This window comes from Nitrososphaera sp. (assembly GCF_013388945.1).
In the GTDB taxonomy this organism is placed as follows: Archaea; Thermoproteota; Nitrososphaeria; order Nitrososphaerales; family Nitrososphaeraceae; genus Nitrososphaera.
The window spans coordinates 52,710-159,308 of sequence record NZ_JACAEH010000021.1 but is presented as its reverse complement, the minus strand read 5'-3'; the positions used below and the strand labels follow the sequence as shown (position 1 = coordinate 159,308).

Genomic DNA, 106,599 nt, shown 5'->3' with positions numbered 1-106,599 from the left:
CCAGCTCCAGATCCCAGAGCGACAGGCGAGTTGTAGAACTTACCTACCTGGGGCTCTATAGGCGTCATGTACGCTGGCAGCGTCGGTCTCGGATACTTGAAGGCTACCTCAAGCGGGTCGCGCACCAGTAGCAGGTTGACCATGTTGAACAGCGGGAAGGATAGGCCAACCAGCGAACCGCCAATGAGTATGGCAGCGTGCTTGTTGCGTCTTGTCGCCCAGTACGTGAGGTCCAACAGCATCGCGGATGGTATCCACACAGGCGATACGATGAAGTCGTATGGGTAGCCCAGCGCAAACCACGCGCCCTTTGCAACCCACGTGTAGATGGTTATGATGGTTGCATAGTACGTGGCCGTTCCTGGTACGCCTGTGAACAGCATGTAGTATATCGCACCGACCAAAAGCATCGTAGATTGGCCGACTGAGAATACCACGAAGGATGTCCACATCCAGTCTGTGTAGAACAGGTAGTCTCCTGTGTTGATGGTCAGCAGTGTTCCGTTGACTGCCACCACCACCATGAAGAGGTAGTGTGTCGTACGTCTTAGCCAAACCATTACCTCTTCCGCCGGAAGGTACAATATAAGTTGCGGGTGTACACTGCATTGCATTTTTCCCTTCACATCTGTTAAGGCTTTATTCCGGCTCTTCCAGCGCATGACGCATGATACTTTCAGGCGCAAGAGGCAGGCTGGTTTCAGTCGACGCAAAAAGCAAGACTGTAAGGATCCTCCGCAGATCCGTGGAGGAAGACTATGAGTGCGAAAAAGAAGTAAACCTCGGCAAGCTCAGGCCCCTGATAGGCAAGCGCGTGGACCTGGAGCTGCGCGACTTTCTTGTGATAGGCGTGACGCGCAGAGAAGACGACTAGCCGTACGCGTTCGGGTAGACCTCGCCTGCGACAGTGTCGATGCCGTCAAGGCTCGCCATCGCAAGCACGGTGTCAAGACCGGTCTGAAGCACTATCTCATAGCGCCCGTGGCCGTGGCTTACAGGTATCAGGCCGACCATGTGCTGTATCCTGCGCGATACCTCTTCCTCGCTTGCATCGTGCTGGTACTGGACGCTCAGCCAGAACCTCTGCTTTTTCTCTTGGGGGTATTTGCGCGTGAGCATCGACGATTTTAACAGCAGGAACGGGTCGACGTTTCTGTGTCTTTCCTGCAGCTGCGCGACGACTTCATCATAAGCTTTTACAACTTCGATGGACATGTCAGGGCTTGCCCGGGAGCATGTTAATAAAAAGTGAGACTGCATTGTAATTCTCTGCAAGGAATTTCAGTGCATTTTAAAATCATTCTATCACTGCGACCTGCTGCTCGTGCCGGTAGGTCCTGTAGCCAAGGAACAGGAGAGCTATGCCTGCCGCGACCAGCACGTAAAAGACCACCCTCACAGAGGCGATCACGGGGTTTACCATGCTTGCCGCAAGAAACAGTCCTGAAAAGACAAGGAACGCCGCGCCTGCGACGTTTTCGCCGTTTATTCTGCCCATCGCCATGCGATTGTGCAGCTGATTATTTATCCACCAAGTGTACAGTGCGTTGCAAAATCAGGCCCCGCGGAGTTTTTCTTCTATGAGCGGCAGTATCTTTTTTCTTATGATGGGACCCGGCCTTGCAGTTATGTCAAACGAAACCAAGAGCAGCCTTTTCTTGTCGTCGTGGATGGGGACGGTGGCCCGCTTCACTCTTTCATAGGTCGTTATCGTATAAAGCGCCTTTCCAAGCTCCTGCTCAAAGCTTTCCCTTGTATTGAACCTGATTGCCGACTGGACGACTGAGAGCTCTAGCCGGCTCTTGTCTAGCAGCGGAACCACGCCCTTGCGGTACCGCGCGGCTGCAAGCCGGCCATTTTTGTTGGCGACTCCTGCAAACCTTATGCCGGGGTCAAGCTCGAGGACCTGCCTGCAAAACTCAGACAACAAAGTTTGCACATCCCAGGACAGTCGAGGTGGAGGGCCCTGCCCACATAGAGCGGCCGGCCATTGGGAGAAGAGAGCCGCGGGGCAGGGCCAGTTGCACCATGTCTATCTGCCTACTCTGCCGGCTTGCGTCTCATTGCACTTAAGCAGCGCGTGTACACTGCATGGCAGACCTGCATTCGACACTAGACGCGGGCTCCCAATTCTTGCCGTGCACTGTACACACCCTCCTTAAATAGAATAAAACAATCCGTCGCGTCGCGGTGTATTCTTCAGGATGGCACCTAGGAGACAGGTGTAGAGTCAATGCTGACGGGGCAGGAGACAGTCCGCCGCTATTTTGACCTGATAACAAAGAAGGATGCAGACGGCATCCTCGACCTGTTTACCGACGACGAGCCGGTGGTGTACGAGCCTTTCAGCAACGAGAAAGAAGGGCTGCGCGGCAAGGAGGCAATAGAGAGCTTTCTCAAGATTGTCCTCATGGCAAATGCCGGTCTAAAGCGTGATATCAGGTTTGAAGACGGCAGCGACGACGAAACAACCGCTCTGGTCACGTTTGAGCGCGGGACCACCTTGCGGGGCAGGTTCACCTTCAATTTCGTAAAAGAGGCTGGAGAGGGCAAGAAGGGCGACGGCCATGTCAGGAGGATAAAGTCGCTCAGGATAAAGTTTCTCTGATGTGGAACCGGGCGGATTTTCAGGATGGAGAAAAGTGATCATGACAATAAATAGCGGCCCTGATTTTTCTGCGTGCAAGTCCACGAGCTTTTCAACCTCAAAGGCGACATCTGGTTCAAGAAAGGCGAGTATTACTACAACCTTGAACAGGTGCAGACCATAATGAGGGAAGTGCTCCGGGCCCAGCCGCAGAACGCCCAGAAGATACTTGACAGTTTTGTAAGGGTAGAGAAGCGCCATTAGGAAGCGTGGACAATGGTGGGCCCAAAGGGATTCGGACCCTTGGCCGACCGGTTATGAGCCGGTCGCTCTAACCAGGCTGAGCTATGGGCCCACGCAATGCAAAAATTCTGACTAGTATGTATAAAGGTTTGTTCAGCAATAGACGCCGACGTATTTTTCCTGCACCGAATCAAGCAGAAGGTTTTGCGCCTTGAGCGACTCGACCGCCGCGGCAAACGCCCTTTCCTGCCTGTCTGCGGGAAGCGAGGCCAGTATGCTGCGCCAGGTCTGCGCGTGTCGGATGTCGGCCTCTTCATGGATCTCAAAGTAGTTCAGCGCGTCCTTGCCGTCAAGGCCGTAGAACTTTACAAGGCCATCTATCTTGCTCCGGCTTATCTTTGGCAGTTCAGACTCGAAGGCGTACATTGCTGCCACTGCCTCTTCAAACGAGCCCCTTGAGAGCGCCATGATTTTCGCCACAGCCTCGTTTGTTTTGGAAGCGCCGGCATAGTTTGTCAGCTCGTCAAGCGGGACGCCCAGGGCTCTTGCAAACCGGGTCCACGGCTCGACGTGCTCCGACTCCTCCTTCATGTTGCCCTCTATTTCCGGGGCAATGGTAGCGTCGGTGTTGAAAGACGCGATGTTCTGGACAAAGGTTGGGACTGCCTTTACGAGCTGGAAGTATTCCTTGGAGTAGCCCTGCAGGTGATCGACTGTAAGCTTGCCCTCCGACCACATCTGGTAGAACGGGTGCTTTAGCAGGCTGCGCTTTTCAACCTCGGCGTCGATCCTCTCGACAAGACTGTTTTCCATGCGGTACACAATTCAGGCGCCGTAATAAAACGTTTTCAAAGGTAAGGATTTTATGTGAACAGGAACGCTCAAATCGCAAGTGCTCCGGTGGTGTAGTCCGGTCAAGCATTGTGGCCTTTCGAGTCGCAGATCCCGGGTTCAAATCCCGGCCGGAGCACCATTTCCTTAGAAGCACTAAAATTCGATGAGATTTCTACACGGCTGGGTTGATACCGGTAGGGTTCATGTTCATCGAGTGTGTTGAAGGCCGGCAAGACGAGCTCTTGAAAAAGATTAGAGAGGTGCCGGCTGTTTCGTACGCATACAAGCTGGACAAGACGTACCAGCTTGTAGCCAAGATAGAGTCAGATTCTGTCGAGAAATTCACCGCCGCGATATCTGCGATAAGAGGGCTCGGGAACCTGCTGAACACCGACACGATGGTCGGGTTCAAGGGCTAACTTGAAATGACCTTTCCTGGGCACTTTTCCTGCCAAGCAGTAAATTAATATGGTCACGGAATGGACTACCCTCAAGGAAGAAGCTGGCTTTTGGGCAGGAGAAACATAGAGGCCAACCCGTTGACTGACTTTTGCGGCGAGTACCTCGCCCACATCGAGGACGCGCTAAAGCGCGAGCTTGACCTCTACTCGTGGTCCGAGTTCCACGCGCCACTGCGCTACGCCTGCGAGGGCGGCAAGCGCATAAGGCCGCTCATCCTTGTGCTGTCGGCTGAAGCCATTTCCGGCAAGAAGGCAAACGGCGACTCGTACATGGCAGCTTCGGCAATCGAGCTCCTGCACACTGAATCCATAATCCACGACGACATCATCGACGAGGAGAACACGCGCAGGGGCAAGCCGTCTTTTCATGTGAAATACGGCTACAACAGCAGCATACTGACCGCTGATTTCGTGCTCGGGGTCATACTTGACATCGGCTCGAAGCTGAAAAACCCGCTTGTGGTAAACGAGCTTTCAAACGCGGCCACGCGCATGAGCGAGGGCGAGATGATGGAGATACGCCTCAACAAGGCCCCGCAGATAACCGAGGACGACTACATCAAGGTGCTGGAGCACAAGACCGCGTCGCTCTTTCGGGCGTCGGCAAGAATAGGCGCCATCCTGGGCGAGGGCACCGAGGAGCAGGTGCGCGCAATGACGTCTTTCGGCCAGCTCCTGGGCGTCGCGTACCAGATACACGACGACTTGATAGACTGGAACAACGAGGACAAGCTGTTCAACATGCTTGTAAAGCAGAACGACAAGTCAGCAGAGTTTGTGGACAGGATGGAAAAGCTGTACAAGTCGTACTCTGCAAAGGCAAAGGAGGAGCTGAAAAAGGTGCGCGGCGCAGGAAGCACCGTGCGCCACCTTGAGCTTTTGACCGACCTTGCGTCGGTGCAGATCTAGAGAAATTCTTTCTTGTACAGCCACGGACGCAAGATTCTGGTGACAGCTGGCATCACGACGTATGTCATGAGGAGCACCATTATTGCGACGCCTATGACGAGCCTTAGGGCAGGGTGCAGGTCCTGCATCGCAAGTTGAATCAGGGGCACCACTGTTGCCAGAAGCGACGAGAGGACCGCGACGAGCACGATTGCCATCTTGTGCCTCGGCGGCGCCGGCAAGCCCGGCCTTGGCGTGAACCAGAATTCCAGGCCTGTCCTGCGCTCTATTTTGGCCTCGCCTTCGACCACTGCACGGCTCTTCTCCGCCCATTCCCGGCGCACTTCAGAGTTTTCCCACTTTGCCAGGTTCTCGTAGGTGTCAAAGCGGAAGATGATGACGTACTCTGGCCGGGTGGGGTCCTGTGGCCTAATCACGTTTATGCCCATAAAGCCCTCAAACTGCATGGCGGCGTGGATGATGCCTTCCATCCACCGCTCAAACTCGGCCAGCTTGCCGGCCTTGGCAGTTCTGGTTACGATTACAGTGACAGGCTCTGACACGGTACTAGTTCGCAGTCTGGACTAATAATCTACCTGCCAAGAGGCCCGGGCGCAGCACCGCTCATAAAGCTCAGGTCGGGAACGGCCTGCGACGCAAATTCCAGCAACGGAGCGTGCCAGATGCCAAAGCCCACCATGAACACGAGTGCAAACACGAGCACCGCCACTATTGCGCGCGGTTCTTTGACTTTGCTCATGTCCGGCCCCTCTTCCATGTACATCTTTCTCATTATCCAGGCGTAGTAGCCAAGCGAGAGCGCGCTGTTCAGAACTCCCGCGATTGCAAGCCACGGGCCCCACTCTACAAGCGGGCCGGCGTTTATAGCAGCGCCAAAGAGCACCAGCTTGCTCCAGAATCCGTTGAGCGGAGGCACGCCTGCAAGCGAGAGCAGTGAAATCGAAAGCACTATAGCTGTTATCGGCATGCGCTTTGCAAGGCCGCGGTACTTTTCGAGGCTGTACGCGGAAAGCCCCACCGCTACTGCGGCGACTGCGATGAATCCCGCAGACTTCATGACTGCGTGGTTGATGATGTGGAAGAGCGAGCCTGAAAGCGCCTGGTCCGAATAGGGCGCAAGTGCGATGCCTATCATGATGTACCCTGCCTGCGCAATCGACGAGTAGGCAAGTATCCTCGGCACGCTCCTCTGCATTATCGCACCGATGTTGCCAATCGTCATCGTAAAGACCGCAAGTATCGCAAGAGTGAGCGTCCAGTCGGCGTTTAAGGCAAACATGCCGAGCACGATGACTCGAAGCGCGGCTGCAAAGCCAGCCTTCTTTGTTCCTGCGGCCAAAAGCCCGCCGATGGTCGCAGGCGAGCCCTCGTAGGCGTCCGGGAGCCACATGTGGAAAGGCACGAGGCCCATCTTGAAGCCAAAGCCCGCGATGAACAGTGCTACTGCAAGAAGCCCGACGGGCATCATCGACGCGTCGAGGTTTGTCATTGCCCTGACAGAGTCGCCGATGTTAGTGGTGCCTGTCATGCCGTAGACAAGTCCTATCGCAAAGACGATGAGCGCCGACGAGAGCGCGCCGAACATGAAATACTTTATTGCTGCCTCGTTTGACACGGGGTCGCGCTTGGCAAAGCCTGCAAGCGCATAAGTAGGAAGTGACATCAATTCCCACGCGACAAGCAGCATCACAAGGTCCGTGGAATACGCTATGAGCACCATGCCGATGCTTGAAAGCAGGATGAGCGAGTAGTACGCCGCCGGGTTGCTGCGCCCCTTCCAGTAGTTCCACGACGACGCGGTCATCATGAGCGACACTAGCAACAGGGCGATTGCAAAGAACGAGCCGAACAGGTCGTCCACGAGCACCCCTTCGGAGAACGCGACAGCAGGTAGCACCTCGCCGGTGAACACCTTGAAGATGACTATGCCCATGGCGACTGCGAGCGCGCCAAACGCTATTGCGCTGTACAGCTTGTTCCTGTCGATGCCGCGCTCGCGCCTGCCGGCGTCAATGGCGGGTATGGCAAGGCCTACCACGCCCAGTATCACCGTCACGAGTATTGGAGTAGATGTCAGGTCCACCATTTCTATCACCCTACAAGAGGAGGAGCATCACCACTATCAGGATGCCGGCCCCGAACACGAACAGGTACGTCTGGGTAATTCCAGTCTGGCTGCCCTTGACCCACCTCGACATGTACGTCATGGCGCCCTGGAACGCAGGGTTGATGCCGTCGATTATAGTGCTTTCAAAGTAGCGCCAGATGAAGCGGTATATCGCCATAGGCCCGATGACTCCGCCCCAGTAAAGCGCGGTGTTCAGGTACCACCTGTTGTAGAGGAAGGTCCAGATTCCGCGGGTGACGATGTTCCTGCCAATTGCCGCAGGGTCGGCTTTGCGTGCGATGTAGAACACGTAGCCAAGCGCCGCCCCGACTCCGAACGCGCCAAACGACGCGGCTGCTGCCACCGGGTTCAGGTTGAGGAACACGCGCTCTGTCGCAGGCGCTGCTTCGTGGATGCCAAACGACTCGCCCAGATATTCCTCGAACAGGTGGTGCAACTGTTCTTCGAACAAAAAGCCCGAGACGCCCACTATTATAGTCGCAACCGCAAGTATGCCAAAGGGCACCCACATGACCGCGCCCACCTCGTGGACGTGGTGGCCCTCGTGCTCTATCTTTTCGACGTGCTTGCTCTTGCCGCCAAAGAAGGTCATGCCTATCATCCTGAAGGTGTAGAACGCGGTCATGACTGCGACTACTACTGCCATGATAAAGAGCGGCATCGCCTGCGAGTATCCTGACTCGAGCACTGCTGCAAATATGGCGTCCTTGCTCCAGAATCCCGACGTGAAGAGCGGGGCGCCTGCCAATGACAACGCAGCGAGCAGCATGAACATGTACGTCTTGGGCATGTACTTTTTCAGGCCGCCCATGTCAGTCATAAAGCGGGAATGCACCGTATGCAGTACTGCACCTGCGCCCATGAACAGCGATGCCTTGAACATGGCGTGGCTCATCAGGTGGAAAAAGCCAGCGGTGTAGCCGTCGACGTAGTTTAGTGAGATGCCGGCGATGCCAAGGGCCATCATCATGTAGCCTATCTGGGAGCCCGTGGAATAGGCGAGCACCTTCTTTATCTCGGGGCTTACAAGCGCCTGGGTTGCAAGCAGGAACGCGGTTATCGCGCCCGTCCATGCGACCACTTCAAAGAACTGGCCCGTGTTGAGCGCCGAGAGCGCAAAGAACAGCGGGCCTATCCTCGCAACGAGGAAGACGCCGGCCTTTACCATCGTCGCAGCGTGTATCAATGCTGAAACAGAAGTCGGGCCGGTCATGGCCTCAAGGAGCCACTCGTTGAGCGGGAACTGCGCCGATTTTCCAACTGCGCCGCCAAACAACAAAACCGCTGCAGGGACGAGCAGGTTCTCTGCAGCCATCGCCTGCGCCCAGCCTTGGTCGGCAAGGAGCTCCTTGAACCCGAACGTGCCTGCATAGGCAAATATCAAGAACATGCCGGCAAGCATCATCACGTCGCCTGCCTTTGTCATGAGGAACGCCTTCATGCCGGCGTGAGTCGGCGCGGTCCACATTGCTATTCCGCCTGCGCGGTGGCCCTCGACTCCGACGTAGTCCTTCTTCCTGTCGTGGTACCAGAACCCGATGAGCGCATACGACGCAAGGCCCACGCCCTCCCACCCAAAGAAGACCATGAGCAGGTTGTCCGATATGACGATAAGCTGCATCGAGCCTATGAAGAAGAGCATGAAAAACCAGTACCGCGTAAGATCGCGGTCGCCGTGCATGTAGCCAAGCGAGTATACCATGATGAGGAAAGAGATCCAGGCGACCAGGTTGGTCATGATTATTGCCAGCGGGTCGGCAAGCACGCCTGCCTTCAGGTCAAGCGCGGATATCCACGACACCTGGCTGTGCACTTCGTGGCCGGCAAGGGCCGTCGGTATCAGAGTCGCAGCCGACGCGGCGCTTGCAAGCGCAAAGCCCACGGCTATGTAGTTGCGAGCGCTCTTGCTCCCCTTGGCTATCGCAGGGATTATGGCGGCGCCGGCAAACGGCAGTATCCATATCAGCCAGACGTTGATAGCGTCGAAAAACTCTGTCACCATCAGTGATTCCCTCCGGCCTCCGCTCCAACGGACAAACCTTCTTCAAGCCCCACCGAGCTTCCTTCTGCCGGCTCTATCAGGCCCGACCCTTCGGGTATCGGGAGCACGCCGGGGTAGTCGGCAAACATGCCCTGGACATAGTCCGAGACAGGAGCCAGGAACAGGTCTGGGTAGACGCCTATTATGAGCGAGAGCGCGGCAAAAGCCGCCATCGTGGCAGTCACGTACGGGCTTGCCTCCTTTACGTGCGCCATCTCTTCGGGTATCTTGCCAAAGAAGATGCGCTTTATCATCCAGAGTATGTAGGCAGAAGTCAGGATGGTGCCCATGATGCCAAAGCCGAACATCGCGCTCCTGAACCAGTCGCCGTCGTTTGCAGCTGTTTGCAGGACGCCGTTGAACATGGTCCACTCTGCCATAAAGCCGCTTGTAGGCGGGACGCCCATTATCGTGAGCGCGCCTATCATTGCAATGACAGCGGTGTATGGCATCTTGCCAGCAAGGCCTCCCAGCTTGCTCATGCTCCTTGTGCCGGTCTGGAGTATGATAGAGCCGGCCATCATGAAGAGCACAGCTTTGCCAAGCCCGTGCGTCACGTAGAGCATGGTAGCGCCCGTGATGCCAAGCACGCTCTCGGAGCCGAGGCCGAACAGGATGTAGCCCATCTGGCTGATTGAAGAGTAAGCGAGGACTTTCTTGATGTCGTCCTGCATCAGCGCCATGGCGCCTCCGTAGATTATGGTCGCAAGGCCCCACATGTTGATGTAGAGGCTGTACTGCTCGTAGCTGCCGGTCAAAAGCTCGAGCCAGAGCCTGAGCAGGCCGTAGGCTCCGATGCCGATCATCGCCGGCGACAGGAGCGCCGACACCGGCGTCGGGGCTTCTGCGTGCGCGTACGGCAGCCAGATGTGAAGCAGGAACGCGGCCAGTTTTACGCCAAGCCCTGCGACGAGCCCGAATATGATGAGCGCAAGCCATTCCTGTGGTATCAGGTGGGCGTTTGCCCTTATCGTGTCAAAGTCAAAGCCGCCGGCGAAAAAGCCCATGGTAAGCAGGCTCAACAGCAGGACGACTGCTCCGACGTGGGTCCAGAAGAAGAACATGAGGGCGATTCTGCGCCTTGCGCCGTAGCCGTAGAACGCGACTAGGAAGAACGAGGGCACGAGCATCAGCTCAAAGAACACGTAGAACTCGATGACGTTGGTGGCAAGCACGGTGCCGAACATGCCCATCGAAAACGCGAGATATAGCGCAAAGTAGAGCCCCATGTGGTGGTTGACGTAGCTCTGCTGGTCTGCAGTAAGCGTCACCTGGCCGCCGTGGCCGGGGTTTTCGTGGCGACTTGCGCCGGGCATGTCCTCCATTATCTTGTGGATCATGTACGGCTTGGAGTAGATTGCAAGCACCGTGCACAGGATGTAGATTATCATGGCAAAGGGCAGGCTCAGCCCGTCAAGGCGCAGCCCAAAGTTGCCAAACTGGCTCCACTGGTACGACTCGACGTAAGCGGACATGCCTCCCTGCAGCGCAAGCGCGGGAAGCGCCAGCAGCCCTGTAGATACTGCGAGCACGCCGAAAGAGAACCAGGTAACCGTGCCGGCGCCTGATTTCTTGCCTACAAAGTAGGCGACGGGCGCAAGCAGCAGGGGTATGAATGTCGCTGCCAAAAGGAAAAACGACTCTGCCATTGTGCTTTCAGCCCTTCATGCTCCTGAATTCTGCCACGTCGATTTCCTTGTACAGCCTGTACGCCACTATGATGAGACCAAGGCCAATTGCGACTTCGGCCGCGGCTATAGCTATTGAAAATAGCGCAAAGACCTGTCCCTGGATGTTGCCTGTATACCGGGAAAAGGCCACGAGGTTGAGGTTGGCTGCGTTGGCGATAATCTCTATTGAAATTAGCATCCTGATGGCGTTGCGCTTGACCACCAGCCCGTAGATGCCGACTGCGACGAGCACCACTGAGACTATGAGAAAGTCAACTAGCTCGTTCATCTTTTTGCTCCACATCCTCCCTGCGCGCAAGCGCAAGAGCTGCAATGACTGCGCCGGCAAGCACCAGGCCCATCACTATCAGCGTCGGCGAGTAGTAGGTCAGCATTTCCTGGCCGATTGCCATGATGTCGACCGGCGGCGCGGTAAAGCTGCCCGGCGTGTTCAGTCCCGATATCAAAAGCGTGGCTCCAAGCCCGCCCATGATGAAAAGCATCAGTATTATGCCGGCGGCCTTTCTGCCCTTGTCCTCCCTGACGGTAAAGAGCGCCTGGGTGCGCACGAGCATGACTGCGAATATTATGAGCACCGCGACTGCGCCGACATACACTGCAATCTGGAACATCGCGACAAAGGGCGCGTCCAGAAGCAGGAAAAAGCCGGCGATTCCAAGCATCGATATCGCAAGGCCGATGGCGCCGTAGATGAGCTCCTTTGTATCAAGCGCCACTATGGCAGAGCCCACCGTCAGCACGGCAAGGCCCACGAATATCGGGTCAACCATGTGTTGCTCCCCTGTCCGTTATTATCAGCTCGATGCTGCCGTCGTATTTCGGCTTGACCTCGAGCTGCTGCGGCGTGTATATCAGGTGCTCCTTAGTGAAAGAGGAGAGCTCGTAGTCGTTTGTCATGAAAAGAGCGTAAAACGGGCAGGCGTCCACACATAATCCACAGAACACGCACTTGCCATAGTCTATCTGGGGCATGATGCTCTTCTTGTTCTGCTTCCAGTTCTCGTCCACCTTTACCATGCCGATTGCCTCGGCGATTCCCTCGCACGCGATTGCGCACAGCTGGCAGCCGGTGCACTTGTCGTGCATCAGTATGTGCCGGCCGCGGTAGCCCGCGATGCCGACGCCTTTTTTCGGGTCGAACTGGTAGCCGTCGCCCACAAAGCGCAGCTTTTGCTCAGGGTATCTGAATGTAAAGCGGCGTATGACGAGGTGCTTTGAGCCGGACTCGATTGCCTTGATGAAACCAGAAGCCGTACTCATCTGACAAGCAGCCCCTCCGGACCAAGTATGCCGCCATATATTAGTGCAAGGGCGACGAACATGTTGATGAAAGACAACACTATCAGCTTGTACCAGCCTGTGTGAAGCAAGATGTCTATCCTGATACGCGGGCTTATACCTCTAGGCAGAAGCATCAGCATTATCACACCAAAGGTCTTTATCGTGAACCAGAATATGGCAGACAGCGTGACGGGGTTGTAGATCTTTTCGCCGGTGTAGCCGGGGATGATTTCCTGCGGGAATATTATTGGTCCCGACCAGCCGCCGAGGAACAGCACGACAAACAGCGCGGCCAGCGCGTACAGTTTCAGGTACGTGCCAAGCTGTATCAGGCCGTAGATCATGCCTGACGTCTCGGTTATCCAGCCTGCGACAATCTCGCTCTCTGCCTCTGGAAGGTCGAACGGGATCCTTTCAAGCTCTGCAAGCGACGACAGGTAGAACACGAATGCGCTTATCGGGAGGAAGAACACGAACCAGTACGAGGCTATCTGCGACTCGACGATTCCCGTCAGGTTCAGAGTTCCTGCGAGTATGACGACTGAAAGCGCCGATATTATGAACGGGATCTCAAATGCGATTATCTGGTGCAGCGCCCGCAAGCCACCGATGAACGGGTACTTGCTGTTTGACGCCCACGAGAACAGGAGCGCAATGAGCGGGAAGAATCCGAATATCGCAAAGACCGCGATTATGCCCACGTCGATGTCGGCCACCACCCAGCCGGGTGCCACCGGTATGAGGGCAGCTGCAGCCGCTGCGACTGAGACAAACGCTATTGGCGCGGCCCAGAATATGGGCTTGTCTGCCGCGGCAGGGACGATTATCTCCTTTGATATCAGCTTTAGCCCGTCGGCTGCGAGCTGGAGCCAGCCCTCTATCTTGCCGACGTACAGCGGCCCGTAGCGCAGCTGCATCTTGGCGAGGAACTTGCGCTCCACAAATATCGTGACTGCCGCAAACAGCGCGGCGTAGGTAAAGCCGGGGAACGCGGCCACCCTGAACAGGTCTGTGTGGATCATGTACTTGATTATCGGAATAGTGCGCGTCGGGTCGACTATCATAGTCAAGAAGAGGTACGGGGTCAGCGGCTCGTCGCCAAGCGGCGGCAGCGGCACGTAGAACAGCACGATGAACAGGAGCGGCAGGCCTACGAGCGAGAATATGATGAGTATCCAGAATACCAGCCACAGTACGCTTCCAATGAACTCGCCGAACCTGAACGACTCGATGTACGACGCCATTACCTGTCAGCCTCCACGGGCCAGTAGTTCAGAGACCAGTACACGGCAGGCATGTCTGCAAGCTTGTTGCCAACAAGCAGGAACGGAAGGGCTAGCATGTTGCGGAACGAGCCCACCGATATCTTCACTCTATATGGTTTTGGCGTGCCATCGCTCACGATGTGATAGCCAAGCGCCCCGCGACCGGACTCGACGCGCCTGTACGCCTCGCCTGCAGGCCCCTTGGGGTTTGGCTGGAGCTTGGTGCGGACCTCGCCTGACTGGGGCATCTTGTCCAGAAGCTGGCGCATGATGTGGCACGACTCTTTCATGTCAAGGAACGGGACGTACGAGCGGGCAAACGAGTCGCCCGTCTTCATGTACTGCACTTTGAAATCAATCTCGTTGTAAACGTCGTAGGGCTCGACCTTGCGTATGTCGTAGGGAACGCCGGAAGCGCGCAGCACCGAGCCTGTGACTCCAAGCTTCACCGCGTCCTCCTTTGACAGGACGGCAACGCCTTCCGTCCTCTGCCTGAAAAGCGGCATGTTGTAGAAAATGTCCTCGTACTCTTTCAGGCGCTTCTCGAAGTAGTTGATGTGGTCGAGGCACCTTTGCTTGAAGCCTTCCGGCATGTCGTTTCTCACGCCGCCGGGGATGTTGTAGGCGTGCGTTACCCTCGCGCCTGTCAGCCTCTCGAGGAGGTCGATGAAAAGCTCGCGGTCGCCAGCCGGCCACATGAACATGGTAGAGTGTCCAAGGAAGATGCCATAGATTGCAAGCCAGTAGAGCGTGTAGACCTGCCGGTTCATCTCCGACGCGATTGCGCGGATGAACTGGCCCCTGCGCGGAACCTGGATTCCCATCAGGTCCTCGACAGCGAGGCTGTACGAGTAGGTGACGTTTGTTGAATCATGAATGACCGGCCTTTCAAGGTGCGGGATGTTCTGGATGACGTTTCGGTACTCGCACATCTTTTCCTCGCCACGGTGCACGTAGCCGGGGTCAGGGTCGCAGTAGACGATGTAGTCGCCGTCGACCTTGACGGTGAAGCGGAAGTGGCCCGAACCCGGATGCTGGGGGCCTATTGACAGCGTCATCAGGCGGTCTTCTTCGGTCTCCTTGACCACCTGCAGGCCCAGCCTTCTTGTCTCTTCTATCTTTTCTTCAAGCGTTGCCATGCTATCTCCCCTTTATCCTGAAATCCTTGCGAAGCGGCGGAATGTCGGCCCAGTCCTCCGGAAGCAAGAACCGCTCCATCCTCGGGTGCCCCTCAAAGTACACGCCAAGCATCTCAAACGTCTCGCGCTCGTGGTACTCGACGCTTGGATAAACGCGGACAAGCGACGGCAGGCGCGGGTCGTCCCGGTTTGCCTTTGTCGTGAGCACCATGATGTGTGCAAGAAGGTCCTCGCGCGTATACGAGCCGAGGTGGTAGTTGACTTCAATGTGATTTTCCTTCAGGTAGTCGGTGCCGGAAGCAGACTCGGCGTGATCAAAGCCCATGCTGTCGCGCAAGTATGTTGCGACTTCGACTATGCTTGAAGGCGCTGTTTCCACCTTTATCCTGACCGGCTTTATGTAGACAATCTTTACTGCGTCGCCGAACTTTGAGACGAGCTCCTGTGCAAGGCCCTTCTCAAACGCTGGCGGCTCTGGTTCCTTTGCAGGCGGCGCTGCTGCAGCTGGCGGCTTGGCTGCCGGCGGCGCTGCGGGTTTTGGAGTTGGCGCTGGCTTGGCTGCGGGTTTTTCTGCGCCTGCGGCCTTGGCCGCCTTCTGTTTCTGCTCTTCTTTATCGCTGCTCATGCTACTTTATCTTTGACCTTTTGATCTTTTCCTGTAGCAGCATGCAGCCCTGGATAAGCGTCTCCGGTCTTGGCGGGCATCCCGGAACGTACACGTCGACTGGCACTATGCCGTCGACTCCCGGAAGGACGTTGTACGAGTCTATGTACAGTCCGCCAGTGATTGCGCACGCCCCCATCGCTATGACGTATTTCGGCTCGGGCATCTGGTCGTAGACCATCCTGAGCCGGGGCGCCATCTTCCTCGTGACAGTCCCCTGCACCACTATCAGGTCGCACATGCGGAGCGACCCGAACGCCTCGATGATGCCGAACCTCTCGACGTCGTACCTCGGGCTTGAAGCCGCGCCGAACTCGACGCTGCAACAGGCCGTCTCAAGGTGCACGGGCCACAGCGACCACACCCTTCCCCAGTTTATGGCGTAGCCAAGCGGCTTGTCGAGCGCCCTGACGAGCACGTCGGAGAGCTTTGTCACAAAGACGTTGAAGTTGGTAGGGCTTACCAGTTCCTTGTTCACGCGCGCAACCCCTCCCTGACCTTGTCAGCTCTTTGATCGTATTTAAAACCTGCTAGCATTACCAGATCCCCTTCCTCCCTGCAAGGTACAGCGCGTAGCCCATCGCGGCAAACATTATCCCCAGAAATGCGATTATCGGCAGCGTCGCAGTCCGGGGGATGTTGAAAAGCGCCGAGCCCCACGCGTATAAAAAGATGGACATGACGTCAAAGACGACGAACATGAGTATGTAAGCGTAATACTGCATCATGAAATGCGAGCGGCCTTCGCCTGTGGGCATCTGTCCGCACTCCATCGGCAGGAACTTGACGGGGTTGTACCGGCGCCTCGGCGACAAAAGTCTTGACAAAATGAGCGCGGGCACAGAGGCTACGAGACCGAAACCCAGCATGTAAAGGATTGGAGTAAAGTCTGCAGCGGTCTCTCCAGCCAAGTCACCTGTGCTGGTTTAACGAAGATATAAAAACTTAACGAGATTTGCCAAGCAAGCGTAAAATTTCATTTCAGGACCATGTCAAACAGCTGCCGCGCCGCCAGTTTCGGGTGGTGGAGCGCAAGCTTCATCATCTTTGTGGCCGTGAACTCGGCCTTGATAAAGTCCAGAAACTCGTCTGCGGTCATGTCGCGCAGTATCTCTATCTCTTTGTCCCACTGCTCGTCTGAGAGCCCTATCCAGCGCGACTGCACTTTCAGCGCAGACGTTATCTTGGACGCGACGCGGCCCTTCCAGGCCTTTTCGTATTCTGCAAGCGACTCTTTTGTTGAGCCCTGCGCTATCGACCGGGCTCCGATATCGCCGGCAAGCCTGCCAAACTCTATCGCATAGCGTATGCCTTCAAGCACGAGCGGGTTTGCCTGCCCAGCAGAGTCGCCGACGAGCAACAGCCCGTCAGACACAGAGCTTGCGCGCACGCCTTCATTCGGGATGAATCCATAGTGCAGTTCGACTGGCTGTATCCTGCCAAGCCTATCAAGCGGCTTCAACCGTTTTTCAAGTATGAAATGGAGCCGGTCAAGAGGGTCTGCCTGCGACTCGGGCCGGCCGATGCCGACTCCAATCCTTGCACGGTTTTTTGAGAGAGGGAACACCCAGGCGTAGCCGGCCTCCGAATACTGTTGGCCGACCATGAGCGTCCACATTGAGCTGTCGACGTGGTCGCAGTAGCACTCGTACTCGGCGCCGACGCCGTAGCGGCGCCACTCGCCTGCAAGGCCGGCCTTCCTGCCTGCTGCAGTCGAAAAGCCGCTTGCGTCTATCACGAGCGCGCACCTGACGTCGAGGTCGCCGGCAGGCGTGCTTGCTCTGACGCCTGTCACCCTGTTTCCGTCGCGTGCAATATTGATGGCGTTGCTTTTGACCATTATCTGCGCCCCAGCTTCCGCGGCAAGGAACGCAAGGTGCTGGTAGGTGGCCCGCACGTCAAGCACGCACGACTTTGGCGCTGAGCCTGAAATCGTGACCTCGTTTGAAGGCGAGACAAACTGGTAGCTTGAGACAGGGTTGTAGAGGTGCGGAGGTATGCCGAGCCTGTCCATCGAGTCTATCCAGCTGACGCCAGACGTCCTCACGCTGTGGGCTATGGCCTCGTCCTTTTCAAAGAGCACCACGCTTGCGCCGGCCTTTGCCGCGGCCCAGGCCGCAGAAAGCCCCGCCGGCCCGCCCCCAATGACTGCGACGTCAAACCTCTTCTCCAACGTGCTGCAAGGGCGCGCCCGTCAAATTATGTGTTTTCAAGCCAGGCAGTCTTGCCGGGCTTTTTCACCTGCAGGTGCGCAAAGTCCTCGCCCCTGGCTGCTCCGTGCCAGTGCCACACGTAGGCAGGCACGCAGACAAAGTCGCCCTCGCTCATCGCAAACGACTCGTCCATGCTGACTTTAGCAACATTGTCGCCTTCCATCTTGACCTTGCTCTGCAGGACCACTATTCCCTTGCCCTTTGTGGCAATCAGTACCTGGTCGGTCTCGTGGTAGTGCAGCTTTGTCCTTGCGCCGTTTGAGAATGTGACGAGGTACGCCTCGACTTCCTTGCTTGCCGCCTCTGTCACCATCTTCTTTATCTCCACAGAGCCGACGAAATACTGGAGCATCGAAGTGTCGGGTTTGATGTCGCTTATACTGCCCTTGTGCATGGCCGTTATTCAGGTGCGGCTGTTAAATGTCTACTGACTGGCCGTTGCGGTATCTGTTATCAAAGATCATCTCCACTATCTTTTCTGCAACCTGCCCTGCCGTGAGCATCCTTGCCCTGTTTGCCCTGTGGTAGGCAGGGTCTATTTCCTGCATGGCAGTGTCCACGTCGCCGGGACATATCGCCATCACCCTTATCCTAGTCGAGGCCACCTCCCATGCGAGGCTCTCCGTGAGCCCCATCATGCCAAACTTGCTTGCGCAGTACGCCGACAAATTTTCAAAGCCCGACTTGCCTGCGCCCGAGCTGACGTTTACAATCACGCCCGACTTTTGCTCCAGCATGTAAGGAAGGACCACTTTTGAGCACAGAAACGCGCTTTTCAGGTTCGAGTTCATGGTCTCGTCCCACTCTTGCTCCGTCGTGTCCACGAGTTGCTTTAGTATTGCAACGCCGGCATTGTTCACAAGCACGTCGACTGAGCCAAACCGCTTGACTGTAGCTTCTACAAGTTTGTCGGCATCAGAGGCGTCGCCCACGTCGCATTTCATGCCAAGCACGCCGGCGCGAATTTTCTTTATCTCGTCGACTGCCCTGTCCACCTCGCTCTTGGTCCTCGAGCAGACGGCGACGTCCATGCCCCTTCTCGCAAGCATAAGCGCTGTTTCTTTGCCGATTCCCCTGCCGCTTCCGGTAACTATAGCCGCCGGCATGCCGCAATAAACGACTGCGGGCTATTTGTAGTGGATGGCCTGCCAGCAACAGCATACGTCAAGCGTGCAGTTTGGGCATTCCGTTGCAGAACTTGATTCCAGGCATTCCTGCGGCGTGCAGTTGCAGTCGGCGCACTTCATGCCTTTGATTCTGCGGTTCATTCTAAAAAATCTAACAGTTATATCCTGTTTTCATGGCAGAAACGCCATGCAGCTGATACCGGCAGAGCCGGCGCCCGATTTCAAGGGGATAACAGGCTGGGCAAACTCGCAGCCCCTCTCGATAAAGTCGCTCAGGGGCAAGGTCGTGGTGCTTGACTGCTGGACTTACACGTGCATATTCTGCCTGCGCACGGTCCCGATATTGAGGCGCCTGCAGGAAAAATACGGCGACAGTCTGCAGGTGGTTCAGGCGCACTCTGCTGAATACGAGTTTGCGACGGACCACGACAACATACGCAAGGCGCTTGGGCGCTACAACATCAAACTGCCAAACGCGTTTGACACTTCAAACAAGACATGGGAGGCGTACGGCAACACGTACTGGCCAAAGCACGTGCTCATCGACGTCGAAGGCTTTGTGCGCTACGAGCACGCCGGCTACGGCGACATCACCGAGTTTGAGCCGGTGGTAGCAGAGCTCCTCGAAGAAGCCGGCCACAAGGCGCAGGACTTTGACGACAGGAACCCCGGCGACGAGATCTTCGACACTTATGGCATGCACTACGCAGGCATCGCGCCTGAAATATGCGTCGGCTATTCCCGCATGCGCAGGTTTGGAAGCAACCAGACTTTCCGGCCAGACGAGCCGGCCGTTGCTGTGGATTCTGGAACGCACTTTGACAACAGCGTGTACCTGAGAGGAAAGTGGATATGGCAGCGTGAAAGGGTCCAGGTAGCGCCCGGAGGCAAGGAGACCCCGGCAATAATCATGAAGTACAACTCGGCAAGGAAGGTTCATGGAATAATAGGGACGTCAGACGGCAGGCCCGGCAGGTGCGAAATAAAGCTCGACGGCAACCCGCTTTCAAAGGAACAGCTTGGCAAGGACGCAAGGCTTGAAGGGAATGCAAGCATGGTCGACATCAACTGGTCGTTCATGCACAACCTTGCAAAGACAGAGAAGCCAGAGGTCCACGAAATAGAGATAATCCCCCGGTCTGACAACTTTGCGTTCTACACATTCGTGTTCGGCTAGAACATCCTGGCTACTTCAGGCTTGACGGGCTTGCCAAGCGCGTTTCTCGGCAGTTCGTCAACAATCTTTATCTCGACCGGGACCTTGTAGGGCGCAAGCCTCTCCTTTGCCCACGACCTGAGGGACGTAGGCTCTATTTGCTTCTTGGCAATCACCGCGGCGCACACCTTCTGTCCCCACACCTTGTCGTCGACGCCCACCACCGCGCAGTCAGATACTGCCGGGTGCGTGCGCAGCGCCTCTTCGATTTCAAGCGCCGACACTTTATAACCACCTGTCTTGATGATGTCGACGCTCTTTCTCCCAAGAATCCTGTAGACATCGTTTTCCCTGACCGCCACGTCGCCAGTGCAGAACCACTCGTCTGGCGTGAACGCCTGCTTTGTGGCGTCGGGCCGGTTCCAGTACTCCTTGAACACGCCGGCGCTCTTGACCTGTATTTCCCCGGGCTCGCCCTCGGGCACAGACTTGCCGTCGTCGCCGGCAAGCCTGACCTGCACGCCTGGAAGAGGCGAGCCTACCGACCCCGGCACCCTGACGCCTACAAGCGGGTTTGAGAGGGTCATTCCCGTCTCAGTCATTCCGTACCTCTCCATTATCGTGTGGCCGGATATCTTCTTCCATTTTTCAAGCGTCGACACTGGAAGGGCGGCAGAGCCGGAGACCATCAGGCGCATTTTTCTGCAGCCTGCCGACAGCGTCTTTTTGTCAGGCGACGACTCCCATTCTGCAATCAGCTTTGAATAGATTGTAGGCACTGCCATGAACACCGTGATTTCGCCCCGCGCAAATGCAGACCAGGTGGCCTTTGCGTCAAATTTCGGGAGCACTTCGCACTTTGCGCCGGCCCACAGCGCGCACGAAAGCACGTTTACCAGCCCGTGGACGTGGTGCAGCGGAAGCACAAGCAGCGTATGGTCGTTTTTGGTCCAGCCCCACGCCCACACAAGCGTCGTCACCTGGCTCTCTATGTTGGCGTGCGTGGTCACGACGCCCTTGGGCCTGCTGGTCGTCCCGCTCGTATACAGTATCATCGCCGGCCTGTCCTTGTCGATTTGAGGCAATTGCAGGTCTGTGTCGAGAGAGGCTTCAGAGACAAAATAGAGATTTGCAACTGATGGCACTCTATCGCGCAGGCTGTCGTGTGCAATAACAGTCGAGATGCTGCAGTCGTTGACGATGTATTCGAGCTCGGCCTTGGGGTACATCACCGTCAGCGGGACGGCGATGCCGCCGGCGCTCCATATCCCCCACTGGACGGCGGCGTACGAAAAGCCCGGCGGTACGATGAATCCCACCCTTGCGCCTGCAAGGTCGCCGCCATTTTTAGAAAGCAAGAATCGTGTAACGCGCAGCGACTGCCCGTACAGCTCCCTGTATGAATAGGAGCGCCCGGCTTCGATTATGGCGGTACTGTCGCCGTGAGCAAGTGCGCGCTTGACTATTGCGACGCTTGACACCAATGGCAGATAAATGCAGAGGGAATAAAGTTTTTTACGCTTCACCTGCTACAACAAGGCGATGCCTGCAATTTCTGAAGGAAGCGACGCGCCCGATTTTTCCATGAGAGACGCAAAGGGCAAGGTCTTTCGGCTCTCGGACCTCAAGGGCAAAAAGAACGCGGTCGTGTATTTCTACCCCAAGGACTTTACGCCCGGCTGTACCACAGAGGCCGCCGAATTCAGCAGGGACTATGACAAGTTTGCAAAGGCAGGCATAGAGATAGTAGGCATAAGCCCCGACAGCGAAGAGTCGCATGACAAGTTTCGAAGCAAGATGGGCATGCCCTACCCGCTTGTAGCCGACACTGAAAAGGAGGTCGCAAAAAAGTACGGCGTGTACGGGATGAAAAGTTTCATGGGCAGGGAATTCATGGGCGTCATAAGAACAACATTTCTTGTCGACAAGTCGGGCAGGATAATCAGGGTGTTTTCAAAGGTCAGGCCGGCGGGGCACAGCAAAGAAGTGCTCGAGTCATTTGGCTGACTCGACAAGCTCTGACAAATGCTCCAGTATCCGTATGTGGTGTTCCTCGTCGACGCTCACGCTCTTCAGCAAGGCGGCAGTTTCCGGGTCGTCGGCCATCTCGGCGCATTTTAGCAGCGCATCTCGAGATGCCTTCTCGCCCTCCATCGACGCCGCAATGCCCTTCTTGGTCAGGATGGAGCTTCCCGTGGCGCCCTCGATGTCGGCCATGATGCTTGATATGTACTCGATGTGTCTGAGGCCGTCGCTCAGAAGAGTGTGCAGGTAGCTGCGCACGAGGTTGTTCTCGACAACCGGCAGCGCGGACATGTAGTGCATAAGCTCCTTTATCTCGGCGTCGTGTTGATCCTTCAAAAGCGAATACAGCTTTTGCTTTCTTTCAAGCGCCTTCAGGCGGCTGTCCATGCAAAGCCATTATGAGCACACCAATAAAAGAATGATGCGCCTATGTTTAAATAACAATCTGGCAATCATGTTGGCGGTTGTCGGAAGCCCACAAGGTCTGCGACTGCTCCTGCCACAAAAAGTACGGCTATGAATCGTTCTGCAGCAAGTGCACCGACAGGCACAAGACCTCGCCCCACTACCAGGTAATGAAAAAGTTCGAGTAAGAATCCTACTGAGCAATGTTTACTAACGATATTATATCCCCTGCCTCAAATAGCGCCTGTAATGAACAGGACGGTGGCCATAGCGGTTATGGCGGCCATGCTGGTATCGGGACTTGTTTTTGCTTCAGCTCTTGGTTCCGCTACAGAGGCATACGCACAGGCAGGCAAGACTGTAACTGTAGAGATAGTGAAAGGCGCGACAAACCTGAAGGACAAGGCTTACTCGCCAAACCCTGTCAAGGTACAGCCCGGCACGACAGTAGTGTGGAAGAACGTTGATACTGCAATACACACGGTGACATCCGGCAAAGGTACTGCAGACAAGAGCTCGGGCAAGGCGTTTGACTCAAAGACGCTTGCGCCAAAGAAGGAATTCAAGTTCACGTTCAAGACTGCCGGCACTTTTGACTATTATTGCATGCTACACCCGGCGATGGTCGGAAAAGTAGTGGTAGACAAGAACGCTCCGGCGGCGGGCGGCTCTGCCCCGAGCAGTTCCACAAGCAAGAACACCACGACGCCAGCCAAGACGACAAGTACAGTCGTCGAGATAGTCAAGGGCGCGACAAACCTCAAAGACAAGTCCTACAAGCCAACCCCGGTCAAGGTCAAGGCCGGAACGACGGTCACCTGGAAGAACGTCGACACGGCAATCCACACGGTGACTTCGGGCAAGACTACTGACAAGGACGCAGGCAAGCTGTTCGACTCAAAGACGCTTGCGCCAAAGAAAGAGTATTCCTTCAAGTTCGACAAGAAGGGAACCTTTGACTACTTCTGCATGCTCCACCCGACGATGGTCGGAAAAGTCACAGTCGAGTAGGGCACAGGCTCTCTCTTTTTTCATTTTTCATCCTATACTGTAAAAGTAAGATGGTGCGGGAGATGGGATTTGAACCCACGAACCCCTTCGGGATAAGAGCCTCAGTCTTACGCCTTTGACCAGGCTGGGCGACTCCCGCTCCAGACTACACGCTTTTGCTCCGCTAATTTGAATATTACTTGCGCTGCAATGGTTTTTATAAGCCAGCGTAGCCAGCAATTGCAGATGCTTATTCCAGTGCGTTGTTTCACCTGCGGCGCGCTCATAGCCGACAAGCACGGCCAGTACTCTGACCGCGTAAAGTCAGGAGAGGACCCGGCGAAAGTCATGGACTCGCTTGGCATCAAGCGCTACTGCTGCAGGCGCATGTTCATATCAAGCGTTGAGACAATCTACCAGATAATCCCCTACTACGAGGCTCTCAGGCGCAGGATGTCTGAAATACAGACCGAGATAGAGTAAAATAACGACCTCCCGCGCAAAAGAACTGTTGCCTTCCATAACATCCCTTGGTGCGAGGATAATTTTCAACAGCCGCGGTAGCAAGACAATCGAAGTCGATGTAACCGTTGACAGGAAATTTTCAGGCAGGGCGTGCGCGCCCTCAGGAGCTAGCGTCGGCAAGCTGGAGGCGCAGAGCTTTCCCGACAACAGGCCGGAAAAGGCGCTTGCAGCCTTTAACGCAAACAGGCGCAAGTTTCTCGGCCTTGACGCTTCCGACCCAAAGGCAGTATACGACGTTTTGCGCAGGATAGACAAGACAGACAATTATTCTAAAATAGGTGGCTCTGTCGCGTACGCGCTCAGCATCGCTGCAGTCGACGCGGCGGCAAGGGCAAAGGGCGCGCCGCTTTTCAGGCTGCTGAACCCGAAAAAGCCCTATCATTTTCCGTTCCCGCTAGGCAACATAATCGGCGGGGGTGCGCACGCGGGCCCCGGCACGCCGGACATCCAGGAGATACTTGCCTGCCCGGTCGGCGCCAAGAACATCGTCCAAGCCCTTGAGATGAATTTCAACCTGCACAAGGAGACGAGAAAGGTAATCGAGTCCATCGACAGCAGGTTCACGTACGGCAGGGGCGACGAGGGGGCGTGGGCGCCAAACGTGACAAACGACAAGGCGCTAGAGATAGCGCAAAAGGCCGTGGAAAACTGCGGCTACAGGCTGGGAAAGGACATGGCCCTTGGCATAGACTTTGCGTCCTCTTCGTTCTGGGACGAGCAGAACAACGTCTACAATTATGCAAGGCAGGGGATAAAGCGCGACACGGGTGAGCAGATAGAGTTTGCAAACAGGCTGATTGCAGACTACAAGCTGGTGTATGCAGAAGACCCTGTGCACGAAGGCGACTTTGAGAGCATGGCCGTCCTGACCAAAAAGAACAGGGGTATGCTTGTGACAGGCGACGACATGCTCGTGACAAACGCGGGCATGGTCAAAAAGGCGGTGGGCTATGGCGCGTGCTCTGGCGCAATCCTGAAGGTGAACCAGGCAGGCAGTCTCTACGACGCGCTTGAATTTGCAAAGGAATGCAAAAAGAACAACATTGGCATCATAACGTCGCACAGGTCCGGCGAGTCTGTCGACTCGCACATCGCGCACATTGCAGTCGCCACGGGCTCGAAGATGATAAAGACGGGCGTGCTAGGCGGCGAGCGCATTGCCAAGCTAAACGAGCTTGTGCGCATGTCAGAGTATGATTTAATAGCTGGTATGGCCGAACTGACCCCTGCAATATGAGCGATCCCGAACAGGCCTCGCCGGCCGAGGAGGCCAGCGTAGAAGAGACTTCCGTGGTTGAAAGCCCGGAAGGTCAGGAGTCCATTGACACTGACAATTTAGAAAAGATGATACTCTCTACAGGAATCAGGGTAGGAACGCCGGTCAAGACGAAGTTCATGGCGCCCTTTATCGTGCGCGCAAACCCCGAGGGCCTGTACATACTTGACATCAGCAAGACGCTTGCAAGAATCGACGTGGCTGCCAAGTTCATCGGCAGGGCCGACATCTCAAAAGTAGCAGTGACGTCTGCAAGGGAATACGGCAAGACGCCGGTGGAAAAGTTCTGTGAGCTGACAGGCGCGACAAGGATTCTCGGAAGGTTCATGCCAGGCACATTCACCAACCCGTCGCTTCCAGGCTACATGGAGCCGGAGATAGTGGTAGTCACAGACCCGCAGGCGGACCAGCAGGCAGTCATCGAGGCGACGAGGGCAGGCGTGCCTGTGATCGCGATTGCAAACAGCGACAACGTGACATCAAAGGTCGACCTGACAATCCCTGCCAACAACAGGGGCAGAAAGGCGCTTGCGACCACCTACTGGCTTTTGGCAAGGGAAGTCCTGAAGAAGCAGGGCAAGATTAAGTCCGACAGCGAGATGAAGATATCAATCGACGACTTTGAGACAAAGTTAGTCGAGGAAATATCTTGACAAAACCCGCAAGACGCCCGCCGGCAGTCGCCGGCATGTTTTACCCTTCCAATCCTTCCGAGCTTCGCACCACCATCGACCAGTCTTTTCGCAACCGCAAGTTCGGCCCCGGCATGCCCCCGCCTTCCCTGACTGAGCGCAAGATATACGGCATGGTGACGCCGCACGCAGGCTACATGTATTCTGGCGCCGTTGCTGCAAACGGGTACTACCAGATTTCCTCGCACGAGTTTTCAAACGCAGTAATCGTGGGCCCGAATCACTACGGCATTGGCTCCGGCGTCGCCACTATGAAAGGCGGCGTGTGGGAGACGCCGCTTGGGCAGGTCGAGGTGAACGGTCAGTGGGCTGAGGGGATGGCAAAGAGGTCAGGAATAGTTGACTTTGACGACATGGCGCACAGCCGCGACCACTGCCTTGAAGTGCAGCTGCCGTTCTTGCAGTACATCCGCGACCAGTTCACCATCGTTCCGGTCATCCTGATGATGCAGGACATCGACACGGCCTACGACCTTGGAAAGGCGATAGCCGACACGGCGGCAGAAAGCGACGACACGGTCCTGATAGCATCGTCGGACCTGACGCACTACGAGCCAAACGAGTCTGCGCACAAGAAGGACAGCGAGCTGATAAGCACGATGCTCGAGCTGAACGTCCCGAAATTCTACAGCGTCCTTGAGAGGATGGACGTGTCGGCGTGCGGCTACGGGGCGATAGCGTCGATAATGGTGGCTGCAAAGAGCCTCGGCGCGACGAGGGGCGAACTGCTCAAATATGCGACCAGCGGCGACGTTACGGGGGACACAAGCGCAGTGGTGGGGTATTCATCGGTGGTGTTTGTATGAAGGGCAGGGCGTCGGCTCCGGCAAAGATAATACTGTTTGGCGAGCATTTCGTCGTGTACGGCAACCCGGCGATACTTGCTTCGATTGACAGGCGCATAACAGTGTCTGCCAGAAAGGTCAGGGAAGGCAAGGTCACGATAAAGTCAGACATCGCAGCCGGCGAGTTTGAGGGCTCGACCTTCAAGCTGATAGAGGGCGTGAACGCCCGCAGCGCGCTCGACCCCCTGTATTTTGCCGCAAAGCACGCGCTTGACGCAAGGAAGCAAAAGACCGGCCTCGAGATAACGATAAAGTCCGACATCCCCTACGGCGTGGGGCTCGGCTCGTCGGCGGCCTCGCTTGTCGCCACCATTGCGGCAATCGAGTCGCTCCTTGGCAGGCCGGACAAGAAAAAGATATGCGAAAGCGCAATAGAGGCTGAGCGCATAATCCACAAGAACTCTTCTGGCGCCGACTGCTACGTGAGCACGTTTGGCGGGCTCATCCACTACAGCAGGGGCGGCGGATTCAAGAAGGTGGACGCAAAGAGCAAGCTTTCACTTGTCATAGGCGACACGGGCATAAAGCACAACACGGGCGAGCTGGTGTCAAGCGTGCGCAAGCTGAAGGAGGCAAACCAGATGGCGTTTGGCGGCCTGATGTCGCAAGCTAAAGACATCTGCAACCAGGCACTTGCGGCGCTTGGCTCTGGAAATATAGACCAGCTTGGAGTTCTCATGAACGAGAGCCAGCTCTTGCTTGAGAGGCTGGGTGTGTCGCACGAAAAGGCAGACGAGCTGATTGATGTCGCAAGACGCTCTGGCGCGCTTGGCGCCAAGATGACCGGCGCCGGCGGCGGTGGCGCGATAATAGCACTTGCGGCAAACAAGGAGGACAGCGAGCGCATAGCTGCAGGAATAAAGGCCGCCGGCTTTGCCGCCTTTGAAGTTGAGATAGACCCCAAGGGCCTAATCGTCGGCTAGTCGTTTTTCAGAGGCTCCACCAGGTGCACCGGCTTCACCAAATCTGCCACGTCCACCCAGCACTTCGCTATCCTGTCCATCGAATACGTGAGGTTGAGAACTGCCACAGTCGACTCGGCGCTCCTGCCCTTTTCTGCTGCCGACATGGCCTTTACCGAGTTCATCACCTCTGTGAACTTGCCGTAAAGGTCGAGCACGGCAATCGATTCTGACCTGTTTTTGCCAATGTAGGCGGCTACCGCCTTTTCCTGCATCTTTTCCACAAGCTCGCCTGCCTGCACGAACTTGTCGATAAAGTCGATGTGTGAAAAGTTCTGGAGCGACGCAAGGTCGACGATGTAGTCGCCTGCGCCTTCAAGCAGGTTTGCGGCAATCCTGTAGTCAAGTATGTCGATGTTGCTCAGGTTGAGCTTGCCTGCAAGTTTCTGGTCCATCATGGCGCTCCGGATAAGCCGGACAAGTAGGAAATACTGGCGGTCCACCTCGTCGTCTCGTGCATCAATCGACTTGCGCACGGTGTTCTGCCTTGCGCGGATTGCCTCCATGGTCTCGCGGAACATGCCGGCGACAAGCGAGTTTAGCCGGCGCAGAATCTTTTCGGCGTCAAGCGTGTTCGGGTCAAGCAGGAACTGCGACGTGATGTTCCTGCCATCTTCTTCCACAATTTCAAGCCCGACGAGCTTGCGCATCGCGCGCTTGAAGCGCTCGGCGTCTTCGTAAGATATCGAGCCGGACGCCCGCACGCGGATGACGTCGTAGCCCAGAAGGTAGGCGCCGTAGACCTGGTTTACAAGCGAGTCCATCGACGCCGGCGAGTACTGTATTGCAGCTTCCTTGGTGTGCTCTGCATCCGATTCTGACGGAAAGATGGAAAGCGTGTTGTCGCGGTTGACGTCCACCGGGACTATGCTACCTTTTTCCAGCTTGTTGCTCTTTATCCACTCACTTGGCAGAGATACAAGTATGCTGCTTCCAATCTGCTGAAGGCGCCTTGCGTACCTCGTCATAACTAGTATAAAGGCATTTAAACTAATTAAACATTATTATTATATATTCTGCGCCTTATAAACAGCTGATGGCATCGACACTGGTTACGGCACCTCTAGCTGTAGCCAAGGCGTTCTCGCCCGGCCACATCACCGGCTTTTTTGAAATCCCGCACGGCCAGGGGACAGACCCGCTTTACAGGGGGTCGAGGGGCGCGGGGTTTTCAATTGACAGAGGCATCGAGACGACAGTTTATGTCTATTCCGGCAAGCCTGGCTCAAAGATCCGGATAAACGGCAAGGCTGCAAAGCCGAGCGAGGCCGAGGTCTCACAATGGGTCGTCGACTATTACATGAGAAACGTCGACGTGCCGTGCTTTGTAAAGGTCGAGCATGAAATAGGCATACCAGTCGGGTACGGCCTGGGTTCAAGCGGCGCGGCCGCGCTCAGCCTGAGCTATGCGCTCAACGAGGCGCTTGGCACCGGGTTTGACATGGCAAAAGCTGCACAGGTGGCCCACATGGCAGAGGTCGCCTGCAAGACAGGGCTTGGCACCGTGATTGCAGAGTACTCCGGCGGCTTTGAGATGCGAAGAGCCGCAGGCGCACCCGGCGTCGGCACCGTCGACACGGTCCCGCTTGACGGCTACAAGGCAGTCGTGCTGTGCATGGCGCCGATATCTACAAAGGCGTTTCTGGCGGGGAGGATGGACGAGATAAACGGGCTTGGCGGCAGGATGCTTGCACGGCTTTCAGAGTCAAGGAAGGTCGAAGATTTCCTCGACATGTCTTTCGAGTTTGCGCAGACGCTCGGCCTTGAAAAAGGCAGGTGCGCCGGCCCTGTAATGGCATTAAAGTCGGCGGGATTCAGGTGCGGCATCGCGCTATTCGGCCAGACGGTTTTCACAATAGTTCCGGAGGGCATGGCAGGAGAGGCCGCAAAGGTCCTGCAGGGATTTGAAGGCACGCTCCTTGTCTGCGGAATCGACGGCAGAGGGGCGCGGGTCCTCTAGGCGATGATACCGGACGACCACCCGAGGGCAGCGTCCCTCATGACCCGGGAAAAGCTCGTCGACGGATTCAAGCGCAACATCGTGGTGGCAGAGGGCCTGATTGCGCACGGCAGGGGCGAGGCTTTTGATTATCTGCTTGGCGAAAAGACCACCGAGATGGCAGAGAGTGCCGTCAGGGCAGCGGCGGCGCTACTGCTGATATCAAAAAACGCGGTGCTGTCTGTAAACGGCAATGCTGCAGCGCTGTGCGCAAAAGAGATTGTGGAACTTGCAGACATTACCGGCGCGAAAATAGAGGTCAACCTTTTCTACAGGACAGAAGAGCGCGAGCGCGCCATAAAGGCCGAGCTTGAAAGGCACGGAGCAAGACAGGTCCTGGGCGTCGGCGAAAAAGCGTCTGCCAGGATACCCGAGCTTTCAAGCGAACGCAGGCGCGTGGACCCGGAAGGGATACTTGTCGCTGACACGGTTTTCGTGCCGCTTGAAGACGGCGACAGGACCGAGGCTCTGGCAAAGATGGGCAAGAGCGTCATAACAGTAGACCTCAACCCGCTCTCGAGGACCGCCAGGGCCGCAAATATCACCATAGTGGACAACCTCGTCAGGGTCATGCCGGCGCTGGTGCAGAAAGTAAGTGCACTGAAGGGCAAGGACTAAAAGACGCTGCGGCAGATTGTGGAACTTTTCGACAACGAGGAAAACCTTGACCAGTCGCTCGCAAGCATAAGGAGCGGAGCAAAGTGACGCAGCAGAAAAAGAAGGTCAGCGTCAGCGACCTTGCGTCGATGAAGGGCAGTGAGAAGATAGCGGTGCTCACAGCGTACGACTATTCCACGTCGTTGATATGCGACAGGGCGGGAGTCGACGTCCTGCTTGTTGGCGACAGCGCGGGCATGGTGGTGCTCGGACACCCAAGCACTGTGCCCGTTGAAATGTCAGAGATGCTGATGTTCTGCGGCGCGGTGTCAAGGGGTGCCAAGAGGGCCATGATAGTGGGCGACATGCCGTTTGGCTCGTACCAGCCAAGCACGAGCATGGCGGTGGAAAACGCCATCAGGTTCATCAAAGCCGGCTGCGACGCAGTCAAGCTCGAAGGCGGCGCAGAGATAGCAGACAAGGTCAGTGCGATAGTGGAGGCAGGCGTGCCCGTCATGGGCCACATCGGCTTAAAGCCGCAGACGTCGTCGCTCTGGGAAGGCTACAAGCTGCAGGGCAGGACCGCAGACGCTGCAGTTCGGCTTTTCCACGACGCCAAGGCGCTTGAAAACGCCGGCGTGTTTTCAATAGTGCTTGAAATGGTCGCAAGCGAGGCCGCAGAGATGATAACAAAGAAGGTGTCGGTGCCCACAATAGGGATAGGCTCCGGCCCCGGGTGCGACGGGCAGGTGCTCGTGCTTCACGACCTGCTTGGGATTTACGAGGACATCAAGCCAAGGTTCGTCAAGCGCTACGCAGAGCTTGCCAAGCCCATCCTCGACGCAGTTGCAAGCTACGCGCAGGAAGTCAAGGCAGGCAAGTTCCCCGGCGACCAGAACACTTTCCACATGGATGCAAACGAGGCGGCAAAGATGGGGCGCAAGAAATGAGGGGCGCGCATCCATCCAAGGACATCACGGGTTCTGACGGAAGCGAGCTTGCCGGCAAGAAGGTTGTGCTGTGCATAACAGGAAGCGTCGCAGCCTACCGCGCAATCGACCTTGCAAGACTTCTGATGCGCCACGGCGCTGACGTGCACGCCGTCATGAGCCAGTCCACGTCGTCCACGCTCCTGCACGCAGACATGATGGAGTGGGCCACCGGCAACGAAGTCGTCACCAGACTTACAGGCAGGCTCGAGCACGTCGCGCTTGCAGACTACAACATGTCCGACCTGATAGTCGTGTATCCGTGCACCGCAAACACGATAGGCAAGGCCGCGTCCGGCATCGACGACACGCCCGTGACATCGGTGTTGAGCGTCGCGCTCGGGTCAAAGATACCTGTCATAATAGCGCCGGCAATGCACGAGGCGATGTACGGAAACGAGTTCATACAGCAAAACGTCGAGAGGCTGAAAAAGCGCGCCACGTTTGTCGAGCCCACCATTGAAGAGGGCAAGGCCAAGGTGGCCGAGCCAGAAGCAGTGCTAAAGGCAACAATTGCAGCCATTGGCAAGGCGGGACCGCTTGCCGGAAGGAAGATTCTGGTGACTGCCGGGAGCACGGCAGAGCAGATAGACCCTATCCGCGTCGTCACAAACGCAAGCTCGGGCAAGATGGGAATGGCAATCGCAAGGGCGGCAGAGGGCATGGGCGCGCAGGTGACGCTTGTATACGGCCACGGCACGGAGACGCCTTCCGCTTCCAGAATAATCAGGGTCAGGACTGGCGACGAGATGCGCGACGCGGTAGTTTCAGAGTTGAAGCAAGGCTACGACGCGCTGATAATGGCAGCCGCAGTTGCAGATTTCAAGCCTTCGAGCAAGTCTGCCAGGAAGATAGACACGAGGTCGGGAGGATTGAAGCTGTCGCTTGTCCCCACCCGGAAAATAGTCGACGAGGTGAAAAAAATAGACAGCGGCGTGTTCCTGGTCGCGTTCAAGGCAGGCTACGGCGATTCTGAACCGGCGCTCGTGGAAAAGGCTTTCAAAAAGCTGAAGGAGTGCAAGGCCGACCTCGTGGTGGCAAACGACCTTGCAAGGAAGGGCTCTGCAGCAGGCTCGGACACGACGGAGGTGTGGATAGTCGACAAAGAAAAGGCAGTCGTCCACGTGCCTCTTGGCAGCAAGCAGGCAGCCGCAAAAAAGGTCCTAGAGCTTGTCGCGGAGTCTGTAAAAGGCAAGCCCGGCAAGTGAGCCGGCCAGCACTAGCATTGCCACCGGGAATTCGGGCACCACCTGCACCGAGCTTGCCGAAAATTCAGTCGACTCGCAGTTGCAGCTTGCCGTGAAATTCCCGGCAGTCCTGCTTGCCGGCGTCTCAAAACCCGCGCTCTGCCCTGCTGCAATGTCCACAGGGTCCGTATAATCAAATACCGAGTCCACTATTCTGCCCTGCGCGTCGTAGACGGCGCACACTATTTTGACCTGCGTGGCGGGCAGGTCTGCGCTGTTGTGGACCGTACCTCTTATGGCGCCGGCGTCCTGCACGGGCTCGACTGTCAGCTGTAGGGCAGACTCCTTTGGCCCGGCGACCCTGTACGTGTCAACCCTGACTGCGTATTCTGCGTTCTGGCTCGTTTCGTCGAGCAGCGGAAAGCTAAAGCCGGAGGTCGTGCCGGGCATGAGCACCGCAATTGTGATGAAGGTGTGCTCTTCCCTCCACCCAAGCTCCTCTCCGCGGAAAAAGAGTATGTCTGCCTGGACCAGCTCAAGCGGGCTGTCCCCTTCGTTTCGCACCTCGCCCACCAGCGTGCTGCCGGTCTGGTCGGAATACCTGCCTGTTGCCAGTACCGCCACGTCGCCTTCAATCACGCGAAACTGTGCCGAGGTCTTCATCTCGCCGTTGACGTAGAGCCGGGCGTTGTACAAGTTGGCGTCAAGCCGGCCTATCTCGTATTCAAGCGTGTGCCCTTTCAGGACCTGTATGCAGACGGTGCCCTCGGCAGGCGGCGTGACTTGTACATTAACAGATATGTCGTTTCCCGAGATATCGACGCCCTGCAGCTCCACGCTGTGGCAGGGCGTGGGCGCCGCAAGCGACACCTTTGCCACCACGGTGCTCTTTTCCGTCGGGACCTCCGGGTAGAACCAGAGCCGCTCTTCATAGGACTGCGCGCTGGCAGAAAGCGGCATCGCAATAATTCCAGCCGCAAAGGCGATCGCCGCAAGGGCGGCTTTCACAAGCCATAGCAGGCATTACATGCTCATTACTATTGTGATGCCTGACTACAGCACTACCAGATCTTTTGTGTACCTGTTCAGGACCTTGGGCCTGCCTGCAGTCACGATGATGCTGTCCTCTATCCTGACGCCGAACTTGCCTGCAAGGTAGATGCCGGGCTCGACTGTGACTGCCATCCTTTCTTTCAGGACCTCGTCGCTGTTTGGCCTAAGCCAGGGGGGCTCGTGCACGTCAAGGCCTATTCCGTGGCCTGTTGAGTGGATGAAGTACTTCTCGTACCCCTGCCCCCTTATCAGGTCCCGGCACGCCTCGTCGACCTGCCCGGTGGTCGCGCCCGCCCTTGCCGCGTCAAGGCCGGCCTTTTGCGATTCTCTCACGATTTCATATACGCGCGCCGCTTCTTCGGCCGGCCTGCCAAGCGCAAAGGTCCTCGTCGCGTCGGCGATGTACCCCTTGTGCCTGAGAGTCAGGTCCACAACTATCATGTCTTTTTTGCGGAATTTCCGGCCCGTGACTTCTGCGTGTGGAAGCGCCCCGTTTGGGCCGCCTGCTATTATCAGCGGGTTGAGCGTTGATTTGTAGGACGGCGGGTTTGCGCCCATCTTCATGGCCTCGTAGATGAGCCGGGCCTGCAGGTCGCGCTCTGACATGCCTGCCTTTATCACGCCGGCGCAGACTTCGTACAGTTTATCGAGAATGTGCGACGCCTTTGTTATGACTTTGATCTCGGCGTCGTCTTTGATCCGGCGCGTCTGGAAGAACGGCTCGGTGTCCACAGTAATGTCGGCCCCGAGCTTGCGCACCTGTTCCACCGTACCGTAATCCTGGATGTCGGCGCAGGCCTTTTTGCCCTTGATGTGAGAGACAAAGGCCGAGAGGAATTCGCTACCGCGCTCTGTCGGGACCACCTCGCAGTCAACAGAGGACTGCTCTGCCCTTGAAAATTCCAGCCGGGGCGCAATCAGTTTCGTTCCTGCGTCCGTGCAGACTGCTATGGCCTCGCCCCAGAACCCGGTCAGGTAAAACACGTTTTCAGGCTCAAACGCTGCGACGGCATTGCATCCTGCCTTTGCGGCATTTTGAATGAGCCTTGCGCGGCGCTCTTTCACGCCTTGCATTGTTTGGCTGCATTATAAAACGTTAAGAAAAAGTTAGGAGAGGGCTAGTTGTTCCAGCCCATTCCCTGCGGGTTCATCGCCCAGCCGCCAAAGTGCTTGCCTTGCCCGAATCCGCCAGGACCAAAGCCCCGGTGGCCGAACATCATGGCGCCGAACTGCTGGCCGTCGCTCTTGTGGAGGACCTCTCCGTTCCCCACGTCGACTATGACCTTGTAGACGTTCTCGCCTGAGGCGTCTGTGACGATAAAGTTGTAGACAAGGTAGCCCTGCACGACTCCGATGTGGCCGCCAAGGACCCTGCCGCCCTCGACCTGCGCCTGCGCGGTGGCCGCGGCGTCAACGAATGATACCTTGACGTTTTCGTTGACAAAGTTCCTTGCTGCATCTTTCACGTTCACAGTGCCGTTTATCTGCGGCACGCTGGCGTTCTTGGCTTCTTCTTCCTGCGCGCTTGCGATTGCGAGTGAGCCCACAAGCACGGCAGTGAGCAGACCGCCCGCAAGGATGGCTATTACTGCCACCTTCTTGTTTAGGAAACTTGCGTTTGCCATTGATATTCAGTGCATGGAAATTATATTAACAGTTGCCGACCATTGTCACGTAACTTTGTTACCAGATATTCAAAGCGAGGCCGGCTCGCCTGCTAGCATCTTGTTCTAGAAAAAGATTGGATGTGCCCGGCATTTCTGCCGAGCCACTCAGATTCTTTCTGTAGCCACTATTGCCTTTCTTGCAGCCCCGATTGTCTTTGCGACGCCGAGCCCGAATATGAGAAGCCCAAAGATTACGACAAGTATGGGGCCTGGGACCACGATGACAGAGAAGTCTCCAAGCGCCATCACTGCAGGCACCATGAAAGCGACGCCGCCGGCAGCAAGCATGCCGCCCACCAGGTACGACCTTCTCTTCAGCGACACGGCAAACGCTGCGACTGCAAGAACTATGGTACTTATGCCAACTGCTGGAGCGATTCCTGCGACGAGAAGCTGTGGGTTTGCCAGGGCGTTGGTCAGGCCCAGGGCCAGCGTTGCGCCGGCAAGAGCCTGCGCGATTTTGATTCTCGAATTCGTCATGGCGCAATCTTGCACCTGATCTATTTTAGGCCTTGTTCACCCTTGATAGGTAACTTTGTTACCACACCTTTATTCTGGCTGCACCAAAAAGTCCTTTTAGGAAGTAGTAGCTAGTTGCTAGCGATGGACATGCTGCTTGCCGACGGCATGAGTCTCATATTGCTGTCTTTGCATACCAACGTTCACCCTGCGCATGTGAGAGGACCGGGGACGCCAGGATAAGTTGGTCCACGAATACCGCGACAGGATATACATCAGAAAGGACATCATGCTCAAGCTGTCCGAGTACGGCGAACTGAACCAGAGCAAGCTTATGAGCTACTGCGGCCTGAACAACGTCAAGCACAAGGAAATACTCGACGACATGGTGCAGAAACAATTGATAGAGAGGTTTGAAGAAGCATGGGGCAACAAGACCATAATCAAGTACAGGATGGCGGAGAGAGGCAGGATGATACTGCGAGAAGTGCTCGAGCCGTACGAGTCGCTGTTCCCGAGGGGAGAGGAAAAGTCATGACGCGTAACAAAGTTACTGCAGGGTTTTTAATGCGAAGGGGGAAGCCAAGATCGTGAGCGGGCCGGAGAAAAAAGACGAGTCTGGAGAGAATGTCTTCAAGATAATGGACGGCATCATCGACCAGCTGAACAGGACAAAGAGGACATTCATCCTGATGGTGATAACCATAATGGTCGTCATCCCGCTGACGTTTGCAGTCACGTCTGCGGTCATAGACCGGCCGTTTCCAGGGCACCGCCCCCCTTGGGGACCGGACGGCTTTGAAAGACCCGAGCCTCCCAACTTTTGGCTGGTGCGCATAATACCCTTTGCAATCGCGCTCATCTGGCTCGGAGTAGGAATCAGGCAGTGGCTGGTGCTCAACAAGTGGACGAAAAAGTACGAGCACTACAAGGAGCTGCAGAAGAAACTGGACGAAAAGCTGGGCGACGAGGACGAGGAAAAGAACGGATCAAGTCCGACTTGATTTAAATATCGGCCAGCGTGCCTTTCAGCGTACATGGAATACCTCGTGATGCTACCAGGTCCTACAAACGTTCCCAACAGGGTCATGAACGCGATGCTTGCACCCGTGATAAACCACCGAAGCGACGACTTTCGTGTGTTGTACAAGGAGATATTTGAAAAGACCCAGAAGGTCTTCCAGACCACCGGCGACGTAGTGCTGCTTACAACGTCGGGCACAGGCGCCGTCGAGGCGTCCGTCGTGAATCTTATCAAAAAAGGCGACAAGGCGGTCATCCCTGTAAACGGCGAGTTCTCTACGAGGCTTGCCGACCTAATAGACAGCTGGGGCGGCCAGGCAATCAGGATAAAGGCGCCGTTTGGGCAGAACCCGCCTTACGAGGAGTTTGAGAAGGCCTTTGACCAGCACAAGGACATCAAGGCAGTCTATGCTGTTTACAACGAGACTTCCACCGGAACTACCATACGCTACATGGACAAGCTGGGCCAGCTTGCGTCAAGCAAGGGCGCCTTCTTTGTCGCTGATTCGGTGTCGATACTTGGTGGCGACGAGCTTCCAGTCGACAAGTGGAACATTGACGTGTGCGTGACTGCGTCGCAAAAGGCGCTTGCGGCGCCGCCTGGCGTGTCGCCGGTGTCAGTCAGCCCGAGGGCGAAAAAGTACATGCAGGAAAACCCGCCGCCTACCAGCTACCTGAACCTGAAGCGCTACTTCAAGTACCAGGAAGAGCACTTTGAGACGCCGTTCACTCCTGCGCTCCCGCTGTACTATGCGTTCCGCGAGGCGCTCAACATCATACTCGAAGAGGGCATGGAGAACAGGATAAGGCGCCACAGGATATGCGCAGAGGCGTTCTACGCAGGCCTGAACGCGATGGGGCTTACGCCGTTTGCAAAGGAAGACGCAAGGAGCAACGTCGTCATTGCAGTCAACTACTTGCCTGGCATGGACGACAAGAAATTCCGCGGGCTACTTGGCGAGCAGTTCAAGGTGCTCGTCGCCGGCGGCTTTGGCGACCTGAAGGGCAAGGTGTTCAGGGTGGGCTCGATGGGCGAGGTCAGCAAGTACCACGTCATGAGGACGCTGTCGTCCATTGCGTCGGCCATGAACATGCTGGGTGTAAAGGCAAACCCCGAAGCCACGTCTGTGGCGCTTGAAAAGCTCAAGGGGCTCAACTGATACCCAGCAATCGTTCAATGTCCGGAATCATACGCGGATTAAGGGATACCTGTAATCCATAGCTAGTCGGTTTGGGCAGTATGTAGCCCAATTTGATTAGCTCCTTTGCTTGTTTTTCTACCATACCTCGCATGTGTGAAGGCACGCCTTTTTTCAAATTTTCAATGGCTGTGTGAGAGCCTCCGATCTTGTTATCGTTATACAGCCGTCTCAAAATGTCAAGCTGTATCGGAGTCACCATGCGTTGGGCAAATGTGCTTCGAACTATATAAATATTACGTAATTCAATACGTAAATATGGATGTTGTATAACATTATTAGCTAGGCTTTATAGCCCATTTATTGGAAGCTTGTATTGGTATAATGGTAAGCTTTATTATTAGTAACAGGTAATACATTACCTATGCAGAAAGACAAGGTTCTGGAACAAGGCCCTTTGGAAATGTTGTTTACCGGCAATGCTACTGCAAGGATTCTAGATTTCGTTGCTACCATGCAAGCATTCGACTATTCTGAGTCAGATATTGCTCGATATTCCGGAGTATCACTCAAACATGCACAAACTACGATTCCCAGATTGGTTGAATCAGGTCTATTAATTCAAACACGAACATCAGGACGATCAAAGATGTACAAACTTAACAAGGAAAGCAAATCTGGAACTGCCCTAGAAGACTTTGTCTTGGCTTTAGCCAGTACACGCGTTCACAAACAGATGCCAGAGGAAAGATCACTTACCACATAGATGCAAGACAGATTCCTAGCCGCACCTTCGTAATCATAATATAAGGTTGAAAAGGGAACGAAATCCATGCCATTTGAAAAGGGTTCTCTCGTTCTGGTAGATTACACTGCCAAGGTTAAGGACACTAACGAAGTTTTCGAGACTACGCGCGAAGAAGAGGCCAAAAAGACAGACCTCTACGACCCGACCCGCAAGTACGAGCCGAGGCTCGTCTCGGTGGGCGAGGCGTGGGTTCTCAAGGGCCTTGATGAAGCATTGGCAAAGGCAAACGTCGGCGACAAGCTGAACGTCGAAGTAACGCCTGACAAGGGCTTTGGCGAGCGCGACCCCAACAAGGTCAGGATGATCCCGCAGCGCAAGCTCGGCGACAAGGCTGATGAAGTGCAAGTGGGCGATGTCGTGGAACTTGACGACAGGACCGGCATCATCCGCTACATCGGCTCCGGTAGACTTCAAGTTGACTTCAACCACCGCCTTGCGGGCAAGACACTCATCTACGACGTCAACGTGACAAAAAAACTTGAAAGCGACAACGACAAGGTGACGGCCCTGATAAAGCGCAGGATCCCGATAGAGGACGAGAAGGTAAAGTTCAAGCTGACAGGCGACAGCCTGGAAGTCGAGCTTCCCGAAGAGACCTACATGGCAGAGGGCCTGCAGATAATAAAGAGGGCGGTTGCAAACGACGTGTTCAAGTTCGTGACTGCCGTCAAGAACCTGAAGTTTGTCGAGAGCTACTCTGCGCCCAAGCCGGCAGAGAAGAAAGAGGACAAGCCGGCCGAGGCAAAGGCGGAAGCCAAGTAACCTTTTTCCACTTTTTATAGTGGGAAAAACTTATTATATTAAAAAATGCAAGTTTTCCCAGTATGGAATCCGTTCAGCACGCACAGAGCATAACGATAACCCCCAAGGCCGCAGAGAAGGTGGCCGAGTTCATGAAGCAGGAGGGCAACACGGGCCTCTATCTCAGGGTCTACGTGACCGGCGGAGGCTGTTCAGGCCTGTCTTATGGCATGGGCTTTGAGGAAAAGCCGGACGAGGACGACGCGGTCCTGGAGCAGAACGGCGTCAAGCTCTTGGTTGACAGCTACAGCCAGAGGTACCTGAAGGGCGCAAACGTCGACTATGTCGAGAGCCTGATGGGATCCGGCTTTAAGATAAACAACCCCAACGTGACGAAGAGTTGCTCGTGCGGACACTCGTTCAGCACAGAGTAAACTTTCTTTTTTCCTCTTTTTGATTTTAGAATAGCGTAGGCTAAAAAAGTAAGAGGTTACGGCCACAGGCCGCGGATGTTTGTCGCCTCGACGACCCTGTTCACTGCAAGCACCATCGAGGCCTTGCGCATGTTGACGTGATAGTCCTCGTGGGTCTTGTAGATGTCAAGGAACGCCTTTGTGATGTTCTTGTCGAGCTTCTGGTTGACCTCGTCCTCGGTCCAGTACTCGCGCCTGAGGTTCTGCAGCCACTCGAAATACGAGACAGTCACGCCTCCGCCGTTTGCCAGGATGTCCGGTATAACAAGCGTCTTGTTCTTGTACAGAACTTCATCAGCGTCTGGAGTCGTCGGGCCGTTTGCCGCTTCTGCGACGATCTTTGCCTTGACGTTCTTGGCGTTTCTGCCCGTTATCTGGTTTTCAAGCGCGGCAGGTATCAGGATTGTGCAGTCAAGCTCCAGTAATTCTTCGTTGCTGATTGATTTTGCGCTGGGGAATCCTACGACGGAGCCGGTCTTTTCCTTGTGCTTGCGAAGCGCAGCTATCGAAATGCCTGCCTTGTTGTAGACGCCGCCCTTCGAGTCAGACGCTGCGATTGCCTTTGCGCCCTGCTCTTCTACAAGCTGCGATGCAAACTGGCCGGCGTTTCCAAAGCCCTGCACTGCAAGGGTCGCAGACTTCATGTTTATTTTCAGTTTCTTGGCAGCCTCTCTCACGGTGAACGAAAGGCCCCTGCCGGTCGCCTCGTTCCTGCCAAGCGAGCCTCCTATCGGGAGCGGCTTGCCGGTGATAATCTCTGGCTGGCCGTAGTTGCCTTTCAGTGCTGAATAAGTGTCCATTATCCAGGCCATCTCCTTGCCTCCCGTGTACACGTCGGGCGCAGGGATGTCAGTCCGTGGACCTATGATGTCGGCGATTCCGTACGCGTAGCGCCTTGTCATCCTTTCAAGTTCGCCGTTTGACATCTCCTTCGGGTTGCAGATGATGCCGCCTTTGCCGCCGCCGTACGGGATGTCGGCTACTGCGCACTTCCAGGTCATCCACATCGACAGCGCTTTTACTTCGTCGATTGTGACCTGCGGGTGGTAGCGGATGCCGCCTTTGTACGGGCCGCGCGCGTCGTTGTGCTGCGACCTGAAACCTGTGAAAACCTTGATCTCGCCGTTGTCCATCTTAGTAGGGATGGAGACTATAAGGACGCGTTTTGGGTTTGCAAGTACCTGGTGCATCCCCTTGTCCAGCTTTATCAATTTCGCCACTTCGTCAAGCTGCTTGAGGGCCATCTCAAACGGGTTCAATGCCTGAGACATTGGCTCAAAGCTAGCGGGATAGTGTATTTAAGTGTTAGAAGGTGTCAGGCGCTCATCTTTCTTGATATGAGCGACCTCAGCTCGTCGTCGCTCTTGCCTGCGCAGTCTATGCCAAGCGAGGTGGCTATCATCTCCAGCTTTTGCCTCTCCGACTCGACCGGCCCCGTAATCCTCGGGACCTTGCTTATTCCGGCCTCCCTTTTTGCCTGCTCGGCGGCCTCTTCCATCTCCTGCCTGAACCTTGCCCGGGTCTTTTCGTATTCGCCCACGGCCCTGCCTATGGTCCTTGAGAACTGGGGCAGGCGCTTTGTTCCAAAGATGAGTATGAGCGCAAGGAGGATGATGATGGCCCACTCTGAGCCTGCTATGTTCATGAGCACGGCAGACGAAAGGGGCATACGTACAGCGATTGTCAAATAAGGGAATTAAAGATTGCCTTTCAGATGTTCTTCATCAGTTTAGAGACAGTCACCTGGCACGACGGCATCGGGTCAAGGGACACGCACAGGAACCTGTCGCCCCTGACGGTGAGCGGGACCGTCAAAAGCTTCACGTCGTCAAACTCGGACAGCTGGTATTTGAGCGGGCCCAGCGACGACTCGAACGTCTTGTTGAGGGTCACCGACTGGTAGCTTGCGTAAAACATGTTGGTCTCGACGTCGGTCTTTGCAGACGACTCGTAAAGCGGGCGCTTGATGTCCTTTCTGTATCTCCCGGTCAAGAGCTTGCCCCTGTCGTCGACCACGCCTGCAAACCGGACATTCCTGTCAGTCGAAAGCGCAAGCTGGCACAGCTCGGCGAAAAACTCGTGTTCCTCCAAGACTACCCTCGATACCCTTTTTTGGATACCACATAATAATCTTCCACTTTAGCCCTTCATGCCGTCTTCGAGCCTGCCGACTGACTCTATGAGCGCCTTCCTCCTGCTTTCTTCGGTCACCGCCGCGCGCACGTCTTCAATCAGCATCCTTGCCACGTCCAGCTTTTTACGCAGGCCGGCGACTACGTTGTCGTAAACTGCAAACGGGTAGATGGCGCCGTATATCTCTTCCATGACTGCAAAGAGCGACTCGGCACTCCGGCCCTTTCCGGCCCTCATGCTGTCGTAAACGAGGCGCTTTATCTCGCCCACGCAGTCTAAAAGCCCCGTCAGGTACGCAGGCCCCGATACCTTCAGCTCGTCCATCGAGGGTATGGCCGAGCCTTCCATCACTGATTTTAGCGCATACGCTTCCACCAGCTCCTGCTCTGCGACAGAGACGTACTTTTTCAGGTCCTCCTGAGCAGAGGCGCGAAACTCGTCGAGCATAGCCTTGGCGCCTTCCATGTCCTTTTTTGCTGCTTCCATCTCGCCTCTGTGGAGCGCGATAATCGACTTGCTGCAGAGCATCACCGCGTCGCGAGTGCCTTTTATCAGCTGCTCGCGGCGCTCCTGCACGTCCTTCAGGTCCGCGTCGATGGCTTCAAGCGAGCCCCGTATGCCAAGCTCGGGCATGGCCTTTATCGATATCCGTTTCAATAAAAGACTTGCGCGGGCTTTGTAAAAAAAGCCGCCTCGCGATGCTTCTGTACATTCAAGATTGGGCTCGCGGCGTAACCGATCCGGCCCCTTTCCTGCCCACCGGAGCGTGGAAAAATGTTACATCGTGTAACATTTTGAGCACGAAAAAATGATACAATTTTGCAGGATGGCAGGAGGCAAAAAACAATCTCGTGCGCAGAATTAGTTCTTTTAAGGCAGCCCGGGCGTGTAATTATTAGTTTTGCCGCATAGCGAATCAGTCAGACAGGGGTTATCTTTTTTACAGAACCACTTGCGCGACAAACCTTATTTTTGGGGCGCACAAACGCTAACCGGGCTTGGGGAACATCCGCCGGAGCAGGGGCTACGCGTTCGAGCACGGGCTCGTCGAGCGCTTTAACGAGCTTGGCGACTGGAAGGCGCGCAGGCTCGGCGGCTCGTCGACCGGCCTTCCGGACATAGTCGCAGTAAACAACGAAAAAAGCGTGCTCCTCACAATCGAGGCAAAGTCGGGGACAAGCGACATCCTCTACGTGCCGCAGGACCAGATAGAGCGCTGCATAGTTGTAAGGGAGATGTTTGGCGCGTACAGCGAGCGCCACATCGTATTTGCGTTCAAGTTCATGAGCAAAAAGAGGTTCCGCCGCAAGAACAAGACCGTCTATGAACAAAGAAAGTTGATAGAATACTACAAGGTGGCAGACGAGCTTGTGGGCGCAAACCCGCTGCCCATTGTGAAATGCACCTACGACGGCAGGACGTTTGCGATGCACGGAAGCAAGACAGTAGCGCTTGCGCTTCCAGACCTGCCGATGCCTTTCAGGAACGGCAGAAAGAAATGAAGAAACTGGTTGCGCTTGATTTCCCCGGGCTTGCCGAAAGCGCCCAGATAGAGCTTGACGATGCAGACTCGCCTGCGACTGTCAGGGCGATAATCGAGAGCCTGCCAATCAAAATGACGATCGAGAGGTGGGGCGACGAGCTCTACTCCGAGCCCACGCCGGTCAGGGCGGGCGAGGAGAACGCCAAGTCTGAAGTAAAGTTGTTTGACGTGGCGTACTGGCCCGAAGGAAATGCGCTGTGCTTTTTCTACGGCCACACGCCCATGAGCAAGGAAAAGATACTGCCCTACTCGCCCGTGAACGTCGTCGGCAGGATAAAGACGAGGCCAAAAGACGTTGCCAGGTTCCTTGACGCCGTCGAAAGGGCGCACGTAAGGAAAAAGGTGCAGGTCGTCCTGCGCTAGCAGCCGTACTCTCTAGCCCACGATTCTGCGGCAAACTCGCTAACAGAGCAGTACTGCGTGTACATGCCTGCGTGGCCGGCGTACAAGAGCTCGGCGTTCAGTATCCTGCCTCCGCAGAACACCTTTGCAACCATCCTGCCGTAGCTGCCAGACGTCTGCCCGTCGTCCTCGTCCACAAGGACCGTCGAGCCGACAGGGCACAGAAGCGACGTGAACGCGGTCGCCTCTTGATATCCTGCGTCGCCCCTTTCAGGCGTGTTGACAAGCGCAAGCCTTACCCTGATGCTTCCGACATCAAGCGTGGCGCCGTCCACCACCTTTGTGACTGTTCCCGTAAAGCACTCGGCTGTGCCAAGGCAGTAGGTGACCGAAGACGCCTGCTCGACGTCAAGTTCTACTCGCGGCACGTCGGTTGACAACGCCACAGGCGACGCCGAGTTCTGCCACACAAAGGCCTCCACCACATGCCGCCCCTGCTTTTCGGGGAGCCACGACGAGGCAAACGCGCGCTCGTCGCCTGCAGCAAGCGTTACAGCCGCAAACGAGATATGCGCGGTGTACCCGTCGGGGTCCTTGACCTGGAATATGTATACAAGCGAGACAGGCTCGTTTGCCCTCATGTTCAATTGCAGAGAGACTGGCCTTCCGGTCTCGGCCTGCTCCTGGCCGTCCTGCAGGTTCACCCTGAGGTCGAGTATCGAGACAGGCCCGGACTGCCCATAGGCGACGGCTGGAAGGAGCAAAGCTGTCATTACCAAAAGGGCGGTTTTCTGCACTAATTCTCAAGGCCTGCCTGATTATATTAGATTAATCGTTTTGAGGTACGGTTTCTACAATAATTCCATAAATCAATGGCCGGCCTGCGCGGTATCAGGCAAGGACCAGATAACAATTAGTAAGTTAACGGCCTATTTTCTGGCTGTATAGGAGAAAAACATGCAATTTTTCTATGAATTTCTGTCTATGATCGGTTTTATGAATAGTACAAGTGCCGAATGCAATTATTTTTTGTTCCACATTATTTATAAGCAAAGAACACGAGAATTACATTGATTTTAGAGGAAAAATGAAAACATCTCTAGTATCTCCATGCAAGCACGATCGGACCGTCACCGACCCAGAGTCTGGCGAGATTATTTGCCGGAACTGCGGGCTGGTGATATCTGACAAGATCCAGGAGACCCGCCCAGAGTGGCGCGCGTTCACCTCGCAGGAGGCGGACGACAGGGCGAGGACCGGGATCCCAAGCTCACTTGCGCGCCACGACATGGGCCTGTCGACAATCATTGCCAAGACAGACAAGGACGCCAGCGGGCGGAGGATAGAGGGGGTCATGAAATCCACGATGGACCGCCTCAGGGCGTGGGACTTTAGGACGCAGGCCCACACGCCGACTGACAGGAACCTGAGGCAGGCGTTCTCGGAGCTTGACAGGCTCAAGGACAAGCTGTCGCTCTCTGACGCAGTCGTCGAAAAGACGGCCTACATCTACCGAAAGGCGCAGGAGCGCGGGCTTGTGCGCGGAAGGACGATATCTGCGACGCTTGGAGCCGCTCTATACATAGCGATACGCGAGACTGGCATGTCAAGGACGCTCAAGGACATCGCAGAGACGAGCAACGTCAAGCGCAAGGACCTGGCGAGGATGTACAGGCTCGTAGTGATGGAGCTTGACCTGAAGATACCCATGATAGACCCGATGAAGTGCATCGTAAGGGTGGCAAGCAAGGCCGGCCTGTCTGAAAAGACAAAGAGGCACGCCATGAACCTGATGCACGAAGTAGTCGAATCAGGCATGTCTGCAGGCAAGGACCCGATGGGACTTGCGGCGTCGGTGCTCTACATGTCCTGCCTTGCAACGGGCGAGAACAGGACCCAGACTGACATCGCAGAGGCGGCAGGCGTGACTGAAGTGACTGTCAGGAACAGGTACAAGAGCCTCAAGGGCAGGCTCGACGTGGAAGCCAACTAGGCTCCCTCCCACATTTTTGAAACACCTATATAGCAACTCTGCAATCAGCTGGTGAGCCGTGGCAGCAGCCGGCGAGTTTGCGCTCAAGAGAAATGCCCTCCGGATATCGCTTGTAGCCATTGCTTCGGTTTTCGTCTTTGAGTTTGTCGCAGGCATTGCAACAAACAGCCTTGCACTTTTAACGGACAGCACGCACGCGCTGCTCGACTCGGTTGTAACCGGCATCCTGATAATAGCAGTCAGGCTTGCGTCCAAGCCCCGGGACATCGAGCACACGTACGGCCACGGCAAGATAGAGGCTATCGGGAGTTTCATTGGAGGTGCTGCATTATTTGTCGTTGCGATACTTTTCATCTACGAGGCGGCAGGCAGGATAGCATTCGGCGGGCCAACCGCGCTCGTAGTCCCGGGCGCAATCGGCTTCGCAGCCGCGACATACACGCTTGCAGTCGACGTTTTGAGGATAACAGTCCTTGGCAGGGCGGCAAGAAAGTCTGGTGCGGCGACGCTCCGTGCAGACCTTTACCATGCTATAGCCGACTTTGGCTCGACTTCGGTAGCGATTGTCGGCCTGTGGCTTGCGACCACCGGCGTGTACGCCGGCGACGCGGCGGCTGCAATAGTTCTTGGCGCGTTCCTGGCGTACCTGAGCAGCAGGTTTGCCTACCAGAACGCAGTAGAGCTCACAGACAGCATACCGCCCCGGCTCGTCGCAAAAGTAAGGCAGGCGGCGATTGAAACAGAGGGCGTGCTTGGCTGCAGCGACATCAAGATGCGCAGGGTCGGCAGGGAGGTATTTGTCGACGCCACGATAAGCCTCAAGGCCGACATCAGCTTTGAGAAAGCGCACGAGACAAGCGCGCAGGTGGAGCACAACATCGCGCAGGCGCTTGGCATGGCAAGCGTGCAGAACATCACGGTCCACTTTGAGCCGGTTTTCAGCCCCGACCTGCCGATGGAGTCGATTATAGAGCGCGCTGCTGCGCGCGTGAGCGGCGTCAAGGGCGTGCACAACATCATCGCGTCGAGGGTGGGCGGAACCGGAAGAATCGAAGTGTCGCTCCACATCCAGGTCAACAGGTCGGCTACCCTGAGCGAGGCCCACGCCATAGCAAGCGCCGTTGAAGAATCGATAAAGGGCCAGCTGAAAGACGCAGACGTTACCGTTCATCTGGAGCCTTTGATGCCGGGCCTTGCGGGCGTGCAGCCCCTTGCAGACATTGAGATGCAGAACTCGATAGCGCAGATAGTTCTTGCGTCGCCGGAGATAAAGAAGGTGGGAAGGGTGGCGACTTTCCGGACGGACGACGATGTGCTCAAGATAGACGTGGACTGCACCTTTTCGCAGGAGGGGCCGGCGACGATAGAGCAGGTGCACGAGCGGGTGACTGACATCGAGAAGCAGATAAGGAAAAAGTATCCCGGCTCGATAGTGACGATACACGCAGAGCCTGATTAGGATTCACGTATAGAGCTGCAGGAATAAAGATAGAGGGTACAAACAAATGGATAACGATCATACAAAACGCGGCCAAGAAAGTCTAATGCGTGGCTAGCGACGCTACCAGTTACTTATATCTTCGCCTATCTGTTCACGTACCCCGTTCTGCCATTATACATACAGAGCAAATCGCATGTATTGTAATTTTATAAGGAAAGTGGGAAAGAAATTTCCTTTTGAGTTAAAGGCATTCGAGATTAACTTTGGCTTTTTCAAAATGTACTTTGAACGTAAGGCTCACCCGACAAAATTTGACAGTTAGCTAATCCGACGAAATCAGAACAGTACCCTCAAGATTGTTTAAATATGTCCGATTAGGTTAGCCTAATTAGGCTTACCTAACTTGACCATGAACGCTCTCACATTTGACAGCCACGACGTGGCGATGCCGCTCCTGCAAGAGCTTGCAGACGGCGTCTCGCACAGGATAATAATGTCAACTATTGATGCCGCCAAGACCGCCGCGCAGGTGTCTGCAGAAAACTCGCTGCCGCTAAGTTCAACGTACAAAAAGATCAAGAAACTCCAGGAGGCCGGCCTGCTGTCTGTCGAAAGGATAGAGCTTGACGGCAAGGGCAGGAAGGTCGTCTACTACAGGAGCAGGGTCAAGTCGATGGAGTTCAACCTGTCCCGCGACCAGGTGTTCTTGCATTTTGAAAGAAACGATGCGCGCATTTCGCTCAAGTCATAGCAAGCACGTGCAGCGCTATCAATACTACAAGCAATGCAGACATTGCAATCTGGGTGTGGAGCACCTTTGCAAACACCCTGGCGTTCCTTGAAGAAAACCTGAGCACTATGCCGCTTGCAGTCAGGACTGTCATCACTACCGCAAGCGAGAGCGAGATCGCGTCAAGCCCCCTTATGAGGGCGACCCCGTGCGCGGCCCCGGCAGCAAAGCCTATCAGGTTGAGCGCGATGTGGGCGTTCAGAATCGGCCGGTGCTGCAGGGAGAGGTCCCTTGTTATCGCGTCACCGCCGCCAAGCGTTGCGACTGACAGCTTTTTCACGCGCACGTAAAGCATGAAAGGCACGGTGCCAAGCGCGCCTGCGCCTATCGCGACCCACCCAAGCGATGCTGCCGCGCCGCCTTCGTCTGCGTACGCCGCTGCAGGTGCAAACAGCAGCGCCAGGATAAAAAATCTCTTCAATTCAGGCCGCCTTTGGCTTTGCCTTCCTCTTTATCTGGTAGACCTTGTAGCCCGCATAGCCTGCGACTCCGAGAATTGCCGCAACGGTGCCGGCAAGGATCAGACCAGCCACGCCGGAGCCAAGGATGGACCCTCTATCGTCGTCCTCGCCTTCCCGCTCTCGCTCTGTCAGGCCAAAGCCTTCCCTCTCATCATCCTGGGCAAACGCCGGCGCGCCCGAAATTGCCATCGACGCGACGACAGCTGCCAGTGCCAACACTGCAATTGCTTTCTGCATCGTCAACCGTGATTGGGAGCTTGTTTTTGAAATTTATGGATGCAGTATCCTGTCCAATGCACTGCAGTGCGAAAAAAAATGAGGAGGCCTTTAGGCCCTGCGGCCAAAGGAAGTCCTGAACCTTGTGTAGGCAACGGCGCCGCCGACTGCCAGCGCGGCTGCAACTGCTGCGACCGGGAACTCGGGCGTCACCACTGCCCTTGCGACTTCAAGGTCCGTCTTTATCTGCTCGACGTGGGACTCGACTTCAGACGCGGGCCTGCCCTGGTCTATCATCTGGACCAGCTCGACTCTCATGTCAATCTCTACCTTTTCCATGAGCGGCCTGTCCTCTTCGGCGATGTCGGCCTCGATGAACTCATAGTTGTCAAGGTAGGCCTCTATCGCAAGCGCCCGGGCTTCTGCAGCGTTGCCTGCCTTGTAGTGCTCGACTGCCTCGTCCAGGAGCTCCTTGATGTGGTCGATGTAGCCCCAGCCGTCGAGCTCCTCGCTGTCCTCGACGCCGAGCGCAAACACCTCGTCAAGCTCGTGGATTATGCCGCCAAGCAGCGTGTTTATTTGTTCAGGCTCGGCCTTTGCAGAGACTGCAGAATTGAGCTGTGCAAAGAACTCGTCAATTTCTTCGGCCTCGTGCTCGTCCATTCCGCCCCTCACGCCTTCAAACACCACAACTGCGCGGTGCATGAACGCGCTTGCGTCCTGATACTCTATCTCCTCGACTATCTGGCCGTTTGCGACAGCCTCGCCGTACTCGACCTCGGCTGTCTGCAGTAGCAACACCACGACCATCGCGCCAAACTCTGGCTTGCTGCTCTCGTTTCCGACAACTGCCGCCATCGCGTCGTCCAGCATCGCGTTGATGTCAGCGACTGCGCTTTCAACCTCCGATGCGGACAGGGTGTCTATGCTGTTTGCAAGCGTTACAAGCGCGCTGTCGAGCTGCTCGTCAAGTTCTGCGTCCGCGCTTGACAGAGGCACCGTGATGAGCGAGTACACCTCTTCCACAGGGTGGCCTGCGTGCGCAGCTGCAAGCGGTATCCTGTTTGCGTTCTTGTTCTCTATCGCCTTTTCAAGGTGGCCGCGTATGAACTCTACGTTGGCGGCAAATTCTGCGCTGCCGCCGGCCGCTGCGCGAATCGTCTCTATTTCGGCAAGCGCGTGCTGCACCACTTGTCTCACTTCAGACGGGTCGGCCTTGCCCTGCACGAGAGTCGCGATGGTCGCAAGGTCATCTTCCAGCTCGCCTGCCGCAGCCGAGCCTGTCGCCTCTAGCGAAGACCTGGCGCCGTTAAAGGCGTCAGTCGCCCTCTCCAGGAACAGCACCGCTTCATCGTATTCCTGCTGGTCGACTATCTGCCCGTTTGCAACCGCCGCAGAATATTCATCGTCTACAAGCGTGAGCATGTCCTTCATCGTGTTGAGCGCGCCTGCGATTCCTGTCGATTCCTTGCCCTCGTACGCGTCAAGGAGCGCGCTCAACTCTGCAGCCACTTCCTGCGCCTTTGCAAGGTCGCCTGCTGCCGACGCCTCCATCAGCTCGTCAAGCTCGTGCGAAAGTTCCGCCTCGTCCTCGGCGCCTATCTTTGCCGCCACGTCGGGCTGCAAAGTGCGGTAGTACATCGTCCCTTCCTGCGTAAACTTTTGCGCGTTAAGCGTGTCGGCCGGCGTCTTTTCAAGCGCGCCTACTGCCTCCACAATTTCTTCACGAACCTTGAGCAGGAACTGGGCCTTCAGGCCGTCGATTATGACAGGCGTCAGCTCCTGAAGTTTGCTAGAGTCGGCCTGCAGCGCTGCCATTGCCTGCGACGACTCTGTCGGCGTCTGGTCGTACTTGAACTTGACCGTCATGACCGTGTACCACCCGGCGGCCTCGTTCACCTTTGCCTGTCTCAGTGGCTGGGACGTCGCCTCGCTCAGGCTCTTTTGTATCTTCATGAAAGCCACCTTGTAGGTGAGCTTGTCTATCACCTGCTTGTTCAGCATGACGTCTATCTTGCTTCCAGAGTTGATGGCGGCGCGCATGTCGACAAACGCCTTGTCCATCGCCTGTCCAGTTGCATTGTCGACTTCAAACGCAGTGGCGCGGAAAGCGCTGTTGTATTTTTCCTCCGCCTGGTCGAGCTTGGCAAGAGCGCCTGCCTTGTCCGTTTCAAAAGTCTTTTCGGCATCGCCTGCCAAAGTGTTCATAGAACTCCAAGACTGGCCCTTGGTCTCGCTCTGCGCGAATGCGGGCCGGGCTGCCACTGCCATCGATGCTATTGAAAATGCAAGGATGGCTGCCAGCAGAACCCCACTAGCTAATCTGGTGTGCATAAAGCGTTTCGCCCCTCAGATCGCTTATAAAGCTAAGATACGATTTTCGCACCTTGGAACGCAAAACGAATGTATTTATGGACGCACGGCAAAGTAGTCCTGCATGGTAGGCGAGGCTATCGCAAACTTTGACTCGTACGTGTACGTCGCGGTCGGTTTGTTCGTGGTCGGCCTGTTTGCAGTAATGGTTTATGAAAAGACAAGCTCAAGAGCCAAGCAATCCCAGCCTTCTGGAGACAGGCAAGGCTCTGGACAGGCGGGTAAATGAAAAGTTTGCCCGGGAAGGTTTTGACCGGCTAACAACGATACAGGAAAAGGCCCTGCCGGTAATTGCAAGAAAAGTAAACTGCCTGCTTGTCGCGCCCACAGGTTCTGGAAAAACAGAAGCCGCAGTCATGCCTGTTTTCACCGCGCTTTCTCAGGAAGAAAAAAACGGCATACGCGCCATCTACATCACTCCGCTTCGCGCGCTTAACAACGACGTTCTCAGGAGGATAGTGAGGTATGCCGAGTCAGAAGGGCTCAGGGTCGAGATACGCCACGGCGACACGACAGCTGCGGCAAAAAAGAAAATAGTCGACAACCCGCCCGACGTGCTGATAACTACGCCCGAGTCGCTTGCAGTGGTGCTTACAAACGAAAAGATGCTTGCCGCGCTCAAAGGCTTGCGGTACGTCATAGTCGACGAGGTGCACGAGCTGGTGCCTTCAGAGCGAGGGTCGCATTTGTCGATAAGCCTGGAAAGATTGCAGGCAGCTTCTAATCACGAACTTACAAGGATAGGGCTGTCTGCCACCGTCGGCAACCTTGAAGAGGCAGCCAAGTTCGTGGCAGGCGCCGGCAGAAAGCACGCGGTGCTAGTAGACACAGCGGCAAGGGGCTACGACATCGAGGTAAAGTACGTCAAGGGGTCGCTGAACAACGTGGCGCACTTTGTCGTGGAATACGTCAAAAGCAGCAAGGTGGAAGGCTCGGTCCTGCTCTTCACGAACACCCGCGACGAGGCAGAGTACCTCGGCACCATCTTGAACAACCAGTCCGAGATCAAAGTCGACATACATCATGGCTCGCTGTCAAAGGAGATGCGCGAAGAGACAGAGCACACATTGCGCGCAGGCGAGGCCGGCATTGTGGTGTGCACAAGCTCGCTTGAATTGGGACTTGACATAGGCGCGGTAGACCTTGTCATACACTACGGCTCGCCAAGACAGGTATCAAAACTTATGCAGAGAATCGGCAGGAGCAGGCACAAGCAGCGCGAGTTTGCCAAGGGGCTTGTGGTGACAAACAACCCCGACGACGAGATAGAGGCACTGGCGATAATCAACCGCATGAAGCACGGCTCCATCGAGGAGCAAAAGATGCACGAAGGGGCGCTTGACGCAATGGCGCACCACTTGGTGGGCCTTGCTATGCAGACCCGCGACCCCGTGAGCGTGGACCGGGCCTACGACCTTGTCACGCGGGCGCACCCGTTCCGCGCAGTCCGCCTGTCAGACGTAGAAAGCTGCCTTGACATACTTGCAGGTCACCACGTGATAAAGTACGACAGAGAATCTCGGACGTACAGCCGCAAGATAAAGGCGTACAAGTACTACTTTGAAAATTTGTCGATGATACCGCACGTGCTAAAGTTCGAGGTCGTCGACTCGATAAGCAAGCGCAGGATTGGCACTTTGGACCAGCAGTTTGTGGGCGACTATGGCGAGCGGGGCAACGTTTTCGTCCTCAAGGGCTCGCAGTGGCGCGTGCTTGCAGTCGACGAGGGCAGGATGGTGGTAAACGTCGAGCCTTTGCGCGGGGCTGCAATCAACATCCCGTACTGGGTGGGCGAGATGATACCTGTCGACTTCAAGACTGCCGAGCAGGTAGGGATAATCCGCGACCAGGCCGCAAAAGGTCATGTCAAGCTGTCGACTGACATCATGGACGACACGCAAAAGGCGCTCGGGCTGATACCCGACTCCAAGAACATCGTGGTCGAGAGCATGGCGTCAAGGAACATGCTTGTCATCCACTCTACGTTTGGCTCAAAGACAAACAACACGCTTGCGTCGCTTCTGTCGACGATACTTTCGTCGCAGCTCGGCTACGTCGTAGAATCAAGGGCCGACGCGTACAGGATAATGCTCACCTCAAGCGCGAGGATGGCAAAGGGCAGGATTGAAGCCGCGCTCAACGACGTGTACGACCTGGAGCCTGTGATAATAGCCTCGCTTTCAGGCACGCACCAGATAAACTGGAAGGTCTGGATGGTGGCAAAGAGGTTTGGTATGATTGCAAGGGAGGCAGTCTACGACAAGAAAGCCGCGCGCCTGATATACGACAGGTACTCAAAGACGCCTGTCAGCTCCGAGTCAATACGCGAGCTTGTGCACGACAAGTACGACATGGCGCACGCGGCGAGGGTGCTTGCAGGCATAAAAGACGGGACGATAAAGCTCCACTGGCTCGAAGTCACGAAATTCTCTGATTTGGCCCGGCCCATAATGGAGCACTCTGCCAAGTCGGCTGCAGCCCCGCAGAGCATCGAGAAGGGTGTTATAGAATTAGTGAAAGAGAGGCTTGAGAAGACAAAGCACAGGCTTGTCTGCATCAGGTGCGGCAAGTGGGAGCGCGTCATGGAAACCAGGGAAGTGCCAGAAGTCATCACATGCCCGTCGTGCAGGTCAAAACTTGTTACCGCTACGTTCTGGTCAGACTATGACATGTCAAAGGTGATACAGCGCAGGCTTGCCGGCGGCAAACTGAGCGACGAGGAGAACCACCGCTTTGAGCGCGCATGGAAGGTGGCGTCGCTTGTGAACAACTTTGGCAGAAAAGCGCTCGTGGTCCTGGCGGGGCACGGCGTGGGTGCCGACACGGCTGCAAGGATTCTGCGAAACTACATCGACGACGAGCAGGTGTACCGCAGCATATACGAGGCAGAAAAGCAGTACGTTATCACCCGTGGATTCTGGAACGACTGATTCCCTGCAGGGTCAGGTCACTGAATACCAGAACGTCATGATGCTCTCTGCAGGCTTGCTTCGAGGCGACGAGCTGCGGGTCTCGTCCCAGTAGACCTCTGCAGACCGCTCGTACTGGTCAAACCAGTCCATCCTCTGGATTATCAGGCCGTCGACCCACGTCTCGTCTTCAAGCGCTGCAAACAGGGCCTCGTAGTAGAGCGCCTGCTCCTCAAAGTCAGGATCAATCGTAGGTATCACCTCGACGTCCTCGGAGCCCGCCTGGCCGTCGGCGCTGACTGCGCCTATCGCATAGTAGACCGGCAGGCTTGCAGGGAACCTGCCCTCCGACTGGTCGAAAGTAATCTCGTATGCCTCTGTCAACTCTGCAAGCGTCGGGTTGTTCCTGTTGCTTATCACCTTCTTGCCGTCGGCCTGAATGTTCAGCTGGTAGCCGCTGAAAGAGCCTATTACCACGACATCGACTGCGTCTGCAAACGTGAAACTTTCCTGGGCGGTGTTTGACAGGATAACGCCGACGTCTCCGGAATAGACCTCGCGCACTTTTGCGATGATGTCGCGCCAGCGGGTATCATAGTCAGGGTAGATGTCGGGCCTGAACGTCGAGTCAGTCCACGACACGAGCACGAAAACGTCGACATCGTTTGCCTCTGCAAGCGCGGCCCTTGGCACGACCCACTTTTCCCACTCGTCAAACCACGCGTCCCACCACGCAGGGTCCTGCTTCATTGTGTCAAGCATCGCCCAGTCCTCCGGCGTGCCGTAAAAGCCGGGCGAGACCTGCTCTGTGTGCATCACCTGAAATCCCTCTGCCTTGAACGCGCCGACCAGCTTTGCATAGTAGCCGGTGTCGGTGAGCGAAAGGTCGTTGTTCCATGGGGCAAACTTGGGCGTGGGCCGGATCTGCTCGTAAAACACTGCAGGGGCAATTGCAACCAGGTTGGCGTTGACCCTGGACGGCCCGTCGAGCACGTGTTCCATGACTGCAGGGAAGCAGGCGGGGTTGTCGGGGTCGATGTCAAAGTCGTCCCCTCCAAGCCTCCCAAAGACGTCCGGGAACTCTATCCCTTTTACGTCAAGTGACACCCGGTCCCCGTCGGCCACTTTTGTGACCTGTGCAACGGGCGGGAAGGGCGCCGCAGGCGGGGGCCTTGGGCACTCTTTTGTTTCTGAGACTACCGTATCTCCTATTGCGGCAGTTTCTGAAACTGCGGCATCATTGCCTGCAGCATTTTCTTCAACGGCAGGCTGCGCATTTTCATCTTCCAGCTGCGCCGCCCTCATGTCGCCCAGAATCTTTGAAACAGCTACAAGGCCGGCTATCGCGACTATTGCAACTATGGCGACAGCCAGCTTTTTTCCCATTCATGCAGGGTTGCAGGCGTGAGCTTAAAAACATCGTGTTTCTGCCGTTTTTGCAATCAGGTGAGCGGGCCCGTCGGGATTCGAACCCGAGACAACCGGATTTCTTTCTCGAGTGAGTTAAAAGTCCGGTACTCTACCTGGCTGAGCTACGGGCCCGCGCAGTTACGCTCGCACTCGGCATAATTTAATGCTATTTGGCACAAGCACGATTTAAATAACTAGCAGGCGGCAAACTGTCATCATGATGGCAGAAGACATGGCCGAGAAAAAGTTGCGCGGCTCGGGCGGATTTGCGATTGCAAGGGTTACAGACGACGAGCAGAAAATGGCAAACCTTGGAGGCCCGGAGCTGTTCCTTGCCGGCATCGGCAGGCTCGACGAGGACAGGTTCACGAAGTACTTCTGCAACAAGTGCGAAAAAGAGTACGAGGGCGCGCCGGCCCTGAAATACGAGAGCCCAAACGAGGACCTCGGCGAGGGAGTTACGCTTGTGGAAAAGGGTGAGTACAAGTGCAAGACCTGCAGCGCCACAATAGCGCAGTACCGCAAGTTTGAAGCGCCGGGCCAGCAGGCGCCTGCAAAGGCCCAGCCAAAGGCTGCAGAAAAGCTGGCCCCTGCTCAATCAACCGTGCCCACAGCCGAAGGTTTCGTTGCAATCGACCAGCTGGTGGGCATGTCTGCCTACGACAGCGAGGCCATGCTTGTTGGCAAGGTAGAGAAGATTGGCCTGCACAGGGTCGGCGGGAACGCCCAGATATCGCTCAAGATTGCTTCAGAGTCTGGAACCAAGGACGTCGACTGGAACGGCATCTCAAAGATAGGCGACATTATTCTCCTGAGTTCTGCGGGCAAGGCAGTGGCTGCAAAGTGCGCGTCGTGCGGCTACCAGAACGAGGCCGGCGCGCTGTTCTGCGAAGAGTGCGGAAGCAAGCTCTAGCTCAGGATTATCCTGGCGTCTACAACCCTGGCGCCCTTGCCTTCTTCGAGCACAAGGAGCGGGTTTATGTCAAACTCCTTTATCTCGGGAAAGTCGACGACCAGCTGCGACAGCCGCTGCAATGAATCTGCAATAGCCTTCATGTCAGATGGCCTTTCGCCCCTGACCCCCTGCAAGAGCTTTATTGTCTTTATCGAGCCGACCATCTTTGCAGCCTCCCTCTCGTCGATTGGCGCCACGCGGAACACCACGTCCTTCAATACCTCAACGTAAATGCCGCCAAGCCCGAACATTATAACAGGCCCAAAGGTCGGGTCCTGGCTTGCGCCAAGGATGGTCTCTTTTGCGCCCTTGACCATCTCCTGCACAAGCACGCCCTTTATCTTCGCGTCGGCCTTGTACTTTTTGGCGCTTTCAATTATTGCCCTAAACGCCGCGCGAAGCTCGTCGTCGCCCTTTATGCCGACGCGCACGCCGCCCGCGTCTGACTTGTGTATGATGTCCGGCGACGCTATCTTCATGACAACAGGATAGCCGATTTCTTTTGCGGCCTTGACACACTCTTCCTCCGTCGCGCCAAGGATGCTCTTTGGCGTCGGGAATCCGTACGCCTTCAATACTTCATAGCCCTCTTCTTCGAGCAGGTTCTTTCTGCCCTGCTTTTTCACCTCGTCAAATATCGTTTTGACTTTTTGCTTGTCCTTTGAGAACTGCAGGGTACTCGCCTTTGTCCTGGCGCCGTCGACCCATGCCTTGAACTCGTACATGGCCTTGAGCGTCCTTATCGCAGGCTCTGAATACAAATAGTAGGGAACGCCGCCTTCAGACATTATCGCGCGGTTTTCCACGCCCTCTGCAAGCCCCATGAGCGACGCAAGCATGGTCTTGTTCGGGTATTTGGCAGACATCTTTACAAGCACGCGCGCCAAGTCGTCGTAGTTTAGCGTTGCAGAAGGCGTGCACATCGTAACGACTGAGCCTACTGCAGGGTGCGCAAGGACAAGCGAGAGCACCTGGTCAAACCTGTTGAAATCCGCGTCGCCCACGATGTCCACAGGGTTGCGGGGCGAGCCGTACGCGGGTATCACCTTTGCGATTTCATCGCGGATTGACGATATGTCTGCCATCTTTAGGCCGTATTTTGAGCAGGCGTCAGTCGAGATGATGGCAGGGCCACCGGCGTTTGACACTATGACCACACCTCCTTCGGGCAGCGGCTGTTTTGAGAACGCTGTGGCAAGGTCGAACAGCTCGCCCATCGTGTCCACCCTGATGACGCCGCACTGGGCAAACGCCGCCTCGTAGTTTGCGTCAGAGCCTCCAAGTGCGCCCGTGTGCGACGCTGCTGCCTTTGCGCCCTCTGCGGTCCTTCCCGACTTTAGCACGATTATCGGCTTTTTCTTTTCAGTCGTTATGCGCCTTGCGATGTCCATGAAGCGCCGGGCGTTGCGGATGTCCTCAAGGTACATGACAATCACGCGCGTGTCCTCGTCCTCTGCCAAGAGCTCGAGCACGTCGCTTTCGTCCATGTCGACCTTGTTGCCCATGCTTATCACTTTAGAAAAGCCGATGTTCTGCGCCTCGGCGTCCTCTACTGTGGCTGCGCAGATGGCGCCGCTCTGCGAGACGAGCGCGATGCTGCCCTGCTTGGGCGTTATCTTCAAGAACGTCGAGTTCATCATGTTGCTCTTTGACAGGCTCATGATGCCAAGGCAGTTAGGGCCGATTACGCGGATTCCGTATTTCTTTGAAATCTCGCCCACTTCTTTTTCAAGCCTTGCGCCGACCTCGTCTACTTCCTTGAAGCCGGCGGAGACAATGATTGCGCCCTTGATTCCCTTCTTGCCGACCTCTTCCATCACTGCAGGCGTGAACCTGCTAGGCGCGGCGACCACTGCAAGGTCGATGCTCGCAGGCACGTCTAGCACGCTCTTGTAGGCCTGAAGCCCGCCCACCGTCGGGTTTGAAGGGGTTATGGGGTATATCGTTCCCTTGAAGTGCTTTGCAATGTTGGAAAATATGGTCTTGCCGATTCCGGGTTTTTCAGAGGCCCCGATGACTGCTATCGACTTGGGCGAGAAGAAGATCGAGTTGGACATGAGGGTGAAAAAAGCTTGGATGGTTATAAATAGTTCAGTTTTGAGGCGCCGCCGGGTCAAGATACCAGAGCTGACCTACATAATGGCTAAATGACATAACTGTGAAGTGCCGCAAAAGCCATGCTTTCGCTTGCGGTGCTCATCCTGTCGCTTGTCGCGATGGTGGACATTCTGCCGTTTGAAGGCTCGACCATGAGCCTCCTGATAATAGCGGCAATAGTGATAGTCGCGCTTGCCATCTTTAGGTTCCTGATACCGCTCATAATAGCCGTGGTCATTGCTATAGTCCTGATGATAATCCTGTTTGGCGGAATACCCGTCCCCTGACAGCCGGAGATGAATTTTTATTTGCGGGCGTGCAAGCGTACCGCATGTCGGCGCTTCTTTTCCTCCTGATACCTGCCATCCTGGCGCTCATATTTTCGGTGTTTGTAGCCTACTATGCGTTTGCAGACGTAGAGAGGCGGCTTGACATCTATTACGGCTACCACGACAGGATAACTCTCAACGTGCCAGACTCCTGAGTGTCTGGACAAAAGTTCATTACTTTATTCCTTGCATCATGACTGTGCACGTTGCCGCGCCGGTTGCAGCAGGCCTTGTCGCAGGGGCGGCGTTTATCGCGGTGTTTGCCATCTGGGCCGACGAGCCTCCAATCTACAGGATAGCTTCTATGAAAGGGCAGGCAGTAACCATCCCGGAGGGCGCGTCCGCGGCAGAGGCAAACTTTGAGCCTGCCACGGCGTCCATAGAGGCCGGCGACTTTGTATTGTGGGAAAACAAGGAAGTCGTGGCCGTCAACATAGTCATCGAGCCTGCATGCGAGCCCTCCCAGGGTTACAGTGCAAACGTCACACCGTCAGGGACTGAAAAGCTCGTCGGACCGGGCGAGTCGTTTGGGTGCACGTTTGGCAAAGCCGGCGAATACCACGTACACACGGAGCCGTGGCCGTGGATGCTGGGCACGGTAAGCGTGTCGCCCTGAAAAGCAACCTTTATTTCCGCAGCCAAAATGTTAACGCCTGTTGATAGACTCCCTCGTCGACGCCGGCATGGACGGCCTCGTTTCCGACCTGCAGGCGCTCATCAAGCAGCCGAGCGTGTCTGCAAAAAAGACAGGCCTCGTCGAGTGCGCAAACCTCGTGGCGTCGATGATGCAGAGGTCCGGGATAAATTCCGAAGTCCTGTACCTGGACGACAAGACAATCCCGCCCATAGTGTACGGCGAGGTGAGGTCGAGGGCAAACCCGACAAAGACGCTGTTGTTTTACAACCACTATGACGTGCAGCCAGAAGACCCGGTGGAACTGTGGGACGACGACCCGTTCTCCGGCAAGGTCGACGGCAACAAGATCTTTGGGCGTGGCTCGGCAGACGACAAGGGCGAGCTGATAACCAGGATAAAGGCAGTCGAGTATTGCCTGAAGTCAACCGGCGACGTGCCGTGCAATGTAAAGTTCATGGTCGAAGGCGAGGAAGAAATCGGCAGCGTGCACGTCGAGCAGTACCTTGAAAAGTACAAAGAAAAACTTGCGTGCGACGGCGTGATATGGGAATTCGGCTACGTCGACGCAAAGGAGAGGCCGGTGATATCGCTTGGCATGAAAGGACTGCTGTATGTTGAACTTTTGGCGTCAGGCCCCGTGAGGGACGCGCACTCTAGCCTGGCAGTCCTCATTGAAAACCCCGCATGGCGCCTGGTGCAGGCGCTTTCGACCATGCGCGACAAAAACGGCAGGGTCCTGATAAAGGACTGGTACCGGGAGGCAAGGCCGTTTACAAAGCAAGAGCTTGCGGCGATTGCAAAGGAGCCGTTTGACGTGCAGGAGTTCAAGCAGGAGTATGGCGTCAAAAAATTCGTGAACAACGCCAAGGGCACCGGCGTGAAAAAGGCGCTTGTAGGGATGCCTACTTGCAACATCGCCGGCTTTGACTCCGGCTACATCGGGGAAGGTGCAAAGACCGTGCTCCCTGCAAAGGCGCGGGTCAAGATAGACTTTAGGCTCATACCCGGCATGGTTCCTGAAAAGCAGCTTGCGCGGCTGAAAAAGCACCTGAAGGACAAGGGATTTTCCGACATCGAGGTGAGGTTCATCCACGGCGAGGCGGCCGCTAGGACGCCGCTTTCAGACCCATTTGTGAAGATGGTGCAAGAGGCGGCAGAAGAGTCGTTTGGAAGTTCGGTGACAAGCGTGTCGTCTGCCGGCACCGGCCCGATGTACTCGTTTGTCAAGGTGCTGCAGGCGCCGTGCATCTCTGTCGGAAGCACGTACCTGTTTGCAAGGATCCACTCGCCAAACGAGTTTGCGCGAATCGACCTTTTGAACAAGTGCACGAAGTGCATGGCAAGAATACTAGAGAAGTTTTCCGCGTAAGCAAGATTCACTAGGTTAATAACAGATGGATTGCAGATATCCTTGTTGAAAAGAGGCCACTACGTGCTCATCGCAGGCGGCGTGATATTCATCGCAGGCCTGGTGCTCACCGTAGTCTGGGCGCTGCCTCTTGCGACAGAGATACAGAAGCGCACAACAATCTTGCAGGGAAGGGCGTTAGGCGCCGGCCAGGACGTGACAGTCACGCTTGGAGTCGCCGACACGAGCAAGCCTCTTACAATAGTCATATCCGGCGGCAGCGGCATCGAGATGAACGCAAGGGTGCTTGACCCCGACGGCGACCAGATATTTGGAACGACGTTTACCGAGGCGATGTCGCAGGCGACAGACCCCACCGTCCCGGGCATGTACCAGCTTGTCATAACCAACCAGAGCGGCTCTGACACCACAGTCGACGTTCTGTTTGGGGCGATACCCGGCGTTGGCGAGCAGGATATCGACACGCAGATATTCAGTGGCGTGCTTGCAGGCCTTGCAATCATCATCGCCGGCATCATGGTGCTCATCGGCGGGACCGTCGTGGTAATAGCAGACAGGCGCCGGTGATCACATGTCAAGTCCGAGGACGCCGGCGTTGCCCCAGTTTTCCTTCGGCACTTCGTAGATCAATATCCGGATGGCTTCCTCCTTTGTATTCAGTATCCGCGCAGTTTCTCTTGTCAGGACCTTTACAAGCTCGCGCTTTTGCTCTACAGTCCTGCCCTGGCTCATTGTCACCTGAATTACTGGCATGCGCGGTTATACAATGAGCGGCTATTTCAGCTGCTTTATCCGCTCTTTTGCAGGCGTGCTTGCAGACCAGAGCGTCTCAAAGATGTCCTGCTGGTGCTCTACCACTTCTGGCACGTCGCTGTACACGAGTTTTTCGAGGCGAGACCTGCCAGAGATGCCGGCCACAAACTCGCCCTCGCTGACTGCAAAACTTCCCCTCACGCCGTCGAGGTGGCGCAGCTCAACAAACCGCATTAATTCCTCGCAGTGCGGCAGGTTATCTGCAGTTATCTCTGTGACATACCGTATCTTGACGCCGCGCCCTTTTGCAGCAACATAGCCCTTCTTTATCTCGCCGCTCATCGAAAAAGCGGGAATCGACGAGTCGACGCAGGCGCACCAGCTCTTCTTTATGTTTGACTGGAATCTTGCTATCGCGCCGGCTATCCTGTCGCCGGCAATGATTCTGGTCCGGGCCACATGCGCGCGACGGCGGCTCGGGATGTAAACCTACCGATTGTAAGACGAGAAAGTGGGCAAGGTCGGATTCGAACCAACGACCACCGCTGTGTAAGAGCGGTATCATAACCAGGCTAGACCACTTGCCCGCTATTCTTGCAAGATTGTCTGGCCTTATAAATTGCAAGCGACTGGCGAAACTAAATTAGGATTATATACGGCGCGGGAAAAATACGCTTGAGATGTTTTCAACCCCGATGGGGAGAAGTTCCCTGCGCGCGGTTTTTGCATTCGGATTTTTTGCAACAATGATGCTTGCCATCCCGGCGCTGCCGGGTGCGTTTGCCCACGGAGGCATGCAGGCTCCTTCTGCAGACTTTTCAGGCAAGAAGGCCACAATGTTTGTCAAGCTCGACCCTCCGGTCGTGACGTCGGCCGGCGAGCCGGTGTTCATCAATGCAAGGTTCTTTGACGAGGCTACAAACGAGAACTTCAAGGAAGTCACGTACAGGTTCTTCTTCAAGAAGGACGGCGTCGAGATCCCGATAAAGAGCGTCGCCGGCGGTGGCGGCGACTCGTACGGCGGCCAGGGATTCTTTTACGACCCAGACGGCAATGTCGAGCTGAAAATAGTCCCCAAGGACACGGCAGAAGTCACGGCTTATGGCTATCCCGAGCCTATATTTGGCGGCGTGTGGAACAGGGGCGAGCCCATAGTGGTCGAAGGCCCTGTGTTCACAGAACCTGGCCTGTACAACCTGTTCATAGAAATCTGGACTGAGAAGAGTCCTCGTACTCTTGTTGATCCGCCTCTGCAGTACGACATCTGGGTAACTCCGGGCAGGGAAGAGACCATACCGGTTGGCAGCCAGAGCATAATGGTGCGCAACTACTACGGCGCTATTTCAGAGTCTGACTATGACGACGCGACAAAGACCATCAGCTTTTCCATGCCCTTTGACTGGCAGTCTGACATGCCGACAAGGATAGGAATGCTCCACACTGAAGTGTTCATACCAAAAGAGCTTTCAGACTTTGACCGCGAGTCGCTAAAAGGCACTGTCAATGGCTTTGGCGTGCCAGTGTTTGTCGACAACTATGGCGAGGAAGAGACAGTAGTACACTTTACGATATCAAGGAAGAACCTCGAGGACCTGCAGGGCAGGATAAAGGCCGACAACGCCTCGCCTGAAGCAGCGGTGTTTGCGCTCAGCCCGCCCGATCCTGAAAGCGAGGTAAAGGTGATGCAGGTGGCATCAGAGTCTGCCAACTATTCTGTCAGCCTCACCATCCCCGAGGAGATATTCCCGCAGCAGGCGATTCCCTTTGGCGTCAGGATAACCGACAAGCAGGGCAGCCCCGTGTCTGCAGCCACGTACGAGCTTGTGATAAGGGACAACGCCGGCAACGAGCTATCAAGGAGCGGCGGCTCGACGACGCCGGAAGGCCTGTCTTCGCAGGACGTCAACTTTGACGCGCAGGGCTCGTTCACAGTCAGCGTGGAAAAGATAAACGCCACAAACGAGTCCGTCCAGTCAAGCATACAGGTCGTGCCCGAATTCCCGGTAGCTGCACTTGCGGCGTCGCTTGGAATTGCAGGCGCGGTCGCGTACGGCAGGTTCCGCGGATTTTTTGCGGGCAAAGCGTATTAGGCGCGCCCCTGAAAAAGACGCATGGAACGCCGGGAACTTTCAAAGAAGGAGCTTGAGAAAGAGCTGTCCGGCCTGAAGGGCTGGTCCGTCTCTGGCGGCAAGCTGGCAAGGACTTGCGAGTTTGGCGACTTTTCAGAGGCCTTTGCGTTCATGACACGCGTCGCCATAGAGGCCGAGCGGATGGAGCACCACCCCGAGTGGTCAAACGTGTACAACCGCGTCACCATAAATCTTGTCACGCACGACATCGGCAACAAGATAAGCACCTACGACGTGGCGCTTGCAAGAAAGATAAACGAGATCTACGGCGCATAGACCTGCATGCGCGACAGCCTCCGGCTCCTGCATGAAGGGCACGAGCCTAGGAACCTTGCCTGTATGAACGACGCGCACCAGAAGCAGGAATCGCAGATGATGAAGTGTTTTGCCCTCCCCCGGGCAGACATCAGCTGAGACTCTGCCGCCACAGTCCTCTCTCACAGCCATCGCATTTTAGGTTCGCTGTACAGGTTCAAGTATCCCTTACTCTGTGTGCGAGTTGAGGCCCCACCGGGAGCGGATCCGCTCCTCGAGCTTGTAGAATATGACCCTGTCGACCACCATGCCTATCACAAATATGACTATCATGGTCGCCATTATCCAGCCCATGTTGATGAACTCCCTGCCGACAAAGAGTATGTGCCCAAGGCCGATTACGGACATCAGTATCTCTGCGCCTACAAGCGCGTGCCACGCAAACGACCACGCCTGCCTTACGCCTATTATCAAAGTCGGAGTCGCGGCAGGTATCATCACGTGCCGGAAAAGCATCGAGCCGCTTGCCCCCATGTTGCGCGCGGCGCGCATGTAGATAGGCGGTATGTTGCGTATGCCGCTGTAGGTAGACATCATCACTGAAAACACGGAGCTTATCACCACGACGAACAGGATGCCAAGGTCGTTGTACCCGATGAGAAGTATGGCAAACGGGACCCAGGCAATGCTTGGAAAAGACTGGAGACCGACTGAAAAGGAGCCCATGGTCTTGCCAAAGTCCCTGAACCGGACCATCGCAAGCCCGACTGCGCCTCCGATTGCAATCGCTATCGCAAACCCGAGCGCGAGCCTGCCCATGGTCACAGCCAAGCTTGCGCCAAGCGAGCCTTCTGAAGCAAGGTCTGCAAACGACTGCGCGACGGAGATTGGCGACGGCAGGGACTGCTCAGGGAGCACGCCGGCAAGGTAGATGACCTGCCAGGCCGCGCCAAACGCAGCAAGGAAAATGGCGATGCTTGCGATGTCGTCGATGGTGCTGGTGTTTTTCCTGCGCGGCTGCGTCACTGCCTTTTGCATCATATCCATTCACCGGGGCGTTTTCAGATCTTCAGCCTTTGATGCAATATAACTGACTGCATATATGCAACCGGTCGCAGAAATGCGGCTTTTTAGCACATTTATCGCCCCACGGCTGCAAGGCCTTTTTCTGCAAGCACCTCGTTCAGGATGCGCAGGTCAAACATCCCGGAAAGGTCAGGCTCCTCGTCCAGGAATCCAAGGCCGTACGCCTGGTCAGCCGCCTTTATGACTGTCTCTTCCAGAGGGTCGTAGGTGAACTTCATCCTGGTCGCTGACATTGCAAGGTCCTGCTCGTTAAACGCGGTCCCGAGTATTTTCGCTATCTCGCCGTTGAAGAGCTGGATGGCCTGCTCCCTGTGCTCGCCTATCCATACCGTCCTGTCGACGTGGGCCTCTACAAGCCGCCTGACTGATTCCGGATTGTTCTCGATGAAGTCGGCCCTGCACATCACAAGAGACGTGGAGAACCTGCCCCCCTCCCAGAGGTCACGCTCGTCAAGGAAGATGTGCGCGCCTGCCTCCCTGACAAGGTGCGCGCCCCACGGCTCCGGGACCCACGCCCCGTCAAGCCTTCCGTCGGCCATGAGTGTCACGATGTCTGCCGGCTTGGTTGGCTGGATCTCAGGGTCCCCGCCTATCTTTTTGACGTCATAGCCCTGTTCCTGCAGATAATGCCTCAGCGCGACGTCCTGCGTGTTGCCAAGCTGAGGCGACGCCAGCTTTTTGCCTGCAAAGTCGTCTGGAGAATCTATACCGGCGCCGTCTCTCACCACGAACACGGCGCCTCCGCTGGTAGCGCCGGCGACCACCTTGAGCGACTCTCCTGACTTCAGGTAGCCGTTGATGGCAGGGTTGGGGCCGAGGTACGCGCAGTCTATGCTGTTTGCGTAGAGGGCAAGAGCCGCGTCGGGCCCGGCGGCAAACACCTGCGTCTCAAGCCTGATGTTCCCGAGTGCCTGCTGGTAGTCCCCGTTTCCGACCCCGATTACTGCCTGCGCGTGGTTAAAGTTTGGAAAGTAGCCAAGCCTCAAAACGTCAGAGGTCCTGCCGGGATTTTCTGGCTGGAAAAGCGACCTGTCGCCAAGCGCCGCTGAGGTGCCCACCACAAAGACGACCAGCGCGGCCGCTATGCCCAGCTTGACCCGGTAGTCCATTTTTCATCTAGCTGCCGTTGTGCAATATAATTGACGGCAAATGCGCAGTATGCGACTGGCAACATAGAAATATGCGCAAATCCTGCACATATCATATCTATGCTGGACGGCCTTGCCAAGAGCAGGATAGACCCGAAAAAGCCCCGCAAGGAGGGCCTCACGTGCACGATAGACAAGTTCCAGGGGCTGGACACCGAGAACATGAGGGTGATAGCACCTTTCATCGACCTTGTCAAGGTATACGGGGCGCTGCCGATGCTGGTCTCAGACGAGGCGCTGAGGAGAAAGATCAGGTTCTACCACGACCTCGGGATCAGAGTCTCGACTGGAAGCACGATAACCGAGTTTGCGATAGCCGAGAGCTCGCTTGAGAGGTTTGCAAAGGAGGCCGAGGAGGCCGGCTTTGACGTGGTCGAGATAGGCGAGAGCAGCATCGACCTTTCTATGGCGCAGAAGAAAAAGGTGACAGAGGTAATCGAGGCCGCGGGTTTGGAGTTCCAGTGGAAGGTGGGCAAGAAGGACCCAAGACACCAATTAGACCTTGACGATACGCTGCGCAAGGTAGACGAGGCGGTGAAACTTGGCTCGAAAAAGGTGGTCATAGAGGCAAACGAGGGCTACAACGTCGGCATATACGACGAGAAGGGGATGGTGAAGTGGAGCTTTGTTGGCGCCATGACAAACGAGTTCCCGCCAAGCACCTTCATCTTTGAAGCCCCGCTAGAGTCGCAGCAGTCGGCGCTCATCGCAGAGTTTGGCCAGCGCGTCAACCTTGCAGAGGTGCAGACCGACGCGATTGCGTCCGTCGAATCGCAGCGGAGAGGATTTCTTGCCAAGTCTGCCTTCGGGGTTTCGTACGTGCGCAAGGACCCGGAGGGAGGGCCTGCTTCAAAGTTCATCTACTACATAATCAAGACAAAGCACCCCGTCGAACAGGGCGAGCTGATGGGCCTGAGCCACCTGCCGAGGAGGACCGTGCAGGCCGCAGTGGAGGACCTGAAGCGCCAGGGCCTGGTAGTGGAGCGCAACTCCCTGGAAGACGCAAGGAAAAAGGTGTACCAGCCGACCCACTCAGAGTGGCTTTGATTTATAGGCCAAAATTGCAGCAATCGACTTGGCGTCTATAATCTGGCCTGAAAAGCACATTTTTGCTGCTGTTGCAAGTTTCACTTTTTTGACCGAAATGTCCTCGTCGTCGTCCATCTGGCGCCTGCTTGCTATCCTGCGCAGGTTCTTTGCGACAAACAAATACATCAGTTCCGTGTCGTAGCCGGGCGCAAGGTACCACTTCAGAAAAGGCTTGAGCGTACCAGAGTAGCCGATCTCCTCGTCCATCTCCCTTTTTGCGGCCTGGAGCGGGGTCTCGCCGGCCTCCATCTTGCCTGCAGGTATCTCTAGAAGTGTCTTGTCTGCGGCCCGCCTGTACTGGCTCACAAGGAAAATGCTGTCGCCCTGCACCGCTATGATGCCCACTGACGGCCGGTGCTCGACTATCTCCTTGTCCACGACCCTGCCGTTTATAGAGAACCTGTCAACGCGCATCGACACCTCGCCGTCGTAGACCTTTCTGCTCTCAACCAGCCTTACCTTCAACGGGGCAGTACATGAGGCGCGGGTTAATTACCGATTCGCTAGTTTTATATCCAATCCGGCGCTATTTTTTCCCGTGGAGTTTATCGACGGCGACGGCAACATAGTCGTGCCGAGGGCGGTCAGGCCGATAATGGAGATGGGCGAGACTGCGCTTGGGAGCAAGAAGGGCGCCAGGAGGCAGTACCGCTACGGGAACCTCCACATCCGCGACTATGACTCTCATTACACGGTCCACATGGACAGGGTCGACCCGAGGAAGGACCCGCTTGGGCACCTGCTCGTCGACGCGCCTGAATATTTGGTAGGGGCAGCGGCAGCTGCAATCGTTGGCCGGCACGTCGGGAAAAAGGTTTACAGAAAGCGCAAGGAGGACGGCAAGGCAGGCAGAGATGCAGTCGTTGACGCGATAATCGCAGGCGGCCTTGCCGCGTCGGCTGCAGGCAAGTTTTTCTTTGCCGCGACGAACGCGGCCAAAAAGAAGAAGGTTGATTGATTTTGTCGGCGCCAAGGCTCGGCGAGCAGGCAACTATCGACGTCGAACCTGTCTACCCGAGGCCGTCGAGGCTTCATGTCGCACGGGTCATGCTGAGGCTCCTGCCCGTCGTGCTCGCTCTTAGGCGCGACAGGCGCGAGTGGGTGAAAAAGGAGGGCAAGGGAGTCGACGAGGACAAGTACCGCCGCCACGCCGAGAGGGCGCTCAAGACTTTTATCGCGCTCGGGCCGTCTTACATAAAGCTGGGCCAGTGGCTATCTTCAAGGGCAGACCTGCTACCGCAGCCGTACCTTGAAGTGCTTGCAAGCCTCCAGGACGACGTGCCACCCGCGCCCTTTTCAGAGATCAAGCCGACGATTGAAAGAGAGATAGGCAGGATTGAAGAGGCGTTTGAAGAATTCAGCGAGGAGGCGCTCTCCGGGGCAAGCCTCGGGCAGGTGTACCTTGCCCGGCACCAGGGCAGGCAGGTCATCGTCAAGGTGGGCAGGCCCAACATCGAGCGCATAATCTCAGACGACATTTTCGTTTTGAAAAAGATAATGCCCGTTGCGACCCGGTTCATCGACCCGAACCTGCGCTTTTCTGCAGAGGGGATGCTTGCCCAGTTTGCAGAGACAATACGAGAGGAGATGGACTATCGCATAGAGGCGCAGAACCTTGCCACGATAAAGCGCAACCTTGCCGGCGACCCGACTGTAATAATCCCGGGCGTGGTAGATGAGAGGACTTCAAGGCACGTGCTCACGATGGAGTACGTGCCGGGGATCAAGATAACCGATGTTCAGGCGCTTGACGCAAGGGGCATCGACAGGTCAAAGATTGTGATGCGCGCCCACCACCTGTTCTTCAAGATGCTTTTGCGCCACAGCATATTCCACGCCGACCCGCACCCCGGCAACATCGCAGTTGAGGACAGCGAGCAGGCGCGGCTGATACTGTACGACTTTGGGATGATCGGCAGGCTCGACAACGAGACCCGCCTCAAGCTGATACGGCTATATCTCGCGCTCTTGGACAAGGACCCGGCGCGCACAGTCAACGTCCTGATTGAACTTGGCACGCTGGAGCCTGCTGTCAACCGCTACGTCGTCGAAAAGGGCATCGACCTTTCCATCCAGTCGATGTTTGGCAAGCAGGTGGACAGGATGGAAGTGAAAGCATTGATGGAGCTTGCAAACAAGACGATGAGCAGGTTCCCGTTCAGGCTTCCAAAGAACCTGGCGCTCTACATGCGCATGGCCTCCCTGCTTGAAGGCATCTACCAGCACCATAAAGTCAATTTCCAGTTCGTGAAGGTGCTTGGCAACCTGCTTGAGGAAGAGGGGCTTGTCCGCGACGCCTACATCGAGGAGGTCAAGGCGTCTGCAAAGAGGATCGCAAAGGGCATAGAAGCGTCAGTCGAACTGGGGCCCATGGTCAAGACTTTTCTTGAAAACCAGCAGGGATTCAAACAAGAAAGAAAGAGCCCGATGCTTGCCGCAAGCATACTTGCGTCAGCGCTGTTTGTCGGCTCGGCTCTGATGCTCCCCTACAACGCGATGCTGTCATACGCCGGCTTTGCAGCTGCTGCGGTTGCGATAGCTGTTGGCGCGGCAAAAAGATAATTATCTTTCGATTTTGTTGCACAGCGAGATAGAGTTGGACCGGGGGTAATAGTATATGCAACAGTATCGATTCTCGACGAGATTTCTCATAGCGGGTACAATAGACCAAAAATCGACTGACCAGATGATTTATCTTGGTATCCTATCTTACAGATTTCGACTGCACTGACATGACGCTACAGGCTCCGTCTTCTGACAGACTGTTCAAAGCTATGCGATTACTCAATTAGGCAATACGAAGATACGCAGTTAGGATAGTGCTTAGATCCTTGAACTCCTACTTTATGCTTCTTGCTATGGCTAACAGGTCTGAGAGACTCTGGTTATCGTTGGCAAAGAGGACGTACTCTATGTTATCATCGTTGTTGTAGAAACCTAATACAGCTTGTCCATGGAATGGCTCTCTGTGAATTATAGTGCCATTTAGACGTACAATGCTCTCGGCATCATACGGTTCCCATCCAGTGCCCTTGTAACCATTGACATCCACTGGCTGAACTTTTGCCACTATATCACTTTCAGGATTCGTAGCATAATCCAAACGTTCTTGCTGATATTTCTGCGGATCCAACGGTTCTTCTGGCTTTATGACGTGGATCTTCAGCTGATTGCCATAGTAGTCAAATTCTGATGAGGGCCCACAAAGTGGATGGTCTGCATAGAGAAGCTCCACATGTGATGGCCTATTATCGATCGCTGCTTGTAACTCATATCCTTCGGGTAACGCTGAGGGTTGTTTTACTTTCCAGTCAGGGGATAGTGCTACCCCTTCCAAAGAAGATGGCGGGCAATGACTACCTACTTCAGCCTCGGCGCTACCATCATTGTTCTTGGTCCCGTTCATCAAGCCGCTAGCAAATAATGTCCCGCCTAGGAGTGCCACGGCAATTGCTATCGGAACGCCAATGCTGAATACTCTAGTATGGGTATTCATATCTATGGTTGCCCCGCTTGTGAAGCTTCTCCGTATGGCTCATAACTCGGCTGGCTCGTACTACAACTATTCGATGTATATGTTCTAGGTCCGAATCCTACCGCATTCATTCCAGACACATATTGTATGACATAGTTTCCACCATACGAACATTTGTAGTTTGAATATGCTGCATCGCTGAAATTTTCCCAGCCTATGGTATAAGGATAGTTAGTCAGCTTGTATCTACTCTGTAAGTTGTACATGTAGCCGTACAAGTCATTGCTGCCTGAGCTATACGAAGAAAATGTCCTTGCAATAGCTCCAATATTTGATGCACCCGAGATTGTACTGCCGGTAAAGCAGACTGTGGTAGAGGGCGTCTGGTAGGCAAAGGCTACCCAACACCTACTAGTGGGATTATCGTTTTGCTCCTTTACTTGGGCATTGATGTTTGTATTCAGAGGTATCGAGTTGTATAAATCATGATTTGGGTATCCTCCAAACTTGAAGCGGTACACCATATCGTAAAACGTCGATCCATCATGAGTGTAATATCCGGCTCCGACGGTCCCACCGTATTGTGATGCATCGTTAATATAGATCATATAATCCCTATGGTTACCGAAACCAGTAGGACTTACATACGGATTCTTTACGGAAATTGCACCCCCTATTCCCAGCTCATACCTGTCAGTACCATTCTCGGCGCCCTGCATTGCACCATTTGCGATTGCCGCCGCCGAAGGTACATAAGCAAAAGACATCAATACAATCAAACTGAGCGACACCATGGTGTATATCACCTTTTTTGGTAATATAGCGTCCATCATCTCCAATAATGTAATCACTATATATAAACATACTGTAAATAGATACTATTAACTATCTATAGTGATAGTCCACATTACTTGATATAGAATGGGCGCGGACTATCGTCGTATGCGGGTAATGATAATAGGACTGCTCTTGCTCTGGAGTTCTACAATTTAGATATTGATCATGTAAAGTTTTCAATAATTTCTATAGTGCCTCTCATCCAGGGATGTATATCGCAATGGTACTGATAAGTTCCGACATCAGGGAATACATACTCATATGTATCGTTAGGTTCAACAAGTCTCGATTCAAATCTGCCAATTTGCTTATTGGAATAACCGTTATCTGAAACTACGGTATGTGCGACTTCGTCGTTATTTGTCCAAACAACTCTATTATCGATGCCTATCGATGACCTAGCGAAAGTTGGAGAGTATCCAACATTATTATCAGGATTTGAAGCGCCTCTCTCAATGCTGATGTAACGTGTTTCAGGAGGGACGAAGTGTTGTTTGAATAACTGTGCTATCGTCTTGTTGTCAAAGGTAACATTTGGCATTGGCTTTCTGTTCTTTGCATAGTCTATGCTATTCCAGACTATCTTTCCTGATTCTGCATCGACTAGGTAATAGTAGTCGTTAGACGGAAATTGCTCTGGTTGAGGAGTCACCGTAATTTCGGCCATGTATATCAACCTGTCTTTTGCAGCCCATCCAAACCCTCCGCCAAGACAAGTGAGCGAAGGCTCATCGCATCTTTTCTTGAACGAATTATCTGTTGCGTTTATGTCATATACAGTACCATTTGCATGGAAGAAGATTAGTGGAATCTGAAGGAGCTCTGGAAATTGCTTGACATGCTCAAAACTCCAGCTCCAGCCTATCTGTCTTCTATAATCCATATACTCTGGGTCAGAATATCCTTGCAAAGTAAAGTTGTAGTCAAGATGGGATAGCCGAATTTGTTGTACTTCTGACAACTCAGTTTTAACTTCGTTTTCTATAGTTGCCAATGCTTCTTGTTGTGTTATTTTAGGCTCGGTTAGAATTTCTGAGTGAAAATGACCCGGCTGTGAAAAGACGCTACTCAAGTAGAGTATAGAAAACAGTGCTCCAAGTCCTAAGACAATGACAAGTGCGCTTGAAGAGTCTGCCACAACCTCAATGACTCCGCAGATTCTTTTGAACTTTTATCCAATCGCTTCTAGGCGGTCATTTCTCTTGGGGTGTTCGCTGGCATAGAGAATGCAGACAAAAATCGTAAATAGAATGAGCAACTAGTCTGGCTGTCTGGCATGCGAAAAAGGCCGCATGGTTTGCAAATGTCGGCATGAGTATCGCGGCTTTTGTACAGTATACAATTGCAATGACTTTTTGGGCAATTATTCACAAAAATTGCACATTTTTCTGTGCTCAATTTTATGCACATACAATTTCCGCAGGGGATAAATTGTATCAATGATGCACGCAGTACCAGAATCTCGACTTGAAATGGCGGTAGAACGCCCATGTACGCATTTTAAAATTGCACCATTTTTTCGTGCTCAAAATGGTGCATTGTGCATCATTTTTTGCATGCTGCACCGGAAACACTGGTCATGCGCTCACGCATGCGTTGGAGTGCCCAGAGATAATTACGATATCGGGATGCTCGTTGCGCCCGACGGCATCGGTATCCTGAGCGTGACCACGCCGTCGACGTAGGTCGCCTTTCCGACCACCTTCTCGTCTTCTTTGACGTGCAGGGGCAGGATTATCTTTTTCTCTATCCTTTGCGGCCTGTGCCTCTGGTATATAGTCCCCTTTGCCTCTGCAACGTCCCTCTTGGCGCTTATCGCAAGTATGTTGCCCTTTATCTTCAGGGCGATGTCCTTTTTCGCAAACCCTGGCAGGTCGATGGTCACGACAAGCTCGCTGTCCTCCGACACCATGTCTATAGCAGGCATCACAAACTCGTAGAACTCCCTTGACCTGTTGTCAAGCTCGCGCGCCAGCTCTTTGACCATGTACCTTCCTATGCCCATGGCGTAAATCCGCAAGCTCGGTATAAATCCTTTTTAAAAAAAAGTAAAAATAGTGCGAAAGGGTAGCGGCTCTACATGTACTCTGGATCGTACGACATGCCCAAGTGCAACTCGTGCGGCAGGGACGTCCACCCCGGCGAGATGTCGGAGAGTTTCTCCTGCCCAAAGTGCAAGAATGCAAGGATATGGCGCTGCGAGGGCTGCAAGGGCAGGTCCAAGGAATACAAGTGCTCGGCCTGCGGCTACAAGGGCAAGTGATCAGGTCAGCACTTTGAAAAAGTTCCTTGCAAGGTCTTTTTCCTGATCCGCAAAAGAGATGAACGCTTCCACCAGTTCTTTTTCAACCGCTATCTGCTTTGAGATGACAGAGCGCAGCTTTTTCGTGTCAAGGGGCGCAATGCTGTTTATCTCGCCCGTGCTGTAGGCGTAGATGTACTCGTTTATCATTTTCGCCACAAAAGAGGGCGCGCGGTCAATGAGCAACAGCAGGCCTTCCTTCATCGCCCTGCAAGACGCGTCTGACGCCGGAAGCGACGACACGTACGACTTGAACAGCTTCATACGGTGATCTCCAAGCTCTTCTATCGACGACGCCACCAGGAGGCCCGTATCGGTCAGCTCGTAGAACGGCACCCCTTCAAGCTGCAGCGCCTTTGGACCCCTCCTCAATGGCAGGCGTCCGCCTTCCTTTACCACGCCGGCGGGTATCAGCACCTCGTCGAGGTCGCGGAATATGCCAGAGTAGATGTTCTGCCACAAAATGCCATGTTGTTCTGCGATCGCATGGGCTATCGACGTCCTGGTGCGAAGCTCGGGGCTCTGCTCGGTTGCAAGGTGCGCAATTATTCCCCTCTGCCTCTTGGCTTCCCCCGTGAACTTGTTCCTGCGCGTCTTGAAGGTGTCAAATATGGCGATGTTGGACTTGTCGTCCTTCAAGAATGCTCTCCCCCAAGCACGTTCACCTTCTTACAAGGCTGATATTATTTTAATTTGTTGGTAAGATGTTTGTTTGTTGTGTTTTTCTAGCAGATATTCTTTTAAATTGTTGGTATTTTGGATTAAATTCTCGACAAAAATGCTGTGCAAAATCTCACAAACTGCCTCTGGCATCAATTATTCAACAGCTTTTTATTGACGCGTGCATTGACCTTCGACGGTGGCAAGAGGCAAGATAATAGTCCTTGAAGGCACCGACAAGGCCGGCAAGACTACACAGTCAAGGATGCTCCAGGAAGCGCTCAAGGCGCTCGGCAAGATATGCGTGGTAATCGACTTTCCAGACTACACGACTCCGATAGGCATGGAGATAAGGGCCTTTCTGGACGGCAGGCGCGACTATCCTGCAGAAGCCAAGCACCTGCTCTTTTCTGCAAACAGGTGGGAGAAAAAGAAGGAGATAGAGAGCATGGCAGAAAACGGCACCATTGTCGTCATGAACAGGTACTGGCAGTCAAACCTCGTCTATGGCGTGTCAAACGGCATGGACGCAGGCTGGCTCCAGCGCCTTGACAAGGGCCTGCCAAAGGAGGACGCAGTCATCGTGCTCCTCGTAAACCCTGCCACCTCGAAAAAGAGGGCAGAGACTCCAGACACGTTTGAGACAGACGAAAAACTTGCAGCGGCTGCGTACAAGAACTATGTCAAGTTTGCCAAGGCCTTCAAGTGGAAGGTTATAGACGGCTCCAAGAGCAAGGAGCAGGTCCACCAGGAAATACTGAAGATAGTCAGAAAGATAGTGAAAGTTTAATTCGGCCCGGCCCTTTTGCATCTTCACTTGGATTTTGAAGGCGAGATAACAGACCCGATACACCGGTCAATCAGGTTCACCGGCGCCGAGCGGGACATAATAGACAGCCCCGTCTTTCAGCGGCTGCGCAGAATAAGGCAGCTTGCAGGCGCGCACCTCGTCTACCCGAGCGCCCAGCACTCGCGCTTTGAGCACTCGCTTGGTGCCATGCACGTTGCAGGCCTTGCAGGTGAGAGCCTTCTTGCCAAGGGCCACATCGACAACGCGGACGTCGTGCAGGAATTACGTTTGGCGGCGCTTTTGCACGACATCGGCCACGGCCCGTTTTCGCACCTCTTCGAGGAAGTCCTTGAGACAAAGACAAGCACGAGCCACGAAGAGATCGGCAGGCGCATAATTGCCAAGAGCGAGATAGCAGACGCCCTTTCAAAAAACGGCTACAGCGCAGACCACATTGCAGGTCTGTCGTTTGGGCAGTCAAAGACAGGATTTTTGAACGAAATAATCTCCGGCGGGCTTTCTGCCGACATCATGGACTACCTTCCCCGCGACGCGTATTTCACCGGCGCAGAGTACGGCAAGGTCGACTATTACAGGCTCGTCAGCTCGTTTGAAGTCGCAAAGGGAAGGCTTGCAATAGACCGGTCCGCGCTCAATTCCTTAGAGTCGATGCTGATATCCAGGTACGAGATGTTCAAGGCCGTCTATTTCCACAAGACGGTCAGGTCGGCAGAAGTGATGCTCCTGCAGTCGATGATAGCAGGCGACGACGAGCTCGGGCTTTCAGACACGTCGCTTGACAACTACCTCTCGCTGACAGACGAGGCGACGCTTGAGAGGCTGTGCGCGCTGCAAGGTATCGCCGGCAGGCTAGCCCGTGACTACCGCGACAGGCGCCTGCTAAAGTGCGTGTATGAGAGGTTCCTGCACAAGCGCGAGCGCAACAAGCGCATGGACAGAAAGGCGCTTTCAAAAATGGAGGAGGAAATTGCGCAGACTGCCGGCGTCGACAGGTCGCTTGTTTTTGCAGACGCGTCAAGGGCGTCGTCGATGCCGCTTACCCCGAGCAAGCAGGAGATGAGCTTTGTGCTGGTCGCCGACAAGACGGGGGTGCAGGAAGTGCCGGTTTCAGACATCCCGCTTGTGGACTCGATATCGGGTTTCTTTGATATGCTCAGGATCTACACCACTGCAGAAAGCAGGCAGAAGGTCGAGCGATCTGTTAAAAAGGTGCTGGGGGAGAAGGAGACTCTGGGGATAGGGGCGGGAAGGCATGGAAGGTAAAGAGCGCGTCGTCATAAAGCTGTCCGGCAAAGTGTTTTCCGACGAGACCGGCGCCGAGATAAGGAAATACGCCAAGATGCTTGCAGGCATGTCCGCCAAGATACAACCTGTGGTGGTCGCCGGCGGAGGCAAGATAGCCCGGCACTACATCGGAATCGCCCGCGGCTTTGGGCTTGACGAGGCGTCACTTGACATCATGGGAATACTGGTCTCGAGGCTCAACGCAGGACTTTTGGTGGCAGCCCTTGGGAAAAAGGCGCACCACGCGGTGCCCGAAGACTTGGAAGAGGTGACGCAGGCAGCGGCAACCGGCAAGATAGTCGTGACAGGGGGCTTGCACCCGGGTCAGAGCACCAACGCGACAGCTGCGCTCATCGCAGAAAAGGTGGGCGCGACAAAATTCGTGAACGCCACCGACGTAGACGGCATATACGACTCTGACCCGCGCTCCAACAAAAGGGCGAAGATGTTCAGAGAGATAACGGTCAAGGAGTGCAGGACGCTCCTTGGCGGCGAGAACTCGATGGCAGGAGGCTACGACCTGATGGACATCGTCGCGCTCAAAGTCATCGAACGCTCAAAGATCCCCACGCTTGTAATAAAGTCAGAGCCGACAAGGATCAAAGAAGCGGTGCTGAAAAACAAGGCAAACGGAACCCGGATAATCGTCTAGGATACAGTCTTTATCTCACCCTTGAACTCGGGCATCCCGTCGGCAAGCATTTTCTGAAATATCTCCTCGCCCTCTTTTATCGGCATGGGCTTTGACTGGGCCTTGGCGTAGCCCTGCGCGTCGCAGACAAAGAGCATCGCCTCGTCGCCCCGGGTCAGTTTTCCTGCAAGTTCCTCCTCACCCACCGGCTCAAAGCTGTCGCCTGACTGTCTTATGGTGTAGGTGAGCATGGCAAAGCCGGTGTAGTCGAACAGCCGCATCTGCGCCTTTTGCGCGCGCTGCTTACCAAGGTGAGCGGCCTTGTGGTACTGCAACAGGAGCTTTTCTGACGTGGCAGGTATAAGCATTTACACTAGCCTGATTCGAGGAAAGGCTTGTACTGCTCCACCAGGTCTGCGAGCGGGAAGCGCTTCTTGCCCACTATCTTGATGTCGACGCGCACCTTGCCCTTCTCGACTTCGATGATGTTGTACGAGTTTTCAAAGAACCCTCTGAATCGTGTAGAGGATGCAGTCCCGGCGTAGGCTATCTCTAATGGCCCCAGGTTCCACACCCACGGCCTGTGCTTGTGGCCGCAAAGCACCAGGTTGACCTTTGACTGGAGGCACGTCCTGAGCGTGTCGCCGGCGTCAAGGATAAGGATCTTGTCAGTACCCGTGTCCGGGATTCCTACAAGGTGGTGGTGCATAGCAACTATCTTGACCTTGCCTTCATATTTTGAAAGCGTCTTTTCCATCCACACGTTCTGCCTGTAACCCACCTCGCCCTCGTCCCTGTCAGGTCTCGCCGTTCCAAGCGTAAGCAGCACCGCGTCGTCAAACTCGTAGACGTGCTTTGTCGGAAAGAACTTTTTGAACAGCAGGTAGCCGGTGTGTCTGTAATCGTGGTTGCCGGCAACCACAATGATGTCGGGGCATTCAAAGCGCTTTATCTCCCTGCTTGCCTTTTCAAACTGCGGCAGTATCCCTTCATCAGTCAGGTCGCCTGTAATCACTATGGCGTCGGGCTTGAGCTTGTTCACTTCATCAACGACGGCATCAAAGGCACCCTGCACAAAGAGGCTTCCAACGTGTATGTCTGACAGTTGCACAAGTCGCATGAGCTTGGCATCATTGCATGCCGGCTGTATATAACGTTGCAAGTACCAAATGCTGTCATCTTGTACTGAAAAGATTAGCCTTGATTAGACGCGGCTTTAGCCCTGTATAATTTGTGAGCAGGTTTGACGTCAAAGGCAATGTTATATTACCGCCCCAATCTCTACAGAAAGAGAAGTGCCGAAGCGCAAGATAAAGGAGGAGAAGCCCAAAAAGAGGCTCGGCAAGAAGGAAGTCCTCATTGTGCCGATAATCATGGGCGCAGCAACTCTCGTCGCGCTTTTGGTCAGCCAGCTTGCGCCTCCTCCCGACCCTCTCTCGATCTGCCTGAAGAACCACAACATAGAGACATTCCAGCTCTACCCGAGAATAGAGATGGTAGTCGACGGAGAGCAGACGTTGCTTCCGGACGGAATAGGCAAGCAGCCCAAGGACGGCCAGGAATGCCTGCGCCCGATACACACTGACGAAACGGGCAACACGGTGCACATCGAGTACATCAGGCCAATCAGGTTCACGATGGCCGACTTTATGAAGATCTACCAGGCAGGCGGAAACTCCATAACAGTCGTCAGCAACTCGACTGGCACCAACGTCGAGCAGGTCCTAGACCTTGACGACTATGACATCCAGTACTCGTATTATTCAGAGAACAACGAGTTCACCCCGGTGCCGTCTGCAGCCGACGTCCCACCGTTTAGGGACAACATGGTCGTGAGGGCGCAACTCACTCACAAGTAAGGATAAAATAGAGAAGACAAACCCCTGCATCCTGATTCACTTGGCTACCAAGACTGCTGCCATTATCAGGGGCGACGGAACCGGCCCCGAGCTTGTCAATGCTATGATAAAGGTCCTCAAGGCCTGCAACACCAAGATGGAGCTCGTCCAGTGCGACGCCGGCTCTGAATGGTGGCAAAAGAAGGGCGGGGACTCGTACATTTCGCCAGAAGTGTGGAAGCTGCTCGAAGATTCTGACGCGTGCTTCAAGGGACCCACCACAACAGTCCCGGTCCCAAACGCGCCGCGCAGTGTTGCTGTCAGCATCAGGATAAAGTTCCAGCTTTACGGCAACCTGAGGCCGATAAAGACCTACAAGAACGCGGAAAAGCAGCTGGACTTTATCTGCGTCCGTGAGGCAACAGAGGGCCTCTATGCGGGCATCGAGTTCAAGACTTCAGACGACTCGGCCATTGCCATCCGCAAGATCACGAGGAAGGGCTGCGACCGCATCGCGAAAAAGGCGTTTGAGGTCGCCAAGGACTACGGCTGGAAGAAAGTAGTAGCGATAACAAAGCGCAACATACTGAAAGAGACCGATGGCATATTCTGGTCGTCGATTGAAAACGCGGCAAAACAGTTCAAGGGCATCGAATACGAGGAATACTACATCGACAACATGACCCAGCAGCTTGTCAAGAACCCCGAGCGCTTCAACCAGAACGTCCTTGTCAGCACCAACCTGTTCATGGATGTGATATCAGAGTGCGCTTCTGGCAACGTCGGCTCGATAGGAAACGTGTACTCGGGCAACTATGGCGACGACTATGCGATGTTCGAGCCGGCCCACGGCAGCGCGCCAAAATACGCCGGCAAGGACAAGGTCAACCCCGTCGCGACAATCCTGTCGGGCGCATGGATGGCAGACTATCTTGGCGAGCGCGCAGTATGCAAGGCAATATTTGCTGCGACTGAAGACGTCATAAACGAGGGCAAGTACGTCACCTACGACCTCGGAGGCAAGGCGTCGCTCTCGCAGATGTCAGATCAGATAGCCGCAAGGGCTGCAAAACTGCTCAAAAAGTAAGCTCGAGCACCGAAAGGCGCTCAAAAAACAGCCTCTTTTCTTTTACCACCTTTTTCTTCAAGCCCTTTTCTGCCAGAAAAGCGTCAAGAGCTGACTGGTCGGACCTTGAAGATACCACGACTAACATTGCGCCCTGTCTTGAAAGTAGCGGTAGCGCCGACTCGATAAAGTGTATGGTGGTTTCGACGCCGGTGGACCCGCCGTGGACCGTCGCGTCTTTTTTGATGTCGTCCGGGAGGTACGGAGGGTTTGCGACCACAAGGTCGAACCTGACATTGGAAAGAGCAGACGCCGCGTCGCAGCAGACAAGCATCGGCTTGCGGTTCCTGCTCCTGCAGTAGGCAAGCGACGCAAGGTCGATGTCGGTCCCTGCCACGTTTTGGAAGTTTGCCGCAAGCTCTTCTGTCACGGCGCCCGAGCCGACACCTATCTCAAGCGCCCACGCCCCGCGGTATTTTGAGGTGCACTCTGCCAGGAGAAACGTGTCAGGCGCAGGGGCGTACATCACAGGGCAAGCTCCATTATTTCAGCCGGCCCGAGCTGGCAGATGCGTCGTTGCCCAAAGTCTGCGCTGACGCCCATTTTTGCCGCAACAGCCGACGCCTTTTTGTTCCTTTTTGAAAAGAGCAGGTTTGCCTTGCGTATCTGCTGCTTGCTTACAACGCGGACCTGTTTTGCCCTCAGCACAGTTGATGCGACCTTTGGCCGTGGCTCAAACGCTTCGGCGCCCACGTCAAAAAGCGGCTCTATTGAAAAACAATAAGACGCAATCGCGGTTATCGCACGGTAGTTTTTTTCGCCCGGCCTTGCAAGGAGCTTTTCTGCAAACTCTTTTTGCACCATGACTATCGCCCTGTCAAACTTTCGAGAGACCAGCCACTCGAACGCGTCGCGGCTTTTGGAATATGGCAGGTTTGAGACAAACACGTCAAATTTGACGTCTTCTCTGAAAAGGTTCCTGTTGACGAGCTCCAGGTTAGGGATCTCCATCCTCCTTGCGCGGGCGAAAAGCTCCCTGTCAACCTCGTACGACAGGACGCGCCCGGCATACTTGCACAGCTCTTTTGTCAGGACGCCGGTTCCAGTCCCTGCTTCGCAAACCGTTTCGGTCCTGCGCAATCCGCAAGCCTGTACTATCTTTTCAAGCACAGACCTGTCTGCAAGGAAATGCTGGCCCAGCCTCTGTGTCCTGGTTCGGGGCAATTACTTTCGCACGAAGAGGTTCATGCGGGCCTGGCCCATTATCTCTTCGATTATCCTCTTTGCTATCAGCTTTGCAGGCTCGCGCACGCCCACCCGGGTCTGGAGGTCTGCAAAGCTTTCAAACGGCTTTTTCTCCCGCTCTTTTATTATCGTCATCATGTACGTTTTTCCGATGCCCGGTATCAGCTCCAGCGCGTGGATGCGCGGCGTTATCGGCTGCGACATGTTGATGTATTCCACGAATCGCTTCTCGTTTGCAAGCACCACCTTTTCGACGATGGTCGGAAGCTCGTTCTTTGCAGACTGGGTGACGTCGTTGTAGTCCATGCGCCCAAGCACGCTCATGACCTTGTCGCGGCCCTCCCTTCCTATGTACAGGCGCTCGCCAACCTCGAAGGTGGAATTCTGCACGCCCAAAAGCTCCAAAAGAGTCAGGCGCTCCTCACCTATTGCCTGGACTATGACTCCCTCCCTGCCCCGGACGGTGGTCGATTTCCCTCGGGGGGTGTAGTCGAGCACGTAGGCGTACTCCTCGTACTTTCTCTGGCCGTGTTCGTGGCCGGCCTCCCTAGAATGGGTATGGCCCGGATCCTGCGGTGGTGCTCCTGACAATCTGTATCCGACCTATAATGTTGTGCAGGCTATTTATCTTCGCTGTCGGCCTTCAGGATGGCAAGAATCTTTTCAAGAGTCTCTGTGAGTATCAGTTTCTTCCAGCCAAACGTAAAAGCGCGGAGCTCCTCAAGCGTGGTCGGCATAACATTGACGACCTCGACTGCCTCTTCCTGGGTCAGGTCGCATTCTTCGACCAGCTTTTTGACCATCTTTTGCGCCTTCTTGCCCTCGGTCTTGGCGAACTTTGTAACATAGTCAAAGGTCCAGCGCTGGATCTGATCCATGTCGTCGGCCTTGACCTCTCCCAGTATGTCCTTAACCTGGGCTGTCGTGATGATCTCCCGCTTTAGTGTCTCTGTCATGCCTTTGCCTCCGGCGCCGACAATGGCTTTACGTGGTTCAGCCGGGTCTGGAGGAACTTTTCCTTGTCGCCAAACATAACGGACACCTTTAGCGTGCGCTTGCGGACTTCGGTTATCACACCTATCCTGCCGTGGAAGCGCCTGTGCGGGGTAGTCGAATGCTCCCTCGGGTCGACATCGACGATGACCTTGTCGCCAACCTTGTAATCGTGAAGCAGGTACGATATGCCCCTGACCACGTTGTCCTTTGTCAGGATTGAGCGGGCTTTCCTGCGCGTGCCGTGCGATCTTGGCATATTCAGTATGCAAGCGCAAAAGCCTTAATTTAAGTCTAGTCTCCGACGTCGGCTATGCCCTTGTCCGCAAGCGTGAACAATATCTCCCGCTCTGCGTGGTACGGGCTGTCAACCATCCTTGCTATGCGGTTCTTGCCCGACGAGCGCTTCAGGTATATCCTGTAGGTGCTGGTGTGCGCCACCACGTTTCCGCCGGTCGGCCTTGCCGCGTCGCCAAAGTACGCGTCCGGCGACGACTGGATCTGGTTCGTAACAACCACTGCCACCTCGTATGTCTCTGCCAGCCTGACCAGCACGTGCATGAACTTGTTGAGGCGCTGCTGGCGCTCCGAAAGCGTCGCCCTGCCCAGAAACTCTGCCCTGTAGTGCGCAACGGCAGAGTCGACGACTACAAGCTTTATCCCCTGCTCCTCTATAACAGGCCCGGTCTCTTCGATTATCAGCTCCTGGTGGGCGCTGTTGTACGCCTTTGCAACTATGACGTTTTCAAGCGCCTTTTCGTGGTCAAGCCCGCGGGCTTGCGCTATTGAAACGATGCGCTCGGGCCGGAACGTGTTTTCAGTGTCTATGTAAAGCGCCTTGCCTGAAAGGCCGCCCTGCGACCTGCCCTGCTGGACCATCACGCACAGCGTGTGACACAGCTGCGTCTTACCAGTGCCAAACTCGCCATAGACTTCGGTCACGGCCCTAGTCTCGATGCCGCCGCCAAGCAGGTCGTCAAAGTTCCTAGCGCCGGTTGATATCCTCTGGCCTTCCTTGCGGCGCTCGTACAGGCTCGTGGCGGTGACAAAGCTTTTGTCAATGACGCCAAGCTCTTCAAGTACCATCCTGGCCTTGTTGCATATCTCGACAGACTCGTCCATCTCCATGCCCGTAGCCTCTGCGACATCGACGGGACCCCTCACAAGCAGGTCCTTTATAGAGCGAAATCCTGCCGCCTTTAGGCGCTTCTCTGTGGCCGGACCTATCTCCTCTATTGCGGTGAGTGCAAGGCGCGAGCTTTCCTCTTCCAAGACTGTCTGACAAAAGACGCCCTTTGCTGACTAATTAGCATTGCAGTGCAAGAGAAGCGCAATCAGGAGCGAAAAAGTATATATCTTTGTTCTTTCTGGTATGCCTAAGATAGAGGGATATGATGCAAAGCAAGACATTGATCGTAACGGCTCTTGCAACGGTCATGGTGCTGTCTGCAGTCGTCGCCTACTTACCTGCAGCCGATGCGCACGGTGTTCAGGCGCAGCTGCAAAGCAGGTTCGTAAGGATTGACAACGAGCAGTTCTCCGACAACACCCTCCAGACAGGCGAAGAGCTCACCGTAAGTGGTCAACTGAAGAGCTTGGTCAACAGGGACCTCAGGGGCTGGCTCTCTCTGTTCAGCGAATCTGAAAACGCTGGCAACAGATGGGAGTTCCTCGCAAGAGACCCGCCAGGCAACATCTTCGACATCCCGGCAGGTGCGACAGTGGACTACGCCATAACTGTCAAGGCGCTTGAACCAGCGACTTACCACGTCCACACGCAGCTCAACGTTGAGCACATCGGTCCGGGTCTGGGCAGGGGACAGACGGTGGTCGTCACAGGTGAGCCAATACTGAAGCCAATCCCGTATGGTAACATTGTCTACCAATGTATACTCATCGGCGCTGGCCTCGGCGTAACCTTCGCGACAAGACCGTGGCAGGTTATCTAAGAGCGCAAGCTCCCCCTTTTTCCTTTTCATTTTCTCTTTAGCAACTGCTTAATACTCCATTTACTGCTAGCTGTGCCGATGCTCGACGACCTCCGGCGACAGGTTGAAAAGATGCTTGAAGGCCGCGACCCCGGCCACGACTTTGAGCACATCATGCGGGTCTACAAGAACGCGCAAAAGATAGGCGAGGAGGAGGGCGCCGACATGAAGGTGCTCCTTGCGGCTGTCCTCCTGCACGACCTCGTCGTGTACCCGAAGGGGAGCGCCAAGAGGTCCAAGTCTGCAGACGACAGCGCCGACATTGCAGAAAAGATACTCGAAAAGCGCGGCTGGCCCAAGGCTACGATAGACAAAGTCAGCTACTGCATCAGGACGCATAGCTACTCAAAGAGGATAAGGCCAGTCACGCTTGAAGCCAAGATACTGCAGGACGCAGACAGGCTGGATGCGCTTGGCGCCATAGGGATTGCGCGCACGTTCAGCGTCGGGGGCTCTGAAAACCGCAAGTTCTACAACCCCGGCGACCCTTTCTGGAAGTCGAGCAGGGAGCCCGACGACACGGTCTGGACGCTTGACCATTTCCAGGCAAAGCTTTTGAACCTGCAAAACACGCTCCACACAAAGACCGCCAGAAAAGTCGCCAAAGAGCGCACCAGGTTCATGCGTCAGTTCATCGGGCAGCTTGCAAAAGAGATCTAGGAATAGTCTACGAAATACTTGTGGCGCTTTTCCACGTCCTTGTTCTGGCCGGCAAGCACCTTTGCTATTTCTGCCTCAAGCGCCTTTCTGGCGTGCTCCTTGAACTTTTCTGCGTCAGGCGTCGATGGGAAGGTCGAGATGGTGTATTCAAAGTGCTTCATGAACTCGGCTACCTTTGCGCGGTACTCTTCGAGGCTTGGCTTCTTCTTCTCTATCCGGAACCAAGCAGTCGCGCATGCAGTCGAGTAGAGCTTGGCGTGCTCCTCGACAAGCCTGTCGACTTCGAAAAAGTCCTCGCGCACGGCCGGCTTTTGCGCGCCTGTGCGCTATAACCCTTACCAGTAGCTCGCCTTTATCTTCTCTATCACGCGCTCGTGCTCTGGGCCCTTCCTGCGGGCGTACTTTTCCATGGCAGTGAGGGGCACCCCGCCAAGCGTGCCTGCAAGCTGGGTAAAGAACCAGTTCTTTATCGGGTTGTCCCTGCCGACTTTGCCCATGAACTTTTGTATGCCGTGCTTGAAGTTGTGCTGCCAGGTCTTGTACATCACGCCAAGCTTTGCCGGGTCCATCGTGTTGCCGATGTCGTAAAAGTCCGACTTCTCCAAAAGTCCTATCGGCACGAATGTCAGCGGCGTTACCGTGAACTTTGAATCTGGCTGCTCTGTCTCGAGCTCGTGGATGAGGCGTATCGTCTCCCAGCTGTCCTCCGGGGTCTCGTCGTTGTCAAGGCCCATGATGAGCGTGAACGCCGGGACCCAGTAGTACTCGTTGAAGACCTTGACGCCATTTTTGACCACCCAGTGCCATTCTTCAGGCTTGTACGGCGAGAGCTTGCGGTCAGCATACTTGCCGATAAGCCTGATGCTTCCTGTCTCAAATCCGCACTGGATCCCGATGTGGTTGTTCGGGCCCGACTTGATTATCTTTGACACATTTGGTATCAGGCGCTCGTCGGCTATTGCGCCTGCAAGCGTCCCGTGCGTCGGGTTGGTGTGCTCGATGCCGGTTGCCATGATGCCCTTGAACAGCTCTTCGATGGCCTCGCGGTTTGGCTGCATGTTCTTCGTGGTCCTCGGGTTGAGGCCGTAGACGAAAATGTCGTCTGAATGCACCCAGGCGTTCTTCAGGCCGCCGTACTTCATGTTTATCTCTATCTCCTTCTGGACCTTCTCCACCGGGTAGTAGCGCAGGGGCCTGAGGGTCACGTCGCAGAACTTGCAGCCCCTTCCGCAGCCGCGCATCACCTCTATCATGCCGTGCATGCTCGGGTTGACTATGTTTGGAATCTCGTCGACAGATGGCTCGTTCCAGTAGTGGATGAACCTGCCGTGGTAGGTCCTGTCGCTTCTCACAAACTCCTTTACCTCAACCTTGAACTGGCTCTTCTTGAACGGATTTGCCATGTCAAACTCGCCTCCAATAAGGGCATCAAAGAACGGGCCTGCCGCGCCATCTATCTCCGGGCCGATGCCGCCAAGCTCACCCTCGACAATGCCGTAGAGGTCGTATTCCTCTATCTTGGCAGGGTCGTAGTTGTACTGCCACGTGCCCGAGGCGCCTGCGATGACTTTGGCCTTGCTACCGGTCCTCTTTTTCGCAGCAGATATCCTGTGGTGCAGGTCTGCGTTGTAAAACTCGTCGTAGGACTGCTGCTTGCGCCCGTAGGTGAACGTCATCGTCACCGGGCCCATGCCAAGCGGATCCATTTCGTAGGTCCCGACGACCTGGGTCTCGGGGCCGATGAACTGCTCGATGTAGTCAGGGTGTGCCACCACGACGTCTTCGCGTGCATAGCCGTCACGGAGCAGAGCCGCTTCAACCTTCCTCAGGCCGTAGGGCGCGTAGTTGGCGTAGCCGTTAGTGTGCTCAATCGGGTTGCAGATAAAATCGAAAAGTATCCTTGGAGTGACCTGGTTTCCAAGCACACGGTAGAGGAACGTGTCATGGCTCCGGTTCATGTCAAGCGCCGGGGCGCAGCCAAAAAACGAGGCAAGTGAGATCCCCCTGTAGGGAGACATTAGCGTGCGATCTGCAGTAAGAACTACCTTGGGGTGCTTTGACAACGACCTTAATCCCTTTTTAAAGGCAAATTAATTGAAGATAAATAAAACTTTTTCCAACAATTTCTGGGTGTGTTTCGGGATTTCACGTTCGTTTCTCAAGCAAGCCCTGCAGGGTCTCCCTACCAAGCCTTTCCTTGAGGGTGTCGTGCAGCTCCCTCACGACGCCAAACCCCTTGAAAGTCAGCGCCGTGTAGAGCTGGACAAGCGTCGCGCCCTTTTGTATCGCCTGCCAGGCGTCGTTGCCGTCCCATATCCCTCCGCACGCTATTATGGCAAGGTCGGGGAATTCCTTGTGCACGTCTTGCACCATCCTGAGCATGTAGGGGAAGAGCGGCCTGCCGCTTTCACCGGCTACCGGCCGGACAAAGTCTTTTGTGAGCTTGTCCTTTGAAGTGTCGACAGGCCGCGTGTTTCCTATAACCACTGCCTGGCCGCCGTTTTCGTAAAACACCTTTATCGATTTGAGCCTGTCCCTGCGCTCGTCGTCTGTCGGAGGCAATGAAGAATAGGGCACAATCTTGGACGCTTTTATCAGGTGTTTTGGAACGTGCGAGTTCATGAGGTCGATCATCTTCTTGGTAAACTCGGGCGTCTGCAGCTTTTTGTTGAAATCCGTGTTGGGCGACGCGCGGTTTTCCTCAAACCCGAAATCGACGTACGGTGAAGTCTGCTCGATTATCTCCCTGCATGCGTCAAGCACCGCGTCTTCCGTGTATGTTTCGGTGATGCCGGAAAAGTTCAGCAGCACTTTTGCGCGGCCCCGGGGGCTCTGCACGAACCTGCGTAGGTTCTTTACGGTGTTGTCGAGGCCCTTGTGTGGATACCCCTGCGCGTTTATCAGGGCTTGCCTCTCGTCGTCGACTGCGACCCTGCGCTGCGGGTTCCCTGCCCTTGCGTTCAAAAGCACACTTCCAGGGTTGAGGTACCCGAAAACGTACGAGGTGGGCGCAAGCATCTCGCAGTCCTTGTCAAAGCCGGCCGCCATCCCAACCGGACTTTTCAGGGTATGCCCTGCCACCTTTACTTCAAGCTGCGGGCCGGGGTCAAAGTAGGACTCGTTTTTCCAGAACTTGTCGGCCATCTTGGCAAGCTTTTCCTTGGCGACTTCGTGCACCACTTCTGCCTGCGACAGCTCGGAAGTTGCCTTGTGCCTTGAATAAAGATACTTGCGGTAGAGCTTGAAAAGCGACGGGTCGAGGGATGCCTTGAAGGTGTCTACGAGCACTGGCTACCCGTTTTTCCTTGCGCCAAGATATATGGCTAGTGCTGGCTGTCTTTCACAAACTGCCACAGCTGCGACCAGAGCGCGTCAAAGCTGTGCGCGCCTATGGCATAGCTTGCAGAGTTGCCGTACTCGTTTGTCACTACAAGAGCGTCACCGTTTATCGAGATGGACTTTCCGCCCATGGACACCGAGGCGCTGCCGTCGACCTTTATGTCGGCCTTTTTCTTTGCCATGCAGAGTCATTGCCGCGCAGGATTTTTAAATGCATTTGCGCATATTCTTGCAGATGAAGTCGGCAGACTGCACGGAGAACAACCACGGCGTGTGCAAGGGGTTCTTCAAGGAAGGAGCCGAGCCGGCGATTGTCACGCGGATCTGCTCGTGCGCGTGTCACGACAGCATGTACCAGCTTGTGCGCAATACTATCGCACTTGTCAATCAGGCAGAGCACACCAACCCGTTTTCGCAGAGCTACGACGAGCGCCTGTAGCGGTACTTTAGATAGAGAAGCGCAAGGTTGAGCGCGGTGCCTGTCGCGTTTGCGCCTATTATCACCCAGTCGTCGCGGAAGATGCCGTAGGCAAGCCACAGGCTGGTCCCAGACGCAAAGAGCGCCATGAGGTACGGCGAGACGTCGTGCATCCTCTTGGTGCGGAGCGCCCTGACAAGCTGGGGCACAAAGCTCCCGGTGGTAAGCGCTGCCGCCATCGAGCCCACGACGGTGACAAAGATGCCGTCAAATATCACCTGCATTAAAAGTGGCGACGGCATGAGCGCACTTTCGCCGGCGCAGCTATTAAACTTCTGCCCCGCCAGTTTAATAACGGCGGAAGCCAAGTCAGGGCATGCAGCTCAAGGACCTTGTTGACGGAACAGTGGTGGGCTCTGGCTCCGACTATATCGTCGTGCAGAAGGGCAAAAAGAGGATAATGCTCGAGTGTCCGGCTTTCAAGCTGCAGGAGCTAAAGTCGCACGGCACGCCGTACGGCTCGCAATTTGATTGATTTCACCACAGAGTCAACAAATATTCCGTAAAAAGTTAAATTGAGTTACGGGGCCACTTCTCAACGTTTGACGCAAAAGGTTGCCGCCGAGGTAGCGGCCAGGCCAGACGTTCCAGTTTCGCAGACAAGGGCCGTGCACAGGGGCAGGGTGAAGTACGACAAAAAGGCCGAGTCCGAGTTCTTTGTCGACAACTCGGCGCTTGCGGGCTTTAGCACCGAGCGCATCCTGTACATGGCAGTAAGGGAACTTATTGAAAACTCGCTTGACTCGTGCGAAACGGGCCACATACTGCCCCGCGTTTCATTATCGCTCAAAATTGTCGACCCCGTAAACGACCTGTGGAAGATAACATGCGAGGACAACGGCATAGGCGTGCCTTCAGAAAAAGTGCCCGTCGCCGTGTGCTCGTTTCTGACGTCGGGCAAGTACGTGGAAAAGCAGCAGCGCGGCCTTTTCGGCGTGGGCTTGAAGATGATAGCGGCCTTTTCCACAAAGGACACCGACCAGCCACTGAAGGTCTGGTCCAAGTCGCTTGACGAGGAAGAGGAGTATTATTTCGAGCTCCGCACCGACATCAGCACCAACAGGCCTATCGTTCTCAACAAAAAGCTCCTCAAAAACGGCGAGGGAGTGATAGCAGGCAAGTCGGGATTCAGGGTCGAGGCGATGCTCAGGGCAAAGCTCTCGCCCATAACGAAAATCAACACCAAGACAAAGATAAACGAGTACATCAGCCAGTCAAGCGTCGTCAACCCCTATGCCATCATCGAGTTTGAAACAGACGAGGGCAAGGTGACATTTGAGCGCAGGACCGACGTGATGCCGCAGCCTGCAAAGGAAGTGCTGCCGCACCCTGCAGACATGGACCTGCAGACGCTCAAGAAGGCCATAATGAACTTCATGAACCAAAAGACCACGCTGCAAGGCGTGCTTGCAGGCTCGTTCCAGAAACTGTCAAGCGAAAAAGCCAGGCAGATAGTCGCCGAGGCCGGCCTTGAGAACAAGCAGGCAGATCAGTACGACGAGCACGAGCTCATCAAAATAGTCAACATCTGCAAGCAGACCAAGTTCCACATGCCAAACACGGACCACCTGAGCCCGATAGGCGAGGAGATACTTACCGCAGGCATGACGTCGGAATACACGATAATAACAGGCAAGGACGACGCAAGCCAGCAGGCGCAGCTGTCGGTGAAGATACTAAAGCCGTCGCTCACCGCCTATTCGTCAAGGACGTGCGTCATAAACAACCGCCCGACCATCGTGGAATGCGGAATCGCGTACGGCGGCGACATCTCGTCTTTCAAGATGTACCGCTTTGCAAACAAGATCCCGCTGCTTTACGACGAGGGCTCCGACGTGGCAAAGGAGGTCGTGTCCGAAGTCGAGATAAACAAGATGGGCATTTCCAAGAAGGAAGTCAAGGAGCAGTTTGCAAACCCCGACGCCAAGTCCGACAGAGCGGTGGAATTACTGCCATTGCATATATTCTTCCACATCTGCTCTACAAAGATACCCTACAAGACTGCAGGCAAGGAAAGCATCGCGTCAGAAGGCGACCTGAAGCGGTACATGAAGGCGTGTTTATCGGACCTGTATCGCAAGGTTAGCGCCCAGATACGCAAGGAGCTCCGCATGAAAGACGCCCAGAACAGGCTTTCGCTTTACAAGTACTACATACCGCTGATAGTAGACGCAATATCTGAATCCATAACAGTTGACTCGAAAAAGCTCGAGCAGGCGTTCACGGAGCTTGCAGAAAAGCACGTTTCAGGCGAGATAACCCAGCAGCCAGAGCGAGAGGACGAGATAACAAGCGAGAGGCTCGAGGAGGAGGTCGTTGAGGCAGAGATAGACGGCGAGGTGGTCAAGCGCGACAAGGCGCAGATTGCGATAAACGCGGCCCGCAAAAAAGGCGAGCGCGCAAGGCCGCGGGCAAAGAAGGAAGGGCAGACCACGCTGGCAGAATTTCCTAAGAAGGGAGGGAAAAAGTAGGTGCCGGCAAAGGACAAGCGCCACCAGGAAGTAACCAAGAAAATAAAGACGATAATGAAGGACGTCAGTACCGACCTCCTGCTTGAAAAAACGATGCCGGTGCTCGACGTGCCAAAGGTGGGCTACGACAACACCAAGTGGGATGAAGAAAAGAGGATGCTCACTATAGGCGACAAGATGGTCAAGATAAGCCCCGACAGCACGAAAAAGATCCCCACCTTTGCGCAGTACCTCGTGATGGCAAACGCGGTGCGCAAGCTTCTCGACGAGGAGATGGAGAGCACGATAAGGGGCATGTATTATGCCACGCTGAGCACGGTGGGCGACGAGAAGAACAAGCAGAAATTCTGGAACGGGCAGGAAGACTCGGACAACGCTATCAAGGCAATCGAGCTTTTGACAAGCGTTCCGCGAGAAGAGTTTTCAGTCACGTCAAAGCCAAAGGGCATGATTTCCGGCCCCATAACGCTCAGGGTAGGCGGCGACATCATTGACTGCAACCTTGGAAGCAGGGCAACTTCGCAGCTGATACCGACTAACATCCGCGACGTGGAAATAGTGAAGGTAAAGGCAGACTTTGTGATGGTGGTCGAAAAAGACACCGTTTTGAACAACATACGCAAGTCAGGGTTTATCCAGAAATACAACGCCATTTTGATGACAGGCTCCGGGGAGCCTGACAGGGCGACCAGGAACATGGTCAAGACCCTCAACGAGGAGTGGAAAAAGCCCGTGGTCGTATTCGCAGACGCCGACCCGTGGGGCCTTGGCATTGCATTACGTTACAAGATAGGCAGCGAATCGCTGTCGTACGACAGCGATAGGCTCGTGACTCCAAACGCGAAGGTGCTTGGCATGATGTTTTCAGACATTTACGAGTACAACATACCCGAAGTCGCAAGGCTTGCAGCTACTGACGAGGACATCAACAGGGCGCAGGATATGAAGAAAAAGCCCTGGTTTCAGGACAAGCAGTGGCAGAAGGAGCTCAACCTGTTTCTGCAAAAGAAGGAAAAGTGCGAGCTGGACGCGTTCTTCAAGCACGGATTCAAGTACCTGGCCGAAGTCTACCTGCCGCGCAAGCTGCGCGAGGCCGGCGTAATCTAGGCATCTTCTTTGAATTCCCAGCCTCTCTTGATAGACAGCTCGCTTGCGATTTCAGTGAGAACCAGCAGGCGCGCACGCCAGATGCGCCTTGTCGCCAGCATCAAAGGCGTTGAGGCAGTCGTCCCGGAAGGCGTTAGCGAAGAAAGGCTGCAAGAGTTTGTGCAAAGCAAACGCGGCTGGATAGTCAGGATGGCGCAGCATTACCAGCAGGTCAAGGAACGCTCCGGCCACGAAGAAGGCACGCTTTACTTCCTTGGCAGCAAGTATCGCTACCACATTGTAAAAGACCGGCTGCCGTCTGCAACCATCTCCGATTCACTAAAGATGATAACGTTCCATATCACAGACAAGCGGAGCTACAGAAAAGAGATTGAGCGGTGGTACAAGGAGCAGACTGCACGCATAATATCAGAGCGCCTGCCGCAGATATCTTCAAGGACAGGCCTCCCGTACAACAAGGTCTCGATAAAGAGGCAGAGCTCGAGGTGGGCCAGCTGCTCCAAAAAGCGCAACCTGAACTTTAACCTGCTACTTGCAGCTGCGCCTTTGCAAGTCATCGACTACGTCATCGTGCACGAGCTTGCACACACGGTGGAGCTGAACCACTCCAAGAGGTTCTGGCAAGTTGTGCAGAGCGCCGACCCGGCATACAGGGAGCACAAGGCCTGGCTTGGGGACCACTCGCCGGCGATAGGGATAGAAAGTTTAGGTTCTGTCAAGTCCTAGGTTGGCGTGCAACACTGTCAACTTTCAGCTCACAGCGACTCGACTTGCTTGCATCGACTTTCAGGATTGCCGGCGTCACGCTCCCGGGTTCCTGCACCACTGCTTCACCTGCAAGCCCTTCTGAACGGTGGAACACTTCACCGCCCTTTCGTGCCACATTCATCGCAGCTGCTACATCACGATCCATCCACCTCTGACAGTCCGGACACCAGAGCTGTCGCCTATGAAATGGGTCATCACGCCTGCTCTCTTGGACTCGCTTTCCGCATCGAGGGCAGAGCTGCGAAGTTCCTCTCGTCTTGCCTTTCGTCAACGTAATTACTTTCACACCTTCCCATGCCGCCTTGTACTCTACTTGGCGCTTCAACTCGAAGAAAGGCCAGGAGTTAAGTTTAGATCGATAACCTCTACCTTGACCGTTGCCTTTCTGGTAAAGCCTACGAATGAATGTAATGTCCTCAAACACGATTGCCACTTTTCGCTTTTTGGCGTCTTGTACTATTGCTTTGCTGACCTTGTGTAATAGCTGATGGACCCGGTTGCGCCGGCGTCGACCGTACTTGTCTGTTATCATCTTGCGCATTCTCACATCGTTGCGCTTGAAAGACCTTGTAACAGAACGTGTATTTTCTACTACCTTAGTTGCCTGCGAGACATCAAACATGATAACGCGCTCGTTATTACCGTATGTCACATTTGCAAGATTCCTGTCAACCCCAGCTGTCGCAGTCCATCCAATTCCGGCTACCTCTTTTGAGTAGCAAATGCTTACAGTGTTGCTAGCTGCAAGGGTAAAAGAGCGCACTATCACGGCAGGATCGGACAGAATTTTCTTAGTGTATGAGTTGAGAAGGATGTCAAAGTATAGCCTGTCGCCAAGGGGAATCTGCAATATACCATTTGCAATTTTGAAGCCATAGCAGGAAATTAACGATGTATGCTTCATGTAGGGAATCCTGGTCGGGTAACCGCGCTTAATGGATTGCTTCCTGTTAGCAAGTATGCCCGCCGCCTTTGCAATGGCATGCAGCTTGTAGTAGGAAATAATGTCATATCCAGCAAGAGCAGAATAGCAGAGTCTTGAAAGCTTCTTTAGAGTTGAAGTATTATTCTCAAGCCCCATTCTTAGGCAGTCGTTTACCATCTGCCTGAATATTTCCATCATCTGCAGCACCTCCTGTGTGGGCTGGTATGACTGCTTTGCAGACTTTACTACGGTAACAGTTTCAGGCAATAGAGACTCTGGATAGCAGATAGATATAAGGTGCCAGTCACCTTGGGGAGAGGGGGTGTGGTGGTTTATCAACCGCCTTTTGACAGGCAGCACTTTCAACCGAAGACTTGACAGAACCAAAGTTTATAGACAATCGCCACTGCCCATTTGTGTATGGATGTACAGGAGCGCCTCGACCTGGTCCTGCGAGACCCTACCGAGGAGGTCATCACGCGCGCAGAGCTTGAGGAGCTCCTCCGGACGAAATCGCGCCCGCGCCACTACATAGGGTTGGAGATATCCGGCGCCCTGCACCTTGGCAGCCTCATCCTGACGGGATTCAAGATTAACGACTTTATCAAGGCAGGAATAGACTGCACTGTTTTCCTTGCAGACTGGCACACCTACATAAACGACAAGCTCGGAGGAGACTGGGACAAGATCCGCGAAATATCGGGCTACTATGCAGACGCCTTTCGGTTCTTTTGCCCCGGCGTCAACATCGTGACTGGCAGCGAATTATACGAAAAGACGCCGGACTACTGGGAGAACTTTGTGCGCTTTTCAAAGCACATGACGCTTGCAAGGACCGTCCGCTCGCTCACCATAATGGGCCGAAAAGAGACAGAAGGCATGGACCTCGGGCAATTGCTGTACCCGCCGATGCAGTCAGTCGACATCAAAGCATTAGACCTGGACATCGTGCACTCGGGCATGGACCAGCGCAAGATACACATGCTCGTGAGAGAGGTCTTTCCCAAGATGGGCTGGAAGCCACCGGTGTGCGTCCACCACCACCTGCTTCCAGGCCTTGCAGAGCCCGTGAAGCTAGGCCTTGACGAGAACGCCGACGAGGACGCCAGGATATCAAGCAAGATGAGCAAGAGCAAGCCTGCAAGCGGCGTCCTGATACACGACGACGAGAAGGCAATCCGAGAGAAAATCTCAAAGGCGTTCTGCCCCGTAGGCGAGAAAGAGGGCAACCCCGTGCTTGAGCTTGTGCGCCACGTCGTGTTCCACGAGTTTTCCGAGTTTGTGATAGAGCGCCCGGCAAAGTACGGCGGCAACGTCACGTATGCAAGCTACTCTGAGGTAGAACAGGACTTTGTCGCAAAAAAAATCCACCCGATGGACCTGAAAAACGCAACCGCGACTTATGTCAACAAAATAATCGAGCCCGTCTACAGGCACTTCAAGGGCAGAGAGCCCCGGCTGTCTTGAGCAACCCCGGCTTTTTCAGAAAATACAGCGAAGCTGTCAAGTTCAACAGGAACATAGTGATAGCCGGCTTTGCAGCGTTTCTCACAAGCACCTACATCGCGCAGGTCTCGTACGAGAGCACGGGAGACCTTGGCAACTCTGCTGCAGCATTGGCGACAGAGTACGGCGTCTACATACCGGTGTTTGCGCTCCTGTTCTACATCGACAACAGGAGCAAGTACGTCGACCCTGCAACAGGAAAGCGGGACTCGAAAAAGATTGCCGGTGACATCAAAAAGCTCCTTGCAAGCTTCTCCGTGTCTGAAGTGATATTTGCAGTCACCCGGTTTGGCCTGCACTACCAGTTCCTGCAGTCAGGCGCCGAGCCCTACGTCGCTTCGATGGCGAGTTCCGTCGTGGCCTGGGCCGTGTTTTTTGTCGCGATAAACCTGATGGCAAAGGCTACAAGGCTTTTCCGGCGCTAGCCCCTGTCGACCTTCTTATAAAGTCCACAAACTCGACGTAGTCTGTCATGGAAAAGTACCTCATCAGCCCCTCGACCTCGTCGTCGTCGTAGTCCGGGTTGCGGTACTTTGTCCTGCGTCCCTCAAACTCCTCCAGTGTGCTCGTGTTCACTCAGCTAGCATCAGAATCCATGCTTTTTAAGGAACGCTACAAAGAAACCGGTAATTCGTTTATCGTCGCAAATCGCCTATTGTCGAAAACTACGGAAATAAACCGCCTTGCCGCTACTGCCGGCGTGGAGAGGACAGAGTTTGGCGGCCTGTCAGTATGCAGGGTCCTGAACGGCATGTGGCAGGTTGCAGGCGGCCACGGCAGGATAGATAGCAGAAAGGCAGTGGAGGAGATGGTCAAGTACCACGATGCCGGTTTTACAAGCTGGGACCTTGCAGACATTTACGGGCCGGCAGAGGATTTCATCGGCGAGTTCAGGAAACTGCTTGCATCTCAACGTGGCGAAGCAGAGCTTGCAAATGTGCAGGCGTTCACAAAGTTCGTTCCCGAGCCACGCAGCATGAGCAGGCAGTTTGTGGAGCGCAGCGTCGAGCAGTCGCGCAGGCGCATGGGCGTCGACACAATTGACCTGATACAGTTCCACTGGTGGGACTATTACAATCCTGCGTGGCTCGACGCGCTGGTCCATCTGTCTGAGCTGCGCGACAAAGGGATGATCCGCAACGTCGGGCTCACCAACTTTGACACCGTGCACATGCAGGACATGAAGGACGCCGGGATCAAGATAGCGTCAAACCAGGTGCAGTATTCCATAATCGACCAGAGGCCGGCCGTCAGGATGGCCGAGTTTTGCAAGAAAAACGGTGCGGTCATTTTCGCTTATGGCACAGTCTGCGGCGGGCTGCTCTCAGAGAGATACCTCAAAAAGCCCGAGCCGGGCAACGCAGAGCTTGACACGCTGAGCCTGCGCAAGTACAAGAAGATGGTCGACGCATGGGGCGGCTGGCAGCTGTTCCAAGAACTGCTTGTTGCGCTCAAGGCCGCTGCCGACAAGCACAGGGCGAGCATTGCAAACGTCGCGGCGCGCTACGTGCTTGACAGGCCGGCAGTCGCAGGCGTGATAATAGGCGCACGCCTAGGACTGTCGGAGCACAGGCAGGACAACGCCCGCGTGTTTGGGTTTTCGCTCGACAGCGAAGATAATGAAAAGATTGAAGCAGTCACTTCCCGGTCGCGAAATCTGTACGAGCTGATAGGCGACTGTGGCGACGAGTACCGCTAGCTTGGTTGGTTATTTAACCTAAAAATGGGAAACTGGAAATAAAATCTCTAAATATAGAATCTGTTTCACAGAATCGATTTAAACAGAGCCCATAATACCTCTGTGAGTTGGCCAAACCGGACCTTTGCGCTAGGGTCATGTCGCTTGACAGGAACATCATGGGCGCCTTTTTGCTGCGCAACGGGACGCTTGACCAGTGGAAGATGCGCAAGGGCCTAAAGCTCCCCGAGCCGGAAAAAGTCAGCACGATGATGTTCCAGCGGACACTCGTGCACACCCTCCTGAAAGAGCGCGAGGAATACGTGGGCAGGATGCAGTACAACCTGACAAGCTACGACCAGGTGGACATATTCCATTTCAGCCTGGAAGAGCCGAGGGACAACTACCCGCTCTTGCTCGTGACTGTGAAAAAGCCCTACGACCACGAGCTCCTAGTCGCAAAGGTGCTGCGCACGGTAAAGGGCTGGCACCAGACAAAGTGGACCTAGGGATTATATCACCGCATGACTATGCAACACTGCACCGTGATTCCTCCGGCCGTACACGGGGTCCTCAGTTCCCGGACTTTCGTTTCAGGCAAGGAGGGCTGCTGTCACGGTGCAAATTGTTTTATCCTGTGGACGTGACCGTTTCGTCCGAGCCTACACGCCCATCTGGCTCATGTCCCTGCTGCCGGCGTAGGTGATTTTCGGTTTTCTTCCGTGCACCTTCCTGTGCCTTTCAAGCTTCTCCTTGTCTTCAAATTCCATGCCGCAGGTCTTGCATCTGGCGGCCATAGTAAGATGAGGCAGCCATCTGATAAAAGAGTTAGGCAAGAAAATGGCAGATTTTTTATAGTTTGGCTCCGATATGGGATTGTGGGCAACGAGACCTTGCTGAAAAGCATAGTCGAGTCAAGGCCCGACATCACAAGCGCGGGCATAATTTCCAGGGGCAAGATGGCAGAGATTTACGGCAGGCCCGGCGTGCCCATGCCGCCGGAAAGCGACATGAAGAGAATGATCCTGCAGACCGAACTGCTCGTTGGCATGATAACCACAAACGAGCGCGTCGTCGGCGATACCAGATTCATCATCATCTCGCACGCAGATCTCTCTGTAGTCATCGTTCCTGTCATGAAAGGCAAGTCGCTTGTGGTCGTCTTTACAGCTTTTCGCGACATCGAAGGCCTTACGGAAAAGGTGCTGGAACAGTCAAAGCGCATAGCATGATGGAACCCGCGGCCCGCCTTTTTCCGCAACACATCTCCGGAAATTTTGTCGTGTGCCCTTTTTAATCATAAAGCCGTAGTACGGCCGAAGAAAAATGGCAAAGATGCAATCGCCGGTAAGAACCCAGACGCTGGTGATAATAGGGGTGATTGTTGCAGGGGCCGCCGTGGCCGTGTCGCTCTTTGTTTTGTTCCCCGACATGATGCTAAATGGCACCAGCCTGGACCCTGACAGCTCGGGAGGCGAATTTAGCAGCTCAGGTGCCTATGGCCCTGAAGGTGCACCTGCGCCGGGCGGATCGCCGCAAGCCTCGGTACCATAGCTGAGAGATTGGCCGGCCCTACTTGCCCCGCGGGCTTTTGGGCCAGAATGAACAAGGCGAATCGAAATGATTCGTCCTAGTTGTGGGTGCTCAGGCTCGCACAAATAGTGGAGACATAGCGGCAGTTGACCAGCCTGTAAAGCCGTTTCACTCGGCTGTGCCGTGGCGCAGCTCCGTGTGGAGCCTTGCAAGCAGTATCTCCGCACCCTCGCCGAACATGTCGTAAATCGCGTCCTCTATCTGCGCAAGCGTCGGCTCTGAAAGTGGGTCTATGTCGTACCTTTCTTTCAGGTGGTACGCTATGGCCTGCTTGCACGATTCATCAAGGGCGCTGAGCGTCCTGTTCAGGGCCTTGGACGGGCCATACTTGCCGACTTGCGATATAGCCATGCACTGTTCACCCTTTGCCGAAATGTAATATCTGAAATGACAACAACAGTATAAGACGGGTTGTATGGGGTACTGGCAGACATACGGCGGGCCTCTCAAGGACTACGGGCAGAGCACCAGGTCCTTCATCTCCTCCTTGTCATAGTAGATCCCGCACGAGTCGCAGAACCACACGCTGATGTCCGCTAGCCTTGTCACAAGCACCCTGTCGCGCAGGTCGCTTGCACATTCCAAGCACCGGAGGCTCATAGGGATTGTTCGCGCCCGTTGCTTTAAAGATCTGTCAAAGGTTCTTCTTGAAAGAGATTCTAGCTTTCTGCTCAGGGCGGCCTGTTTTCGTCTGCCACGGCGGCCTCTCCTATGCCCTGACTACCGTGACGGCTTTTTCCACCTGTATCTGGCCTGCATGCACGCTGAGCGTTATAATGCTGCCTGCGTCCCTCTCTGTAAGCCCGCCCGCCTCATCCAGATATACGATGGCAGCCTGACCCTGCTGCAGGGTTATCTGTCCGGACTTCATGGACACCAGGCCGCCTCCTATGGCAACTAGGCCTTCAGTATAGTCTGCAGGCAGATCCTTTTCCAGGTTGGCAGGCTTGACGACAGAAGGATCCGAAGTAAAGAACCAGTGCGACGAAAGCACGGCGACATCTTTGACCCGGATGGAGCTGATAGTTATCTCTGTCGTCCCCGTGTTTTCCACGACAAATGCGGTGGCCGTCCTTTCGTTCAGCCTGCCAATGACTTTGTTGACCCAGATGTGCTCGTTTGATATCGCAAAGCAGTCGCTGCCGGTGTGCACGGCTGGATGCTCGCCTGCAATGTTGAGGGCCTCGCACCCTATCGTTGGCTGCTCTGCAACTTCGGCGGGCTGCTCCTCTGTCTCTGTTTCGACTGGCGGGCCGGACTGCTCCTGCGCCGCAGGCAGGGGCTCGCTTTGAGTCTGGCTTTCTTGCGAATTTCCAAACGTCCTGCCAACGTCGCCAAAGAACGAGCTCAGCGACTCGCCTGACAGAAAGAGCACGCTTGTGCCAAGCACCGCAATGACACCGGCAAGCACCGTGACCATCGTGGTTACTCCCCTGCGCGAAGACTGCCTGCTCAACTAGGCGTAGGTGGGCCTGGTTGCGACAATAGTCTTTGTATGGAAGAGGCAGTTACACACTGAATTGCCGATGAGGGCTTGCCTGTCAGACAGAGTACGACGCCCTTGCCACCACTTCTGAAAGCGCGGGGTGTATGTGCACCGTGTTTGCGATATGGTCTACCGTGCCGCCCATCTTCATGACCACCAGCACTTCGTGTATGAGCACAGACGCGTCGGTCCCGATTATGTGGCAGCCAAGTATCTTCCTGTCGTGCCCGACCAGAAGCTTGACAAAGCCGTCCCTGTCCTCAAGCGCCTCGCCCATTGCCGTGTTGATGTAAGGGTACACGGCTTTTGCATAGTGCACGCCCTTTTCCCTCAGCTCCTGCTCTGTCTGCCCGACGCCGGCCACCTGCGGCGACGCAAACACAGCGTGCGGCATTGCAGTGTAGTCGACTGCTATTTTTTTCTGCCGGGCGATGTTGTTGTACGCGTACTGCGCCTCGTGGTTTGCAGAATGCTTGAACAGGTACCTGCCAATCGCGTCACCAAGGGCAAATATCCCCTTGACGCTTGTTTCAAGGTACTCGTCTACTTGTATGAACCCTGCCTTGTCGGTCCTGACGCCGGTCTTTTCAAGGTCAAGCATGTCAGAGTTTGGCACCCTGCCTGCCGCTACCAGGAGCTGGTCGGACTCTATCTTTACCTCCTCGCCCTGCCTGTTCTTTGCGCTCACCACAAAGCTGCCGTCCTTTTTGGCAACCGACATTGGGGTGAAACCGGTGTAGACGCTGTGCTTTTTTGAAAACACTTCTGTGAACCTCTTGGCGACCTCCTCGTCCTCGTCCACCAGGATCACGTCTCTGCGCTGTACTATGTTGACCTTGGTGCCAAGCGCGCCGAAAAAGTGCCCCAGCTCGCAGGCGATGTAGCCGCCGCCTATTATGGTCAGCACCCTGGGCTGCTTTTCCAGCCTCAGCGCCTCGTCGGTTGTTATAAAGCCCGAGCCTTCAAGCCCCTCAACTTTCGGGACGCCCGGCCTCGTCCCGCTTGCTATCAATATTTTATCGGCGGTTATCGTCCTGCCTGCGACTGCAATCTCTTTTTTGCCCACGAACTTGCATTCTGCGTGAAACAGCATCGGGTTGTCTATGCTTTCAAACGCCCTGCGTATCCCTTCAGAGTCGGGGTCGATGATGCCGTTTGTGCGCCTGACTATCTTTTCAAAGTCCACCTTCACGCCTGCGACCTCTATGCCAAACGTGCCGGCGCCCTTTATCGCCTCCATCACGTCCGCGCTGTGCAGGAGAAGCTTTGAGGGTATGCAGCCCCTGTTGAGGCACGTGCCTCCCATCCTGTCCTTTTCTATTATGGCTACCTTCATGCCCCCTTGCGCCGCCGCGTTTGCCACGTCAAGGCCAGAGCCGCTTCCAATCACGATAAGGTCGAACTTTTCCAACGGGGCTTATCGCGCAAAAGCAAAGATAAAGCTGGCGGTAGCTTTTAATGAACCGGCGCAAGAGAAAGCGCATGGCACCGGCAAAGAAAAAGTTCCTGCTCGCCGCTGCAGGCGGTGCGGCCATCATAGTCTTTGCAGTCGTGAAGCTGGTCCTTACGCTCGGCTCGTAAACAGCCTCTTTGCCGCATCGACGGTTCCCTTTATCGTATGGTCTTTTGCTTCGTGGCACCTGACTCCTTTCTTTGCAAGCTCGGCAGTCGTGAAGGGACCTATCGAGATCGCGCTGACGCTTTCTGGAAGCTTTTTGCGCATCTTTTTCATTATCTGAAAGAACCCCCTTACGTTTGAGGCGCTCGTAAACACTACGGCGTCAATCTTTTTCTGCTCCAGCATGCCGCCAAATTCCTTCCACTCTTCTGTCACCCCTGCCGTGCGTGTTTTGTAGAGAAAGACCTCGTCTACCTTCATGCCAAGCTCCGACAGCGCCTTTGCGGCAAAGTCGTTTGCCTCGCCTGAGCGCGGTATGATTATCTTTTTGCCTGCAGGCTTGCTTTTTGACATCATTTCCACCAGGCCTATTGACGAGAATCTGGCAGGCATCATGTCTGCCCTGACGTCGTGCTTTTCAAGTTCCTCCCTTGTCTTTGGGCCGACAGCTATGATTAAAGTCTGCTTCAGGATGTCCGCGGCTTTTGTACCGGCAAGGTCGAACAGTATCCTGACTGCCTGCGCGCTCATGAACGCGCAATAGTCGTGCTTTTTCTTTTGCAGCAATTCCAGAAACCGCACCGCGACCTTTCTGTCTGCCGGGACTATCTCGATTGCAGGTATGGCGACAGCCTTGCCTGCTTGTGCCTCCACAAGCTCGAAAAACTCGCGTGCGTCTTGCCTGCTCCTCGTTATCGCTATGGTCCTATTTCGCAGGCCTGGCACCAGTGCCACCCCTGAACCACGCTATCTTGTCATGAAGCGAGGCGACGTTGCCGATAACGACTATGGCCGGCGGCCTGACATCGTTTTCCTTCGCCACCTTTGCGGCAGTCGCAAGCGTCGCGGTAAAAACGCGCTGCCTGTCAGTCGTGCCGTTTTCGATTATCGCCACCCTTGTCCGCGGCTTCATGCCGCCCTTTTTCAGGTCGCGTGATATCTGCTCAAGCTGGCCGATTCCCATCATGACGACTATGGTGTCGACAGCACCCGGCAGCTTTTTCCAGTTTACAGATGCCTCTCCTTTGTTGTCAACGCCCTCGTGGCCCGTGACTATGGCGACAGACGGCGAGTAGCGCCTGTGAGTGAGCGGTATCCCCGCGTACGCCGGACCTGCTATAGCAGACGTTATGCCCGGCACTATCTCGAATTTTATTCCGCGCTTTAGCAGGTATTCTGCCTCCTCGGCGCCCCTGCCAAAGATGAACGGGTCGCCGCCTTTGAGCCTGAGGACGCTCTTGCCCTTGAGGGCGTATTTTGCCATCAGCTCGTTGGTGCGTTTCTGGTGCGTGGTCGGGTCGCCGACTGCCCTGCCCACATATACTTTCTCGGCAGTCCCGGGTATCTGGTCGATTATCTCCTGCCCGACAAGCCTGTCATAAAGAATCACGTTGCAGGTTTTCAAGAGCTCCGTCGCCCTGACAGTCATCAGCTTGGGGTCGCCGGGGCCTGCGCCGCAGATGTATACTATACCTTTCACGCCTTTTTGTTCCACTCCTCCACAGCCTTTCGCCACCCTTCGGCAAGCTCTGCTGCTCCCTGCGCCAGCAGGTCGTCGGCAACTTTGGTGCCGAGCTTGTCAGGATTTTTCGCGCTCCCTGTGGTCTTTGTCCTGATGTTCTTTGCGCCGTCGGCTGAAAAGACGCTTGCATAGAGCGTTATCCTGTCGTCTCTTGCTACAGCGACCGCGCCAAGCGGGAACCTGCACCCACCCTCGACCTTTTCGATGAGGGCTCTCTCGGCGGTTATCTCGGCCCGTGATACAGGGTCTTCGATGCTTCTGAGCATCTCTGCAGTCTTGGTGTCGTCGCGCCTGCAGACGATGGCTATCGCGCCCTGGCCGGGCGCCGGCACGAACTCGTCCACCCTGAACCGCTCCACTATCACGTCCTTCATGCCTATCCTTGTCAGGCCCGCCTCTGCAAGCACGACTGCGTCGTACTCGCCTGAGATCACCTTTTTCACCCGGGTTTCAACATTGCCGCGGATGGGCTTGACCTTCAGGTCGGGCCTTGTTTTCATCAGCTGTACCGCCCTTCGCAGGCTGCTCGTGCCGACAACAGAGCCTGCTGCAAGCTCGCTCAGCTTCTGGCCCTTGTCGTTTACCAGCACGTCGTTGGGGCTCGCCCTCTTGGGTATGCAGGCGACAACCAGCTCCTGCGACAGGTCCGACGGGACGTCCTTGAGGCTGTGCACCGCAAAGTCGACGTCGCCGTTTCTCACGGCCTCGTTGACCTCCTTTTCAAAGATGCCCTTTTCGTCCATCGTGAAAAGCGGCCTCTTGTCCACGTCGCCCTTGGTGCTTATCGTCACTATCTCAAACTCTGTTCCCGGCCGGGCCTTCCTGAGCGCGCCAAGCGCAAGCTCTGTCTGGGCTACCGCCAGCCTGCTGCCCCTCGTGCCTACCCTGATTTTCTTCATTTCTGTTCCTTTATCTTCTTGAACGCCTCGCCGTACGCCTCGACTGTCTTGTCCACGTCGTCCTCCTCATGGGCGTACGAGACAAAGCACGTCTCAAACTGCGACGGCGGTATGAACACGTTGCGTTTCAAAAGCTCGTCAAACAATTTTCTGAATTTTGCAGAGTCAGCCTTCTTGGCGCTTGCCTCGTCGCGCACCTTGTCCTTTGTGAAAAATATCTGGAACATCGAGCCTATCGAGTTTATCGTGCAGTCAAGCCCGCCTGTGTCCTCGATCTCCTCCTCGATGCCCTCCACTATGCTGTCGCAGGTCCGGGCGACCTGCGGGTAAATCGCATCCTTGCCCGATGCCAAGACATCGAGTGCTGCTATAGCAGCCGATACTGAAACCGGGTTGCCCGCAAACGTGCTTGCCTGGTAGACTGCGCCGGCAGGCGCAAGCTGCTTCATTATCTCTTTTCTTCCCGCGATTGCTGCGATGGGAAAGCCGCTGCCAAGCGCCTTTGCAAACGTAGCCAGGTCCGGCTTTATCCCAAAGAACTCGCCTGCGCCGCCGGGGGCAAGGCGGAACCCTGTAACAACTTCATCGAATATAAGAACCACGTCGTTTTGCTGCGTTATCTTGCGCACGTCTGACAGGTAGCCCTTGTCAGGCAGGACGAGCCCGATGTTTGCAAGAACCGGCTCTATTATGACGCACGCCGGCCTTGTTTTTTCAATTGCGCGCTCTAGCGCCGGCGCGTCGTTGTACGGGACCACCGAAGTGTGCGCCGACGCCTCTTCCAAGACGCCCTCTGACGCAGGCACGCTTGCCGCGCCCGAGCCGGCCTTTGCAAGCACATAGTCGTGCGCGCCGTGGTAACCGCCGTCGAACTTTATCACATCTTTTCTCTTTGTAAACGCCCTTGCAAGCCTGATGGCGTGCATCGTCGCTTCCGAGCCCGTGTTCACAAGCCGGACCATCTCGGCGCAGGGCACCATCTTTGTTATCATCTCTGCCAGCTTGACCTCGCGCTCTGTGGGCACGCAGTACAGCGTCCCCTTGTCTATCTGTGTTTTTGCGGCGTCTGCCACCGCAGAGTAGGCGTGCCCGAGCAGGAGCGCGCCGTAGCCCATGCAATAGTCGACAAGCGTCCTGTGGTCGGCTGTTACCAGCTTGCTGCCCCTTGCCGACGCCGCAAAGAACGGGTACGGCTCGTAAAAGCGCACAGGGCTGTTGACGCCTCCGGGGATGACCCTGCCTGCCCGGCCGAAAAGCTGCTCCGACCTTGTCACAGGCAAGACTCCGCGTGGGCGGTATAATAAAGTCACCCTAATTAGGCCCCCGTGCGCGCTACTCATGCGTTGGCGACGACGTTCTCCGCCCTCATGGACGACTTCCGCTCAAACGTGGCGCAAAACCGCGACGCGTTTTTTGCGATAGCAAAAAAGAACCCGCACGCCGCGTACCAGAAGGTGAACGAGCTGGCGCTGTTTGTGGGCTCAAGGCACGGCGTCAACCTGCAATTGCACTTTCCTGTGCCTTCCAAGATATCTGACGTGGACTCGTACGGCATGGAAAACATCGGCATCGTCGTCGACAAGTGGCGCAAGCAGTTTCCAGTCCCCCGCGAGCAGATAAAGAAAAAGGCGGAGGAGATGCTGGCAGGCGCAAAGGCGCAGGACGCCTACATGTACGAGGGAAAGGAGGGCGTCAAGGTCGTCATGCCAGATGGCAGGCTCGAGATACTGCCGGGCTCGATACACCTCTGGTGCAGGGCAGACGAGAGCGTCCGCAAATACGCCGACTGGCTTATGGAAAACGTGTACTTTACCGGCTCAGGCTGACAAGCTCGTACTGGTACAGCAGCTGGTCTGACGGGTCGTAGACCTCTGCCTTGACTGGAAGCGGCAGGTCCTTTACGACCCAGATGCTGCTTGTCTTTTCACCAAGCTTGTAGCTCAGCAAGAACGCGTCAAACGTGCCGGCTTGCGTCTGGACCGTCTCCTGCGCAGTCACGCGCACCACAATCGAAGAAGAAGAGTAGAATATCGTGTTCCACGGGGCGCCGACCACGAGGTACTTGTCGCGCCCGCCGTAGTCCATGTCACGGATGGCAAGTATCGACGACTCGACCGGCTCAAGGAACGGCTTTGCTTCCTCGTCCGGCTGCCCTTCCTTTGTAAGCTGGGAAGAAAGCAGGAGGTCAAAGTCAGAGCGCGCTCCTGTACCGTTTACTATGTTAAAGGTAGTCAGCCACGAGTCGCCCTGCCTGTCAAACGCTATAGAGACGTCCGCGTCCTCAAGCGACGTGGCAGGCCCCATGCCGGTGAGTGTGTAGCCAAGCTCCATGCCGTCTGTCACCTGGGCGCCGACTACATAGATGTC

The 106,599-nt window shown here is 55.2% G+C and carries 136 protein-coding genes and 5 tRNA genes (1 of these 141 cut by a window edge); 63 read left to right on the top strand and 78 right to left on the bottom strand.

Annotated features, from left to right (window positions below):
* On the bottom strand, positions 1 to 560 hold a 560-nt coding region (locus HXY31_RS10815; protein WP_292642881.1), incomplete at its 3' end, for an ammonia monooxygenase.
* Between the two features lie 107 nt (positions 561 to 667).
* Between HXY31_RS10815 and HXY31_RS10810 the strand changes: the two genes are divergently transcribed.
* Entirely contained in the window at positions 668 to 874 is a 207-nt protein-coding gene (locus HXY31_RS10810) for a hypothetical protein (protein WP_292642879.1), read from the top strand.
* Here HXY31_RS10810 and HXY31_RS10805 read toward each other — a convergent pair.
* The 3 genes from HXY31_RS10805 to HXY31_RS10795 all read right to left on the bottom strand — a co-directional run bounded on the left by HXY31_RS10805 (position 871) and on the right by HXY31_RS10795 (position 1,927).
* Positions 871 to 1,215: a hypothetical protein gene (locus HXY31_RS10805; RefSeq protein WP_292642877.1), complete on the bottom strand. Its 345-nt coding sequence runs from the start codon at positions 1,213 to 1,215 to the stop codon at positions 871 to 873. The genes HXY31_RS10810 and HXY31_RS10805 overlap by 4 nt on opposite strands.
* 82 nt (positions 1,216 to 1,297) lie before the next feature.
* Positions 1,298 to 1,504, bottom strand: a complete 207-nt coding sequence (locus tag HXY31_RS10800) for a hypothetical protein (RefSeq protein ID WP_292642875.1) — start codon at positions 1,502 to 1,504, stop codon at positions 1,298 to 1,300.
* A 51-nt stretch (positions 1,505 to 1,555) separates the two neighbouring features.
* The gene (locus tag HXY31_RS10795) at positions 1,556 to 1,927 is read right to left on the bottom strand and encodes a hypothetical protein (protein ID WP_292642874.1); all 372 of its coding nucleotides are present in this window, start codon (positions 1,925 to 1,927) and stop codon (positions 1,556 to 1,558) included.
* A gap of 306 nt (positions 1,928 to 2,233) precedes the next feature.
* Here HXY31_RS10795 and HXY31_RS10790 point away from each other — a divergent pair, with 306 nt between their 5' ends.
* Both HXY31_RS10790 and HXY31_RS10785 read left to right on the top strand, forming a co-directional pair.
* Complete coding sequence (locus HXY31_RS10790; RefSeq protein ID WP_292642872.1) at positions 2,234 to 2,608, top strand: nuclear transport factor 2 family protein; 375 nt, start codon at positions 2,234 to 2,236, stop codon at positions 2,606 to 2,608.
* Between the two features lie 72 nt (positions 2,609 to 2,680).
* Complete coding sequence (locus HXY31_RS10785; RefSeq protein WP_292642871.1) at positions 2,681 to 2,851, top strand: hypothetical protein; 171 nt, start codon at positions 2,681 to 2,683, stop codon at positions 2,849 to 2,851.
* 13 nt (positions 2,852 to 2,864) lie between these two features.
* Here the strand turns inward: HXY31_RS10785 and HXY31_RS10780 are convergent.
* Positions 2,865 to 2,942: transfer RNA gene (locus HXY31_RS10780), tRNA-Ile, on the bottom strand.
* Between the two features lie 41 nt (positions 2,943 to 2,983).
* Positions 2,984 to 3,643 carry a TenA family transcriptional regulator gene (locus HXY31_RS10775; protein WP_292642869.1) on the bottom strand — a complete coding sequence of 220 codons (660 nt, stop codon included), beginning with the start codon at positions 3,641 to 3,643 and terminating at the stop codon, positions 2,984 to 2,986.
* Positions 3,644 to 3,724: 81 nt separating this feature from the next.
* Between HXY31_RS10775 and HXY31_RS10770 the strand changes: the two genes are divergently transcribed.
* The 3 genes from HXY31_RS10770 to HXY31_RS10760 all read left to right on the top strand — a co-directional run bounded on the left by HXY31_RS10770 (position 3,725) and on the right by HXY31_RS10760 (position 5,034).
* Positions 3,725 to 3,803: transfer RNA gene (locus tag HXY31_RS10770), tRNA-Glu, on the top strand.
* A 46-nt stretch (positions 3,804 to 3,849) separates the two neighbouring features.
* On the top strand, positions 3,850 to 4,083 hold the full coding sequence (locus HXY31_RS10765; protein WP_292642867.1) for an Lrp/AsnC ligand binding domain-containing protein: 234 nt from the start codon (positions 3,850 to 3,852) through the stop codon (positions 4,081 to 4,083).
* Between the two features lie 90 nt (positions 4,084 to 4,173).
* Positions 4,174 to 5,034: a polyprenyl synthetase family protein gene (locus tag HXY31_RS10760; RefSeq protein WP_292642865.1), complete on the top strand. Its 861-nt coding sequence runs from the start codon at positions 4,174 to 4,176 to the stop codon at positions 5,032 to 5,034.
* Here HXY31_RS10760 and HXY31_RS10755 read toward each other — a convergent pair.
* From HXY31_RS10755 to HXY31_RS10685, 15 genes are all read right to left on the bottom strand, one after another.
* Positions 5,031 to 5,576 (bottom strand): antibiotic biosynthesis monooxygenase, encoded by a 546-nt coding sequence (locus tag HXY31_RS10755; RefSeq protein WP_292642863.1) that lies wholly within the window; start codon positions 5,574 to 5,576, stop codon positions 5,031 to 5,033. The two genes, HXY31_RS10760 and HXY31_RS10755, sit on opposite strands and share 4 nt — an antisense overlap.
* Positions 5,577 to 5,605: 29 nt before the next feature.
* Positions 5,606 to 7,120: an NADH-quinone oxidoreductase subunit N gene (locus HXY31_RS10750; RefSeq protein WP_292642861.1), complete on the bottom strand. Its 1,515-nt coding sequence runs from the start codon at positions 7,118 to 7,120 to the stop codon at positions 5,606 to 5,608.
* A gap of 10 nt (positions 7,121 to 7,130) precedes the next feature.
* Entirely contained in the window at positions 7,131 to 9,164 is a 2,034-nt protein-coding gene (locus HXY31_RS10745; protein ID WP_292642859.1) for an NADH-quinone oxidoreductase subunit L, read from the bottom strand.
* The gene (locus tag HXY31_RS10740) at positions 9,164 to 10,852 is read right to left on the bottom strand and encodes a NuoM family protein (protein WP_292642857.1); all 1,689 of its coding nucleotides are present in this window, start codon (positions 10,850 to 10,852) and stop codon (positions 9,164 to 9,166) included. Before HXY31_RS10740 ends, HXY31_RS10745 begins: the two co-directional genes overlap by 1 nt.
* A 7-nt stretch (positions 10,853 to 10,859) precedes the next feature.
* Positions 10,860 to 11,162 carry an NADH-quinone oxidoreductase subunit NuoK gene (gene nuoK / locus HXY31_RS10735; protein WP_292642855.1) on the bottom strand — a complete coding sequence of 101 codons (303 nt, stop codon included), beginning with the start codon at positions 11,160 to 11,162 and terminating at the stop codon, positions 10,860 to 10,862.
* Positions 11,146 to 11,664: an NADH-quinone oxidoreductase subunit J gene (locus HXY31_RS10730; RefSeq protein WP_292642853.1), complete on the bottom strand. Its 519-nt coding sequence runs from the start codon at positions 11,662 to 11,664 to the stop codon at positions 11,146 to 11,148. Before HXY31_RS10730 ends, nuoK begins: the two co-directional genes overlap by 17 nt.
* Positions 11,657 to 12,154, bottom strand: a complete 498-nt coding sequence (locus tag HXY31_RS10725) for an NADH-quinone oxidoreductase subunit I (protein ID WP_292642851.1) — start codon at positions 12,152 to 12,154, stop codon at positions 11,657 to 11,659. The genes HXY31_RS10730 and HXY31_RS10725 overlap by 8 nt, the downstream gene beginning before the upstream one ends.
* The gene (locus HXY31_RS10720; RefSeq protein WP_292642849.1) at positions 12,151 to 13,419 is read right to left on the bottom strand and encodes a complex I subunit 1 family protein; all 1,269 of its coding nucleotides are present in this window, start codon (positions 13,417 to 13,419) and stop codon (positions 12,151 to 12,153) included. Before HXY31_RS10720 ends, HXY31_RS10725 begins: the two co-directional genes overlap by 4 nt.
* Positions 13,419 to 14,498: an NADH-quinone oxidoreductase subunit D gene (locus HXY31_RS10715; protein WP_366933098.1), complete on the bottom strand. Its 1,080-nt coding sequence runs from the start codon at positions 14,496 to 14,498 to the stop codon at positions 13,419 to 13,421. The genes HXY31_RS10720 and HXY31_RS10715 overlap by 1 nt, the downstream gene beginning before the upstream one ends.
* Positions 14,499 to 14,580: 82 nt before the next feature.
* Entirely contained in the window at positions 14,581 to 15,204 is a 624-nt protein-coding gene (locus HXY31_RS10710) for an NADH-quinone oxidoreductase subunit C (protein ID WP_292642845.1), read from the bottom strand.
* 1 nt (position 15,205) lies between these two features.
* Positions 15,206 to 15,721, bottom strand: coding sequence for an NADH-quinone oxidoreductase subunit NuoB (nuoB, locus tag HXY31_RS10705; RefSeq protein WP_292642843.1), 516 nt, complete (start codon positions 15,719 to 15,721; stop codon positions 15,206 to 15,208).
* A 58-nt stretch (positions 15,722 to 15,779) separates the two neighbouring features.
* Positions 15,780 to 16,112 carry an NADH-quinone oxidoreductase subunit A gene (locus tag HXY31_RS10700; RefSeq protein WP_342817216.1) on the bottom strand — a complete coding sequence of 111 codons (333 nt, stop codon included), beginning with the start codon at positions 16,110 to 16,112 and terminating at the stop codon, positions 15,780 to 15,782.
* A gap of 107 nt (positions 16,113 to 16,219) precedes the next feature.
* Positions 16,220 to 17,416 (bottom strand): NAD(P)/FAD-dependent oxidoreductase, encoded by a 1,197-nt coding sequence (locus HXY31_RS10695; RefSeq protein WP_292642840.1) that lies wholly within the window; start codon positions 17,414 to 17,416, stop codon positions 16,220 to 16,222.
* A gap of 26 nt (positions 17,417 to 17,442) precedes the next feature.
* A complete protein-coding gene (locus HXY31_RS10690) occupies positions 17,443 to 17,850 on the bottom strand; it encodes a cupin domain-containing protein (protein ID WP_292642838.1) in 408 nt (135 codons plus the stop codon).
* 22 nt (positions 17,851 to 17,872) lie between these two features.
* On the bottom strand, positions 17,873 to 18,562 hold the full coding sequence (locus HXY31_RS10685; protein WP_292642836.1) for an SDR family oxidoreductase: 690 nt from the start codon (positions 18,560 to 18,562) through the stop codon (positions 17,873 to 17,875).
* 208 nt (positions 18,563 to 18,770) lie between these two features.
* On the opposite strand from HXY31_RS10685, the gene HXY31_RS10680 reads away from it, so the two are divergent.
* Positions 18,771 to 19,760: a redoxin family protein gene (locus tag HXY31_RS10680; protein WP_292642834.1), complete on the top strand. Its 990-nt coding sequence runs from the start codon at positions 18,771 to 18,773 to the stop codon at positions 19,758 to 19,760.
* Here the strand turns inward: HXY31_RS10680 and HXY31_RS10675 are convergent.
* Entirely contained in the window at positions 19,757 to 21,220 is a 1,464-nt protein-coding gene (locus tag HXY31_RS10675; protein ID WP_292642833.1) for an acyl-CoA synthetase, read from the bottom strand. The genes HXY31_RS10680 and HXY31_RS10675 overlap by 4 nt on opposite strands.
* A gap of 61 nt (positions 21,221 to 21,281) precedes the next feature.
* On the opposite strand from HXY31_RS10675, the gene bcp reads away from it, so the two are divergent.
* A complete protein-coding gene (gene bcp, locus HXY31_RS10670; RefSeq protein ID WP_292642831.1) occupies positions 21,282 to 21,746 on the top strand; it encodes a thioredoxin-dependent thiol peroxidase in 465 nt (154 codons plus the stop codon).
* Here bcp and HXY31_RS10665 read toward each other — a convergent pair.
* Positions 21,735 to 22,151, bottom strand: coding sequence for a hypothetical protein (locus tag HXY31_RS10665; RefSeq protein ID WP_292642829.1), 417 nt, complete (start codon positions 22,149 to 22,151; stop codon positions 21,735 to 21,737). The two genes, bcp and HXY31_RS10665, sit on opposite strands and share 12 nt — an antisense overlap.
* Positions 22,152 to 22,228: 77 nt before the next feature.
* On the opposite strand from HXY31_RS10665, the gene HXY31_RS10660 reads away from it, so the two are divergent.
* A complete protein-coding gene (locus HXY31_RS10660) occupies positions 22,229 to 22,357 on the top strand; it encodes a hypothetical protein (protein WP_292642827.1) in 129 nt (42 codons plus the stop codon).
* Positions 22,358 to 22,418: 61 nt separating this feature from the next.
* Complete coding sequence (locus HXY31_RS10655) at positions 22,419 to 23,180, top strand: cupredoxin domain-containing protein (protein ID WP_292642825.1); 762 nt, start codon at positions 22,419 to 22,421, stop codon at positions 23,178 to 23,180.
* Positions 23,181 to 23,231: 51 nt separating this feature from the next.
* Here the strand turns inward: HXY31_RS10655 and HXY31_RS10650 are convergent.
* Positions 23,232 to 23,319, bottom strand: a tRNA-Leu gene (locus HXY31_RS10650).
* 86 nt (positions 23,320 to 23,405) lie between these two features.
* Between HXY31_RS10650 and HXY31_RS10645 the strand changes: the two genes are divergently transcribed.
* From HXY31_RS10645 to mvk, 5 genes are all read left to right on the top strand, one after another.
* The gene (locus HXY31_RS10645; protein WP_292642822.1) at positions 23,406 to 23,642 is read left to right on the top strand and encodes a DNA-directed RNA polymerase subunit N; all 237 of its coding nucleotides are present in this window, start codon (positions 23,406 to 23,408) and stop codon (positions 23,640 to 23,642) included.
* 28 nt (positions 23,643 to 23,670) lie between these two features.
* Complete coding sequence (locus HXY31_RS10640; RefSeq protein ID WP_292642820.1) at positions 23,671 to 24,921, top strand: enolase C-terminal domain-like protein; 1,251 nt, start codon at positions 23,671 to 23,673, stop codon at positions 24,919 to 24,921.
* Between the two features lie 107 nt (positions 24,922 to 25,028).
* Positions 25,029 to 25,613, top strand: coding sequence for a 30S ribosomal protein S2 (rpsB, locus tag HXY31_RS10635; RefSeq protein WP_342817038.1), 585 nt, complete (start codon positions 25,029 to 25,031; stop codon positions 25,611 to 25,613).
* Positions 25,610 to 26,458, top strand: a complete 849-nt coding sequence (locus tag HXY31_RS10630) for an MEMO1 family protein (protein WP_292642818.1) — start codon at positions 25,610 to 25,612, stop codon at positions 26,456 to 26,458. The genes rpsB and HXY31_RS10630 overlap by 4 nt, the downstream gene beginning before the upstream one ends.
* A complete protein-coding gene (mvk, locus tag HXY31_RS10625) occupies positions 26,455 to 27,420 on the top strand; it encodes a mevalonate kinase (RefSeq protein WP_292642817.1) in 966 nt (321 codons plus the stop codon). Before HXY31_RS10630 ends, mvk begins: the two co-directional genes overlap by 4 nt.
* Here mvk and HXY31_RS10620 read toward each other — a convergent pair.
* Complete coding sequence (locus HXY31_RS10620; RefSeq protein WP_292642816.1) at positions 27,417 to 28,427, bottom strand: phosphate uptake regulator PhoU; 1,011 nt, start codon at positions 28,425 to 28,427, stop codon at positions 27,417 to 27,419. The two genes, mvk and HXY31_RS10620, sit on opposite strands and share 4 nt — an antisense overlap.
* A 68-nt stretch (positions 28,428 to 28,495) precedes the next feature.
* Between HXY31_RS10620 and HXY31_RS10615 the strand changes: the two genes are divergently transcribed.
* The 4 genes from HXY31_RS10615 (at position 28,496) to coaBC (ending at position 32,252) form a co-directional block, all read left to right on the top strand.
* Positions 28,496 to 29,419, top strand: coding sequence for a hypothetical protein (locus HXY31_RS10615; RefSeq protein WP_292642815.1), 924 nt, complete (start codon positions 28,496 to 28,498; stop codon positions 29,417 to 29,419).
* Between the two features lie 3 nt (positions 29,420 to 29,422).
* The gene (locus tag HXY31_RS10610; RefSeq protein ID WP_292642814.1) at positions 29,423 to 30,076 is read left to right on the top strand and encodes a 4-phosphopantoate--beta-alanine ligase; all 654 of its coding nucleotides are present in this window, start codon (positions 29,423 to 29,425) and stop codon (positions 30,074 to 30,076) included.
* 83 nt (positions 30,077 to 30,159) lie between these two features.
* The gene (panB, locus tag HXY31_RS10605; protein WP_292642813.1) at positions 30,160 to 31,005 is read left to right on the top strand and encodes a 3-methyl-2-oxobutanoate hydroxymethyltransferase; all 846 of its coding nucleotides are present in this window, start codon (positions 30,160 to 30,162) and stop codon (positions 31,003 to 31,005) included.
* Positions 31,002 to 32,252 carry a bifunctional phosphopantothenoylcysteine decarboxylase/phosphopantothenate--cysteine ligase CoaBC gene (gene coaBC, locus HXY31_RS10600; protein WP_292642812.1) on the top strand — a complete coding sequence of 417 codons (1,251 nt, stop codon included), beginning with the start codon at positions 31,002 to 31,004 and terminating at the stop codon, positions 32,250 to 32,252. Before panB ends, coaBC begins: the two co-directional genes overlap by 4 nt.
* Here the strand turns inward: coaBC and HXY31_RS10595 are convergent.
* The 4 genes from HXY31_RS10595 to HXY31_RS10580 all read right to left on the bottom strand — a co-directional run bounded on the left by HXY31_RS10595 (position 32,208) and on the right by HXY31_RS10580 (position 35,431).
* A complete protein-coding gene (locus HXY31_RS10595; RefSeq protein WP_292642811.1) occupies positions 32,208 to 33,239 on the bottom strand; it encodes an FxLYD domain-containing protein in 1,032 nt (343 codons plus the stop codon). The genes coaBC and HXY31_RS10595 overlap by 45 nt on opposite strands.
* 45 nt (positions 33,240 to 33,284) lie before the next feature.
* Positions 33,285 to 34,358 carry a Xaa-Pro peptidase family protein gene (locus HXY31_RS10590; RefSeq protein WP_292642810.1) on the bottom strand — a complete coding sequence of 358 codons (1,074 nt, stop codon included), beginning with the start codon at positions 34,356 to 34,358 and terminating at the stop codon, positions 33,285 to 33,287.
* A 44-nt stretch (positions 34,359 to 34,402) separates the two neighbouring features.
* Positions 34,403 to 34,909 (bottom strand): hypothetical protein, encoded by a 507-nt coding sequence (locus HXY31_RS10585; protein WP_292642809.1) that lies wholly within the window; start codon positions 34,907 to 34,909, stop codon positions 34,403 to 34,405.
* Positions 34,910 to 35,056: 147 nt separating this feature from the next.
* Complete coding sequence (locus HXY31_RS10580; RefSeq protein ID WP_292642807.1) at positions 35,057 to 35,431, bottom strand: hypothetical protein; 375 nt, start codon at positions 35,429 to 35,431, stop codon at positions 35,057 to 35,059.
* A 223-nt stretch (positions 35,432 to 35,654) separates the two neighbouring features.
* On the opposite strand from HXY31_RS10580, the gene HXY31_RS10575 reads away from it, so the two are divergent.
* Genes HXY31_RS10575 through HXY31_RS10565 form a run of 3 tightly spaced genes read left to right on the top strand, consistent with a single transcriptional unit; the run spans position 35,655 to position 37,593 of the window.
* Positions 35,655 to 35,948, top strand: a complete 294-nt coding sequence (locus HXY31_RS10575) for a winged helix-turn-helix domain-containing protein (protein ID WP_292642805.1) — start codon at positions 35,655 to 35,657, stop codon at positions 35,946 to 35,948.
* Positions 35,949 to 36,000: 52 nt separating this feature from the next.
* Entirely contained in the window at positions 36,001 to 36,414 is a 414-nt protein-coding gene (locus HXY31_RS10570) for a hypothetical protein (protein WP_292642803.1), read from the top strand.
* Positions 36,415 to 36,447: 33 nt separating this feature from the next.
* Positions 36,448 to 37,593 carry an alanine--glyoxylate aminotransferase family protein gene (locus tag HXY31_RS10565; RefSeq protein ID WP_292642801.1) on the top strand — a complete coding sequence of 382 codons (1,146 nt, stop codon included), beginning with the start codon at positions 36,448 to 36,450 and terminating at the stop codon, positions 37,591 to 37,593.
* Here the strand turns inward: HXY31_RS10565 and HXY31_RS10560 are convergent.
* Positions 37,586 to 37,834 carry a hypothetical protein gene (locus HXY31_RS10560; protein ID WP_292642799.1) on the bottom strand — a complete coding sequence of 83 codons (249 nt, stop codon included), beginning with the start codon at positions 37,832 to 37,834 and terminating at the stop codon, positions 37,586 to 37,588. The two genes, HXY31_RS10565 and HXY31_RS10560, sit on opposite strands and share 8 nt — an antisense overlap.
* Before the next feature lie 162 nt (positions 37,835 to 37,996).
* On the opposite strand from HXY31_RS10560, the gene HXY31_RS10555 reads away from it, so the two are divergent.
* The 3 genes from HXY31_RS10555 (at position 37,997) to erpA (ending at position 39,555) form a co-directional block, all read left to right on the top strand.
* The gene (locus HXY31_RS10555; RefSeq protein ID WP_292642798.1) at positions 37,997 to 38,338 is read left to right on the top strand and encodes a hypothetical protein; all 342 of its coding nucleotides are present in this window, start codon (positions 37,997 to 37,999) and stop codon (positions 38,336 to 38,338) included.
* 66 nt (positions 38,339 to 38,404) lie between these two features.
* Positions 38,405 to 39,142: a peptidylprolyl isomerase gene (locus HXY31_RS10550; RefSeq protein ID WP_292642796.1), complete on the top strand. Its 738-nt coding sequence runs from the start codon at positions 38,405 to 38,407 to the stop codon at positions 39,140 to 39,142.
* Positions 39,143 to 39,204: 62 nt separating this feature from the next.
* On the top strand, positions 39,205 to 39,555 hold the full coding sequence (gene erpA / locus HXY31_RS10545) for an iron-sulfur cluster insertion protein ErpA (RefSeq protein WP_292642794.1): 351 nt from the start codon (positions 39,205 to 39,207) through the stop codon (positions 39,553 to 39,555).
* A 56-nt stretch (positions 39,556 to 39,611) separates the two neighbouring features.
* On the opposite strand, the gene HXY31_RS10540 is transcribed toward erpA, so the two are convergent.
* Genes HXY31_RS10540 through HXY31_RS10525 form a run of 4 tightly spaced genes read right to left on the bottom strand, consistent with a single transcriptional unit; the run spans position 39,612 to position 42,384 of the window.
* Positions 39,612 to 40,865: a Glu/Leu/Phe/Val dehydrogenase gene (locus HXY31_RS10540; RefSeq protein WP_292642793.1), complete on the bottom strand. Its 1,254-nt coding sequence runs from the start codon at positions 40,863 to 40,865 to the stop codon at positions 39,612 to 39,614.
* A gap of 44 nt (positions 40,866 to 40,909) precedes the next feature.
* Positions 40,910 to 41,263, bottom strand: a complete 354-nt coding sequence (locus tag HXY31_RS10535) for a twin-arginine translocase TatA/TatE family subunit (RefSeq protein ID WP_292642791.1) — start codon at positions 41,261 to 41,263, stop codon at positions 40,910 to 40,912.
* Between the two features lie 41 nt (positions 41,264 to 41,304).
* Positions 41,305 to 41,685 (bottom strand): hypothetical protein, encoded by a 381-nt coding sequence (locus tag HXY31_RS10530; RefSeq protein ID WP_292642789.1) that lies wholly within the window; start codon positions 41,683 to 41,685, stop codon positions 41,305 to 41,307.
* A 48-nt stretch (positions 41,686 to 41,733) separates the two neighbouring features.
* Positions 41,734 to 42,384 carry an RNA-binding protein gene (locus HXY31_RS10525; protein ID WP_292642786.1) on the bottom strand — a complete coding sequence of 217 codons (651 nt, stop codon included), beginning with the start codon at positions 42,382 to 42,384 and terminating at the stop codon, positions 41,734 to 41,736.
* A gap of 341 nt (positions 42,385 to 42,725) precedes the next feature.
* On the opposite strand from HXY31_RS10525, the gene HXY31_RS10520 reads away from it, so the two are divergent.
* Positions 42,726 to 43,229: a hypothetical protein gene (locus HXY31_RS10520; RefSeq protein ID WP_292642784.1), complete on the top strand. Its 504-nt coding sequence runs from the start codon at positions 42,726 to 42,728 to the stop codon at positions 43,227 to 43,229.
* Positions 43,226 to 43,633, top strand: a complete 408-nt coding sequence (locus HXY31_RS10515; protein ID WP_292642782.1) for a cyclophilin-like fold protein — start codon at positions 43,226 to 43,228, stop codon at positions 43,631 to 43,633. Before HXY31_RS10520 ends, HXY31_RS10515 begins: the two co-directional genes overlap by 4 nt.
* On the opposite strand, the gene HXY31_RS10510 is transcribed toward HXY31_RS10515, so the two are convergent.
* A complete protein-coding gene (locus HXY31_RS10510; RefSeq protein WP_292642780.1) occupies positions 43,630 to 44,409 on the bottom strand; it encodes a thermonuclease family protein in 780 nt (259 codons plus the stop codon). The genes HXY31_RS10515 and HXY31_RS10510 overlap by 4 nt on opposite strands.
* A gap of 290 nt (positions 44,410 to 44,699) precedes the next feature.
* Between HXY31_RS10510 and HXY31_RS10505 the strand changes: the two genes are divergently transcribed.
* The 3 genes from HXY31_RS10505 (at position 44,700) to HXY31_RS10495 (ending at position 47,797) form a co-directional block, all read left to right on the top strand.
* Entirely contained in the window at positions 44,700 to 45,605 is a 906-nt protein-coding gene (locus tag HXY31_RS10505; protein ID WP_292642778.1) for a TFIIB-type zinc ribbon-containing protein, read from the top strand.
* Positions 45,606 to 45,663: 58 nt separating this feature from the next.
* The gene (locus HXY31_RS10500) at positions 45,664 to 47,064 is read left to right on the top strand and encodes a cation diffusion facilitator family transporter (RefSeq protein ID WP_292642777.1); all 1,401 of its coding nucleotides are present in this window, start codon (positions 45,664 to 45,666) and stop codon (positions 47,062 to 47,064) included.
* Between the two features lie 391 nt (positions 47,065 to 47,455).
* Complete coding sequence (locus HXY31_RS10495; protein WP_292642775.1) at positions 47,456 to 47,797, top strand: helix-turn-helix domain-containing protein; 342 nt, start codon at positions 47,456 to 47,458, stop codon at positions 47,795 to 47,797.
* Here the strand turns inward: HXY31_RS10495 and HXY31_RS10490 are convergent.
* From HXY31_RS10490 to HXY31_RS10480, 3 genes are all read right to left on the bottom strand, one after another.
* Entirely contained in the window at positions 47,787 to 48,257 is a 471-nt protein-coding gene (locus HXY31_RS10490) for a hypothetical protein (RefSeq protein WP_292642773.1), read from the bottom strand. The genes HXY31_RS10495 and HXY31_RS10490 overlap by 11 nt on opposite strands.
* A gap of 1 nt (position 48,258) precedes the next feature.
* Complete coding sequence (locus tag HXY31_RS10485; protein WP_292642771.1) at positions 48,259 to 48,534, bottom strand: hypothetical protein; 276 nt, start codon at positions 48,532 to 48,534, stop codon at positions 48,259 to 48,261.
* Between the two features lie 90 nt (positions 48,535 to 48,624).
* Positions 48,625 to 50,847 carry a hypothetical protein gene (locus HXY31_RS10480; RefSeq protein WP_292642769.1) on the bottom strand — a complete coding sequence of 741 codons (2,223 nt, stop codon included), beginning with the start codon at positions 50,845 to 50,847 and terminating at the stop codon, positions 48,625 to 48,627.
* A gap of 191 nt (positions 50,848 to 51,038) precedes the next feature.
* Between HXY31_RS10480 and HXY31_RS10475 the strand changes: the two genes are divergently transcribed.
* The gene (locus HXY31_RS10475; protein ID WP_292642768.1) at positions 51,039 to 53,816 is read left to right on the top strand and encodes a DEAD/DEAH box helicase; all 2,778 of its coding nucleotides are present in this window, start codon (positions 51,039 to 51,041) and stop codon (positions 53,814 to 53,816) included.
* A gap of 12 nt (positions 53,817 to 53,828) precedes the next feature.
* Here HXY31_RS10475 and HXY31_RS10470 read toward each other — a convergent pair whose 3' ends face one another.
* A complete protein-coding gene (locus tag HXY31_RS10470; RefSeq protein ID WP_292642766.1) occupies positions 53,829 to 55,181 on the bottom strand; it encodes a hypothetical protein in 1,353 nt (450 codons plus the stop codon).
* A 65-nt stretch (positions 55,182 to 55,246) separates the two neighbouring features.
* Positions 55,247 to 55,337, bottom strand: a tRNA-Lys gene (locus HXY31_RS10465).
* A gap of 85 nt (positions 55,338 to 55,422) precedes the next feature.
* On the opposite strand from HXY31_RS10465, the gene HXY31_RS10460 reads away from it, so the two are divergent.
* Entirely contained in the window at positions 55,423 to 56,118 is a 696-nt protein-coding gene (locus HXY31_RS10460) for a zinc-ribbon domain-containing protein (protein WP_292642764.1), read from the top strand.
* On the opposite strand, the gene HXY31_RS10455 is transcribed toward HXY31_RS10460, so the two are convergent.
* Positions 56,115 to 58,217 carry a 4-hydroxybutyrate--CoA ligase gene (locus tag HXY31_RS10455; RefSeq protein WP_292642763.1) on the bottom strand — a complete coding sequence of 701 codons (2,103 nt, stop codon included), beginning with the start codon at positions 58,215 to 58,217 and terminating at the stop codon, positions 56,115 to 56,117. The genes HXY31_RS10460 and HXY31_RS10455 overlap by 4 nt on opposite strands.
* 120 nt (positions 58,218 to 58,337) lie before the next feature.
* Between HXY31_RS10455 and HXY31_RS10450 the strand changes: the two genes are divergently transcribed.
* The 5 genes from HXY31_RS10450 to HXY31_RS10430 all read left to right on the top strand — a co-directional run bounded on the left by HXY31_RS10450 (position 58,338) and on the right by HXY31_RS10430 (position 61,159).
* Positions 58,338 to 58,544 carry a hypothetical protein gene (locus HXY31_RS10450; RefSeq protein WP_292642761.1) on the top strand — a complete coding sequence of 69 codons (207 nt, stop codon included), beginning with the start codon at positions 58,338 to 58,340 and terminating at the stop codon, positions 58,542 to 58,544.
* A 44-nt stretch (positions 58,545 to 58,588) separates the two neighbouring features.
* On the top strand, positions 58,589 to 58,741 hold the full coding sequence (locus tag HXY31_RS10445; protein WP_292642760.1) for a hypothetical protein: 153 nt from the start codon (positions 58,589 to 58,591) through the stop codon (positions 58,739 to 58,741).
* Positions 58,742 to 58,785: 44 nt separating this feature from the next.
* The gene (locus HXY31_RS10440; protein WP_292642758.1) at positions 58,786 to 59,202 is read left to right on the top strand and encodes a plastocyanin/azurin family copper-binding protein; all 417 of its coding nucleotides are present in this window, start codon (positions 58,786 to 58,788) and stop codon (positions 59,200 to 59,202) included.
* Between the two features lie 67 nt (positions 59,203 to 59,269).
* Positions 59,270 to 60,592: a M20/M25/M40 family metallo-hydrolase gene (locus HXY31_RS10435; protein WP_342816647.1), complete on the top strand. Its 1,323-nt coding sequence runs from the start codon at positions 59,270 to 59,272 to the stop codon at positions 60,590 to 60,592.
* A gap of 45 nt (positions 60,593 to 60,637) precedes the next feature.
* On the top strand, positions 60,638 to 61,159 hold the full coding sequence (locus HXY31_RS10430) for a hypothetical protein (protein WP_292642754.1): 522 nt from the start codon (positions 60,638 to 60,640) through the stop codon (positions 61,157 to 61,159).
* Here the strand turns inward: HXY31_RS10430 and HXY31_RS10425 are convergent, their stop codons facing one another.
* The 3 genes from HXY31_RS10425 to HXY31_RS10415 all read right to left on the bottom strand — a co-directional run bounded on the left by HXY31_RS10425 (position 61,160) and on the right by HXY31_RS10415 (position 61,932).
* Positions 61,160 to 61,345, bottom strand: a complete 186-nt coding sequence (locus HXY31_RS10425; protein WP_292642752.1) for a 2-hydroxymuconate tautomerase family protein — start codon at positions 61,343 to 61,345, stop codon at positions 61,160 to 61,162. It abuts the gene before it with no gap.
* A gap of 21 nt (positions 61,346 to 61,366) precedes the next feature.
* Positions 61,367 to 61,804, bottom strand: a complete 438-nt coding sequence (locus tag HXY31_RS10420) for a hypothetical protein (protein ID WP_292642750.1) — start codon at positions 61,802 to 61,804, stop codon at positions 61,367 to 61,369.
* A gap of 53 nt (positions 61,805 to 61,857) precedes the next feature.
* Positions 61,858 to 61,932 (bottom strand) — tRNA-Val (locus HXY31_RS10415).
* A gap of 93 nt (positions 61,933 to 62,025) precedes the next feature.
* Here HXY31_RS10415 and HXY31_RS10410 point away from each other — a divergent pair.
* Together HXY31_RS10410 and HXY31_RS10405 are read left to right on the top strand one after the other, a co-directional pair.
* Positions 62,026 to 63,435, top strand: coding sequence for a hypothetical protein (locus tag HXY31_RS10410; RefSeq protein WP_292642748.1), 1,410 nt, complete (start codon positions 62,026 to 62,028; stop codon positions 63,433 to 63,435).
* Between the two features lie 21 nt (positions 63,436 to 63,456).
* A complete protein-coding gene (locus HXY31_RS10405) occupies positions 63,457 to 63,750 on the top strand; it encodes a 4a-hydroxytetrahydrobiopterin dehydratase (protein ID WP_292642746.1) in 294 nt (97 codons plus the stop codon).
* Here the strand turns inward: HXY31_RS10405 and HXY31_RS10400 are convergent.
* From HXY31_RS10400 to HXY31_RS10390, 3 genes are all read right to left on the bottom strand, one after another.
* A complete protein-coding gene (locus tag HXY31_RS10400; protein ID WP_292642744.1) occupies positions 63,738 to 63,902 on the bottom strand; it encodes a hypothetical protein in 165 nt (54 codons plus the stop codon). The genes HXY31_RS10405 and HXY31_RS10400 overlap by 13 nt on opposite strands.
* A 55-nt stretch (positions 63,903 to 63,957) precedes the next feature.
* Positions 63,958 to 64,770 (bottom strand): ABC transporter permease, encoded by an 813-nt coding sequence (locus HXY31_RS10395; RefSeq protein ID WP_292642742.1) that lies wholly within the window; start codon positions 64,768 to 64,770, stop codon positions 63,958 to 63,960.
* A 98-nt stretch (positions 64,771 to 64,868) separates the two neighbouring features.
* Positions 64,869 to 65,924 (bottom strand): ABC transporter substrate-binding protein, encoded by a 1,056-nt coding sequence (locus tag HXY31_RS10390; protein ID WP_292642740.1) that lies wholly within the window; start codon positions 65,922 to 65,924, stop codon positions 64,869 to 64,871.
* Positions 65,925 to 66,023: 99 nt separating this feature from the next.
* Between HXY31_RS10390 and HXY31_RS10385 the strand changes: the two genes are divergently transcribed.
* A complete protein-coding gene (locus HXY31_RS10385; protein ID WP_292642738.1) occupies positions 66,024 to 67,010 on the top strand; it encodes a phosphosulfolactate synthase in 987 nt (328 codons plus the stop codon).
* Here HXY31_RS10385 and HXY31_RS10380 read toward each other — a convergent pair.
* Positions 66,996 to 67,517, bottom strand: coding sequence for an NUDIX hydrolase (locus tag HXY31_RS10380; RefSeq protein ID WP_292642736.1), 522 nt, complete (start codon positions 67,515 to 67,517; stop codon positions 66,996 to 66,998). The genes HXY31_RS10385 and HXY31_RS10380 overlap by 15 nt on opposite strands.
* Positions 67,518 to 67,590: 73 nt before the next feature.
* Between HXY31_RS10380 and HXY31_RS10375 the strand changes: the two genes are divergently transcribed.
* Positions 67,591 to 68,010 carry a hypothetical protein gene (locus HXY31_RS10375; RefSeq protein ID WP_292642734.1) on the top strand — a complete coding sequence of 140 codons (420 nt, stop codon included), beginning with the start codon at positions 67,591 to 67,593 and terminating at the stop codon, positions 68,008 to 68,010.
* A gap of 2 nt (positions 68,011 to 68,012) precedes the next feature.
* Entirely contained in the window at positions 68,013 to 69,614 is a 1,602-nt protein-coding gene (locus HXY31_RS10370; protein WP_292642732.1) for an AarF/ABC1/UbiB kinase family protein, read from the top strand.
* Positions 69,615 to 69,891: 277 nt separating this feature from the next.
* Here HXY31_RS10370 and HXY31_RS10365 read toward each other — a convergent pair whose 3' ends face one another.
* The 4 genes from HXY31_RS10365 to hsp14 form a co-directional block, all read right to left on the bottom strand.
* Positions 69,892 to 70,548 (bottom strand): hypothetical protein, encoded by a 657-nt coding sequence (locus HXY31_RS10365; RefSeq protein ID WP_292642730.1) that lies wholly within the window; start codon positions 70,546 to 70,548, stop codon positions 69,892 to 69,894.
* A gap of 2 nt (positions 70,549 to 70,550) precedes the next feature.
* Positions 70,551 to 71,366, bottom strand: coding sequence for a hypothetical protein (locus HXY31_RS10360; protein WP_292642728.1), 816 nt, complete (start codon positions 71,364 to 71,366; stop codon positions 70,551 to 70,553).
* A 161-nt stretch (positions 71,367 to 71,527) separates the two neighbouring features.
* On the bottom strand, positions 71,528 to 72,502 hold the full coding sequence (locus tag HXY31_RS10355; protein WP_292642726.1) for a plastocyanin/azurin family copper-binding protein: 975 nt from the start codon (positions 72,500 to 72,502) through the stop codon (positions 71,528 to 71,530).
* Positions 72,503 to 72,979: 477 nt separating this feature from the next.
* Positions 72,980 to 73,369: an archaeal heat shock protein Hsp14 gene (gene hsp14, locus HXY31_RS10350; RefSeq protein ID WP_292642724.1), complete on the bottom strand. Its 390-nt coding sequence runs from the start codon at positions 73,367 to 73,369 to the stop codon at positions 72,980 to 72,982.
* 75 nt (positions 73,370 to 73,444) lie between these two features.
* Between hsp14 and HXY31_RS10345 the strand changes: the two genes are divergently transcribed.
* Entirely contained in the window at positions 73,445 to 73,627 is a 183-nt protein-coding gene (locus tag HXY31_RS10345) for a zinc finger domain-containing protein (RefSeq protein WP_292642722.1), read from the top strand.
* Here the strand turns inward: HXY31_RS10345 and HXY31_RS10340 are convergent, their stop codons facing one another.
* Positions 73,628 to 74,305: a hypothetical protein gene (locus HXY31_RS10340; protein ID WP_292642720.1), complete on the bottom strand. Its 678-nt coding sequence runs from the start codon at positions 74,303 to 74,305 to the stop codon at positions 73,628 to 73,630. It abuts the gene before it with no gap.
* Positions 74,306 to 74,525: 220 nt separating this feature from the next.
* Between HXY31_RS10340 and tmk the strand changes: the two genes are divergently transcribed.
* The 3 genes from tmk to pyrH are packed head-to-tail and all read left to right on the top strand — an operon-like array spanning position 74,526 to position 77,073.
* Positions 74,526 to 75,116, top strand: a complete 591-nt coding sequence (gene tmk / locus HXY31_RS10335) for a dTMP kinase (RefSeq protein WP_292642718.1) — start codon at positions 74,526 to 74,528, stop codon at positions 75,114 to 75,116.
* A 27-nt stretch (positions 75,117 to 75,143) separates the two neighbouring features.
* Positions 75,144 to 76,400: an HD domain-containing protein gene (locus HXY31_RS10330; RefSeq protein ID WP_292642716.1), complete on the top strand. Its 1,257-nt coding sequence runs from the start codon at positions 75,144 to 75,146 to the stop codon at positions 76,398 to 76,400.
* A complete protein-coding gene (pyrH, locus tag HXY31_RS10325) occupies positions 76,390 to 77,073 on the top strand; it encodes a UMP kinase (protein WP_292642714.1) in 684 nt (227 codons plus the stop codon). Before HXY31_RS10330 ends, pyrH begins: the two co-directional genes overlap by 11 nt.
* Here pyrH and HXY31_RS10320 read toward each other — a convergent pair.
* Positions 77,070 to 77,387: a hypothetical protein gene (locus HXY31_RS10320; RefSeq protein WP_292642713.1), complete on the bottom strand. Its 318-nt coding sequence runs from the start codon at positions 77,385 to 77,387 to the stop codon at positions 77,070 to 77,072. The two genes, pyrH and HXY31_RS10320, sit on opposite strands and share 4 nt — an antisense overlap.
* Before the next feature lie 38 nt (positions 77,388 to 77,425).
* Positions 77,426 to 78,172, bottom strand: a complete 747-nt coding sequence (locus HXY31_RS10315; protein WP_292642711.1) for a metallophosphoesterase — start codon at positions 78,170 to 78,172, stop codon at positions 77,426 to 77,428.
* Positions 78,173 to 78,347: 175 nt separating this feature from the next.
* Between HXY31_RS10315 and HXY31_RS10310 the strand changes: the two genes are divergently transcribed.
* Positions 78,348 to 78,911, top strand: a complete 564-nt coding sequence (locus HXY31_RS10310; RefSeq protein WP_292642709.1) for a hypothetical protein — start codon at positions 78,348 to 78,350, stop codon at positions 78,909 to 78,911.
* A gap of 40 nt (positions 78,912 to 78,951) precedes the next feature.
* Complete coding sequence (locus HXY31_RS10305) at positions 78,952 to 79,977, top strand: isocitrate/isopropylmalate dehydrogenase family protein (RefSeq protein WP_292642708.1); 1,026 nt, start codon at positions 78,952 to 78,954, stop codon at positions 79,975 to 79,977.
* On the opposite strand, the gene HXY31_RS10300 is transcribed toward HXY31_RS10305, so the two are convergent.
* From HXY31_RS10300 to radA, 6 genes are read right to left on the bottom strand one after another with little or no spacing between them, the layout of a single operon-like run.
* Complete coding sequence (locus HXY31_RS10300) at positions 79,967 to 80,482, bottom strand: methyltransferase domain-containing protein (protein ID WP_292642885.1); 516 nt, start codon at positions 80,480 to 80,482, stop codon at positions 79,967 to 79,969. The genes HXY31_RS10305 and HXY31_RS10300 overlap by 11 nt on opposite strands.
* A complete protein-coding gene (locus tag HXY31_RS10295; protein ID WP_292642706.1) occupies positions 80,482 to 81,180 on the bottom strand; it encodes an rRNA adenine N-6-methyltransferase family protein in 699 nt (232 codons plus the stop codon). Before HXY31_RS10295 ends, HXY31_RS10300 begins: the two co-directional genes overlap by 1 nt.
* The gene (locus HXY31_RS10290; RefSeq protein ID WP_292642704.1) at positions 81,181 to 81,792 is read right to left on the bottom strand and encodes a DUF655 domain-containing protein; all 612 of its coding nucleotides are present in this window, start codon (positions 81,790 to 81,792) and stop codon (positions 81,181 to 81,183) included.
* A gap of 29 nt (positions 81,793 to 81,821) precedes the next feature.
* Entirely contained in the window at positions 81,822 to 82,157 is a 336-nt protein-coding gene (locus HXY31_RS10285; RefSeq protein ID WP_292642702.1) for an RNA polymerase Rpb4, read from the bottom strand.
* The gene (locus tag HXY31_RS10280) at positions 82,154 to 82,453 is read right to left on the bottom strand and encodes a hypothetical protein (RefSeq protein ID WP_292642700.1); all 300 of its coding nucleotides are present in this window, start codon (positions 82,451 to 82,453) and stop codon (positions 82,154 to 82,156) included. The genes HXY31_RS10285 and HXY31_RS10280 overlap by 4 nt, the downstream gene beginning before the upstream one ends.
* A gap of 35 nt (positions 82,454 to 82,488) precedes the next feature.
* Positions 82,489 to 83,466 carry a DNA repair and recombination protein RadA gene (gene radA, locus HXY31_RS10275; protein WP_292642698.1) on the bottom strand — a complete coding sequence of 326 codons (978 nt, stop codon included), beginning with the start codon at positions 83,464 to 83,466 and terminating at the stop codon, positions 82,489 to 82,491.
* A 119-nt stretch (positions 83,467 to 83,585) separates the two neighbouring features.
* Here radA and HXY31_RS10270 point away from each other — a divergent pair, with 119 nt between their 5' ends.
* Together HXY31_RS10270 and HXY31_RS10265 are read left to right on the top strand one after the other, a co-directional pair.
* A complete protein-coding gene (locus tag HXY31_RS10270; protein WP_292642696.1) occupies positions 83,586 to 84,143 on the top strand; it encodes a methane monooxygenase/ammonia monooxygenase subunit B in 558 nt (185 codons plus the stop codon).
* Positions 84,144 to 84,221: 78 nt separating this feature from the next.
* Positions 84,222 to 84,842, top strand: a complete 621-nt coding sequence (locus tag HXY31_RS10265) for an HD domain-containing protein (RefSeq protein ID WP_292642694.1) — start codon at positions 84,222 to 84,224, stop codon at positions 84,840 to 84,842.
* Here HXY31_RS10265 and HXY31_RS10260 read toward each other — a convergent pair.
* From HXY31_RS10260 to HXY31_RS10245, 4 genes are all read right to left on the bottom strand, one after another.
* Entirely contained in the window at positions 84,839 to 85,144 is a 306-nt protein-coding gene (locus HXY31_RS10260) for a hypothetical protein (RefSeq protein WP_292642692.1), read from the bottom strand. The two genes, HXY31_RS10265 and HXY31_RS10260, sit on opposite strands and share 4 nt — an antisense overlap.
* A 33-nt stretch (positions 85,145 to 85,177) precedes the next feature.
* Positions 85,178 to 86,860 (bottom strand): radical SAM protein, encoded by a 1,683-nt coding sequence (locus HXY31_RS10255; protein WP_292642690.1) that lies wholly within the window; start codon positions 86,858 to 86,860, stop codon positions 85,178 to 85,180.
* Positions 86,861 to 86,987: 127 nt separating this feature from the next.
* The gene (locus HXY31_RS10250; RefSeq protein WP_292642688.1) at positions 86,988 to 88,130 is read right to left on the bottom strand and encodes a hypothetical protein; all 1,143 of its coding nucleotides are present in this window, start codon (positions 88,128 to 88,130) and stop codon (positions 86,988 to 86,990) included.
* A 35-nt stretch (positions 88,131 to 88,165) separates the two neighbouring features.
* Positions 88,166 to 88,363 (bottom strand): hypothetical protein, encoded by a 198-nt coding sequence (locus HXY31_RS10245; RefSeq protein ID WP_292642686.1) that lies wholly within the window; start codon positions 88,361 to 88,363, stop codon positions 88,166 to 88,168.
* Between the two features lie 53 nt (positions 88,364 to 88,416).
* Between HXY31_RS10245 and HXY31_RS10240 the strand changes: the two genes are divergently transcribed.
* A complete protein-coding gene (locus HXY31_RS10240) occupies positions 88,417 to 88,620 on the top strand; it encodes a hypothetical protein (protein WP_292642684.1) in 204 nt (67 codons plus the stop codon).
* Here HXY31_RS10240 and HXY31_RS10235 read toward each other — a convergent pair.
* Positions 88,602 to 88,901, bottom strand: coding sequence for a SemiSWEET family sugar transporter (locus HXY31_RS10235; RefSeq protein ID WP_292642682.1), 300 nt, complete (start codon positions 88,899 to 88,901; stop codon positions 88,602 to 88,604). The two genes, HXY31_RS10240 and HXY31_RS10235, sit on opposite strands and share 19 nt — an antisense overlap.
* 74 nt (positions 88,902 to 88,975) lie before the next feature.
* On the opposite strand from HXY31_RS10235, the gene HXY31_RS10230 reads away from it, so the two are divergent.
* The 4 genes from HXY31_RS10230 (at position 88,976) to HXY31_RS10215 (ending at position 92,963) form a co-directional block, all read left to right on the top strand.
* A complete protein-coding gene (locus tag HXY31_RS10230) occupies positions 88,976 to 89,134 on the top strand; it encodes a hypothetical protein (RefSeq protein WP_292642680.1) in 159 nt (52 codons plus the stop codon).
* 67 nt (positions 89,135 to 89,201) lie between these two features.
* The gene (locus tag HXY31_RS10225; RefSeq protein ID WP_292642678.1) at positions 89,202 to 91,130 is read left to right on the top strand and encodes a DNA topoisomerase VI subunit B; all 1,929 of its coding nucleotides are present in this window, start codon (positions 89,202 to 89,204) and stop codon (positions 91,128 to 91,130) included.
* On the top strand, positions 91,131 to 92,237 hold the full coding sequence (locus HXY31_RS10220) for a hypothetical protein (RefSeq protein WP_292642676.1): 1,107 nt from the start codon (positions 91,131 to 91,133) through the stop codon (positions 92,235 to 92,237).
* Between the two features lie 9 nt (positions 92,238 to 92,246).
* Entirely contained in the window at positions 92,247 to 92,963 is a 717-nt protein-coding gene (locus tag HXY31_RS10215; protein WP_292642674.1) for a SprT family zinc-dependent metalloprotease, read from the top strand.
* Here the strand turns inward: HXY31_RS10215 and HXY31_RS10210 are convergent.
* Positions 92,953 to 94,197, bottom strand: coding sequence for a transposase (locus tag HXY31_RS10210; protein WP_292642672.1), 1,245 nt, complete (start codon positions 94,195 to 94,197; stop codon positions 92,953 to 92,955). The genes HXY31_RS10215 and HXY31_RS10210 overlap by 11 nt on opposite strands.
* Before the next feature lie 153 nt (positions 94,198 to 94,350).
* Between HXY31_RS10210 and HXY31_RS10205 the strand changes: the two genes are divergently transcribed.
* Both HXY31_RS10205 and HXY31_RS10200 read left to right on the top strand, forming a co-directional pair.
* Positions 94,351 to 95,397 carry a tyrosine--tRNA ligase gene (locus HXY31_RS10205; RefSeq protein WP_292642671.1) on the top strand — a complete coding sequence of 349 codons (1,047 nt, stop codon included), beginning with the start codon at positions 94,351 to 94,353 and terminating at the stop codon, positions 95,395 to 95,397.
* Entirely contained in the window at positions 95,394 to 95,861 is a 468-nt protein-coding gene (locus tag HXY31_RS10200) for a hypothetical protein (RefSeq protein WP_292642669.1), read from the top strand. Before HXY31_RS10205 ends, HXY31_RS10200 begins: the two co-directional genes overlap by 4 nt.
* Here the strand turns inward: HXY31_RS10200 and HXY31_RS10195 are convergent.
* Positions 95,839 to 96,012 carry a hypothetical protein gene (locus HXY31_RS10195; protein WP_292642667.1) on the bottom strand — a complete coding sequence of 58 codons (174 nt, stop codon included), beginning with the start codon at positions 96,010 to 96,012 and terminating at the stop codon, positions 95,839 to 95,841. The genes HXY31_RS10200 and HXY31_RS10195 overlap by 23 nt on opposite strands.
* Positions 96,013 to 96,136: 124 nt before the next feature.
* On the opposite strand from HXY31_RS10195, the gene HXY31_RS10190 reads away from it, so the two are divergent.
* Together HXY31_RS10190 and HXY31_RS10185 are read left to right on the top strand one after the other, a co-directional pair.
* The gene (locus tag HXY31_RS10190; RefSeq protein ID WP_342817020.1) at positions 96,137 to 97,135 is read left to right on the top strand and encodes an aldo/keto reductase; all 999 of its coding nucleotides are present in this window, start codon (positions 96,137 to 96,139) and stop codon (positions 97,133 to 97,135) included.
* 107 nt (positions 97,136 to 97,242) lie between these two features.
* On the top strand, positions 97,243 to 97,623 hold the full coding sequence (locus HXY31_RS10185) for a hypothetical protein (protein WP_292642663.1): 381 nt from the start codon (positions 97,243 to 97,245) through the stop codon (positions 97,621 to 97,623).
* A 153-nt stretch (positions 97,624 to 97,776) separates the two neighbouring features.
* Here the strand turns inward: HXY31_RS10185 and HXY31_RS10180 are convergent, their stop codons facing one another.
* Entirely contained in the window at positions 97,777 to 97,911 is a 135-nt protein-coding gene (locus HXY31_RS10180) for a hypothetical protein (RefSeq protein WP_292642661.1), read from the bottom strand.
* 81 nt (positions 97,912 to 97,992) lie between these two features.
* Here HXY31_RS10180 and HXY31_RS10175 point away from each other — a divergent pair, with 81 nt between their 5' ends.
* Positions 97,993 to 98,346 (top strand): hypothetical protein, encoded by a 354-nt coding sequence (locus HXY31_RS10175; protein WP_292642659.1) that lies wholly within the window; start codon positions 97,993 to 97,995, stop codon positions 98,344 to 98,346.
* A 94-nt stretch (positions 98,347 to 98,440) separates the two neighbouring features.
* Positions 98,441 to 98,668, top strand: a complete 228-nt coding sequence (locus HXY31_RS10170) for a hypothetical protein (RefSeq protein ID WP_292642658.1) — start codon at positions 98,441 to 98,443, stop codon at positions 98,666 to 98,668.
* Between the two features lie 147 nt (positions 98,669 to 98,815).
* On the opposite strand, the gene HXY31_RS10165 is transcribed toward HXY31_RS10170, so the two are convergent.
* The 4 genes from HXY31_RS10165 to HXY31_RS10150 all read right to left on the bottom strand — a co-directional run bounded on the left by HXY31_RS10165 (position 98,816) and on the right by HXY31_RS10150 (position 101,604).
* Positions 98,816 to 99,058, bottom strand: a complete 243-nt coding sequence (locus tag HXY31_RS10165; RefSeq protein WP_292642656.1) for a hypothetical protein — start codon at positions 99,056 to 99,058, stop codon at positions 98,816 to 98,818.
* A gap of 102 nt (positions 99,059 to 99,160) precedes the next feature.
* Positions 99,161 to 99,307, bottom strand: a complete 147-nt coding sequence (locus HXY31_RS10160; RefSeq protein ID WP_292642654.1) for a hypothetical protein — start codon at positions 99,305 to 99,307, stop codon at positions 99,161 to 99,163.
* A gap of 109 nt (positions 99,308 to 99,416) precedes the next feature.
* A complete protein-coding gene (locus tag HXY31_RS10155; protein ID WP_292642651.1) occupies positions 99,417 to 100,163 on the bottom strand; it encodes a hypothetical protein in 747 nt (248 codons plus the stop codon).
* Between the two features lie 85 nt (positions 100,164 to 100,248).
* Entirely contained in the window at positions 100,249 to 101,604 is a 1,356-nt protein-coding gene (locus HXY31_RS10150) for a dihydrolipoyl dehydrogenase (RefSeq protein WP_292642650.1), read from the bottom strand.
* Positions 101,605 to 101,651: 47 nt separating this feature from the next.
* On the opposite strand from HXY31_RS10150, the gene HXY31_RS10145 reads away from it, so the two are divergent.
* Positions 101,652 to 101,774, top strand: a complete 123-nt coding sequence (locus HXY31_RS10145) for a hypothetical protein (RefSeq protein WP_292642648.1) — start codon at positions 101,652 to 101,654, stop codon at positions 101,772 to 101,774.
* Here the strand turns inward: HXY31_RS10145 and HXY31_RS10140 are convergent.
* The 4 genes from HXY31_RS10140 to HXY31_RS10125 are packed head-to-tail and all read right to left on the bottom strand — an operon-like array spanning position 101,758 to position 105,506.
* The gene (locus HXY31_RS10140) at positions 101,758 to 102,546 is read right to left on the bottom strand and encodes a uroporphyrinogen-III synthase (RefSeq protein WP_292642646.1); all 789 of its coding nucleotides are present in this window, start codon (positions 102,544 to 102,546) and stop codon (positions 101,758 to 101,760) included. The genes HXY31_RS10145 and HXY31_RS10140 overlap by 17 nt on opposite strands.
* The gene (gene cobA, locus HXY31_RS10135) at positions 102,518 to 103,291 is read right to left on the bottom strand and encodes a uroporphyrinogen-III C-methyltransferase (RefSeq protein ID WP_292642644.1); all 774 of its coding nucleotides are present in this window, start codon (positions 103,289 to 103,291) and stop codon (positions 102,518 to 102,520) included. The genes HXY31_RS10140 and cobA overlap by 29 nt, the downstream gene beginning before the upstream one ends.
* Positions 103,288 to 104,232 (bottom strand): hydroxymethylbilane synthase, encoded by a 945-nt coding sequence (gene hemC / locus HXY31_RS10130; protein ID WP_292642642.1) that lies wholly within the window; start codon positions 104,230 to 104,232, stop codon positions 103,288 to 103,290. The genes cobA and hemC overlap by 4 nt, the downstream gene beginning before the upstream one ends.
* Complete coding sequence (locus HXY31_RS10125) at positions 104,229 to 105,506, bottom strand: aspartate aminotransferase family protein (RefSeq protein WP_292642640.1); 1,278 nt, start codon at positions 105,504 to 105,506, stop codon at positions 104,229 to 104,231. Before HXY31_RS10125 ends, hemC begins: the two co-directional genes overlap by 4 nt.
* Before the next feature lie 69 nt (positions 105,507 to 105,575).
* Between HXY31_RS10125 and HXY31_RS10120 the strand changes: the two genes are divergently transcribed.
* The gene (locus tag HXY31_RS10120) at positions 105,576 to 106,058 is read left to right on the top strand and encodes a hypothetical protein (RefSeq protein ID WP_292642639.1); all 483 of its coding nucleotides are present in this window, start codon (positions 105,576 to 105,578) and stop codon (positions 106,056 to 106,058) included.
* Here HXY31_RS10120 and HXY31_RS10115 read toward each other — a convergent pair.
* Positions 106,042 to 106,599 carry the 3' portion of a hypothetical protein gene (locus tag HXY31_RS10115; protein WP_292642637.1) on the bottom strand. The gene runs 135 nt beyond the window's last position, so only the last 558 of its 693 coding nucleotides appear in the window; its start codon lies beyond the right edge, outside the window — the gene reads right to left on this strand; it ends in the stop codon at positions 106,042 to 106,044. The genes HXY31_RS10120 and HXY31_RS10115 overlap by 17 nt on opposite strands.

Bases quoted from the DNA above. Each gene is read 5' to 3' on its own strand.
- HXY31_RS10810 (WP_292642879.1), top strand. From the start codon at position 668: ATGATACTTTCAGGCGCAAGAGGCAGGCTGGTTTCAGTCGACGCAAAA.
- HXY31_RS10805 (WP_292642877.1), bottom strand. From the start codon at position 1,215: ATGTCCATCGAAGTTGTAAAAGCTTATGATGAAGTCGTCGCGCAGCTG.
- HXY31_RS10800 (WP_292642875.1), bottom strand. From the start codon at position 1,504: ATGGCGATGGGCAGAATAAACGGCGAAAACGTCGCAGGCGCGGCGTTC.
- HXY31_RS10790 (WP_292642872.1), top strand. From the start codon at position 2,234: ATGCTGACGGGGCAGGAGACAGTCCGCCGCTATTTTGACCTGATAACA.
- HXY31_RS10775 (WP_292642869.1), bottom strand. From the start codon at position 3,643: ATGGAAAACAGTCTTGTCGAGAGGATCGACGCCGAGGTTGAAAAGCGC.
- HXY31_RS10750 (WP_292642861.1), bottom strand. From the start codon at position 7,120: ATGGTGGACCTGACATCTACTCCAATACTCGTGACGGTGATACTGGGC.
- HXY31_RS10745 (WP_292642859.1), bottom strand. From the start codon at position 9,164: ATGGTGACAGAGTTTTTCGACGCTATCAACGTCTGGCTGATATGGATA.
- HXY31_RS10740 (WP_292642857.1), bottom strand. From the start codon at position 10,852: ATGGCAGAGTCGTTTTTCCTTTTGGCAGCGACATTCATACCCCTGCTG.
- nuoK (WP_292642855.1), bottom strand. From the start codon at position 11,162: ATGAACGAGCTAGTTGACTTTCTCATAGTCTCAGTGGTGCTCGTCGCA.
- HXY31_RS10730 (WP_292642853.1), bottom strand. From the start codon at position 11,664: ATGGTTGACCCGATATTCGTGGGCCTTGCCGTGCTGACGGTGGGCTCT.
- HXY31_RS10725 (WP_292642851.1), bottom strand. From the start codon at position 12,154: ATGAGTACGGCTTCTGGTTTCATCAAGGCAATCGAGTCCGGCTCAAAG.
- HXY31_RS10720 (WP_292642849.1), bottom strand. From the start codon at position 13,419: ATGGCGTCGTACATCGAGTCGTTCAGGTTCGGCGAGTTCATTGGAAGC.
- HXY31_RS10715 (WP_366933098.1), bottom strand. From the start codon at position 14,498: ATGACGCTGTCAATAGGCCCCCAGCATCCGGGTTCGGGCCACTTCCGC.
- HXY31_RS10710 (WP_292642845.1), bottom strand. From the start codon at position 15,204: ATGAGCAGCGATAAAGAAGAGCAGAAACAGAAGGCGGCCAAGGCCGCA.
- HXY31_RS10700 (WP_342817216.1), bottom strand. From the start codon at position 16,112: ATGCTGGGTTTCGGTCTCGTAGCCTCTGTGCCCGCGCTCATTTTGTCA.
- HXY31_RS10690 (WP_292642838.1), bottom strand. From the start codon at position 17,850: ATGCACAAGGGCAGTATAAGCGACATCAAACCCGACACTTCGATGCTC.
- HXY31_RS10685 (WP_292642836.1), bottom strand. From the start codon at position 18,562: ATGCCGGCGGCTATAGTTACCGGAAGCGGCAGGGGAATCGGCAAAGAA.
- HXY31_RS10680 (WP_292642834.1), top strand. From the start codon at position 18,771: ATGCAGCTGATACCGGCAGAGCCGGCGCCCGATTTCAAGGGGATAACA.
- bcp (WP_292642831.1), top strand. From the start codon at position 21,282: ATGCCTGCAATTTCTGAAGGAAGCGACGCGCCCGATTTTTCCATGAGA.
- HXY31_RS10665 (WP_292642829.1), bottom strand. From the start codon at position 22,151: ATGGACAGCCGCCTGAAGGCGCTTGAAAGAAAGCAAAAGCTGTATTCG.
- HXY31_RS10655 (WP_292642825.1), top strand. From the start codon at position 22,419: ATGAACAGGACGGTGGCCATAGCGGTTATGGCGGCCATGCTGGTATCG.
- HXY31_RS10645 (WP_292642822.1), top strand. From the start codon at position 23,406: ATGCTTATTCCAGTGCGTTGTTTCACCTGCGGCGCGCTCATAGCCGAC.
- rpsB (WP_342817038.1), top strand. From the start codon at position 25,029: ATGATACTCTCTACAGGAATCAGGGTAGGAACGCCGGTCAAGACGAAG.
- mvk (WP_292642817.1), top strand. From the start codon at position 26,455: ATGAAGGGCAGGGCGTCGGCTCCGGCAAAGATAATACTGTTTGGCGAG.
- HXY31_RS10620 (WP_292642816.1), bottom strand. From the start codon at position 28,427: ATGACGAGGTACGCAAGGCGCCTTCAGCAGATTGGAAGCAGCATACTT.
- HXY31_RS10615 (WP_292642815.1), top strand. From the start codon at position 28,496: ATGGCATCGACACTGGTTACGGCACCTCTAGCTGTAGCCAAGGCGTTC.
- HXY31_RS10610 (WP_292642814.1), top strand. From the start codon at position 29,423: ATGATACCGGACGACCACCCGAGGGCAGCGTCCCTCATGACCCGGGAA.
- coaBC (WP_292642812.1), top strand. From the start codon at position 31,002: ATGAGGGGCGCGCATCCATCCAAGGACATCACGGGTTCTGACGGAAGC.
- HXY31_RS10590 (WP_292642810.1), bottom strand. From the start codon at position 34,358: ATGCAAGGCGTGAAAGAGCGCCGCGCAAGGCTCATTCAAAATGCCGCA.
- HXY31_RS10585 (WP_292642809.1), bottom strand. From the start codon at position 34,909: ATGGCAAACGCAAGTTTCCTAAACAAGAAGGTGGCAGTAATAGCCATC.
- HXY31_RS10580 (WP_292642807.1), bottom strand. From the start codon at position 35,431: ATGACGAATTCGAGAATCAAAATCGCGCAGGCTCTTGCCGGCGCAACG.
- HXY31_RS10565 (WP_292642801.1), top strand. From the start codon at position 36,448: ATGGAATACCTCGTGATGCTACCAGGTCCTACAAACGTTCCCAACAGG.
- HXY31_RS10560 (WP_292642799.1), bottom strand. From the start codon at position 37,834: ATGGTGACTCCGATACAGCTTGACATTTTGAGACGGCTGTATAACGAT.
- HXY31_RS10555 (WP_292642798.1), top strand. From the start codon at position 37,997: ATGCAGAAAGACAAGGTTCTGGAACAAGGCCCTTTGGAAATGTTGTTT.
- HXY31_RS10550 (WP_292642796.1), top strand. From the start codon at position 38,405: ATGCCATTTGAAAAGGGTTCTCTCGTTCTGGTAGATTACACTGCCAAG.
- erpA (WP_292642794.1), top strand. From the start codon at position 39,205: ATGGAATCCGTTCAGCACGCACAGAGCATAACGATAACCCCCAAGGCC.
- HXY31_RS10540 (WP_292642793.1), bottom strand. From the start codon at position 40,865: ATGTCTCAGGCATTGAACCCGTTTGAGATGGCCCTCAAGCAGCTTGAC.
- HXY31_RS10535 (WP_292642791.1), bottom strand. From the start codon at position 41,263: ATGCCCCTTTCGTCTGCCGTGCTCATGAACATAGCAGGCTCAGAGTGG.
- HXY31_RS10515 (WP_292642782.1), top strand. From the start codon at position 43,226: ATGAAGAAACTGGTTGCGCTTGATTTCCCCGGGCTTGCCGAAAGCGCC.
- HXY31_RS10505 (WP_292642778.1), top strand. From the start codon at position 44,700: ATGAAAACATCTCTAGTATCTCCATGCAAGCACGATCGGACCGTCACC.
- HXY31_RS10495 (WP_292642775.1), top strand. From the start codon at position 47,456: ATGAACGCTCTCACATTTGACAGCCACGACGTGGCGATGCCGCTCCTG.
- HXY31_RS10485 (WP_292642771.1), bottom strand. From the start codon at position 48,534: ATGCAGAAAGCAATTGCAGTGTTGGCACTGGCAGCTGTCGTCGCGTCG.
- HXY31_RS10480 (WP_292642769.1), bottom strand. From the start codon at position 50,847: ATGCACACCAGATTAGCTAGTGGGGTTCTGCTGGCAGCCATCCTTGCA.
- HXY31_RS10475 (WP_292642768.1), top strand. From the start codon at position 51,039: ATGAAAAGACAAGCTCAAGAGCCAAGCAATCCCAGCCTTCTGGAGACA.
- HXY31_RS10470 (WP_292642766.1), bottom strand. From the start codon at position 55,181: ATGGGAAAAAAGCTGGCTGTCGCCATAGTTGCAATAGTCGCGATAGCC.
- HXY31_RS10460 (WP_292642764.1), top strand. From the start codon at position 55,423: ATGATGGCAGAAGACATGGCCGAGAAAAAGTTGCGCGGCTCGGGCGGA.
- HXY31_RS10455 (WP_292642763.1), bottom strand. From the start codon at position 58,217: ATGTCCAACTCGATCTTCTTCTCGCCCAAGTCGATAGCAGTCATCGGG.
- HXY31_RS10450 (WP_292642761.1), top strand. From the start codon at position 58,338: ATGCTTTCGCTTGCGGTGCTCATCCTGTCGCTTGTCGCGATGGTGGAC.
- HXY31_RS10445 (WP_292642760.1), top strand. From the start codon at position 58,589: ATGTCGGCGCTTCTTTTCCTCCTGATACCTGCCATCCTGGCGCTCATA.
- HXY31_RS10435 (WP_342816647.1), top strand. From the start codon at position 59,270: ATGGACGGCCTCGTTTCCGACCTGCAGGCGCTCATCAAGCAGCCGAGC.
- HXY31_RS10425 (WP_292642752.1), bottom strand. From the start codon at position 61,345: ATGCCAGTAATTCAGGTGACAATGAGCCAGGGCAGGACTGTAGAGCAA.
- HXY31_RS10410 (WP_292642748.1), top strand. From the start codon at position 62,026: ATGTTTTCAACCCCGATGGGGAGAAGTTCCCTGCGCGCGGTTTTTGCA.
- HXY31_RS10405 (WP_292642746.1), top strand. From the start codon at position 63,457: ATGGAACGCCGGGAACTTTCAAAGAAGGAGCTTGAGAAAGAGCTGTCC.
- HXY31_RS10395 (WP_292642742.1), bottom strand. From the start codon at position 64,770: ATGATGCAAAAGGCAGTGACGCAGCCGCGCAGGAAAAACACCAGCACC.
- HXY31_RS10390 (WP_292642740.1), bottom strand. From the start codon at position 65,924: ATGGACTACCGGGTCAAGCTGGGCATAGCGGCCGCGCTGGTCGTCTTT.
- HXY31_RS10385 (WP_292642738.1), top strand. From the start codon at position 66,024: ATGCTGGACGGCCTTGCCAAGAGCAGGATAGACCCGAAAAAGCCCCGC.
- HXY31_RS10365 (WP_292642730.1), bottom strand. From the start codon at position 70,548: ATGAATACCCATACTAGAGTATTCAGCATTGGCGTTCCGATAGCAATT.
- hsp14 (WP_292642724.1), bottom strand. From the start codon at position 73,369: ATGGGCATAGGAAGGTACATGGTCAAAGAGCTGGCGCGCGAGCTTGAC.
- HXY31_RS10345 (WP_292642722.1), top strand. From the start codon at position 73,445: ATGTACTCTGGATCGTACGACATGCCCAAGTGCAACTCGTGCGGCAGG.
- pyrH (WP_292642714.1), top strand. From the start codon at position 76,390: ATGGAAGGTAAAGAGCGCGTCGTCATAAAGCTGTCCGGCAAAGTGTTT.
- HXY31_RS10315 (WP_292642711.1), bottom strand. From the start codon at position 78,172: ATGCGACTTGTGCAACTGTCAGACATACACGTTGGAAGCCTCTTTGTG.
- HXY31_RS10300 (WP_292642885.1), bottom strand. From the start codon at position 80,482: ATGTACGCCCCTGCGCCTGACACGTTTCTCCTGGCAGAGTGCACCTCA.
- HXY31_RS10285 (WP_292642702.1), bottom strand. From the start codon at position 82,157: ATGACAGAGACACTAAAGCGGGAGATCATCACGACAGCCCAGGTTAAG.
- HXY31_RS10280 (WP_292642700.1), bottom strand. From the start codon at position 82,453: ATGCCAAGATCGCACGGCACGCGCAGGAAAGCCCGCTCAATCCTGACA.
- HXY31_RS10270 (WP_292642696.1), top strand. From the start codon at position 83,586: ATGATGCAAAGCAAGACATTGATCGTAACGGCTCTTGCAACGGTCATG.
- HXY31_RS10265 (WP_292642694.1), top strand. From the start codon at position 84,222: ATGCTCGACGACCTCCGGCGACAGGTTGAAAAGATGCTTGAAGGCCGC.
- HXY31_RS10255 (WP_292642690.1), bottom strand. From the start codon at position 86,860: ATGTCTCCCTACAGGGGGATCTCACTTGCCTCGTTTTTTGGCTGCGCC.
- HXY31_RS10245 (WP_292642686.1), bottom strand. From the start codon at position 88,363: ATGGCAAAGAAAAAGGCCGACATAAAGGTCGACGGCAGCGCCTCGGTG.
- HXY31_RS10240 (WP_292642684.1), top strand. From the start codon at position 88,417: ATGAAGTCGGCAGACTGCACGGAGAACAACCACGGCGTGTGCAAGGGG.
- HXY31_RS10235 (WP_292642682.1), bottom strand. From the start codon at position 88,901: ATGCCGTCGCCACTTTTAATGCAGGTGATATTTGACGGCATCTTTGTC.
- HXY31_RS10230 (WP_292642680.1), top strand. From the start codon at position 88,976: ATGCAGCTCAAGGACCTTGTTGACGGAACAGTGGTGGGCTCTGGCTCC.
- HXY31_RS10205 (WP_292642671.1), top strand. From the start codon at position 94,351: ATGGATGTACAGGAGCGCCTCGACCTGGTCCTGCGAGACCCTACCGAG.
- HXY31_RS10180 (WP_292642661.1), bottom strand. From the start codon at position 97,911: ATGGCCGCCAGATGCAAGACCTGCGGCATGGAATTTGAAGACAAGGAG.
- HXY31_RS10170 (WP_292642658.1), top strand. From the start codon at position 98,441: ATGGCAAAGATGCAATCGCCGGTAAGAACCCAGACGCTGGTGATAATA.
- HXY31_RS10165 (WP_292642656.1), bottom strand. From the start codon at position 99,058: ATGGCTATATCGCAAGTCGGCAAGTATGGCCCGTCCAAGGCCCTGAAC.
- HXY31_RS10160 (WP_292642654.1), bottom strand. From the start codon at position 99,307: ATGAGCCTCCGGTGCTTGGAATGTGCAAGCGACCTGCGCGACAGGGTG.
- HXY31_RS10145 (WP_292642648.1), top strand. From the start codon at position 101,652: ATGAACCGGCGCAAGAGAAAGCGCATGGCACCGGCAAAGAAAAAGTTC.
- hemC (WP_292642642.1), bottom strand. From the start codon at position 104,232: ATGAAGAAAATCAGGGTAGGCACGAGGGGCAGCAGGCTGGCGGTAGCC.